The 111,769-nt window shown below is 66.0% G+C and carries 103 protein-coding genes, 1 other RNA gene and 1 pseudogene (2 of these 105 cut by a window edge); 55 read left to right on the top strand and 50 right to left on the bottom strand.

Annotation, left to right across the window (positions count from 1 at the left end):
• On the top strand, window positions 1-1,751 hold the 3' portion of the coding sequence (locus IB229_RS08990; RefSeq protein WP_192327193.1) for an acetyl-CoA hydrolase/transferase family protein. 388 nt of this gene lie to the left of the window's left edge; 1,751 of the gene's 2,139 nt are visible here — the last part of the coding sequence; its start codon lies off the left edge, out of view; it ends in the stop codon at window positions 1,749-1,751.
• Window positions 1,752-1,819: 68 nt separating this feature from the next.
• Here the strand turns inward: IB229_RS08990 and rep are convergent, their stop codons facing one another.
• On the bottom strand, window positions 1,820-3,829 hold the full coding sequence (rep, locus tag IB229_RS08985; protein WP_192327190.1) for a DNA helicase Rep: 2,010 nt from the start codon (window positions 3,827-3,829) through the stop codon (window positions 1,820-1,822).
• A gap of 300 nt (window positions 3,830-4,129) precedes the next feature.
• Between rep and IB229_RS08980 the strand changes: the two genes are divergently transcribed.
• A complete protein-coding gene (locus IB229_RS08980; RefSeq protein ID WP_192327187.1) occupies window positions 4,130-5,797 on the top strand; it encodes a putative bifunctional diguanylate cyclase/phosphodiesterase in 1,668 nt (555 codons plus the stop codon).
• A gap of 30 nt (window positions 5,798-5,827) precedes the next feature.
• On the opposite strand, the gene IB229_RS08975 is transcribed toward IB229_RS08980, so the two are convergent.
• Entirely contained in the window at window positions 5,828-7,210 is a 1,383-nt protein-coding gene (locus IB229_RS08975) for a NorM family multidrug efflux MATE transporter (RefSeq protein WP_192327184.1), read from the bottom strand.
• A 141-nt stretch (window positions 7,211-7,351) separates the two neighbouring features.
• Between IB229_RS08975 and IB229_RS08970 the strand changes: the two genes are divergently transcribed.
• From IB229_RS08970 to IB229_RS22230, 3 genes and pseudogenes are all read left to right on the top strand, one after another.
• On the top strand, window positions 7,352-8,272 hold the full coding sequence (locus IB229_RS08970) for a LysR substrate-binding domain-containing protein (RefSeq protein ID WP_192327180.1): 921 nt from the start codon (window positions 7,352-7,354) through the stop codon (window positions 8,270-8,272).
• Window positions 8,273-8,435: 163 nt separating this feature from the next.
• Window positions 8,436-9,554 (top strand): annotated as a pseudogene (locus IB229_RS22235) (Cache 3/Cache 2 fusion domain-containing protein); the annotation flags it as partial.
• Window positions 9,552-10,412, top strand: a complete 861-nt coding sequence (locus IB229_RS22230; RefSeq protein WP_412547793.1) for a methyl-accepting chemotaxis protein — start codon at window positions 9,552-9,554, stop codon at window positions 10,410-10,412. The pseudogene IB229_RS22235 and the gene IB229_RS22230, both read left to right, overlap by 3 nt.
• Before the next feature lie 65 nt (window positions 10,413-10,477).
• Here IB229_RS22230 and betT read toward each other — a convergent pair whose 3' ends face one another.
• The 3 genes from betT to IB229_RS08950 all read right to left on the bottom strand — a co-directional run bounded on the left by betT (window position 10,478) and on the right by IB229_RS08950 (window position 14,374).
• Complete coding sequence (betT, locus tag IB229_RS08960) at window positions 10,478-12,451, bottom strand: choline BCCT transporter BetT (protein ID WP_192327174.1); 1,974 nt, start codon at window positions 12,449-12,451, stop codon at window positions 10,478-10,480.
• Between the two features lie 126 nt (window positions 12,452-12,577).
• Window positions 12,578-14,074, bottom strand: a complete 1,497-nt coding sequence (locus tag IB229_RS08955; protein WP_192327170.1) for a YifB family Mg chelatase-like AAA ATPase — start codon at window positions 14,072-14,074, stop codon at window positions 12,578-12,580.
• Between the two features lie 36 nt (window positions 14,075-14,110).
• On the bottom strand, window positions 14,111-14,374 hold the full coding sequence (locus IB229_RS08950) for an accessory factor UbiK family protein (protein WP_192327167.1): 264 nt from the start codon (window positions 14,372-14,374) through the stop codon (window positions 14,111-14,113).
• Between the two features lie 413 nt (window positions 14,375-14,787).
• Between IB229_RS08950 and glnK the strand changes: the two genes are divergently transcribed.
• The 5 genes from glnK (at window position 14,788) to sutA (ending at window position 18,786) form a co-directional block, all read left to right on the top strand.
• Window positions 14,788-15,126 carry a P-II family nitrogen regulator gene (gene glnK / locus IB229_RS08945; protein ID WP_021700071.1) on the top strand — a complete coding sequence of 113 codons (339 nt, stop codon included), beginning with the start codon at window positions 14,788-14,790 and terminating at the stop codon, window positions 15,124-15,126.
• Between the two features lie 35 nt (window positions 15,127-15,161).
• Window positions 15,162-16,478, top strand: a complete 1,317-nt coding sequence (locus IB229_RS08940) for an ammonium transporter (RefSeq protein WP_192327164.1) — start codon at window positions 15,162-15,164, stop codon at window positions 16,476-16,478.
• A 94-nt stretch (window positions 16,479-16,572) separates the two neighbouring features.
• On the top strand, window positions 16,573-17,823 hold the full coding sequence (gene amt / locus IB229_RS08935; protein ID WP_192327161.1) for an ammonium transporter: 1,251 nt from the start codon (window positions 16,573-16,575) through the stop codon (window positions 17,821-17,823).
• Between the two features lie 98 nt (window positions 17,824-17,921).
• Window positions 17,922-18,347, top strand: a complete 426-nt coding sequence (locus IB229_RS08930) for a secondary thiamine-phosphate synthase enzyme YjbQ (protein WP_192327158.1) — start codon at window positions 17,922-17,924, stop codon at window positions 18,345-18,347.
• Between the two features lie 109 nt (window positions 18,348-18,456).
• A complete protein-coding gene (gene sutA / locus IB229_RS08925) occupies window positions 18,457-18,786 on the top strand; it encodes a transcriptional regulator SutA (RefSeq protein ID WP_192327155.1) in 330 nt (109 codons plus the stop codon).
• Window positions 18,787-18,842: 56 nt separating this feature from the next.
• Here the strand turns inward: sutA and IB229_RS08920 are convergent, their stop codons facing one another.
• The 6 genes from IB229_RS08920 to lptM form a co-directional block, all read right to left on the bottom strand.
• Complete coding sequence (locus IB229_RS08920) at window positions 18,843-19,544, bottom strand: HAD family hydrolase (protein WP_192327152.1); 702 nt, start codon at window positions 19,542-19,544, stop codon at window positions 18,843-18,845.
• A complete protein-coding gene (xerC, locus tag IB229_RS08915; RefSeq protein WP_192327149.1) occupies window positions 19,541-20,440 on the bottom strand; it encodes a tyrosine recombinase XerC in 900 nt (299 codons plus the stop codon). The genes IB229_RS08920 and xerC overlap by 4 nt, the downstream gene beginning before the upstream one ends.
• A gap of 69 nt (window positions 20,441-20,509) precedes the next feature.
• Window positions 20,510-21,211, bottom strand: coding sequence for a DUF484 family protein (locus tag IB229_RS08910; protein ID WP_192327146.1), 702 nt, complete (start codon window positions 21,209-21,211; stop codon window positions 20,510-20,512).
• A complete protein-coding gene (gene dapF, locus IB229_RS08905) occupies window positions 21,208-22,038 on the bottom strand; it encodes a diaminopimelate epimerase (protein WP_192327143.1) in 831 nt (276 codons plus the stop codon). The genes IB229_RS08910 and dapF overlap by 4 nt, the downstream gene beginning before the upstream one ends.
• A 10-nt stretch (window positions 22,039-22,048) precedes the next feature.
• The gene (gene lysA, locus IB229_RS08900) at window positions 22,049-23,296 is read right to left on the bottom strand and encodes a diaminopimelate decarboxylase (RefSeq protein ID WP_192327140.1); all 1,248 of its coding nucleotides are present in this window, start codon (window positions 23,294-23,296) and stop codon (window positions 22,049-22,051) included.
• Between the two features lie 9 nt (window positions 23,297-23,305).
• Window positions 23,306-23,443, bottom strand: a complete 138-nt coding sequence (lptM, locus tag IB229_RS08895) for an LPS translocon maturation chaperone LptM (RefSeq protein ID WP_192327136.1) — start codon at window positions 23,441-23,443, stop codon at window positions 23,306-23,308.
• Between the two features lie 126 nt (window positions 23,444-23,569).
• On the opposite strand from lptM, the gene IB229_RS08890 reads away from it, so the two are divergent.
• The 4 genes from IB229_RS08890 (at window position 23,570) to rnk (ending at window position 25,742) form a co-directional block, all read left to right on the top strand.
• On the top strand, window positions 23,570-24,622 hold the full coding sequence (locus IB229_RS08890) for an AraC family transcriptional regulator (RefSeq protein WP_192327133.1): 1,053 nt from the start codon (window positions 23,570-23,572) through the stop codon (window positions 24,620-24,622).
• A 92-nt stretch (window positions 24,623-24,714) separates the two neighbouring features.
• A complete protein-coding gene (gene cyaY / locus IB229_RS08885) occupies window positions 24,715-25,047 on the top strand; it encodes an iron donor protein CyaY (protein WP_192327130.1) in 333 nt (110 codons plus the stop codon).
• Window positions 25,019-25,219 carry a DUF1289 domain-containing protein gene (locus tag IB229_RS08880; protein WP_192327127.1) on the top strand — a complete coding sequence of 67 codons (201 nt, stop codon included), beginning with the start codon at window positions 25,019-25,021 and terminating at the stop codon, window positions 25,217-25,219. The genes cyaY and IB229_RS08880 overlap by 29 nt, the downstream gene beginning before the upstream one ends.
• Window positions 25,220-25,331: 112 nt before the next feature.
• On the top strand, window positions 25,332-25,742 hold the full coding sequence (gene rnk, locus IB229_RS08875) for a nucleoside diphosphate kinase regulator (RefSeq protein WP_192327124.1): 411 nt from the start codon (window positions 25,332-25,334) through the stop codon (window positions 25,740-25,742).
• Between the two features lie 15 nt (window positions 25,743-25,757).
• Here the strand turns inward: rnk and IB229_RS08870 are convergent, their stop codons facing one another.
• From IB229_RS08870 to IB229_RS08840, 7 genes are all read right to left on the bottom strand, one after another.
• Window positions 25,758-26,003 carry a hypothetical protein gene (locus IB229_RS08870; RefSeq protein ID WP_192327121.1) on the bottom strand — a complete coding sequence of 82 codons (246 nt, stop codon included), beginning with the start codon at window positions 26,001-26,003 and terminating at the stop codon, window positions 25,758-25,760.
• A 6-nt stretch (window positions 26,004-26,009) separates the two neighbouring features.
• A complete protein-coding gene (locus IB229_RS08865; RefSeq protein WP_192327118.1) occupies window positions 26,010-26,201 on the bottom strand; it encodes a hypothetical protein in 192 nt (63 codons plus the stop codon).
• 159 nt (window positions 26,202-26,360) lie between these two features.
• Window positions 26,361-27,047 (bottom strand): glycine-rich domain-containing protein, encoded by a 687-nt coding sequence (locus IB229_RS08860; RefSeq protein WP_192327115.1) that lies wholly within the window; start codon window positions 27,045-27,047, stop codon window positions 26,361-26,363.
• 21 nt (window positions 27,048-27,068) lie between these two features.
• On the bottom strand, window positions 27,069-29,930 hold the full coding sequence (locus tag IB229_RS08855) for a class I adenylate cyclase (protein ID WP_192327112.1): 2,862 nt from the start codon (window positions 29,928-29,930) through the stop codon (window positions 27,069-27,071).
• Between the two features lie 159 nt (window positions 29,931-30,089).
• Window positions 30,090-30,332: a TIGR02647 family protein gene (locus IB229_RS08850; RefSeq protein ID WP_192327109.1), complete on the bottom strand. Its 243-nt coding sequence runs from the start codon at window positions 30,330-30,332 to the stop codon at window positions 30,090-30,092.
• Between the two features lie 102 nt (window positions 30,333-30,434).
• A complete protein-coding gene (locus IB229_RS08845) occupies window positions 30,435-31,229 on the bottom strand; it encodes a substrate-binding periplasmic protein (protein ID WP_192327106.1) in 795 nt (264 codons plus the stop codon).
• Window positions 31,230-31,314: 85 nt separating this feature from the next.
• The gene (locus IB229_RS08840; protein WP_192327103.1) at window positions 31,315-31,590 is read right to left on the bottom strand and encodes a hypothetical protein; all 276 of its coding nucleotides are present in this window, start codon (window positions 31,588-31,590) and stop codon (window positions 31,315-31,317) included.
• 132 nt (window positions 31,591-31,722) lie between these two features.
• Between IB229_RS08840 and IB229_RS08835 the strand changes: the two genes are divergently transcribed.
• Window positions 31,723-32,385 (top strand): glutathione S-transferase family protein, encoded by a 663-nt coding sequence (locus IB229_RS08835; protein ID WP_192327100.1) that lies wholly within the window; start codon window positions 31,723-31,725, stop codon window positions 32,383-32,385.
• Window positions 32,386-32,388: 3 nt separating this feature from the next.
• Here IB229_RS08835 and IB229_RS08830 read toward each other — a convergent pair whose 3' ends face one another.
• The 3 genes from IB229_RS08830 to argH all read right to left on the bottom strand — a co-directional run bounded on the left by IB229_RS08830 (window position 32,389) and on the right by argH (window position 34,879).
• Window positions 32,389-32,868: a GNAT family N-acetyltransferase gene (locus IB229_RS08830; protein ID WP_192327097.1), complete on the bottom strand. Its 480-nt coding sequence runs from the start codon at window positions 32,866-32,868 to the stop codon at window positions 32,389-32,391.
• A 108-nt stretch (window positions 32,869-32,976) separates the two neighbouring features.
• A complete protein-coding gene (locus tag IB229_RS08825; RefSeq protein ID WP_318652092.1) occupies window positions 32,977-33,528 on the bottom strand; it encodes an AAA family ATPase in 552 nt (183 codons plus the stop codon).
• A complete protein-coding gene (gene argH, locus IB229_RS08820; protein WP_192327094.1) occupies window positions 33,485-34,879 on the bottom strand; it encodes an argininosuccinate lyase in 1,395 nt (464 codons plus the stop codon). The genes IB229_RS08825 and argH overlap by 44 nt, the downstream gene beginning before the upstream one ends.
• 217 nt (window positions 34,880-35,096) lie before the next feature.
• On the opposite strand from argH, the gene IB229_RS08815 reads away from it, so the two are divergent.
• The 9 genes from IB229_RS08815 to rsd all read left to right on the top strand — a co-directional run bounded on the left by IB229_RS08815 (window position 35,097) and on the right by rsd (window position 43,040).
• Window positions 35,097-36,179 (top strand): sensor histidine kinase, encoded by a 1,083-nt coding sequence (locus IB229_RS08815; protein WP_192327089.1) that lies wholly within the window; start codon window positions 35,097-35,099, stop codon window positions 36,177-36,179.
• Window positions 36,176-36,922, top strand: coding sequence for a LytR/AlgR family response regulator transcription factor (locus IB229_RS08810; protein WP_192327086.1), 747 nt, complete (start codon window positions 36,176-36,178; stop codon window positions 36,920-36,922). The genes IB229_RS08815 and IB229_RS08810 overlap by 4 nt, the downstream gene beginning before the upstream one ends.
• A gap of 108 nt (window positions 36,923-37,030) precedes the next feature.
• Window positions 37,031-37,972, top strand: a complete 942-nt coding sequence (gene hemC / locus IB229_RS08805) for a hydroxymethylbilane synthase (protein WP_192329344.1) — start codon at window positions 37,031-37,033, stop codon at window positions 37,970-37,972.
• Window positions 37,969-38,739, top strand: coding sequence for a uroporphyrinogen-III synthase (locus IB229_RS08800; protein ID WP_192327083.1), 771 nt, complete (start codon window positions 37,969-37,971; stop codon window positions 38,737-38,739). Before hemC ends, IB229_RS08800 begins: the two co-directional genes overlap by 4 nt.
• A gap of 16 nt (window positions 38,740-38,755) precedes the next feature.
• A complete protein-coding gene (locus IB229_RS08795; RefSeq protein ID WP_318652091.1) occupies window positions 38,756-39,862 on the top strand; it encodes a uroporphyrinogen-III C-methyltransferase in 1,107 nt (368 codons plus the stop codon).
• Window positions 39,859-41,100: a heme biosynthesis HemY N-terminal domain-containing protein gene (locus tag IB229_RS08790; RefSeq protein WP_192327077.1), complete on the top strand. Its 1,242-nt coding sequence runs from the start codon at window positions 39,859-39,861 to the stop codon at window positions 41,098-41,100. The genes IB229_RS08795 and IB229_RS08790 overlap by 4 nt, the downstream gene beginning before the upstream one ends.
• 206 nt (window positions 41,101-41,306) lie before the next feature.
• Window positions 41,307-41,798: a disulfide bond formation protein B gene (locus tag IB229_RS08785; RefSeq protein ID WP_192327074.1), complete on the top strand. Its 492-nt coding sequence runs from the start codon at window positions 41,307-41,309 to the stop codon at window positions 41,796-41,798.
• Window positions 41,799-41,868: 70 nt separating this feature from the next.
• On the top strand, window positions 41,869-42,393 hold the full coding sequence (locus IB229_RS08780) for a DUF3833 domain-containing protein (RefSeq protein ID WP_192327071.1): 525 nt from the start codon (window positions 41,869-41,871) through the stop codon (window positions 42,391-42,393).
• A gap of 182 nt (window positions 42,394-42,575) precedes the next feature.
• Complete coding sequence (rsd, locus tag IB229_RS08775; RefSeq protein ID WP_192327068.1) at window positions 42,576-43,040, top strand: sigma D regulator; 465 nt, start codon at window positions 42,576-42,578, stop codon at window positions 43,038-43,040.
• A 31-nt stretch (window positions 43,041-43,071) separates the two neighbouring features.
• Here rsd and IB229_RS08770 read toward each other — a convergent pair whose 3' ends face one another.
• Window positions 43,072-43,710 carry an FKBP-type peptidyl-prolyl cis-trans isomerase gene (locus tag IB229_RS08770; RefSeq protein WP_192327066.1) on the bottom strand — a complete coding sequence of 213 codons (639 nt, stop codon included), beginning with the start codon at window positions 43,708-43,710 and terminating at the stop codon, window positions 43,072-43,074.
• Between the two features lie 124 nt (window positions 43,711-43,834).
• Between IB229_RS08770 and IB229_RS08765 the strand changes: the two genes are divergently transcribed.
• Window positions 43,835-44,911 (top strand): AlgP family protein, encoded by a 1,077-nt coding sequence (locus IB229_RS08765; protein WP_192327063.1) that lies wholly within the window; start codon window positions 43,835-43,837, stop codon window positions 44,909-44,911.
• On the opposite strand, the gene IB229_RS08760 is transcribed toward IB229_RS08765, so the two are convergent.
• Complete coding sequence (locus IB229_RS08760) at window positions 44,908-45,366, bottom strand: TIGR02444 family protein (RefSeq protein ID WP_192327060.1); 459 nt, start codon at window positions 45,364-45,366, stop codon at window positions 44,908-44,910. The genes IB229_RS08765 and IB229_RS08760 overlap by 4 nt on opposite strands.
• A gap of 48 nt (window positions 45,367-45,414) precedes the next feature.
• On the opposite strand from IB229_RS08760, the gene IB229_RS08755 reads away from it, so the two are divergent.
• The 4 genes from IB229_RS08755 to IB229_RS08740 all read left to right on the top strand — a co-directional run bounded on the left by IB229_RS08755 (window position 45,415) and on the right by IB229_RS08740 (window position 49,125).
• Entirely contained in the window at window positions 45,415-47,325 is a 1,911-nt protein-coding gene (locus tag IB229_RS08755) for an ATP-binding cassette domain-containing protein (protein ID WP_192327057.1), read from the top strand.
• Entirely contained in the window at window positions 47,325-47,864 is a 540-nt protein-coding gene (locus tag IB229_RS08750; RefSeq protein ID WP_192327054.1) for a mechanosensitive ion channel family protein, read from the top strand. Before IB229_RS08755 ends, IB229_RS08750 begins: the two co-directional genes overlap by 1 nt.
• A gap of 80 nt (window positions 47,865-47,944) precedes the next feature.
• The gene (gene rhtB / locus IB229_RS08745) at window positions 47,945-48,577 is read left to right on the top strand and encodes a homoserine/homoserine lactone efflux protein (protein WP_192327051.1); all 633 of its coding nucleotides are present in this window, start codon (window positions 47,945-47,947) and stop codon (window positions 48,575-48,577) included.
• Window positions 48,578-48,675: 98 nt separating this feature from the next.
• On the top strand, window positions 48,676-49,125 hold the full coding sequence (locus IB229_RS08740) for a YaiI/YqxD family protein (RefSeq protein WP_192327049.1): 450 nt from the start codon (window positions 48,676-48,678) through the stop codon (window positions 49,123-49,125).
• A gap of 213 nt (window positions 49,126-49,338) precedes the next feature.
• On the opposite strand, the gene IB229_RS08735 is transcribed toward IB229_RS08740, so the two are convergent.
• Both IB229_RS08735 and elbB read right to left on the bottom strand, forming a co-directional pair.
• The gene (locus tag IB229_RS08735; RefSeq protein ID WP_192327046.1) at window positions 49,339-49,809 is read right to left on the bottom strand and encodes a thioesterase family protein; all 471 of its coding nucleotides are present in this window, start codon (window positions 49,807-49,809) and stop codon (window positions 49,339-49,341) included.
• A gap of 143 nt (window positions 49,810-49,952) precedes the next feature.
• Window positions 49,953-50,618 carry an isoprenoid biosynthesis glyoxalase ElbB gene (gene elbB, locus IB229_RS08730; protein WP_192327043.1) on the bottom strand — a complete coding sequence of 222 codons (666 nt, stop codon included), beginning with the start codon at window positions 50,616-50,618 and terminating at the stop codon, window positions 49,953-49,955.
• 152 nt (window positions 50,619-50,770) lie between these two features.
• Between elbB and IB229_RS08725 the strand changes: the two genes are divergently transcribed.
• The 3 genes from IB229_RS08725 to ppk1 all read left to right on the top strand — a co-directional run bounded on the left by IB229_RS08725 (window position 50,771) and on the right by ppk1 (window position 55,354).
• Window positions 50,771-52,009: a sterol desaturase family protein gene (locus IB229_RS08725; protein WP_192327041.1), complete on the top strand. Its 1,239-nt coding sequence runs from the start codon at window positions 50,771-50,773 to the stop codon at window positions 52,007-52,009.
• A gap of 97 nt (window positions 52,010-52,106) precedes the next feature.
• Window positions 52,107-53,120 (top strand): porphobilinogen synthase, encoded by a 1,014-nt coding sequence (gene hemB / locus IB229_RS08720; RefSeq protein WP_192327039.1) that lies wholly within the window; start codon window positions 52,107-52,109, stop codon window positions 53,118-53,120.
• Window positions 53,121-53,140: 20 nt separating this feature from the next.
• On the top strand, window positions 53,141-55,354 hold the full coding sequence (ppk1, locus tag IB229_RS08715; protein WP_192327037.1) for a polyphosphate kinase 1: 2,214 nt from the start codon (window positions 53,141-53,143) through the stop codon (window positions 55,352-55,354).
• Window positions 55,355-55,417: 63 nt separating this feature from the next.
• Here the strand turns inward: ppk1 and ppx are convergent, their stop codons facing one another.
• Window positions 55,418-56,917 (bottom strand): exopolyphosphatase, encoded by a 1,500-nt coding sequence (gene ppx / locus IB229_RS08710; RefSeq protein WP_192329342.1) that lies wholly within the window; start codon window positions 56,915-56,917, stop codon window positions 55,418-55,420.
• Window positions 56,918-57,136: 219 nt separating this feature from the next.
• Between ppx and trxA the strand changes: the two genes are divergently transcribed.
• The 4 genes from trxA (at window position 57,137) to IB229_RS08690 (ending at window position 61,564) form a co-directional block, all read left to right on the top strand.
• Window positions 57,137-57,463 (top strand): thioredoxin TrxA, encoded by a 327-nt coding sequence (gene trxA, locus IB229_RS08705; RefSeq protein ID WP_192327035.1) that lies wholly within the window; start codon window positions 57,137-57,139, stop codon window positions 57,461-57,463.
• A gap of 284 nt (window positions 57,464-57,747) precedes the next feature.
• On the top strand, window positions 57,748-59,007 hold the full coding sequence (rho, locus tag IB229_RS08700) for a transcription termination factor Rho (RefSeq protein WP_192327033.1): 1,260 nt from the start codon (window positions 57,748-57,750) through the stop codon (window positions 59,005-59,007).
• A gap of 122 nt (window positions 59,008-59,129) precedes the next feature.
• Window positions 59,130-60,596 (top strand): 4-hydroxy-3-polyprenylbenzoate decarboxylase, encoded by a 1,467-nt coding sequence (gene ubiD, locus IB229_RS08695; RefSeq protein WP_192327031.1) that lies wholly within the window; start codon window positions 59,130-59,132, stop codon window positions 60,594-60,596.
• Complete coding sequence (locus IB229_RS08690; RefSeq protein WP_192327029.1) at window positions 60,596-61,564, top strand: CDP-6-deoxy-delta-3,4-glucoseen reductase; 969 nt, start codon at window positions 60,596-60,598, stop codon at window positions 61,562-61,564. The genes ubiD and IB229_RS08690 overlap by 1 nt, the downstream gene beginning before the upstream one ends.
• 21 nt (window positions 61,565-61,585) lie before the next feature.
• On the opposite strand, the gene IB229_RS08685 is transcribed toward IB229_RS08690, so the two are convergent.
• From IB229_RS08685 to IB229_RS08675, 3 genes are all read right to left on the bottom strand, one after another.
• Complete coding sequence (locus tag IB229_RS08685) at window positions 61,586-62,359, bottom strand: type IV pili methyl-accepting chemotaxis transducer N-terminal domain-containing protein (RefSeq protein ID WP_318652090.1); 774 nt, start codon at window positions 62,357-62,359, stop codon at window positions 61,586-61,588.
• A gap of 305 nt (window positions 62,360-62,664) precedes the next feature.
• Complete coding sequence (locus IB229_RS08680; RefSeq protein WP_192327026.1) at window positions 62,665-64,074, bottom strand: sodium:proton antiporter; 1,410 nt, start codon at window positions 64,072-64,074, stop codon at window positions 62,665-62,667.
• Window positions 64,075-64,202: 128 nt separating this feature from the next.
• Window positions 64,203-65,186, bottom strand: a complete 984-nt coding sequence (locus tag IB229_RS08675) for an NADPH:quinone oxidoreductase family protein (protein WP_192327023.1) — start codon at window positions 65,184-65,186, stop codon at window positions 64,203-64,205.
• A gap of 157 nt (window positions 65,187-65,343) precedes the next feature.
• On the opposite strand from IB229_RS08675, the gene IB229_RS08670 reads away from it, so the two are divergent.
• Window positions 65,344-65,760, top strand: coding sequence for a flagellar basal body-associated protein FliL (locus IB229_RS08670; RefSeq protein WP_192327020.1), 417 nt, complete (start codon window positions 65,344-65,346; stop codon window positions 65,758-65,760).
• A 6-nt stretch (window positions 65,761-65,766) separates the two neighbouring features.
• Here IB229_RS08670 and IB229_RS08665 read toward each other — a convergent pair whose 3' ends face one another.
• From IB229_RS08665 to IB229_RS08640, 6 genes are all read right to left on the bottom strand, one after another.
• Window positions 65,767-67,617 (bottom strand): diguanylate cyclase, encoded by a 1,851-nt coding sequence (locus IB229_RS08665; protein WP_192327016.1) that lies wholly within the window; start codon window positions 67,615-67,617, stop codon window positions 65,767-65,769.
• 50 nt (window positions 67,618-67,667) lie between these two features.
• Window positions 67,668-68,117, bottom strand: a complete 450-nt coding sequence (locus IB229_RS08660) for an EVE domain-containing protein (protein ID WP_192327013.1) — start codon at window positions 68,115-68,117, stop codon at window positions 67,668-67,670.
• Window positions 68,118-68,496: 379 nt separating this feature from the next.
• Window positions 68,497-69,096: a 5-formyltetrahydrofolate cyclo-ligase gene (locus tag IB229_RS08655; RefSeq protein WP_192327010.1), complete on the bottom strand. Its 600-nt coding sequence runs from the start codon at window positions 69,094-69,096 to the stop codon at window positions 68,497-68,499.
• Window positions 69,097-69,104: 8 nt separating this feature from the next.
• Window positions 69,105-69,283: non-coding RNA, 6S RNA (gene ssrS / locus IB229_RS08650), on the bottom strand.
• Between the two features lie 33 nt (window positions 69,284-69,316).
• Entirely contained in the window at window positions 69,317-69,631 is a 315-nt protein-coding gene (locus tag IB229_RS08645) for a cell division protein ZapA (RefSeq protein ID WP_192327007.1), read from the bottom strand.
• Window positions 69,628-69,837, bottom strand: a complete 210-nt coding sequence (locus tag IB229_RS08640) for a TIGR02449 family protein (protein ID WP_192327004.1) — start codon at window positions 69,835-69,837, stop codon at window positions 69,628-69,630. Before IB229_RS08640 ends, IB229_RS08645 begins: the two co-directional genes overlap by 4 nt.
• A gap of 191 nt (window positions 69,838-70,028) precedes the next feature.
• Between IB229_RS08640 and IB229_RS08635 the strand changes: the two genes are divergently transcribed.
• The 10 genes from IB229_RS08635 to gcvP all read left to right on the top strand — a co-directional run bounded on the left by IB229_RS08635 (window position 70,029) and on the right by gcvP (window position 82,654).
• The gene (locus tag IB229_RS08635; RefSeq protein WP_192327001.1) at window positions 70,029-70,586 is read left to right on the top strand and encodes a YecA family protein; all 558 of its coding nucleotides are present in this window, start codon (window positions 70,029-70,031) and stop codon (window positions 70,584-70,586) included.
• A 14-nt stretch (window positions 70,587-70,600) separates the two neighbouring features.
• Entirely contained in the window at window positions 70,601-71,935 is a 1,335-nt protein-coding gene (gene pepP / locus IB229_RS08630) for a Xaa-Pro aminopeptidase (RefSeq protein WP_192326998.1), read from the top strand.
• 4 nt (window positions 71,936-71,939) lie between these two features.
• A complete protein-coding gene (ubiH, locus tag IB229_RS08625; protein ID WP_192326996.1) occupies window positions 71,940-73,124 on the top strand; it encodes a 2-octaprenyl-6-methoxyphenyl hydroxylase in 1,185 nt (394 codons plus the stop codon).
• 52 nt (window positions 73,125-73,176) lie between these two features.
• Entirely contained in the window at window positions 73,177-73,659 is a 483-nt protein-coding gene (locus tag IB229_RS08620) for a DUF4442 domain-containing protein (RefSeq protein WP_192326993.1), read from the top strand.
• A gap of 9 nt (window positions 73,660-73,668) precedes the next feature.
• Window positions 73,669-74,901: a 2-octaprenyl-3-methyl-6-methoxy-1,4-benzoquinol hydroxylase gene (locus IB229_RS08615; protein ID WP_192326990.1), complete on the top strand. Its 1,233-nt coding sequence runs from the start codon at window positions 73,669-73,671 to the stop codon at window positions 74,899-74,901.
• Window positions 74,902-75,028: 127 nt separating this feature from the next.
• Window positions 75,029-76,030, top strand: a complete 1,002-nt coding sequence (locus IB229_RS08610; protein ID WP_192326988.1) for an extracellular solute-binding protein — start codon at window positions 75,029-75,031, stop codon at window positions 76,028-76,030.
• Window positions 76,031-76,224: 194 nt separating this feature from the next.
• Window positions 76,225-77,844 carry an ABC transporter permease gene (locus IB229_RS08605; protein WP_192326985.1) on the top strand — a complete coding sequence of 540 codons (1,620 nt, stop codon included), beginning with the start codon at window positions 76,225-76,227 and terminating at the stop codon, window positions 77,842-77,844.
• A gap of 129 nt (window positions 77,845-77,973) precedes the next feature.
• Window positions 77,974-79,056, top strand: coding sequence for a glycine cleavage system aminomethyltransferase GcvT (gene gcvT, locus IB229_RS08600; protein WP_192326982.1), 1,083 nt, complete (start codon window positions 77,974-77,976; stop codon window positions 79,054-79,056).
• Window positions 79,057-79,244: 188 nt separating this feature from the next.
• On the top strand, window positions 79,245-79,631 hold the full coding sequence (gcvH, locus tag IB229_RS08595) for a glycine cleavage system protein GcvH (RefSeq protein WP_192326979.1): 387 nt from the start codon (window positions 79,245-79,247) through the stop codon (window positions 79,629-79,631).
• A gap of 146 nt (window positions 79,632-79,777) precedes the next feature.
• Complete coding sequence (gene gcvP / locus IB229_RS08590) at window positions 79,778-82,654, top strand: aminomethyl-transferring glycine dehydrogenase (RefSeq protein WP_192326976.1); 2,877 nt, start codon at window positions 79,778-79,780, stop codon at window positions 82,652-82,654.
• Window positions 82,655-82,762: 108 nt separating this feature from the next.
• Here the strand turns inward: gcvP and IB229_RS08585 are convergent, their stop codons facing one another.
• From IB229_RS08585 to IB229_RS08555, 7 genes are all read right to left on the bottom strand, one after another.
• Window positions 82,763-83,083, bottom strand: coding sequence for a DUF2388 domain-containing protein (locus IB229_RS08585; RefSeq protein ID WP_192326973.1), 321 nt, complete (start codon window positions 83,081-83,083; stop codon window positions 82,763-82,765).
• Between the two features lie 196 nt (window positions 83,084-83,279).
• Window positions 83,280-84,554: an esterase/lipase family protein gene (locus IB229_RS08580; protein ID WP_192326970.1), complete on the bottom strand. Its 1,275-nt coding sequence runs from the start codon at window positions 84,552-84,554 to the stop codon at window positions 83,280-83,282.
• A 33-nt stretch (window positions 84,555-84,587) separates the two neighbouring features.
• Entirely contained in the window at window positions 84,588-85,034 is a 447-nt protein-coding gene (locus tag IB229_RS08575; protein ID WP_192326967.1) for an NfeD family protein, read from the bottom strand.
• Window positions 85,031-85,957 carry an SPFH domain-containing protein gene (locus IB229_RS08570; RefSeq protein WP_192326964.1) on the bottom strand — a complete coding sequence of 309 codons (927 nt, stop codon included), beginning with the start codon at window positions 85,955-85,957 and terminating at the stop codon, window positions 85,031-85,033. The genes IB229_RS08575 and IB229_RS08570 overlap by 4 nt, the downstream gene beginning before the upstream one ends.
• A gap of 94 nt (window positions 85,958-86,051) precedes the next feature.
• Entirely contained in the window at window positions 86,052-88,139 is a 2,088-nt protein-coding gene (locus IB229_RS08565; RefSeq protein ID WP_192326961.1) for a TonB-dependent receptor family protein, read from the bottom strand.
• 135 nt (window positions 88,140-88,274) lie between these two features.
• Window positions 88,275-90,059, bottom strand: a complete 1,785-nt coding sequence (locus IB229_RS08560; protein ID WP_192326958.1) for a GspE/PulE family protein — start codon at window positions 90,057-90,059, stop codon at window positions 88,275-88,277.
• Between the two features lie 195 nt (window positions 90,060-90,254).
• On the bottom strand, window positions 90,255-91,613 hold the full coding sequence (locus IB229_RS08555) for an inorganic triphosphatase (RefSeq protein WP_192326955.1): 1,359 nt from the start codon (window positions 91,611-91,613) through the stop codon (window positions 90,255-90,257).
• Window positions 91,614-91,752: 139 nt separating this feature from the next.
• Here IB229_RS08555 and argE point away from each other — a divergent pair, with 139 nt between their 5' ends.
• Window positions 91,753-92,892, top strand: a complete 1,140-nt coding sequence (gene argE / locus IB229_RS08550) for an acetylornithine deacetylase (RefSeq protein WP_192326952.1) — start codon at window positions 91,753-91,755, stop codon at window positions 92,890-92,892.
• A 157-nt stretch (window positions 92,893-93,049) separates the two neighbouring features.
• Entirely contained in the window at window positions 93,050-94,348 is a 1,299-nt protein-coding gene (gene argA, locus IB229_RS08545) for an amino-acid N-acetyltransferase (protein WP_192326950.1), read from the top strand.
• A 242-nt stretch (window positions 94,349-94,590) separates the two neighbouring features.
• On the opposite strand, the gene rmf is transcribed toward argA, so the two are convergent.
• From rmf to IB229_RS08525, 4 genes are all read right to left on the bottom strand, one after another.
• Window positions 94,591-94,791 carry a ribosome modulation factor gene (rmf, locus tag IB229_RS08540; protein WP_192326947.1) on the bottom strand — a complete coding sequence of 67 codons (201 nt, stop codon included), beginning with the start codon at window positions 94,789-94,791 and terminating at the stop codon, window positions 94,591-94,593.
• A 142-nt stretch (window positions 94,792-94,933) separates the two neighbouring features.
• Window positions 94,934-96,523 carry a glutamate--cysteine ligase gene (gene gshA / locus IB229_RS08535; protein ID WP_192326945.1) on the bottom strand — a complete coding sequence of 530 codons (1,590 nt, stop codon included), beginning with the start codon at window positions 96,521-96,523 and terminating at the stop codon, window positions 94,934-94,936.
• Between the two features lie 171 nt (window positions 96,524-96,694).
• Window positions 96,695-97,081 carry a PaaI family thioesterase gene (locus IB229_RS08530; protein ID WP_192326942.1) on the bottom strand — a complete coding sequence of 129 codons (387 nt, stop codon included), beginning with the start codon at window positions 97,079-97,081 and terminating at the stop codon, window positions 96,695-96,697.
• Window positions 97,082-97,085: 4 nt separating this feature from the next.
• Window positions 97,086-99,419: a Tex family protein gene (locus IB229_RS08525; RefSeq protein WP_192326939.1), complete on the bottom strand. Its 2,334-nt coding sequence runs from the start codon at window positions 99,417-99,419 to the stop codon at window positions 97,086-97,088.
• Between the two features lie 181 nt (window positions 99,420-99,600).
• On the opposite strand from IB229_RS08525, the gene ompR reads away from it, so the two are divergent.
• From ompR to IB229_RS08510, 3 genes are all read left to right on the top strand, one after another.
• A complete protein-coding gene (gene ompR, locus IB229_RS08520; protein ID WP_192326935.1) occupies window positions 99,601-100,332 on the top strand; it encodes a two-component system response regulator OmpR in 732 nt (243 codons plus the stop codon).
• 111 nt (window positions 100,333-100,443) lie between these two features.
• Window positions 100,444-101,757: an ATP-binding protein gene (locus tag IB229_RS08515; protein ID WP_192326919.1), complete on the top strand. Its 1,314-nt coding sequence runs from the start codon at window positions 100,444-100,446 to the stop codon at window positions 101,755-101,757.
• Window positions 101,758-101,849: 92 nt separating this feature from the next.
• A complete protein-coding gene (locus tag IB229_RS08510) occupies window positions 101,850-105,611 on the top strand; it encodes an EAL domain-containing protein (protein ID WP_192326916.1) in 3,762 nt (1,253 codons plus the stop codon).
• Between the two features lie 3 nt (window positions 105,612-105,614).
• On the opposite strand, the gene rimK is transcribed toward IB229_RS08510, so the two are convergent.
• Window positions 105,615-106,520, bottom strand: a complete 906-nt coding sequence (gene rimK / locus IB229_RS08505) for a 30S ribosomal protein S6--L-glutamate ligase (protein ID WP_192326913.1) — start codon at window positions 106,518-106,520, stop codon at window positions 105,615-105,617.
• Window positions 106,517-106,918, bottom strand: coding sequence for an ATP-dependent zinc protease (locus tag IB229_RS08500; protein WP_263864162.1), 402 nt, complete (start codon window positions 106,916-106,918; stop codon window positions 106,517-106,519). Before IB229_RS08500 ends, rimK begins: the two co-directional genes overlap by 4 nt.
• A gap of 165 nt (window positions 106,919-107,083) precedes the next feature.
• On the opposite strand from IB229_RS08500, the gene IB229_RS08495 reads away from it, so the two are divergent.
• The 3 genes from IB229_RS08495 to IB229_RS08485 all read left to right on the top strand — a co-directional run bounded on the left by IB229_RS08495 (window position 107,084) and on the right by IB229_RS08485 (window position 110,238).
• Window positions 107,084-107,479: an RNA-binding S4 domain-containing protein gene (locus IB229_RS08495; protein WP_192326908.1), complete on the top strand. Its 396-nt coding sequence runs from the start codon at window positions 107,084-107,086 to the stop codon at window positions 107,477-107,479.
• Between the two features lie 96 nt (window positions 107,480-107,575).
• Entirely contained in the window at window positions 107,576-108,463 is an 888-nt protein-coding gene (hslO, locus tag IB229_RS08490) for an Hsp33 family molecular chaperone HslO (RefSeq protein ID WP_192326905.1), read from the top strand.
• A 233-nt stretch (window positions 108,464-108,696) separates the two neighbouring features.
• Window positions 108,697-110,238, top strand: a complete 1,542-nt coding sequence (locus tag IB229_RS08485; RefSeq protein ID WP_192326902.1) for a phosphoenolpyruvate carboxykinase — start codon at window positions 108,697-108,699, stop codon at window positions 110,236-110,238.
• Between the two features lie 150 nt (window positions 110,239-110,388).
• Here the strand turns inward: IB229_RS08485 and IB229_RS08480 are convergent, their stop codons facing one another.
• Together IB229_RS08480 and IB229_RS08475 are read right to left on the bottom strand one after the other, a co-directional pair.
• Window positions 110,389-110,712, bottom strand: coding sequence for a DUF3392 domain-containing protein (locus tag IB229_RS08480; protein WP_192326899.1), 324 nt, complete (start codon window positions 110,710-110,712; stop codon window positions 110,389-110,391).
• A 28-nt stretch (window positions 110,713-110,740) separates the two neighbouring features.
• Window positions 110,741-111,769, bottom strand: the 3' portion of a protein-coding gene (locus IB229_RS08475) for a GGDEF domain-containing protein (protein WP_192326896.1). It continues 126 nt past the right edge of the window; 1,029 of the gene's 1,155 nt are visible here — the last part of the coding sequence; the start codon falls outside the window, past its right edge; it ends in the stop codon at window positions 110,741-110,743.

Below are 111,769 nucleotides of genomic sequence, written 5' to 3'. Positions count from 1 at the left end.
GCCATGTCGCCCGCGACCTCGATCGCAAGGGCATCAACGTCATCGCCCAGTTGGTCGCCACCGACGTGCAGCGCCCGGCGCACCTGAGCTTGAGCTGCAACCCGGACATCACCCTCGATCTGCTGCCGCTGATGCGCGCGCGCCGCGCCGCCGGCGAGCCGATCCTGTTCATCGCCCAGCCGCACAGCGAGCTGCCGTACATGGCCGGTGCCGCCGAAGTGGAGCGACGGGATTTCGACCTGCTGCTGGAGCAGACCGAGCGCAGCACGCTGTTCTCCACACCGAACATGCCGGTCAGCCTGCAGGACCACGCCATCGGCCTGCACGCCAGTGTGCTGATCCGCGACGGCGGCACCCTGCAGGTCGGCATCGGTGCGATGGCCGACGGCCTGGCCGCGGCGCTGGTCGCGCGCCAGGGCGACAACGCCAGCTACCGCGCGGCCCTGGACAGCATGCGCGTGCCGCAACGCTGGGGTGATCTGATCGAGCGTGAAGGCGGCCTCGCACCGTTCGCCAGCGGTTTGTATGGCTGCAGCGAGATGTTCCTGCTCGGCCTGCTGGTGCTGGTCGAGGCCGGCGTGGTGCGCCGCGCGGCCTACCCCGACGTGCACCTGCAGCGCCTGGCAAATCACGGAGGGTTGGATGGCGAGGAGCGCTTGCGCGATGCCGAGTCGCTGCGCCTGGCCGGTATTCCCCATGTGCTCGACGCGGTGACCCTGGCCTGGCTGCAGCGCCACGGCCTGCTCGCCGCCAACCTGGAACTGGAAGGCCGCCAGTTGCTGCTGCCCGATGGCCAGCGCGTGCCCTGCGACCTCGCCGACCCGCTGACTGCCGTAGCGATCCAGCCCTACCTGGGCAGCGCCGTCGGTGGCGTACTGGTGCACGGCGGTTTCTTCCTCGGCCCGCAGGCGTTCTACGAGCGCCTGCGTCAGTTGACCGAGACCCAGCGCCAGCGCGTCGGCATGACGGCGATCAGCTACATCAATCGCCTGTACGGCGACGAGACGCTCAAACGCCTGCAGCGGCGCGACGCGCGCTTCGTCAACAGCTGCTTCAGCATCACCCTGCTGGGCGCCAATGCCGCCGACCAGCTGGAAGATGGCCGCGTGCTCAGCGGGGTTGGCGGCCAGTACGATTTCGTCGCCCAGGCCCACGAACTGGAAGGCGGGCGCTCGATCCTGATGCTGCGCAGCTGGCGCGAGTCGGGTGGCGAGGTCAGTTCCAACATCGTCTGGGACTACGGCCACACCACCATTCCGCGGCACCTGCGCGACCTGGTGGTGACCGAGTACGGCATCGCCGACCTGCGTGGCAAGAACGACGCCCAGGTGATCGAGGCGCTGCTGCGCATCGCCGATGCGCGCTTTCAGGACGAACTGATCGCCGCGGCGCAGAAGGCCGGCAAGCTGCCCGACGATTTCGTGCTGGAAGCGGCCTACCGGCAGAACACACCGTGGCGCCTGCTGGCGCTGCAGAGCGAATTTCCCCAGCTGTTCGTCGAGTACCCGCTGGGCTGCGACTTCAGCGCCGAGGAGCAGGACCTGCTGCGCGCCCTGCGCTGGCTGAAGAGCAAACTCAAGCTCAGCGAAATCCTCGAACTGGGCATGGCCACGCTGTTCGATCTACCGGACCCGGCGCTGTACGCCGCGCACCTGCAGCGCATGGACCTGCAACAACCCAGTGGCCTGCGCGAACAGCTGTACCAGAAGCTGGTACTGGCCGGGTTGAAGGCAACGGCGCAGGGCGGCTAAGCGGTGGCTCGACGCGGCACGTTAGCTGCTGCGCCGTGCGCACCACCGGGGGTCAAGACTGCCCGGCTCTACTTCTTCAGCATCGCCCGCATGTTGGCCAGGGCATCGTTGCCGCGTGCGGCCTTGACCTCCACGGGAGCGTCTTCCTGGCCTTCCCACACCAGGTCCTCCGGTGGCAGTTCGTCGAGGAAGCGGCTCGGCGAGCAGTCGATGATCTCGCCGTACTGCTTGCGCTTGGCGGCGAAGGTCAGCGCCAGGTTGCGCTTGGCGCGGGTGATGCCGACGTAGGCCAGGCGGCGTTCTTCCTCGATGGTGTCGGCCTCGATGCTGGAGCGGTGCGGGAGGATCTCCTCCTCGAAACCGATGATGTACACCGAGGGAAATTCCAGGCCCTTGGAGGCGTGCATGGTCATCATCTGCACGCCCTCGGCGCCGTCTTCCTCTTCCTGCTGACGCTCGAGCATGTCGCGCAGGACCAGCTTGCCGATGGCGTCCTCGACGGTCATGTCGCCGTCTTCGTCCTTGTCCAGGGTGTTCTTCAGCGCCTCGACGAGGAACCAGACGTTGCCCATGCGCGCATCGGCGACCTTGTCGCTGGAGGCGTTCTGCCGCAGCCAGCTCTCGTAGTCGATGTCCATCACCATGCTGCGGATGGCGCCAATCGGATCGTTGCCGGCGCACTGCTCGCGGATCTTGTCCATGTAGCGTTTGAAGCGCGAGAGGCGCTCGGTGTAGCGGCTGTCCAGGTGTTCGCCCAGGCCGATCTCGTCGCTGGCGGTGTACATGCTGACCTTGCGCTCGCTGGCGTAGTTGCCGAGCTTCTCCAGGGTGGTCGAGCCGATCTCGCGGCGCGGCACGTTGATCACCCGCAGGAAGGCGTTGTCGTCATCCGGGTTGACCAGCAGGCGGAAGTAACTCATCAGGTCCTTCACTTCCTGGCGAGCGAAGAAGCTGGTGCCGCCGGACAGGCGATAGGGAATCTGGTGGTGCTGCAGCTTCAGCTCCATCAGTTTGGCCTGGTAGTTGCCGCGGTAGAGGATGGCGAAATCGCTGTACGGGCGCTCGGTGCGCAGGTGCTCGGTGAGGATTTCCAGGGCCACGCGCTCGCACTCGGCATCTTCGTTGCGTGTGCGGATCACGCGGATCTCGTCGCCCATGCCCATCTCGGACCACAGCTGCTTCTCGAAGGCGTGGGGGTTGTTGGCGATCAGGGTGTTGGCGCATTTGAGGATGCGGCTGGTGGAGCGGTAGTTCTGCTCGAGCATCACCACCTTCAGCGACGGGTAGTCCTCTTTCAGCAGCATCAGGTTTTCCGGCCGCGCGCCACGCCAGGCGTAGATCGACTGGTCGTCGTCACCGACCACGGTGATCTGGTTGCGCATGCCCACCAGCAGCTTCACCAGCAGGTACTGGCTGGAGTTGGTGTCCTGGTATTCGTCGACCAGCAGGTAGCGGATGCGGTTCTGCCACTTCTCCAGGATGTCCTTGTGCTCCTGGAACAGCTTCACCGGCAGCAGGATCAGGTCGTTGAAGTCCACCGCGTTGTACGCCTTGAGCGTGCGCTGGTAGTGCAGGTAGACGATGGCGGCGGTCTGCTCCTTGGGCCCGCGCGAGTTGGCCAGGGCCTCGTCGGGCAGGATCAGGTCGTTCTTCCAGCTGTCGATGTAGTTCTTGACCTCGTCGGCGCCATCATCGCCGGCGTATTCCTTCTGCATGATGTCGGTCAGCAGGGCCTTGATGTCGCCGTCGTCGAAGATCGAGAAGCCCGGCTTGTAGCCCAGCGCCGCGTATTCCTTGCGGATGATGTTCATGCCCAGGTTGTGGAAGGTCGACACGGTCAGGCCGCGCGCCTCGGCGCCCTTGAGCAGCGTGCCGACGCGCTCCTTCATCTCGCGCGCGGCCTTGTTGGTGAAGGTCATGGCGACGATATGGCGGGCCTGGATGCCGCACTTCTGCACCAGGTGGGCGATCTTTCGCGTAATCACGCTGGTCTTGCCGGAGCCGGCGCCGGCGAGCACCAAAAGAGGGCCGCCGACGTAGTTCACGGCTTCTTGCTGCCGGGGATTGAGTCGGGACATGACGGGGAATTCAACGAGGGGTAAACGAAGGCGCGCATTCTAACAGGCCATATCGGCCGGCGCGTCGCTGGCGGACCAGGTGTCGTTTAGCTGACGCTCAGGATAAAAAGCTTCAGGAATGAGTGGTAAGTCACTATTTTTAAAGATTATGCCGGCTCGATCTGACCGCCCGCGGTTGCCCCTGCTATGCCTTTCCCGCAGGATGCGCAGAAATCTGCGCAACTAAAATGCAGAACAGAGACGCCGATCACGGCGCACGCAGACGATATCGGTCTGCCTTGATGTTTCCGGGGAGGATGTTTGTCCGTCGAACCTTTGCGCCTGGTCCTGCTGGCTGAACGGCCGGAATGGGCCGCCCTGCTGCGTGCGCGGCTGGCAGCGCTCGACTGCGCGTGCCCGCTGATCACGGCACCCTCCTGGGAAGCCGCCCGCGCGCTGTTCGACGATCCCTACGGCGGCCTGCTGCTAACCACGCCGGCCTGTCAGCCCGCGCCGGGTTGCTGCCCGCTGCCGACCATCCTGCTGCTCGAAGAAGAACCCGAGCAGGCGCCGACCGATGTCTACGACTGGCTGGTGCGCGAGCGCCTGAGCGTCGACATGCTGCGCCGCTGCCTGCGCTACGCCCGCGAGCGCAGCCAGCTGCAGGGCACCCTGCAGCGCCTGGCCGAGCAGGACACGCTGACCGGTATCGCCAACCGCCAGGGCTTCCATACCCTGCTGGCCGCGCACCTGGCCGAGTACCGCGGGCGTGGCCTGACCCTCGGCCATCTCGACCTGGACAACTTCAAGCACGCCAACGATGCCCTCGGTCATCAGGCCGGCGACCGCCTGATCCTGCAGGTGGTGGCGCGGCTGAAGACCAAGCTCGAGGCCGGCGACCGCCTGGCCCGCCTGGGCAGCGACGAATTCGCCCTGCTTCTCGATACCCGCCGCGATCCGTCGCGGGCCGAGCGCGTGGCCGAAGGCATCATCGAAGTGCTGTCCGAACCCTACTGGATCGACGGCGAGAGCCTGCTGATCGGCTGCAGCCTGGGCATCGCCCATGCCCGCGCCGGTGCCGGGGCGGACCCGCTGATGTGGCACGCGCACATCGCCATGCAGCAGGCCAAGAGCGTGCAGGGCTGCACCTTCCACGTCTACGACGAGCGCATCAACCGCAGCGCGCGCAGCCTCGCCGACCTGGAAACCGAGCTGCGTCGCGCCCTGCGCCGTGACGAGCTGGAGCTGCACTACCAGCCGCGCCTGTGCCTGCAGAGCGGGCGCATCGTCGGCCTCGAAGCACTGGTGCGCTGGCGCCATCCGGAGCGCGGCCTGCTCGGCCCGGACGAGTTCATCCCGCTGGCCGAAGAGAGTGGGCTGATCGTGCCGCTCGGCTACTGGGTGATTTCCCGCGCGCTGCGCGACATGCAGTGGCTGCGCGGGCGTGGCCTGCCGGCGCTGCACATGGCGGTCAACCTGTCGTTCCGCCAGTTCCAGGACAGCCAGCTGCTGCCGACCCTCAGCCGCCTGATCGAAGAGCGCGGCGTGGATGCCCAGTGGCTGGAGTTCGAGCTGACGGAAACCGCGGTGATGCGCCGCAGCGATCAGGTGCAGCAGACCATGCAGGCTCTCGGCCGACTTGGCGTGCGCTTCTCGCTGGACGATTTCGGCACCGGCTTCTCCTCGTTCGTGCACCTCAACAGCCTGCCCATCACCCTGCTGAAGATCGACAAGAGCTTCGTTGCCGGCATGGGCGAGCGCGCGGAGAACCGCCAGCTGGTGCGGGCGATGATCAACCTGGCGCACAACCTCCACCTGGAAGTGGTCGCCGAGGGCGTGGAGAACGCCGAACAGCTGGCGCTGCTGCGCCAGTACGGCTGCGATCAGGTGCAGGGTTACCTGATCAGCAAGGGCCTGCCACTGGCTGACCTGGCGCGCTTCCTGGTGTTCGGCATGCGCCAGCCGCTGCTCGCCGCGCTGCCCTCCTGACGCACTGACCCCTTCGGCGCGGGCCGACGACTAGCTCAGGCAAACTGCCTGCGCTGGGCGTACGGGTAGCAGGCGCGTGGTTTTCCGCTCGAAGCCCAGGGTCAGCCCGACCGCCGCACAGGCCAGGCCGCCGGCCAGCCCCCACCACACGCCATGCGCGCCCCAGCCGAGCGGGAAAGCCAGGGCCCAGGCCAGCGGGATGCCGATCAGCCAGTAGCAACCGAGGCCGACCAACAGGGTGGTCTTGCCGTCGCCCAGGCCGCGGATGGTGCCCATGGCGATGCTCTGGGTGCCGTCGAACAGCTCGAACAGCGCGGCCACCGCCAGCAGGCTCACGGCCAGCCCGACCACCTCGTCGAAGGCCGGGTCGCTGCGGTCGACAAACAGCCCCACCACCTGCTCCGGCACCAGCCAGAACAGCACGGCGAAGAACAGCATGCAGCAAGCGCCACTGGCGATGCCCAGCCGTCCGGCACGGCGCACGTCGGTCAGGCGCCCGGCGCCGTAGTGCTGGCCGACCCGGAAGGTCACCGCGTAGGACAGGCCCTGGGGCAGGATGAAGGCCAGCGTCACCGCCTGGATGGCGATCTGGTGCGCCGCCAGCTGCACGCTGCCCAGGGCGCCCATGCACAGCGCGGCGAAGGTGAACATGCCCTGCTCGGCGGCGTAGGTGCCGCCGATCGGCAGACCCAGGCGCAGCAGCGCGCGCATCTCCACCTTGCGTGGGCGCAGCAGACCGCGCAGCAGCGCGTACTGGCGATAGACCGGCGCGCGCAGGATGTACAGCGCCAGGGCCAGGGCCATGCCGCTGCTGACCAGGGCGGTGGTCATGCCGATGCCGCCCAGGCCGAGATTGGGCAGGCCGAGCCAGCCCTCGATCAGGGCGTAGTTGATGACGAAGTTGGCCAGGGCGCCGGCGATGCCGATGGTCATCACCGGGCCAGGGTGGCCGATGGCGCTGGTGAAGCCGCGCAGGGCCATGAAGCACAGGTAGCCGGGCAAGGCCAGCGCCAGGGCGCCGAGAAACTGCATGGCATGCACGGCGGTGCCGGGCTGTTGTCCCAGGTGCGGCAGCAGCGGGCCGAGGGTGCGCAGGCCGAGGGCGCCGACAACGCCCAGCAGCAGCGCCAGCCACAGGCCGCTCTGCAGCAGGCGGGTGGCGCCTGCTGCATCACCGGCGCCGTGACGGATGGCGACCAGGCTGCCCACGGCGGCCATCATGCCGACGCAGAACAGCGACAGCATGTAGTAGCAGGTGGCACCCAGGGCGCCGCCCGCCAGCTGCTCGGGGCCGAGCTTGGCCATCATGATGGTGTCGGTGAAGACCATCAGCACATGGGCCAGCTGCGCGGTGATCAGTGGGCCAGCGAGGCGAAAGAGGGCGACCAGTTCGTCGCGTGTGGTGTGCGGCATGATGAGTAGGACTCAGCGAGAGGCGTCTCCGGAAACACCGGCAGACGAGAAGATGTCGCTCATTCTCGGGATCGAGGGCGCCCCGCACAAAAGGAAAAATGCGATGCTTGGCATGACTAAAACTCATGGAGAGTCACCGCCATGGCACGCCGCCTGCCGCCCCTGTATGCCCTGCGCGCCTTCGAGGCCGCGGCCCGGCATGCCTCCTTCACCCGTGCTGCCGAGGAGCTGGCCATCACCCAGAGCGCGGTGAGCCGGCATATCCGCACCCTGGAGGAACATTTCGCCTGCCGCCTGTTCGAGCGCAGCGGTCGCCACCTGCGCCTCAGCGAGACGGCGCGCCTGCTGCTGCCCGGTGTGCGGGAGGGCTTCGATGCGCTGGAACGTGCCTGCACCAGCGTGCGCGTCGACGACACCACCCTGCGCTTGAAGGCACCGTCGACCCTGACCATGCGCTGGCTGCTGGCGCGCCTGTCGCGCTACCGCCTGCTCGAGCCAGGCAATGAAGTTCAGCTGACCAGTGCCTGGATGGACGTGGACAAGGTCGACTTCCACCATGAGCCGTTCGACTGCGCCGTGCTGCTCGGCAAGGGCAGTTTCGACGAGGACTGGGAGAGCGTCGAGCTGTTCGCCGAGTGGTTGATCCCGGTCTGCGCACCGGGCGCCACCAGCGATGGCCCCTGGGACCTGGCGCGCCTGCAGGCCACCGAGCTGCTGCACCCGACCCCGGATCGCCGCGACTGGCGGCGCTGGTTGCAGCGCATGGACCTGGGCGAGCAGGTGCCACTCAAGGGCGGCCAGGTGTTCGACACCCTGGAGCTGGGCATCGTCGCCGCCGAGCGCGGCTATGGCGTGTCCGTCGGCGACCTGGTGATGGTGGCCGAGGACGTGCACAACGGTCGGCTCGGATTGCCCTGGCCCAGTGCGGTGGCCAGTGGCGACAGCTACTACCTGGTCTGGCCGCGTGCCCACCGCGGCCAGGAGCGCCTGCGCCGCCTGCGCGACTACCTGCTGGCGGAAGTGGCGGCCATGCAGCTGCCGGCGGTGCAGCTGCTGAGCTGATCATTCAAGGGTGCGACAGCTTCGTCATGCCGCGCGACGGGCATGGCCATTGGCTATATTCCTCAGCGTTTCACTCAAGTATTTTCGCGACCGCGAATCGCTCAGGAAGCCGATTCGGCCGTTTCATGCCCCATTTCCGCCGCCGCGCCGCTGGAGACCCTGCATGACCACCCCACGTTCCCGCATTGCCTGGCAGCTGGCCACCGCCCTCGCCGTGATGCTCGTGCTGCTGATCAGCGCCAGCACCCTGTTTGCCCTGCGCTCGCTGAACCAGGCCAACCTGGTGACCCGCCAGGAGCACCTGGGCAGTGAGGCGCGCTTGCTCGCCGACCAGCTGAGCACCTTCCATGACAGCTTGCGCGAGAGCACACAGCGCCTGGCCGGGCTGTTCGAGCGGCGCTTCAGCGGTGGCCTGCGCGTGGAGGAGGGCGAGCGTGTTGCTGTCGGCGGCCTGCAGGCGCCAACCCTGTACCTGGGTGACGCGGCACTGAACAACGATTTCCGCGAAGTCGACGACTTCCACCAGCTCACCGCCGGCGTGGCCACGGTGTTCGTCCGCGACGGCAACGACTTCGTGCGCATCAGCACCTCATTGCTGAAGACCGACGGCACGCGGGCCATCGGCACCGTGCTCGATCACGCGCACCCGGCCTACCAGCGCCTGATGGGCGGCGATGGTTATGTCGGCCGCGCGCTGCTGTTCGAGCGCTTCTACATGACCCAGTACACCCCGGTGCGCGACGCCAGCGGCCGGGTCATCGCCGTGTTGTTCGTCGGCTTCGACTACACCGCCGCGCAGAACGTCCAGTTCGACAACCTCAAGCGCTTCCGCATTGGCGCCACCGGCTCGCTGGCGCTGCTCGACGATCAGAACGCCTGGCTGGTGCCGCCGGCGGGTGCACGCAAGCCGGAGCAACTGGCCGGCGAGCTCGCCGACGTATTGGCCAAGCCCGGCAAGGGCGCGTTCTGGAGCGATGGCACCGAAGAGTTCTTCAGCGTTGCCATGCCGTTCACCGGTGGCCCCTGGCAGGTGGTGGCGAGCATGCCGCGTGCGGAAATCCAGGCGGTGACCTGGCACGTCGGCAGCCAGTTGGCGATCGGCAGCCTGGTGACTCTGCTGCTGGCCGTGGCCGCGGTGATCTGGCTGCTGCGGCGCAAGCTGCGTCCGCTCGGCGATCTGGTGCGTCAGGCCCAGGCGCTGGGCGCGGGCGACCTCAGCGTGCGCCTCAACGTCACCAGCCACGACGAGATCGGCGAGCTGGCGCGTAACTTCAACCAAATGGGCGATGCCCTGGCGACCATGGTCTCGCGCATCCGCGGCGCCGCGCACAATGTCAGCAGTCGCGCCCAGGCGCTGTCCGGCCTGGCCAGCGGTGCCTATGAAGGCATCGAGCAGCAGTCCGGCGAGATCGGCAGCATGGCCGGCGCCGTGGAAGAGTTCAGCGCCACCTCGCTGAACATCGCCGACAACATGCGCAACACCGAGCGCCTGGCCAGCGACAACGCCCAGCAGACGCGCATCGGCCGCACCTCGATGGACGAAGCCTCGCGCGCTCTGGAGCAGATCGCCGGGTCGCTGAATGGCACCGCCGACGTGGTCAACACCCTCGGCCAGCGCTCCCAGGAAATCGGCGGCATCGTCAGCGTGATCACCGCGATTGCCGACCAGACCAACCTGCTGGCGCTCAACGCGGCCATCGAGGCGGCGCGTGCTGGTGAACAGGGCCGCGGCTTTGCCGTGGTCGCCGACGAGGTGCGCAACCTGGCCGCGCGCACCCGCGAGGCGACCAACGAGATCTCGACCATGATCGGCAGTATCCAGGGCGAAACCAGCAGTGCGATCAGCACCATGGAGCAGGGCAAGGCGCTGATGCAGGACGGCCTGGAGCGCAACGCCAAGGTCGCCGCGGCACTGTCGCAGATCGCCGAGCAGACCAACGCCGCCGGTGAGCAGTTCGCCGCCATCACCACCGCCACCAGCGAGCAGAGCAGCACGGCGACCCTGCTCAGCAGCAACCTGCAGAGCATCGCCCTGGCCAACAGCGAGCAGCGCGAAGTGGTGGCCAACCTGGCGCAGACCGCGCATGAGCTGGACCAGCTGGCCGAGGAATTGCGCCAGGAGGTCGGGCGCTTCCAGTAGGCGTTTCGTGCACCACGAAAAAAGCCCCGGCGTGATTAGCGTCGGGGCTTTTTCATGACATCGGCTCAGCGCGTCATGTGCAGGAAATGCAGGTGACGCTCGTACTGGTCGAGGATGTCGCCGATCACTTCCTCGCCGCTCCAGCCCATCAGGTCATAGTCCTGGCCGCCCTCGTCGAGATGCACTTCGGCGCGGAAGTACTTGCGCTCCTCGTTGCCGTCGTCGCGGGTGTCACGCATGGCGAAGCTGGGCTGGGTGAAGGCGCGCGGGCGCACCTGGTAGTAAAAGTCCGCCTCATCACCGTGGGACACGCGCAGGATCACCCGACCGTCATCGCCGTTGCTCAGCGTGGTCTCGCGGCCCTGCTTGCGCAGTTCCTCGGCGACCTGCTGAAAGGCCGGCAGCACGGTGTCACTGATGAAGCGGCTAACGTGCGCCCGGCGCGGGAACATGGCGATGCTGCGCAGACGCCGCTGCCAGCCGCCCTGACTGCTGCTCATGCGCGGGGTAAACGCCACCTGCTGGCGCAGACCGCGTTTGGCGGCATCCAGCTGCAGGGCGCGCAGCAGGCCCCACATCGACGCCAGCAGCACGATAACGAAGGGCAGGGCGCTGGCGATGGTCGCGGTCTGCAGCGCCTTGAGGCCATCGGCAAGCAACAGGGCGATGGCGGCAATGGTGATCACGGCTGTCCAGAACACCCGTTGCCACAACGGTGTCTGGTCATGGCCGCCGGAGGCGAGCATGTCCACCACCATGGCGCCGGAGTCCGCCGAGGTGATGAAGAACACCACGATCATCAGCACGGCGATCTGCGACAGCAGGGCTGAAAAAGGAAAGTGTTCGAGGAAGGCGAACAGCGCCAGCGCGCTGTCCTTGTCCACCGCGGTGGCCAGGTCCTGCACGCCGTCGATCATGATCATGTGGATCGCCGTGTCGCCAAACACTGTCATCCACAACAGGGTGAAGGCGGCCGGCACGACTAGTACGCCGCCGATGAACTGGCGGATGGTGCGCCCGCGCGAGATGCGCGCGATGAATAGACCGACGAAGGGCGACCAGGACAACCACCAGCCCCAGTAGAACAAGGTCCAGCCGCCGATCCAGTCGGTGGGCTCGTAGGCGTAGAGGTTGAAGGTCTTGCTGACGATCTCCGACAGGTAGCCGCCCGTGTTCTGCACGAAGGTCTGCAGGATGAACACCGTCGGCCCCAAAATCACCACCATCAGCAACAGACCTACGGCGAGCGTCATGTTCAGCTCGGACAGGCGGCGGATGCCCTTGTCCAGACCGATGACCACCGACAACGTGGCCAGCAGCATGGTGGCGATGATCAGCCCGACCTGCACCGTGGTGCTGATCGGCAGGTCGTACAGGTGGTTGAGTCCGGTGTTGATCTGCAGCACGCCGTAGCCCAGCGATGTGGCCACGCCAAGCACGGTACCGATCACCGCGAAGATATCCACGGCATGGCCGATGGGCCCGTAGATGCGGTTGCCGATCAGTGGGTAAAGCGCCGAACGCAGGGTCAGTGGCAGGTTATGCCGGTAGCTGAAGTAGGCGAGGATCAGCGCGACGACGGCGTAGATCGCCCAGGCGTGCAAGCCCCAATGGAAGAAGGTCAGTTTCATCGCCTCACGCGCGGCCTGCACGGTCTGCGGGTCGCCCACCGGTGGCGCGATGAAGTGCATGACGGGTTCGGCAACGCCGAAGAACATCAGGCCGATGCCCATGCCGGCGCAGAACAACATGGAGAACCAGGTGCTGTTCTTGTATTCAGGCTCGCTGTGGTCGGGGCCGAGCTTGATGTCGCCGTAGCGGCTGAGGGCGAGGAACACGACGAACAGCAGGATCAGCGCGACGGCGAGCACGTAGACCCAGCTGGCATTCTCGATGATCCACGCCTGGGTCAGGGCGAACACGTGCTGGGCGTTGGCCTGGAAGGCGGAGCTGTATATCACCAGGCAGGCGATGAGCAGAGTGGAGCCGAAGAATACCGGCGGATTGAGGGTGGAGCGCGAAGACGAAGATGCCTCCATTGAGCTAGCTCTCCTTGTTATCGGATGGGCCGCCAAGGGCGGAAGGCGCGCAATTCTAGCACAGCTCGATAGTATTTTTCTTGCTTGATATTGCCCCTGATAGTTTTGTTGATTGGTTGACGCCGCTTAGCCGCTCTGTGCGGGCCGGTATTGCAGGGCTTCGGCCACATGCGCGCGCGCGATGTGCGGCGCCTGTTCGAGGTCGGCCAGGGTGCGCGCCACCTTGAGCAGGCGGTGGGCCGCGCGCAGCGACAGGTTGAGGCGTTCGCAGGCGTGTTCCAGCCAGTGCTGGTCGTCCTTGCTCAGCACACAGTGCTGGCGCAGGCCGGCAAGGTCGAGAAAAGCATTGGCACAGCCCTGACGCTGCACCTGGCGCAAGCGCGCCGCCGCGACCTGGCGGGCGACGGTGGCGCTGTTTTCGCCTGGCACTGGATCGGGCTGCAGCGAGGTGGTTTCGCGGGCGACGGTCAGGTGCAGGTCGATGCGGTCGAGCAATGGCCCGGAGAGCTTGCCGCGATAGCGCTGGATCTGGTCCGGGGTGCAACGGCAGCGCCCGCTGGGGTCGCCGAGGTAGCCGCAGGGGCACGGATTCATCGCCGCCACCAGTTGGAAGCGCGCGGGGAAACGCACTTTGTCGCGGGCGCGGGCGATGACGATGCAGCCTGATTCCAGTGGCTCGCGGAGAACCTCCAGTACCTTGCGATCGAACTCGGGCAGTTCGTCGAGGAACAAGACGCCTTGATGGGCCAGGGTGATTTCGCCGGGTTGCGGGCGACTGCCGCCACCGACCAGCGCCGGTCCTGACGCGCTGTGATGAGGTTGCCTGAAGGGTCTCTGCGGCCAGTGCGCGAGTGGTACATGGCTGGCCACCGACTGGATCGCCGCGACCTCCAGCGCTTCCTGTTCATCCAGCGGCGGCAGCAGGCCCGGCAAACGGCTGGCCAGCAGGGTCTTGCCGGTGCCGGGTGGGCCGCTGAACAGCAGGTTGTGCCCGCCACTGGCGGCGATCAATAACGCGCGTTTGGCCGCCATCTGGCCCTGCACATCGGACAGGTCGGGATAGGGCTGGCTGGCGCGCAGCAGGCCGCTGGCCTGATGAGGCGTGAGCGGTGTGTGGCCATTGAGGTGCGCGGCTACTTCCAGCAGATGCTCGACCGCCAGCACGGTCAGGCCCGAAGCCAGGCAGGCTTCCTCGGCATTGGCTCTCGGCACGATCAGCGTGCGCCCGGCGGCGCGAGCGGCCAGGGCGGCGGGTAGTACGCCCTGCACCGAGCGCACGGCGCCGGAGAGCGCCAGCTCACCCAGACATTCCAGTTGTTCGAGGCTGTCGACGGGCACCTGGCCGCTGGCGGCGAGCACGCCGAGGGCGATGGCCAGGTCGAAGCGTCCGCCATCTTTGGGGAGATCGGCTGGCGCCAGGTTAAGGGTGATCCTGCGCGGGGGAAAATCGAACCCGGCGTTGAGGATCGCGCTGCGCACGCGGTCCTTGCTCTCCTTCACCGCGGTTTCCGGCAGGCCGACCAGGGCCATGCTCGGCAGGCCGTTGGCCAGGTGCGCCTCGACTGTCACGGCGGGCGCTTCCACACCCACCTGGGCGCGGCTGTGGACGATGGCTAGGGACATGGATCACTCCTTGATCACATGCCGCCCCGCTGCGGCTTACTCGCTTGGGGGCGGACTCGGTTGGGCTTCCAGCGCGGCGACCTTGGCTTCCAGTGCCTCGAGGCGCGCGCGGGTGCGATTGAGCACGGCCATCTGGCTGTCGAACTCCTCGCGGCTGACCAGATCCAGTTTGCTGAAGGCGCTCTGCAGCAGCGCCTTGAACTGCGCTTCGAACTCGCCGCGGGGCAATGGCGTATCACCGTTGAACAGGCGCGAGGCGTGGCTACTGAGGGCGTCGAGCAGGGCTTTGGGCGGCAACATGGGAAAAATTCCGGCGAACTGAATGCGCGCGCAGTGTAGCACTGCGAGCTGTGCACGGCTGTGCGTGCACCCGCGCACGCTTTTCGCACAGTCGGGGGTTCTTGTGTGCACCGTTTTTGTGCAATGGCGCGGCGGGATTTCTCTCGGCAACTACATTTGCAGGGCTAAGCGCATGAAAAAAGGGCTTTTGTCAGAGCTGGCAAGCTTTCTGCTTAGTTGCCGATGACGCGTGCACCGATGCAGTACCGGTGCGCAGGGTGAGGCGGGGGAGTGCCTTGCCGCATGCGGTTGGTTGGCATCGGACCGGCCGGGGCCATGGCGGCCGATGCGTTTCAAAAGCCAGACACTGCGCTTAGACTTGGGCCGGGTTCGTTTTTCCTGGGGCAAGTCCACCAAATACGGGAGAGAGTTTCATGAAACTAGTCACTGCCATCATCAAGCCGTTCAAATTGGACGACGTGCGCGAGTCGCTGTCCGAGATCGGCGTGCAGGGCATCACCGTGACCGAAGTCAAAGGCTTCGGTCGTCAGAAGGGCCACACCGAGTTGTATCGCGGCGCGGAATACGTGGTTGATTTCCTGCCGAAGGTGAAGATCGACGTAGCGATTGCCGACGACCAGCTGGACCGTGTCATCGAGGCGATCACCAAGGCGGCCAACACCGGCAAGATCGGTGACGGCAAGATCTTCGTAGTCAATCTGGAACAGGCCATCCGCATCCGTACCGGCGAGACCGGCACCGACGCAGTTTAAGCCTCCGAACCCAACACGCCCCAGGAGAAAAACACATGACTCTGCGTAAGATCGCAGGGCTAGGAGCCCTTTTGTCCCTCGTAACCCCTGGCCTGGCCATGGCTGACGAGGTTGTCCTCAACTCCGGCGACACCGCCTGGATGCTGACCGCCACCGCTCTGGTGCTGTTCATGACCATCCCTGGCCTGGCGCTGTTCTACGGCGGCATGGTCCGTTCCAAGAACATCCTTTCGGTGATGATGCAGTGCTTCGCCATCACCGGTCTGATGAGCATTCTGTGGTTCGCCTACGGCTACAGCCTGGCCTTCGACACCACCGGCATGGAGAAGGGTGTTACCAACCTGAACTCCTTCATCGGGACCCTGAACAACGCCTTCCTCACTAACCTGACCAAGGAAAGCCTGATCGCGGCCTTCCCGGAAAGCGTGTTCGTCACCTTCCAGATGACCTTCGCCATCATCACCCCGGCCCTGATCGTCGGTGCCTTCGCCGAGCGCATGAAGTTCTCCGCGATGCTGATCTTCATGACCATCTGGTTCACCATCGTCTACGCCCCCATGTGCCACATGGTCTGGTCCGGCGACGGCGCGTTCCTGTGGGATGAAGGCGTGATCGACTTCGCTGGTGGTACCGTGGTGCACATCAACGCCGGTATCGCTGGCCTGGTTGCCTGCCTGGTGCTGGGCAAGCGCAAAGGCTACCCGACCACCCCGATGGCTCCGCACAACCTGGGTTACACCCTGATTGGTGCTGCCATGCTGTGGGTCGGCTGGTTCGGCTTCAACGCCGGCTCCGCTGCCGCCGCCAACGACACCGCCGGTATGGCCATGCTGGTTACCCAGATCGCCACCGCCGCCGCTGCCCTGTCCTGGATGTTCGCCGAGTGGATCACCCACGGTAAGCCGAGCGCCCTGGGCATCGCTTCCGGTGTGGTTGCCGGTCTGGTCGCCATCACCCCGGCCGCTGGCGCCGTGGGCCCTGTTGGCGCCCTGGTCATCGGTCTGGCTGCAGGCGTGATCTGCTTCTTCTGCGCCACCAGCCTCAAGCGCAAGCTGGGCTACGACGACTCTCTGGACGTCTTCGGCGTGCACTGTGTCGGCGGTATCGTCGGTGCAATCCTGGTGGGTGCCTTCGGTTCCCCGGCGCTGGGCGGCTTCGGCTCCTTCGAGAGCATCGCCAGCCAGCTGTGGATCCAGACTGAAAGCGTGCTGTTCACCATCGTCTACACCACTGTGCTGACCTACATCATCCTCAAGGTTCTGGACCTGGTGATGGGTCTGCGTGTGAACGAAGAATCCGAGGCCGTTGGCCTGGACCTCTCCGAGCACAACGAGCGCGGCTACAACCTGTAAGGCTGTACGCGGTAGTAAAAACGCCCGGTTCGCCGGGCGTTTTCATGTCTGCGCCAACGCCGGCGCAGGGGGCGTAGGTACAAAGGAGTACCCCATGGAAAATGCGACTCTGATTCCCTTGCAGTACGCACTCGACACGTTCTACCTGTTGATCTGTGGTGCCATGGTGATGTGGATGGCGGCTGGTTTCGCCATGCTCGAATCCGGCCTGGTCAGGGCCAAGAACACCGCGGAAATTCTTACCAAGAACATCGTGCTCTATGCGCTGGCATCCCTGTTGTACCTGCTGATTGGTTATCAGCTGATGTATGGCGGTGAGGCCGGCGGGGCAATTCCTTCGTTGGGCTTTCTCATCGGTGATGAGCATGCCGTTGCTGCGGTCGCAGCGGGTGGGGATGATGCGCCAGGCTACTCGAAGCGGGCTGACTTCTTCTTTCAGGTCGTGTTCACCGCAACCTGCATGTCGATCGTCTCTGGTGCCGTGGCCGAGCGCATGAAGCTGTGGGCGTTCCTCGCTTTTGCGGTGGTGATGTGTGGCGTCATCTACCCGGTCGAAGGCTACTGGACCTGGGGCGGTGGTTTCCTCAAGGAGTCCGGTTTCAAAGACTTCGCCGGCTCCGGCATTGTTCACCTCGCCGGTGCGACAGCTGCTCTGGCAGGCGTCATCCTGCTCGGTGCGCGCAAGGGCAAGTACGGCAGTCAGGGGCAGATCAATGCCATTCCAGGTGCCAACCTGCCGCTGGCCACGCTCGGCACGCTGATCCTCTGGTTCGGCTGGTTCGGCTTCAACGGCGGTTCGCAGCTGAAGATCACCAGCATCGAAGACGCCAACGCGGTGGCTAACGTGTTCGCCAACACCAACCTGGCGGCGGCCGGTGGCCTGCTCGCTGCGCTGGTGGTAGCGCGCATTCTGTTTGGCAAGGCCGACCTGACCATGATCCTCAACGGTGCGCTGGCTGGCCTGGTGTCGATCACCGCCGAGCCGAGCACACCGACCGCTGTGCAGGCGGTGCTGGTCGGTGCGGTGGGTGGCGTACTGGTGGTGTTCAGCATCCTGATGCTCGACAAGCTGCGGATCGACGACCCGGTTGGCGCCATTTCAGTCCATGGCACCGGCGGTATCTGGGGCCTGTTGGCTGTGCCGCTGACCAACAGCGGTGCGAGCTTTTCCGCACAGCTGATGGGGGCGGCGTGCATCTTCGCCTGGGTCTTTGTAGCCAGCCTGATCGTCTGGGGTGTGATCAAACTGATCATGGGCCTGCGCGTCAGCGAAGAGGACGAATACGAGGGTGTCGACATCGTCGAATGCGGCATGGAGGCCTACCCGGAGTTCACCCGTAAATAGCCGATCACACGGCGTTGAAAAAGGGCGCTGCGGCGCCCTTTGTTTTTTCTGCGGCCGCGCTAGAATGCGCCCCGAATGGGATGTTGCAGGTACGCACCATGTGGCAGCAACAGCTGATCACCCTGCGCGCGAAAGCCCGCGGTTTTCATCTGGTGAGCGACGAGATCGTCGCCGCGCTACCGGAGATGGCGGATTACCGTGTCGGGCTGCTGCACCTGTGGCTGCAACATACCTCGGCCTCGCTGACCATCAACGAGAATGCCGATGGTGCGGTGCGGCGTGACTTCGAACGCTTCTTCAACCGTCTAGTGCCGCAAGGCGAGGGCGGCTACGAGCACGATTACGAAGGGCCGGACGATCTGCCCGCGCACTTCAAGTCCAGCCTGCTGGGCTGCCAGGTCAGTCTGCCGGTCAGTGCGGGCCGTCTGGCGCTCGGTACCTGGCAAGGTATTTATCTGGGTGAACACCGGGATCGCGCAGCTGTCCGACAAGTGCTGGCGACCCTCCAGGGTGAAACCTATTGAGGCCGTGCCGCCCCGAGTGGCGGGCCTCGTGAATTTTTCCGGACGCGTGTTTGCAATGCACGTGGCTGGGCTATAACTAACCTGCTTTGCGCACGTCATGAGGTAGAACATGAGCGACGAAGAACTGGAACAAGACGAACTGGAAGCTGGTGATGAGGATGAGGGCGAGGAGCTGGCGACAGCTGACGACGCCGATTCCGATGTCGAGGACGATGGCGATTCCGACGCCCCTGCCGGCAAGCCTGGCAAGAAGGCCAAGGCAGCGGTCGAAGTCGAAGAGCTGCCGAGCATAGAAGCCAAGCAGAAGGAACGCGATGCCCTGGCGCAAGCCATGGAAGACTTCCTCGCGCGTGGCGGCAAGGTGCAGGAAGTGGAACCCAACGTGGTTGCTGACCCACCCAAGAAGCCGGACAGCAAGTACGGCAGTCGCCCCATCTGAGGCTCGACCGTCGCAGAAAAAGCCCGCCATCCGGCGGGCTTTTTCATGCCTGCGGATCAGTCGTGCAGCCAGCCGCGCAGCAGGCCTGGCAACTCGGCGAGGCTGGCGATCTGCGCATCCGGTGTGCGCTCGTTTTCCCAGGATTTGCTCTGCGGATTGAACCATACCGCGCGCATGCCGGCTGCCTGTGCACCGGCGATGTCGTCGCTGGGGTGGTCGCCGATGTGCACGGCCTGGGCGGCAGGCACGCCGGCGCGTTGCAGGGCGGTCTGGAACGGATGCGGGTCAGGCTTGCCGATGCCCAGTTCCTCGGCGCACAGGGTGAACTGGAAGTAGTCGGCCAAGCCCAGGCGACGCACGTCGGCGTTGCCGTTGGTGATCACCCCGAGGATGAAGTGATTGGCCAGCTGTTCCAGGGTCGGGTGCACCTCGGGAAACAGCTCGACGCCGTGCCGTGCGGTGAGGAACACCTGGAAGCCCTCCTCGGCCAGCTGCGCGGATTCGGCCGGGGCGTAGCCGGCGTCCTGCAAGGCGTGCAGAAGGATGCGTCGACGCAGTTCGCTGAGGCGGTGCTTGAGCGTCGGCTCGGCCTGCAACAGACGGCTGCGGATCGCCCACAGGTGCTCGACCGGTACCGGGCCCAGCTGCGCGGCATTCAGTGCCAGCCAGTCGCGCAGGGTGGCTTCGGCACTGTGCATCACCGGGGCGACGTCCCACAGCGTGTCATCGAGGTCGAAGGTGATCAGGCGCACGCTCATTCGTCGTTCTCCGTACTGCGTCTGGCGCGGGGGTGGGCCTGGTCGTAGACGGTGGCCAGGTGCTGGAAATCCAGGTGGGTGTAGATCTGCGTGGTGGCGATGTCGGCGTGCCCGAGCAGCTCCTGCACCGCCCGCAGGTCCTGCGACGACTCGAGCATGTGGCTGGCAAAGGAGTGGCGCAGCATGTGCGGATGCAGGTGCTGGCCGAGCTCGCGCACACCGGCCTGGCGCACGCGCAATTGCACCGCCCGCGGGCCGAGACGGCGGCCCTGCTGGCTGACGAACACCGCGCCATCGCCCGGGTTGCTCAGCGCACGCAGGCTCAGCCACTGTTGCAGGGCGTCGCGTGCCTTGCTGCCGACTGGCAGCTCGCGCACCTTGTTGCCCTTGCCGCGCACGCGCACCAGGCCGGCGGGCAGGTCCAGACCGTCGAGGTCGAGGCTGACCAGCTCGGCCAGGCGCAGGCCGGAGGAATAGAACAGCTCGAGGATTGCCTGGTCGCGGCGGGCGATGAAATCGTTTTCCACCGCACCATCGAGCAGCTGCTGCGCGCGGTCGGCATCGAGGGTGCGCGGCAAGCGCCGTTCGCGCTTGGGCGGTGCCAGGCCGGTGGCCGGATCGTGACGGCACAGGCCTTCGCGGTTGAGGTACTGGTACAGGCCGCGCACTGCCGAGAGCAGGCGGGCCAGCGAGCGGCTGGCCTGGCCCTGGGCGTGCAGGCGGGCGACGAAGCTGCGCAGTGTGCGGCCGTCGAGGTCGACCCACGAGGCGATCTCGGCCTTGCCGCAGAGGGCGAGGATTTTCAGCAGATCGCGCCGGTAACCGTCGAGGGTGTGCAGCGACATCTGCCGCTCACTGCGCAGGTGTTCGAGGTAGGCATCGAGCTGCTGCTGCATGAGGCCTCTCAGGGTTCGGTGAAGGCGCGCGCTGCTCGCTGTGGCGATTGGCGAGCAGGGCCCGCTGTGTCAGCGTACCGAGCGCAGCGGTGCGGCGAAGCGCGGCAGGACGCGGGCCAGGACTTCGGCGACGTAGCCGAGGAACAGGGTGCCGAGCGAGCTCTTGTAGTGCTGCGGGTCCGGGCTGCCGATGGCGAGCACGCCGTGCAGGCCCTGGTGGGTCAGCGAGACCACGGCGGCGGAACCGACCCGGGCAAATTCTTCGCTGCCGAAGAGGAATTCCAGTTCGTTGGGCCGCAGCACACCGCAAGTGGTTTTGCCAGCGCCGAGCAGGCCGCCGACGGCCTGGTGCGCTTCGGCGCTGGTCACCGAGCGACCGACGCCCAGCGAGGCTTCGCTGAACAGGATGAGGCTGACGAAGGGCACCTGGAACTCGTGGCGCAGGCTGTCCTCGACCGCGCCGATGACCTCTTCCAGGCTGCTCGCATCGAGCAGGTCGAGGATCAGGCGGCGGGTCTTGTCGAACAGGCGATCGTTGTCGCGCGCCACGTCCATCAGCTGCGACAGGCGATGGCGCATCTCGATGTTGCGCTCGCGCAGCAGTTTGACCTGGCGCTCGACCAGCGACACGGCCTCGCCCGGCAGGTGCGGAATGCGCAGCTCGGGGATCAGCTCGTCGTGGTCGACGAAGAACTCCGGGTGCTGGCGCAGGTAGGCGGCGACGGCTTCGGAGTCGAGCTGCACGGGCGGGTCTTGGCGCTGGTCACTCATAGACGGACTTGTCCTTCGTACACGCGAACGGCGGGTCCGGTCATCATAACCGGCTGGCCTGGGCCTGCCCACTCGATGCACAGCTTGCCGCCGGGCAGTTCCAGCTGCAGCGGCGAATCCATCCAGCCCTGGCGAATCGCTGCCACGGCCGCGGCGCAGGCACCGGTGCCGCAGGCCTGGGTCTCCCCGGCACCGCGCTCCCACACGCGCAGGCGTGCATGCTGGCGGTCGAGCACCTGGAGGAAGCCGACGTTGACCCGCTGCGGAAAGCGCGGGTGGTGTTCCAGCTTCGGCCCGAGTTCGCGCACCGGCGCGCTGTCGACATCCTCGACGCGCAGCACGGCGTGTGGGTTGCCCATGGACACGGCGGCCAGTTCGACGCTCTGGCCGTCGACCTCGACCGAGTAGCTCAGGGCTTCGGCGTCGGCCTGGAACGGGATGTCGGCCGGCACCAGGCGCGGTGGACCCATGTCGACGGTGACCTGGCCGTCGGGGCGCAGGTTGAGTTCGATGAGGCCGCCCTTGGTCTCGACGCGGATCTGCTTCTTCACGGTCAGGCGCTTGTCGATGACGAAGCGGGCGAAGCAGCGCGCGCCGTTGCCGCATTGCTCCACTTCCGAGCCATCGGCGTTGAAGATGCGGTAGCGGAAGTCCACGTCCGGGCTGCTCGGAGCTTCGACGATCAGCAGCTGATCGAAGCCGACGCCGGTGTTTCGGTCGCCCCAGGCCTTGGCGTGCTTGGGTTGGATGTGCGCGTGCTGGCTGATCAGGTCGAGGACCATGAAGTCGTTGCCGAGGCCGTGCATCTTGGTGAAGCGCAAAAGCATGGCTGCGACCTCACCGTGGCAGCAGGCTTTCGCCGGCATAGAGTTCTTCGAGGGTTTCGCGGCGACGGACCTCGAAGGCCTCTTCGCCATCGACCAGCACTTCGGCGGCACGCCCGCGGGTGTTGTAGTTCGAGCTCATGACGAAACCATAGGCGCCCGCCGAGCGCACGGCCAGCAGGTCGCCTTCGGCCAGGGCCAGCTCGCGGCCCTTGGCGAGAAAGTCGCCGGTCTCGCAGATTGGCCCGACGATGTCGTAGGTACGCGGCGCGGCATCACGCGGCTGCACCGGCACCACGTCCATCCAGGCCTGGTACAGGGCTGGGCGGATCAGGTCGTTCATCGCCGCATCGACGATGGCGAAATCCTTGTGCTCGGTGTGCTTGAGGTATTCCACGCGGGTCAGCAGCACGCCAGCGTTGGCGACGATCGAGCGGCCCGGCTCGAAGACCAGGGCCAGGTCGCGGCCCGCGATGCGCTCACGCACGGCGGCGATGTACTCGCCGGCCAGCGGTGGCTGCTCGTCGCGGTACTGCACGCCGAGGCCGCCGCCGAGGTCCAGGTGCTTGATCTGGATGCCTTGCTCGGCGAGCTGGTCGATCAGCGCCAGCAGGCGGTCGAGGGCGTCGAGGAACGGCGGCAGGGTGGTCAGCTGCGAGCCGATGTGGCAGTCGACACCGACCACCTCAAGGTTCGCCAGGGCAGCGGCGCGGGCGTACACGGCCGGCGCGTCGGCGATGGCGATGCCGAACTTGTTTTCCTTCAGCCCGGTAGAAATGTACGGGTGCGTGCCGGCGTCCACGTCTGGGTTGACGCGCAGCGAGATCGCCGCGGTCTTGCCCAGCTCGGCAGCGACCAGCTGCAGGCGCTCCAGCTCGTCGGTGGACTCGACGTTGAAACAGTGCACGCCAACTTCCAGGGCGCGGCGCATGTCGTCACGGGTCTTGCCGACACCGGAGAAGACGATCTTGCCCGGCTCGCCACCGGCGGCCAGGGCGCGCTCCAGTTCACCACGGGAGACGATGTCGAAGCCGGCACCGAGGCGCGCGAGCACGTTGAGCACGCCGAGGTTGGAGTTGGCTTTGACGGCGAAGCAGACCAGGTGCGGCATGCCGGCCAGGGCGTCGGCGTAGGCGCGATACTGCGCCTCGATATGGGCGCGCGAATAGACGTACGTGGGCGTGCCGAAGCGCTCGGCGAGCGCGGACAGCGACACGCCTTCCGCGAACAGTTGCCCGTCGCGGTTGGTAAAGGCTTGCATGGAACCCCCTTAGAGGAAGACGTCTCTGTCGCGGTCTTGAGTCGTTTTTTCGTCGTCCGGGTGGTACAGCGGGCCTTTCTGGCCACATCCGGTGAGGGCGGCGGAGAGTACGACCAGCGCGATGAAGGGCAGCAGCAGGCGCTTCATGGTGAATTCCTTTGCAAAATCATGAATGGGCTGGAGTATACCCACCCCCCGGCAGCTTGCCTATGCGCCGGGATTCCCGTCCGGCGGGCCTTGCGGCTAGGATGGCGGATAAAAAACGGAGTTGTGATGGAAAGCCAAGCCACTCTTGCCAGTTCTGTCTCGGTCGCCTACCTGCAGGGACTGCTGGATTACCTCGGTCACCAGGGAATCGATAGCGGTGAACTGCTGGCCAAGGTGCAACTGAGCCCGGCCATACTCAGCCAGCGTGATCAGCGCATCGCCGCCACGGCCTACCTGGAGCTGCTCGCCGAAGGTGTGCGCCTGACCGGCGACGAGCAGCTCGGCCTACACCTCGGCGAGGCGATTCGCCCCGGCTACTACGGCGTGCTCGGCTACCTGCTGATGAGCTGCGCGACGCTTTCCGACGCGTTGCACCGCCAGGCGCGCTACGCCTCGCTGGTCGGCAACCTGGGGCGTGTCGAACTGGACGACGAACCACCGCGGCCGGGCATGGAGGCCTTGGTGGTGCACAGCTGGCACCCGCTGATGGTTCAGCACCAGCGCCTGCACGCCGAGGAAACCCTGGCCGGCTGGCTGACCTTCGGTCACTGGATCAGCGGGTTGAAGATTCCGCCAACCGAGGTGCGCTTCCAGTACCCGGCACCGGCGAACCTCTCCGAATACGAACGCATCTTCGGCTGCCCTATCCTGTTCAACCAGGCGGACAATGCCCTGGTGTTCCCCAAGCGCCTGCTCGCCACGCCGCTGGGCCAGGCCGATGCGCAGCTGCGTCAGCTGCTCGACGCCCATGCCGACCGCATGCTCGGCGAACTCAACCAGGGCAGCAGCGTGCTTGACCGTGCGCGCCGCGAGCTGGCGCTGCAGCTGCCCGAGCGCGGCGCCGACCTGGAGCTGCTGGCGCAGACCCTGCAGCTCAGCCCGCGTACCTTGCAGCGTCGACTGCGCGAGGCCGGGCTGTCGTTCAGCCAGCTGCTCGACGAAACTCGCGAACAGCTGGTGTTGCACTACCTGCGTGACCCGGCACTGGAGCTGGCGGAAATCGCCTTCCTGGTCGGCTTCAGCGAGGCCGGCTCGCTGGCGCGGGCGTTCCGCCGCTGGACCGGGCAGAGCCCCGGCGCCTACCGGCAGAGCCATAGCGATCCGGCAGCACTGCCCTGAGCGGCAGCTGTGTGTAAACTGCGCGTCTCACGAGAAGTCGCGGCGCCCGCAGCGGGCGCATCGAAGCGTAACCAGATGCCGAGGACGCAGTAATGAGTTTGAGCGAAGCCCGTTTCCATGACCTGGTCGATGCCGCCCAGGAAGCAGTGGAAGACATTTTCGACGACAGCGATCTGGATATCGATCTGGAGAATTCCGCTGGCGTGTTGACCATCCGTTTCGAGAACGGCACGCAGGTCATCCTCAGCCGCCAGGAGCCGATTCGCCAGTTGTGGGTCGCAGCACGTTCCGGTGGCTTCCACTTCGACTACGACGAAAACGAGAAGCTGTGGATCTGCGACACCAGCGAAGAGCCGCTCGGCGAGCTGCTGGCCCGTGTCACCCTGGAGCAGTCCGGTGAGCAGCTCGAGTTCGAAGAACTCTGAGGTCGTCGACTCGCCCTGCCGCCGGCAGTGCTGCCTGGACGATGATGACCGCTGCCTCGGCTGTGGCCGCCTGCTTGGTGAAATCCTCGAGTGGGGCAGCGCCGACAACCCGCGGCGCCGGGAAATCTGCCTCGCCGCCCAGCAGCGCCTGAGGCCTTTGTTGCCGAAGTGACCCGCTGGTTTTGCTTATTGCGCCGCCTGTGTTACGGTCCGTCGACACTTTGCAAACCCTGCCTCCGGGCGGGGTTTTGCTTTTCTGGCCCCAGCGGAGATAGCCCGACGCCATGAGCACCACCACGCCACCGATCACCATCACCCGTCTCGACCTGCAGCGCCTGGAGCGCCTGCTCGATGGCCTGGAGGACTTCGGCAGCACCGCCAGTGCCCTGGAAACAGAGCTGGCGCGGGCTCAGGTGGTGGGCCACACGGAAGTCCCGGCGGGCGTGGTGACGATGAATTCACGGGTGCATTGCCGCGAGGAAAGCAGCGGCAAGGACCATCACCTGACCCTGGTCTACCCGCAGGACGCCGGCGCCGAAGGTACGGTGTCGATCCTCGCCCCGGTCGGCTGTGCGCTGCTCGGCCTCTCGGTCGGCCAGCACATCGACTGGCCGGCACCGAACGGCAAGACCCTCAAACTGACCCTGCTGGCAGTCGAGTACCAACCCGAGGCCGCTGGCGAATACGCCCGCTGAAACCCGCGACGGGGCTCAGGCGCAGCTCAGGCTGCTCAGGTCGAAGAGCTCGGCGAAGCCCAGTGGCTGCTTGTTCGGCGGGCCGCCGGGCAGGCGTTTGAGGCCTTCGTCCAGTTCCAGGTTGCGCGCCAGGTTCTGAATGCTCTCGATGGTTCGCGCCACGCCGCCACCGACGACCTTGCCACTGCCGGCCAGCGCCGGGCCGTTGCTGAGGGTGAGTACGGTGGCCAGCAGCAGCGCCCGCCTGCGGGAAAGGTGCATGGCCGCCTAACCCCGGAAACGGATGCTGGACAGCATGGCGCGAGCAGCCTGCAGCGGTGCGTCGGTGCTCATGCCGTGAACGCCCAGCTCGTGGTACAGGCTCAGACCCAGGGTCGCCAGCACACCGATGACGATACCGGCCAGGCCGAGGCCCGCGAGGGTGCCGTTTGCTGCTGGTGTGGGGTTGATCCGGGACATGTCCGACTCCTGCGCCGTGTTACTGGGTGGCGCTAGAGTCACTCAAGTCGATTCGATTGAATAATACTGATCAGGCGTAATACATATCAGCTGGATTGATATGTGTGCGAGCCGTCTAGGGCGCGTGACAGCGCCTGTTTGCCGTTGCGAAAAGCCGGCTCAGTCGCCGCCGCCTCCACCGCATCCGCCGCCACAGCCACTGCCGCCATCACTGTTGCCAGCGCTGTCGGAACTGTTGGAGCCGCCACAACCACTGGCACATCCCGAGCTGCCGCCGATATGGCTGGCGCAGTAGCCGTCGCCGCGAAAGCTGCCGGGCGGTGCGCCGCAGTCGAGGCGGTAGTGGAAACCATCGGCGATGCCCAGTTGCGCATCGAGGGCGAACAGCAATGGCAGGTGGGTCGCGGCCTGGGGTGGGATGCCCTCGCGGATGCAGGCCAGGCGCCAAGCGCGGCGAATGCCCTCGCTGGCGGTCTGGGCGTCAGGCATGGCGTCATGGGGGACATGGTGGAGAAAGCGCCCCAGGCCCTTGCTGCAGAACGTTTGGTACTGGCGGGTGTAGAGGATGAACTCGTGCCAGGCGACATCCACCACCTGCGATGGCATCGCCACCATGCGCCGGCCGGCCATGCGGCACAGCTGGAAGTACTCGCGCAGCCCCAGCAGGACCTGGCCGACCTGGTCGGCGTCGAGGTGCGGGTAGGTTTCCTGCAGCTTGATGCGCAGGCGTTGGGGAAAGCTGTAGCTGGCGATCAGGCGTTCGCGCGAGCGCAGGCGATTGCGCTGCCAGTACCAGAGGCCGCCACCCAGGGTGGCGACGGTGAACAGCGTGGGGATGAGGGCCATGTGACGTCCTTGTGCACGCGGTCAGGCGTTCTGCAGTGCGCTGTTCAGGGCGCTTTCCAGCTCGGCCTTGTAGCGCAGGTAGTGAATGGTCTGGGCCTGGCCGTCACCGAGGATGCGCGACAGGTCGAGGTCGGTGATGTAGCAGGGGTAGCGTTCGGCCTCGCGGCGTTGCGCGAGGATGTGCCGTGCCACGGCGCTGAACAGTTCGGCGCCGTACTCCAGTTCGGAAAATTCGCGGTGGTTGCAGTACAGGGTGACGTGCACGCGCGCCTGCTCGGCCGGCTCGACGATGGCCTGTACATCGTAGAACGGGTGACTCACCGGCGACTGTGGCGGCGCGCGGCGCTCCAGCTGGCGGGCACGCTGTGGCGGCGCCGGCAGCACTTCGTAGTAGAGGGTTTCCAAAGCCGCCGGCGGCAGCGGGTCGTCCAGTGGCAGCAGGGCATTGCGTCGGTACAGCACCGACTGCAGAAAGCGCTGCAGCGGCGTGAGCAGACTCTGCTCGTCGCGAAACGGCAGGCGCTGGCGCCACAGCGCGTTGTATTCGTCGAGCACACTGAGTTCGGCCATCTCGCCGAGCACGCGGTAGAACACCTGGATGCACTCGGGACGGCCCTGCGGCAGGATCAGCGCCAGGTCCTCGCCCTCCAGCGCGTGGCGGTCCAGGTGCAGGGGGCTGTAGTGCGACTGCTCCTCGCCGAGGTGTTCGATCAGCGCCGGCAGGGTGGCCAGTGCCGTGTGGCTGACCTGGCCGGGTTGCAGCTCGAGTACGTGGAAGTGCTGCTGGATCTGCAGCAGGTAGCGGTTGCTTTGCGCGCTGCCGAGGTTGCTCAGGGCGTCGTTGAACAGCTCTTCCACGCGCAGGGCGATGGCGCTGGCGCGGTTGCGGCAGAAGCAGCGCACCCGCAGGTTGGGGCGGCGGCCGTCGGCGGGCAGGCTGTTGAGGAAGTCACGCAGGCAGTCGAGCAGTGCGTGCGGACCGTCGTAGCGGCTGACCAGCAGTTCGTTCCAGCTGTTCAGGCTGACCTGGTCCAAGGTCACCACCAGGTTTTCGCGCACCCCGGAATAGCCCAGGGAGTCGGTGCGCTCGGTGGTCAGGTGCACGTTGAGCTGGCTGTGCGCCCTCAGCGGGTCGAAGCCGACGTTGACCAGCAGCAGCACCTCGGCCGGCTCGGCGGCGTGCAGCAGGGCGTCTTCGGCCACTGGCGGCAGGGGCAGCGGCACCGCCTGTTGCAGGCTGGCGAGCAGGTTGGACAGCTCGAACTCGCTGAGGTCGCTCTCGCCCGGGTGCAGTGACAGCCGCGTGCTGCTGTCGATCACGCCGTTGCGGTGGCACCAGGCGAGCAGCTCGATCAGCTCGCGGGCCCGCTTCAGCGGGGCGAAGTCGCGCCACTCCTGGCCGTTCAGGCTGCCGTTGTACAGCGCCCACTGGGTTTCACCGCCGGCCTCCGCGCTGGCGCTGTGCACCAGGGTCAGGGTGTCTTCGGCGAGGTCCGGGGCGATCCCAGGGTTGATGAATTCGATCTTCCCGGCCTTGCGCTCGAAGGCCGCGTACAGGCGCCGGCCGAGTACGCCGAGGTCGCGGCTGTTGAGCTGGTTGCCGGCGTGCTCGCTGCGGGCGAACTGGGAGAGGAAGCGGTAGCTGTAGGTCAGTTCGTTGACCAGGGCGCGGCGCTCGGCGCTGACCTGGCGCACCTTCCACTGGCTGCGGCTGTCGAGCATACCCAGCTCGCGCGGGCTCCAGTTCCATTCCGTGGTCAGGCGTTCGAGGAGCAGGCGTTGCCAGCTCTTGGCGCGCTGGCGCGGCGGGCTGCTGATCTTCTTGTTGACCTTGAGGTACAGGCAGCGGCGAATCAGCTCCAGGCGCTCGCGCTCGCCGCGGCCGGTGAGGTACTCCTCCAGGCGGCGGTAGACGACGATGTACGGATCCAGCTCATCGAGGTCCAGGTGGTTGGCGAACACCGCCTGCTTGTAGCGCAGCGACAGGCATTCCACGCGCGGGTGCTCGCTGGCGTAGACCTCGGTCAGCAGCAGCTTGAGCACCGACTTGTAAGGCGACTCGATGCCCTTGAACAGCTGCCACATGCCGGCGCCGATGAACTCGCCAGGCGGGATGTGCGCCAGGTGGCCAAGGTCGAGCACTTCGTCGGCGCGGATGAAGCGCTTGCTCAGCAGCGCGTGGGTGTAGGCCGCGTAGTTGGCTTCCTCGTAAACCGGCACCAGCCACCACAGTGGCGTGCGCCCGCCGAGCCAGATGGCGGTGCGGTAGAACTCGTCGAGCAGCAGGTAGTGCTGGGTGGTGCCGCAGTCGTCGGAGGTCAGCTGCGCTTCGCGGTCGCCGACGGTGAAACGCGCCGGGTCGATCAGGAAGCAGTGCGCCTCGGCGCCCTGGGTCGCGGCCCAGGCTTCGAGCAGGTCGCACTTCTTGCGCAGTTCGTATAGGGCGCGGGCGTCGAGGTCGGGCGCGTGGCATACCCAGAGGTCCATGTCGCTCTGTTCGGCCTGGGCCACCGTGCCCAGGCTGCCCATCAGGAACAGGCCGTGGATCGGCGTCGCCGGTTTGCTGCCATTGCTGCCGCGGCGGCTCTTGTAAGCGAAGGAGCGGGTCAGGCGCTGCGCTTCGGCAAGGATCTCGTCGTCCGGCTCGTAGGCCGACAGGCCCGCCGGGGTGCTGCCGGAAACGTAGCCGGGCAGCAGCGGGTGATTGACGTGGAACAGCAGCGGCAACAGCTTGAGAACCAGCTGCTGGCGTGTCGACAGTGCCTGGGTCGCGCGGTCCAGACGGCCGCGGTTGATTTTCATGAAGCGCGCGCGCAGTTGCGCCAGGACCTTGCGGTCGATGCCGTCGTTGATGTCCGGGCGGATTTCCTGGATGCGCGTCATGCACTGCTCGAAGCGATGGGTGAGCCAAGCCTACCAGCCGCCGACTCCGGGCGGCAGAGGGTCCTGAGTCTGTATCGGCGGGGGGGCTGCGCGGACTGTAGGGCGGGGTGTGGCCGGCTGTCGTGCCGGGCCGCCGTGCGGCGCCCCGGCGGGTGTGGATCAGGCGTGTTGCGGGGTGAGGATGGTCAGCAGCGATTGCACGTGTTCGGCGGCGTCGAGGCCCAGGCTGGTCAGGTAGCCGCCGTCGGCCTGGGTGACCAGGCCCTTCTCGTGCAGGCGGGTGATCGCGCCTTGCACGCGCGAGGTGGCGTTGTTGTGGACCTTGAGGCCCTCCTGCACGTTGCCCAGGTTGTACAGCGCGAGCAGTTCCAGTTCGGCGATCAGTTCGGGGGTGTAGGTCATTGGAGAACTCCGGTTTTGTTATTGTGCGACGGTGCGGCGATGCAGCAGGCCGACAGCGGGAGTGACGCGGTGGATGGCGCCTGGTTGGAGTGTAGCCTCGGTTCAGGGCACCGCCGGTTCCGGCTGCCAGTGCTGGAGGATTGCCTGGTAACGGCCGTCGGCATGGATCTGCCGCATGCCCTGGTCGAAACGCTGCAGCAGGGCTTCGGCAGCGGGATGCTGACGGGAAAAGCTCAGGTACAGCTGTGGCTGGTGCAGCGTGTACACCGGCACGAACTGCCCGGCCAGCTGCGGCTGCGTGCGGAACAACGCCTCGCTGGTGCCACGGAAGGCGGCCATGAAGTCGACGCGCTTGCGCTGCAGCATGAGGAAGCCGTTGAGGTCCTGGCGCACCGCCACGCGTTGCACGCGCGGGTGGCTGTCGAAGGTGTGGCCGTACTCGTAACCGATGGTCGCCGCGACCTTGCGCCGGCCCAGCTGGTCGAGGTCGGTCAGCGGCTGTGCGTTGTCCTTGCGCGCCCAGAGCAGGATGTCGTCGCTGAACAGCGGTTCCTGCGGCAGGCGGTATTCGGCGGCGATGCGTGCATCCGGCGAGGTGTTGAAGCAGGCGACCAGTTGGCCGCTGCGCGCCAGCTCCATGCAGCGGGCGTAGGGGTACGGGTGCAGCTTGACCACGGTGTGGCTGGCGGCGAAGGCGGCGAGGACGATGTCCACCGACATGCCCTGCACCTTGCCGTCGCGGTAGGCGGTGAAGGGATACCAGTCATCCTCGGCGCCGATGCGGTACTCCTCGCTAGATGCCTCGCCCCACGCCGACAGGCTGCTCAGCCCGAGCAGCAGGCAGAGCAGGGTGGCGAGCAGGCCAGGCTGGGAACCGGTACGGCACAGATCGGGCATCCGCTGGAGCTTCCATCACTACGGAACGTCACCCGCACCATAGCAGCGCTGCCCGCCGCACCGGAAGGCACCCAGGTCAATAAACTCATTCCTGCTCGGGCAGCTCCGGCAGCGCGCGCAGTGCCTGCTCATACCAGGCCTGGTCGAACGGCCGGTCGGCGCTCAGCATGGCGTCGATCTCGTGGGCCAGGACTAGGGCCATCAGCTCGAGGATTTCCTCGCGCGGGTAACCGACCAGAGTCAGCTTGTTGTAGACCGCCTTGGCTGCGGGCGGGCTGTCCGCCTCCAGCTGGTTCTCGATGGCCTGGATCAGGGTCGCTTCGGCGAAGGCTTCTTCGTCGTTGTCGTCGTGCTCGCTCATGGGCAGTTCCTCGGGCAAAGGTCGCCAGTTTGCCACGCGCCCGCGGTTGCCGGGCATTCAGGCGACTGATGCGGCGCCCGCGGCGGCGGGTGATCGGCTATAAACAGACTTTTCCTGCCAGTGGACAACCACATGCTCAGACTTCATGGATTCGCCGTCAGCAACTACTACAACATGGTCAAACTGGCCCTGCTGGAAAAGGGCGTGCCCTTCGAGAGCGTCATCGTGCACGGCAGCCAGAGCCCCGAGTTCCTCGCCATCAGCCCGCGCGGCAAGGTGCCGGTGCTGCAGACCGAGCAGGGCTACATCAACGAAACCAGTGCGATCCTCGAGTACCTCGAAGAGCTGGTGCCGGCACACCCGCTGCTGCCCGCCGAGCCGTTCGCCCGCGCCCAGGTGCGTGCGCTGGTCAAGGAGATCGAGCTGTACATCGAGCTGCCGGCAAGGGCCTGCTACCCGCAGGCGTTCTTCGGCTTCACCCTGGATCCGGCGATCACCGCCAAGGCCAAGGACGAGCTGCTGGCCGGTTTCGCCGCGCTCAAGCGCCACGGCCGCTTCGCCCCCTATGTCGCAGGTGAGCAGTTCACCCTGGCCGATTTGTACTTTCTCTACAGCGTCGACCTGGCCTGCATTGTCGGCAAGAAGCTGTTCGACCTCGACCTGCTCGCGGACTTCCCAGCGGCCCGCGCGCTGTTCGAGCGCCTCGCGCAGAACCCGCACGTGCAACAGATCGCGGCGGACAAGGACGCCGAAATGGCTGCGTTCATCGCCCAGGTGCGTGCGGGCAAGAAGTAAGGTTCAGCCCGCGGCGAAGGCTTCCAGCGCGGTGCCGGTCAGGCGGTAGGTGGTCCATTCGTCTTGCGGGCGGGCACCGAAGGACTGGTAGAAGTCGATGGCCGGCTGGTTCCAGTCCAGCACCGACCACTCGAAGCGTCCGCAGCCGCGTGCCACGGCAATGCGTGCCAGGTGTTGCAGCAGGGCCTTGCCGGCACCGCGGCCGCGGTGCGCCGGGTCGACGTAAAGGTCCTCCAGGTACAGACCGTGCTTGCCCAGCCAGGTGGAATAATTGAAGAAGTACACGGCGTAGCCGATTGGCACGCCGTCGTGCTCGCAGATCAGCGCATGGCTGGTGCTGCTCTCGCCGAACAGGCTGTTGCGCAGGCCGTGCGCGTCGGTTTTCACCTCGTGCTCGGCCTTTTCGTAGATCGCCAGGTCGATGATGAACCGCAGGATCAGCGCGGCGTCGTCGGGCGTGGCGGGGCGGATGTTCAGGGACATGGGGCGGGGTCTTCCGGGTGCATGGGTGAGGGCGAACTGCCGCTGTGCGGGCTCAGTTCACGGGAGCGGTCACGTGATCGAGCAGCTCGTCTACTGCGGCGCGCGAGGTCATATGAATGTAGTGCTGGCCGGCGCGCGCGTTGCGCATTTCCGCCGCATAGCGTTGCCGGTAGGTGGCATGGCGGGTCCAGGCCCAGGCGAGGATGGACTGCTCCGGCACGGGGCGCTGAACAGGTTGGCCCAGCGTTCGCGGTTGCCATTCCACAACACCTGGCGGCCGAACAGGCGGCGCAGGGTGCGCAGGAGCAATTGGCGCATCACCACGGTTCGCGGCAGGTCGAGCCAGATCACCGTGTCGGCCCGCTCCAGCACCAGCGGGCGCGCCGACGAGTAGTTACCTTCCACCACCCAGCCGTCACCGCTCAGCGCATCGGCCACGGCCTGCTGGAACTGTTCGGTGGGCAGGGTCTGCCAGTCGGGCTGGTGGTACAGGGCATCCATCTCGACGTGGCGGTAGCCGAGCTGCCGCGCGAGGTTGCGCGACAGCGTGGTCTTGCCCGATCCGGAGTTGCCGACCACCGAGATGCGGCGGCCGACGGAGCGGCCGTCGTGCATGTCAGCGGGTGGCGAGTAGGGCTTTGCCGCGGACCACGGCTTCACGCACCTGGTTCGGTGCTGTGCCGCCGATGTGGTTGCGCGCATTGACCGAGCCTTCCAGGGTCAGCACGGCGAACACGTCGTCGCCGATCTGGTCGCTGAACTGGCGCAGTTCGGCCAGGGTCATCTCGGCCAGGTCCTTGCCCGATTCGACGCCGTACTTCACCGCGTGGCCGACGATCTCGTGGCAGTCGCGGAACGGCAGGCCCTTGCGCACCAGGTAGTCGGCGAGGTCGGTGGCCGTGGAGAAACCGCGGCGCGCCGCTTCGCGCATCATCTCGCGCTTGGGTTTGATCGCCGGCACCATGTCGGCGAACGCGCGCAGCGAATCACGCAGGGTGTCGGCGGCGTCGAACAGTGGTTCCTTGTCTTCCTGGTTGTCCTTGTTGTAGGCCAGCGGCTGGCCCTTCATCAGGGTCAGCAGTCCCATCAGCGCGCCGAACACGCGGCCGGATTTGCCGCGTACCAGCTCGGGCACGTCGGGGTTTTTCTTCTGCGGCATGATCGAGGAGCCGGTGCAGAAGCGATCCGGCAGGTCGATGAACTGGAACTGCGCGGAGGTCCACAGCACCAGCTCTTCGGAGAAGCGCGACAGGTGCATCATCGCCAGCGAGGCGGCAGCGCAGAATTCGATGGCGAAGTCACGGTCGGACACGCCGTCCAGCGAGTTGCCGCCCACGGCGTCGAAACCGAGCAGCTCGGCGGTCAGCTCGCGCTGGATCGGGTAGGTGGTGCCGGCCAGGGCGGCGCTGCCCAGTGGCATGCGGTTGACCCGCTTGCGGCAGTCGACCAGGCGCTCGTGATCACGCGAGAGCATCTCGAACCAGGCCAGCAGGTGGTGGCCGAAGGTCACCGGTTGCGCGGTCTGCAGGTGGGTGAAGCCGGGCATGATGGTGTCCGCTTCGGCTTCGGCGAGGCCGAGCAGGCCCTGCTGCAGGCGGGTGACTTCGGCAAGGATCAGGTCGATCTCGTCACGCAGCCACAGGCGAATGTCGGTGGCCACCTGGTCGTTGCGCGAGCGCCCGGTGTGCAGCTTCTTGCCGGTGACACCGATGCGGTCGGTCAGGCGCGCCTCGATGTTCATGTGCACGTCCTCCAGGTCGACGCGCCAGTCGAAGGTGCCGGCCTCGATCTCGCCCTGGATGTCCTTCAGCCCGTTCTCGATCGCATCGCGTTCGTCGGCGGTGAGCACGCCGACCTTGGCCAGCATGGTGGCGTGGGCGATCGAACCCATGATGTCGTGACGGTACAAGCGTTTGTCGAATTCGACGGATGCGGTGAAGCGGGCGACGAAGGCATCGACCGGCTCGCTGAAGCGGCCGCCCCAGGACTGGTTGGTTTTTTCGGTGCTCATGACAGAACTCGCGCGAAAGACAGGCTCGGCGCCTGCGAAACGGAAAAAGTGTGCCGATAATAACAGCGTTGCGAAGAAAACCGGCGCCCTTCGGCACCGTACGGGTATTGTCGCCGCGCTCACACTTTTCAGCTTTGCCTGACACTTCAAGCCCCTATTTAGCCCGACTGGAGCGCGCAGGCTTGCTGTCGGCGGGGTGCACAAGGAAACTGCCCGGATGCGTATCAAATGGTTCAACGGCGGGCGTGCGCTCGCCCGCAGCGACGATTTCTTCCTGCCCGAGCTGTGCCTGCCCGAGGCGCTGCTGAGCCTGGTGCTGCTCGCCGAGTTGCTGGTGCTGGTGCTGGTATTGGCCGAGCCGATGCAGCCGGGTTTCAACTGGGTGCGCCTGGCGCTGACGTCGCTGTTCGTGCAATGGATCGTGCTGCTTTCGGCAGCGCTGCTGTGTCGTCTGCGCCCGCTGCTGGCGCACCTACGCTCCGCGCTCGCCGGCACGCTGTGCTGCGCGGTGGTGGTTGGCCTGACGCTGGTCTGCACCGCCGTGGCGGATTACTACGAACTCGGCGGGCCGCTGCCGCGCAGTGGCGAGGTCAATCTGTACCTGCGCCATGCGCTGATCAGCATGATCATGTCGGCCCTGCTGCTGCGCTATTTCTACCTGCAGAGCCAGTGGCGTCGGCAGGAGCAGGCCGAGCTGAAGGCGCGCATCGAATCCCTGCAGGCGAGAATTCGTCCGCATTTCTTGTTCAACAGCCTGAACAGCATCGCCAGCCTGGTGGTCATAGACCCTATCAAGGCCGAACAGGCGGTGCTCGATCTCTCCGACCTGTTCCGCGCCAGCCTGGCCAAGCCCGGCACGCTGGTGCCGTGGAGCGAAGAACTGGAGCTGGCGCGAAGATATCTGTCGATCGAGCAATACCGGCTCGGCGAACGACTACAGTTGGACTGGCAGGTGGACGCAATACCGGATGATTTGCCGATCCCGCAACTGACCTTGCAGCCGCTGCTGGAGAATGCCCTGATCTATGGCATCCAGCCGCGGATCGAAGGCGGGTTGGTCGAGGTGAAGGCGCAGTATGAAAACGGGGTGTTCCAGCTCTGTGTGAGCAACCCCTATGACGAAGGCGTCGAACAGAAGCCTTCGCGTGGTACACAACAGGCGTTGGTGAACATAGATGCGCGAATTGCGGCACTTTTTGGGCCGCGCGCGAGTCTCAGCGTGGATCGCCGTGACGGGCGCCACTTCACCTGTCTACGCTATCCTTGTGCGAGACTCACGCAGGAAGCCAGAGCAATATGAATGTGCTGATCGTCGATGACGAACCCCTTGCCCGCGACCGCCTGAGCCGATTGGTCGGCGAACTCGACGGCTGTCGTGTCCTCGAGCCTGCAGCCAGCAACGGCGAAGAGGCGCTGACCCTGATCGACAGCCTGAAACCGGATGTCGTGCTGCTGGACATCCGCATGCCCGGCCTTGATGGCCTGCAGGTGGCAGCCAAGCTGTGCGAGCGCGAAGCGCCGCCGGCGGTGATCTTCTGCACCGCGCATGACGAATTTGCCCTTGAGGCGTTCCAGGTCAGTGCTGTGGGTTACCTGGTCAAGCCGGTACGCCCCGAAGCCTTGGCCGAGGCGCTGAAGAAGGCCGAGCGACCCAATCGCGTGCAGCTCGCCGCGCTCACTCGCCCGGCGGCCGCCAACGGTGCCGGCCCGCGCAGCCACATCAGCGCGCGGACACGTAAAGGCATCGAGCTGATTCCCCTGGAACACGTGATCTTCTTCATCGCCGACCACAAGTACGTGACCTTGCGCCACGAGGGGGGGGAGGTGCTGCTCGACGAACCGCTGAAGGCACTGGAAGACGAATTCGGTGACCGTTTCGTGCGCATCCACCGCAATGCCCTGGTTGCCCGCGAGCGCATCGAGCGTCTGCAGCGTACGCCGCTCGGGCACTTTCAGCTCTACCTCAAGGGCATGGGTGGCGAAGCGTTGACCGTCAGCCGCCGGCATGTCGCCGGTGTACGCAAGCTGATGCACAACCTCTAGCCAGTACGTGTCGTCCGCCCTGTGCATGCCTGCCAGGGCGCGGCAATCCGGCACCGACCGCGGCCGTTCCGGCCTGTTATCATTCCGGCAGTTCTATATCCGGAAATCATCATGTCCCGCGAAATCCGCATTGCTACCCGCAAGAGTGCCCTGGCCCTGTGGCAGGCCGAATACGTCAAGGCGCGCCTGGAACAGGCGCATCCCGGCCTTCAGGTGAGCCTGGTGCCGATGGTCAGCCGTGGTGACAAGCTGCTCGATGCGCCCCTGGCGAAAATCGGCGGCAAGGGCCTGTTCGTCAAGGAGCTGGAAACCGCCCTGCTGGAGAATGAGGCGGACATCGCCGTTCATTCGATGAAGGATGTGCCGATGGATTTTCCCGCCGGCCTGGGTCTGTTCTGCATCTGCGAGCGTGAAGACCCGCGCGATGCCTTCGTTTCCAACACCTACGCCAGCCTCGACGAGTTGCCGTCCGGCAGCGTGGTCGGCACCTCCAGCCTGCGTCGTCAGGCCCAGCTGCTGGCGCGCCGGCCGGACCTGAAAATCCAGTTCCTGCGCGGCAACGTCAACACTCGCCTGGCCAAGCTGGATGCCGGCGAGTACGACGCGATCATCCTCGCCGCCGCCGGCCTGATTCGCCTCGGTTTCGAGGGCCGTATCCGCTCTTCGATCAGCGTCGAACACAGCCTGCCCGCCGGTGGCCAGGGTGCGGTCGGCATCGAGTGCCGCAGTGCCGACAGCGAGATCCATGCCCTGCTCGCACCGCTGCACCATCGTGATACCGCCCTGCGAGTGACCGCCGAGCGCGCACTGAACAAGCACCTCAATGGTGGCTGCCAGGTGCCGATCGCCTGCTACGCAATACTCGAAAATGACCAACTGTGGCTACGCGGCCTGGTCGGCCAGCCCGATGGTGGCTTGCTGCTGCGCGCCGAAGCCCGTGCCGATTCGGTGGATGCCGAGCGACTCGGCGTACAGGTTGCCGAGGCGCTGCTGGAGCAGGGCGCGGCGGGCATCCTGGCGGCGGTCTACGGCGAAGCGGGCGGCGAGTGACGGGCTGGCGCCTGCTGCTGACCCGTCCGGCTGCCGAGAACCAGGCGCTTGCCGCGACGTTGCAGGCGCGGGGCATGCACAGCGCCAGCCTGCCGCTGATGGAGATCGAGGCGCTGGCTGAGACTGAGCAGCAGCGCGCGCGGGCACTCGACCTGGCGAGTTATCAAGCGGTGGTCGTGGTCAGCAAGCCGGCGGCGCGCCTGGGTCTCGACCTGTTCGCCCGCCACTGGCCGCAGCTGCCGGCGCACCTGCGCTGGTTCAGCGTTGGCGCCGGCACCGCACAGGTTCTGCAGGTACAGGGCCTGCTGGTCAGCTTCCCGGCGCAGGGTGACGACAGCGAGGCGTTGCTCGGCCTGCCGTCGTTGCAGGGCCTGTTCGACGGCCCGCCACCGCGGGTACTCATCCTGCGCGGTGAGGGCGGCCGTGAACTGCTCGCACAGACCTTGCGCGAGCGCGGTGCCAGCGTCGACTATCTGGAACTCTACCGTCGGGTGCTGCCAAGCCATACAGCCGGGACGTTGCGGCGCGTGCTGCACATGGAACGTCTCAACGCCGTGCTGGTCAGCAGTGCTCAGGGCCTGGAACATCTGTGCCAGCTGGCTGCGGCCGACTGGGCACAGATTGCCGAGCTACCCTTGCTGGTGCCCAGCCCGCGCGTGGCCGAATTGGCCCGCGCCGCCGGTGCACGGCATGTTATCGATTGTCGCGGCGCGAGTGCTGCGGCTGTTCTGGCGGCCTTGGAGACACACCCGGCGCCGACCCTCTGATGCAAAGGATGGACATGTGAGCGAAACAGCCCCGCAGATCAGCGAACAAACCCCTCAGCCGACCCTCAGCGAGCCCACGATCACGCCACCTGCGAAATCGGGTACTGCTCTGGCCAGTCTGGCCCTGCTGATAGGTCTGGCGGCGTTAGCCGCAGGAGGCTGGAGCGGCTGGCAGCTGTATCAGCAGCAGGCGCAGAACGCACAGCAGCAGGCCCGGCTCGATCAGGCCAGTGAGGCTGCGCAGCAGGGCCTTCAGCAGACCGAAAAATATGTCGGTCAGCGCCTCGCCGGGCTGCCGACAGCAGATGAGCTGGCCAAACAGAGCGAGCTGCTGGTCAGCCTGCAGGGTGATCAGCAACGCCTCGCACAAAGTCTCGCCAACGTGCTGGGTAAGAGCCGTGAAGACTGGCGCCTGGCCGAGGCCGAACACCTGCTGCGCCTGGCTATGCTGCGCCTCACGGCGCTGCAGGACGTCAGCAGCGCCACCGCCTTGGTGCTGGGAGCCGGCGAGATCCTTCGCGCTCAGGATGACCCGCAGGCGTTCGCCGCTCGTGGCGAGCTGATCAAGGTGGTGGAAGCGCTGCGCAGCCTGCCACAGGTGGATCGCAGCGGCCTGTTCCTGCAGCTTTCCGCCCTGCGCGGGCAGGTCAACGACCTGCAGAAGCTCGCCCCCGAATACATCCTGTCGCCGGAAGCGCCGGCCAAGGCCAGTGCCAGCGACAGCAGTCGCTGGGACGAGCTGTGGGCCAAACTGTCGCGCTATGTGCGCATCGATCTGCATGCCGATCAGGACGTGCGTCCCCAACTCGCCGGGCAGAGTCTGGCGCAGGTGCGCCTGACCCTGGCGCTGGCCCTGGAGCAGGCGCAGTGGGGCGCGCTGAATGGCCAGCCCGAGGTCTACCGCCAGGCGCTGGCCGCGGCGCGTGATGTGCTCGCGACCTACTTCGACGCCGACAATCAGGCAGTCAACGCCATGCAGCAGCGCTTAGCTCAACTCGCCGAGGAGCCCGTCACGGTCAAACTGCCGAAACTGGACGTGGCGCTGAACGCCCTGCAGACCTACCTCAAGCAGCGCGAGGCGGCCGAGCTGGAGCCGACACCTGCGGTGGAGAGCGCGCAATGATCCGGGCCTTCCTCTATGTGCTGCTGGTGGTGGCTGCTGCCGCCGCGCTTGGCATGGCCGTGGTCGAGCACAGTGGCTACGTGCTTATCGCCTGGAAGGGCCTGCGCTACGAGTCCAGCCTGTGGGTGTTCCTGCTGCTGATCGCTGCAGCCTTGTTGCTGCTCTGGGCCACGCGCTGGCTCTTGCGTCTGTTGTTCGTTTCCGGTGGCGTGGTCAACCCGTGGTCGCGCCGCAATCACGGACGACGTCAGCAACAGGCTGCCGACAAGGGCATGTTGGAGCTGGCCGAGGGTCGTTGGGAGCCAGCCCTGCGTCACCTGCAGTTGGCGGCCGAGGGCGAGCACCAGCCATTGCTGCACTACCTTGGCGCTGCGCGTGCCGCGAACAAGCTGGGTCGGCACGAGCAAAGTGATGCTCTGCTCGAGCGTGCCCTGGAGCGTCAGCCTCAGGCCGAGCTGGCCATTGCCCTGACCCATGCCGAGCTGCAGGAGGCTCGCGGAGAAACTGATGCTGCTCTGGAGACGGTTCAGGTCATGCATGAGCGCTACCCACAGCATCCGCAGGTGCTGCGTCACCTGCTGCGCCTTTTGCACCTGCGGGGCGACTGGTCGGCACTCCTGGGGCTATTGCCGGCATTGCGCAAGAGCAGGGCACTGAGTGGCGATGAGTTGACCACGATCGAGCGTCAGGTCTGGCGTGAGCGGCTGATTGTGGCGGGCGCCAGTGGTCTGAACGAAGGTGAGACCACTCTGCAGCCATTGACCCGCGCCTGGCAGCAACTCTCTTCGGCGCAGCGCAACGAGCCAGAATTGTTGCTGGCCTATGCCGAGCAGCTGCGCGTGCTGGGAGCCGAGGAGGAGGCCGAGGAGGTCGTGCGCAAGGCTCTCAAGCAACAGTACGACGCCGGCCTGGTTGACCTTTATGGCCTGCTGCGCGGACGTGATCCGGCGCGTCAGCTGCAGACCGCCGAAGGCCTGCTCAAGGCCCATCCGCAGGACCCGCTGCTACTGCGCTGCCTGGGCCGCCTGTGTCTGCAGAACAGTTTGTGGGGCAAGGCCCGCGAGTACTTGGAGATCAGCCTGCAGTTCTCCCGCAACGCGCAGACCTGTGCCGAGCTTGCGCGCTTGCTGGCCCATCTGGGCGACGTGCAACAGAGCAATCGGCTGTTCCAGGAAAGCTTCGACCTGCTCGATCAACGTCTGCCCAACCTGCCGCTACCTGTACCGGCAGGCAGTTGAGACGCGAGATTGACGCAGCGCCGTTTGCGCATCGCAGGCGGCGCGTCGAGTGCGTAAATGGGGCCGCGTTGGAAGAGGGCTGACCGGTGACGCTGCTGTAACGCTCGTGCGGCAGTCCGTCACGGCTGCGCGGGCGCATGTGACCTTGAAAGGGCGGCCGGCTTTCCTCTACCGTAACCCTCTTTGTTTTTCGCTTCGGAGTTTCCATGGCCCTGGCCGCGCCGCGTAGGCTGTTCCTGCTCGCTTTTGCCGGCTGCCTCGGCATGCTCGGCGGTGCTTTGTACCTGGAGCACGTGGTCGGTTTGGAACCCTGCCCGATGTGCATCGTGCAGCGTATCTGCGTGGTGCTGTTCGCGCTGGTCTGCCTGATCGCGGCGTTGCATGGGCCGGTACGTCTCGGGCGTGCACTGTACGGCGTGCTGGCGTTGCTCTTCGCCGCACTCGGAGCGCTCACGGCAGGCCGCCAGGTGTGGCTGCAGAGCGTGCCGCCCGAACAGCTCAGTGCCTGCATGCCGAGCCTGGAGTTCATGCTCGATGCCTTGCCGCTGCAGGATATCGTGCGGCTGATCTTTCACGGCACGGCCGCCTGCGCGGAGGTCAACTGGACCCTGTTCGGCATGAGCCTGCCCGAGTGGAGCCTGCTGGCCTTCGTCGGCATGATCCTTCTGAGTCTGTTCCAGATACTGCGCCGCAGCTGACCCGGCGCTTGCGCAGTAACCTCCGCTCGCCACTTCCGGCTGGCGTCTGCTGCCGGGCGCGGAGGTGTGTATGCGCATCCTGATCGTGACCCTGCTGGTGCTACTGGCCGGCTGCGCTGGCCCGGACATTCGCCAGTACGCCGCGCAGCAGCCGCGGCTGCATGTGCCTGACTACCTGAATGGAAAGCTGGAAGCCTGGGGCATGTTCCAGGATCGCTCCGGCGATGTGGTCAAGCGCTTCCACGTAGTCATGAACGCCAGTTGGGCAGACGAGGTCGGCACCCTCGACGAGCATTTCACCTACAGCGACGGTACCACCCAGACGCGTGTCTGGACGCTGCGCCCGCAGGCCGACGGCAGCTGGCGCGGCACCGCGGCGGACGTGATCGGCGAGGCGGTGGGTGACGTTTCCGGCAACACCCTGCACTGGCATTACCAGCTGCTGCTGGATGTCGAAGACGACCAATACGTGGTCGACATGGACGACTGGATGTTCCTCATGGACGAGCGCGTGCTGCTCAATCGCACGCGCATGTCGAAGTGGGGCGTGCACCTGGGCGATCTCACCATCGGTTTCTACAAACCGGCGAAATAGCGCCTGCGGGCAATTTCCTGATCAAGGTGACTTGAAGGTGAGGGCTGGCGGGCATACTCTGGCCCGACGCCTCGCCAGCAATCCGGCTTCTTTTGCGAGGCACTTCCCCGGGTTGGCACCCACGCCAGAAAAATGCCTCGGGGTTGGCAATACGCATTCACCAGTAGGGAAGTGAGGACATCATGCTCGAGAGCTGCCAGAACGCCCAGGAACGTTGGGGTGGAGTAAACCAGCTGATCGACCGCTGGCTTCAGGAACGCCAAGAGCTGGTACGTGCCTTTGGCGGCCTCAGTGAGACCTCCGAGATCGCTACCCAGGACCTGCAGCGCTTTTGCGAGATCCTCGTCGACTACGTGTCGGCCGGGCATTTCGAGGTCTACGAGCAACTGACCGTTGAAGCCAAGGCTTTCGGCGACCAGCGTGGTCTGGAACTGGCCAAGCAGATCTACCCGCGCATCGAAGCCATCACCGAAGTGGCGCTGGCCTTCAACGATCGGTGTGACAGCGGTGACTGCCGTGACACGGTGTCGCTGAGTGCCGAGATCAAACGCCTCGGGCAGCTGTTGCACGAGCGCTTCGAGCTGGAAGACTGCCTCATCGAAGTGCTGCACAACGCGCACCAGCAACAGGCGCTCGCTACGTCCTGAGCGCGTTTTGCGAAGGTGTGAGGCCGATGCTTCAGTCGGCCACGTCCATCAGCTCCACCTCGAACACCAGCGCGGCATCCGGCGGAATCAGGTCGCCGGCACCGGCGCTCCCGTAGGCCTGCTCGGCCGGTATCACCACCCGCCATTTCGCCCCTACGCGCATCTCTCGCAGCGCCGTCTGCCAGCCCTTGATCAGGCTGTTGAGGCGGAACCACTGCGGCCCCTCGCTCTGATCGAACAGGCTGCCGTCGGCCAGCTCGCCGCGGTACTGCACGCGCACCCGGCTGCGTGGGTCGGGTTGGCGCCCCTGGCCGGCGCGTAGCTCCTGTACCAGCACACCGCCTTCCAGTTCGTGCATGCCCGGTTTGGCTTTCTCGTTGACCAGGAAACGGCGCTGAGCATTGCGACGCTGGCTGTCGACGTCGTTGATGCGGGCTTGTTCATGCGCTGCGAGCAGCCGTTCGACCTGCTCGGGCGACAGCCGCAGCGCCTCGTTCTGGTAAGCCTGGCGCAGGCCCAGCAGTAACTGGTCGAGCGGCAGATCGGGGACTTCTCCACGCAGTCGTTCGCCCAGGCGAGCGCCCATTGCGTAGGCCAGATCATCCTGTTGCGGCGCGGCCGAAAGCAGCAGCGGAAACAGGCCAAGCAGGAGCAGTGAGCAGCGCAACATTGGAGTGATTCCAGAGGAGAGTGGCGACGATTATGCCAGCGCTTACCCTCGTCACAAATGTGAGGTAGCGACGGGCGAATCGGGCGTCTAGTATGGGGTCACCATGTCCGTTAGGAGGCACATCATGCCGACCAACAATAAGAAGGCCGTTACCACCCCTTTGCACCTGCTCCAGCAACTCACCGGCAGCTTGCTCGACCATCTGGAAAAAGCCTGTTCGCAGGCCCTCACCGATGCCGAGGCTCTGCTGACCAAGCTGGAAAAGCAGCGTGGCAAGGCGCAGACAAAACTGCACGAGTCGCGCAGCAAATTGCAGGAAGCGGCCAAGGCCGGCAAGAACAAAGCGCAGAACAAAGCCAAGTCGGCGATCGCCGAACTGGAAGAGCTGCTCGACAACCTCAAGACCCGTCAGACCGAGACCCGCAACTACATCGTCCAGCTCAAGCGTGATGCTCAGGAAAGCCTGAAGCTCGCCCAGGGCGTGGGCAAGGTACGTGAAGCGGCGGCCAAGGTGCTGACCACGCGCGGCACCGCCAAGCCAGTGGCCAAACCGGCCAGCAAACCGGCAGCGAAGAAGCCTGTAGCTGCCGCCAAACCCGCGACCAGGGTGGCTGCCAAGCCAGCGGCCAAACCGACAGCCAAGCCGGCCAGCAAGGTCGCGGCGAAACCTGCGGCGAAGGCACCGGTGAAGGCTGCGGCCAAACCGGCAGCGAGCAAGCCCGCCAGCGCAGCCAAGCCGGCAGCGGCCAAACCCGCGGTGAAAGCACCGGCCAAACCGGCCACGAAGAAGCCGGCCACTGCGGCCAAGCCAGTCAGTAAAGCGACTGCTGCCAAACCGGTTGCCGCCAAGCCCGCTGCGAAACCAGCCGCCAAGCCTGCAGCCAAACCGGCCGCCAAGGCGCCAGCCAAGCCCGCCAGCGCCGCTGCGAAGCCGGCAGCCAGCAAGGCTCCAGTCAAGGCAGCGGCCAAGCCTGTTGTGGCCAAGCCTGCTGCAAAACCTGCAGCCAAACCCGCTGCGAAGCCGGTAGCCAAGGCCCCCGTCAAACCGGCGAGCAAGCCAGCGGCCAAGCCTGCGGTGAAGAAGCCTGTTGCGGCCAAGCCGGTTGCCAGCAAACCCGCTGCTGCACCTGCCGCTCCGGCAGCAGCGCCAAGCGCCGCACCGTCGACCGGCAATGGCAGCACGCCACCGAGCGGCGTCTAAGCCTCGTCTGCCGCGGCGCGCAGGGTTGCCAGCGCGTCGTGGCAGGTTTCACCGCTGGCACCCGCCAGGGCTTCCAGCCAGCTCGTCGCTGCGCCCGATGGCGACCAGGCGCTCGTTATCTCTTCCAGCCGCCGCAACAGCTCGCGTTCACTCTCCAGCTCCAGCGCCTTGATGCGCTCGCGCCAGTCATTCAGCAGCCCGTCGTGGCGGGCCGTTTCGCGCCAGCGCTGCCTCAGTTCGCGTAGCGGTTGTACCACTGCGTGCTGCCAGGGCTCGGCGATCTGCCGCAGGGCCTGCACGCGTGTTGTTTCGCATGCCACGCCACGCTGCTCCAACCACAGGCCGCAGAGCAGCAGGCAGACATCCGCGCCGGCGCTCTGCAAGCGCAGGCAGGCCGTCTCCACCCCCGGACGCTGGTAGCAGGCCAGGGCAAAACTCCACAGATCAGAAGACATGCCGCTCTCCGGGCGATGGCGAGGCGAAGCTGGTAGACTCCGCGCCCTATGATTCGACTACTCAACCTCACTTTACAGCGTGGTCCTCAGCGTCTGCTAGACGGCGCCGAGCTGACCCTGCACGCCGGCCAGAAGGCCGGTCTGATCGGCGCCAACGGTGCCGGCAAATCCAGCCTGTTCGCGTTGCTGCGCGGCGAGCTCGGCCCGGACGCCGGCGACTGCCAGCTGCCGCCGGACTGGCGTATCGCCCACATGCGCCAGGAGGTCGACAACCTCGAGCGTCTGGCGGTGGATTACGTGCTCGATGGCGACCTGCACCTGCGCAGGGTCCAGGCCGATCTCGCCGCTGTCGAAGCCGCGCATGACGGGACGGCCATCGCCCGCCTGCACAGCGAGCTGGACAGCGCCGACGGCTATACCGCCGATGCCCGTGCTCGCAAGTTGCTCGCCGGCCTGGGCTTCACCGCCGAACAGATGGACCGCCGCGTTGGCGATTTCTCCGGTGGCTGGCGCATGCGCCTGAACCTGGCACAGGCGCTGATGTGCCCGTCCGATCTGCTGCTGCTCGACGAGCCGACCAACCACCTCGACCTCGACGCCATTCTCTGGCTGGAGGAGTGGCTGAAGAGCTATCCCGGCACGCTGCTGCTGATTTCCCATGACCGCGATTTTCTCGACGCCGTGGTCGACCATGTCGTGCACCTCGAACAGCAGAAGCTCACCCTGTATCGCGGTGGTTATTCGGCATTCGAGCGCGCCCGTGCCGAGCGTCTGGCGCAGCAGCAGCAGGCGTACGAGAAGCAGCAGGCGCAGCGCGCGCACATGGAAAAATACATCGCCCGCTTCAAGGCGCAGGCGACCAAGGCGCGTCAGGCGCAGAGCCGGATCAAGGCCCTGGAGCGCATGGAAGAGCTGAGCGCGGCCCATGTCGACTCGCCGTTCGACTTCGTGTTCCGCGAGGCCGACAAGATTTCCACGCCGCTGCTCAACCTTAGCGAGGGTCGCCTGGGGTATGGCGACAAGGCCGTGCTGCAGCAGGTCAAGCTGAGTCTGGTACCGGGCGCGCGCATTGGTCTGCTCGGGCCCAACGGCGCGGGCAAATCGACGCTGATCAAAACCCTGTCCGCCGAACTGCAGCCGCTGGGTGGCGAACTGCAGCGTGGCGAGAACCTGGTGGTCGGCTACTTCGCCCAGCACCAGCTGGATTCGCTGGATGCCAAGTCCAGCCCGCTGGTGCACCTGCAGCGCCTGGCGCCCAGTGAGCGCGAGCAGACCCTGCGCGACTTCCTCGGTGGTTTCGATTTCCGCGGCCCGCGCTGCGACGAGGCGGTGCAGAATTTCTCCGGTGGCGAGAAGGCGCGCCTGGCCCTGGCGCTGATCGCCTGGGGCAAGCCGAACCTGTTGCTGCTCGACGAACCGACCAACCACCTCGACCTGGAAATGCGCCTGGCGCTGACCATGGCGCTGCAGGAATTCGCCGGCGCGGTACTGGTGGTTTCCCACGATCGTCATTTGCTCAAAAGCACCACCGACGAGTTCCTGCTGGTCGCCGATGGCCGCGTGCAGCCCTTCGATGGCGACCTGGAGGACTACGCGCGCTGGCTGGTCGACTTCCGTGCGCGGCAGCAGCCGCAGGTCGACACGCAAGCGGCTGGCGACAAGACCGACAAGCGTGCCCAGCGTCAGGCCGCCGCGGCCCTGCGTCAGCAGCTGGCCCCGCACAAGCGCGAGGCGGACAAGCTGGAGAAGGACCTCGGCAAACTGCACGAGAAGCTTGCCGCAGTGGAAGCCCGCCTCGGCGACAGCGATCTGTACGAGGCTGCGCGCAAGGACGAGCTGCGTGAGTTGCTGGCCGAGCAGGCGCGCCTGAAAGCCAGCGAAGCCGAGCTGGAAGAAGCCTGGCTGCTGGCCCTGGAAACCCTCGAAGAGCTGCAGCGCCAACTGGAGGAGGCCGACTGATGGATGAGTTGGAACTGCTCGCCGCCTGGAGCGAGCCACTGATCCGCACCGCCCAGGTGCTGTTGATCCTGCTGCTGGCCTGGCTCTGCCAGCGCATCGTCACCCGCGCCATCACCCGTCTCGGCGCGCGCTACGCACAGCTGCCGCAGGAAGTGCTGCTGCCGGTGCGCGGTCTGCTGCGCTGGCTGATCATGGGCAGCGCCTGCATGCTGGTACTGGAGCGCCTGGGCGTATCCGCCGAGGTGCTGTGGGCGGCGCTGACCGGCTTCACCGCCGTGGCGGCGGTGGCGTTCTTCGCCATCTGGAGCGTGCTGTCGAACATGTTCTGCGCCCTGCTGATCTTCAGCATGGGGCCGTTCCGCCTGGGCGACACGGTGGAGCTGCTGGATGGCGCGGACAAGCCAGGGGTCAAGGGCCGTGTGCTCTCGGTGAACCTGTTCTACACCACCCTGGAAGACCTCAGCGAAGGCGCCAGTGGGGCGATGGTGCAGGTGCCCAACAGCCTGTTCTTCCAGAAATCGGTGCGCCGCTGGCGCTGATCGTAGGGCCTGCCGGTCTGGGCGCGCCGCGCGCCAGCGAGTAGGCTGTGCAGCCTGTTTGTCGTTTTTGAGGTATCGCCATGGCCCTGGAAACTTGGCTCGCTTTCTTCGTTGCCTGCTGGGTGATCAGCCTGTCGCCGGGTGCCGGGGCCATCGCCTCGATGTCCTGCGGGTTGCAGTACGGTTTCCTGCGCGGTTACTGGAACGCCCTGGGCCTGCAGATCGGCCTGGCGCTGCAGATCGCCATCGTCGCCGCCGGTGTCGGCGCGCTGCTCGCCACCTCGGCGCTGGCCTTCAGCCTGATCAAATGGTTTGGTGTGGCCTACCTGGTCTGGCTGGCCATCGCGCAATGGCGCGCGCTGCCCAGTGACCTGGCCGATAGCTCCGCCGCGCGGCAGATCGGTCGCCCGCTGACCCTGGTGCTGCGTGGCTTCCTGGTCAACGCCAGCAACCCCAAGGCCGTGGTGTTCATGCTTGCGGTGCTGCCGCAGTTCATCCACCCGCAGGAGCCGCTGGTGCCGCAGTACCTGATCATGGGCGCGACCATGATCGTCGTCGACCTGATCGTCATGGCCGGCTACACCGGCCTGGCCTCGCGGGTGTTGCGCGCCCTGCGCACGCAGCGGCAGCAGCGCCTGATGAACCGCACCTTCGCCAGCCTGTTCGTGGTAGCGGCCGGGCTGCTGGCCACGGTGCGCCGCGCGCCGGCCTGAGTTCGGCGCAACGCGCTCGGGCGACCAGTGCCCGCGCCTTTCCTGTTTGCTGCGATCCGCCTGCGTGACGGGCGGCTGTCGTTTTCGGAGATCAACCCATGCGCGTCTGGATCGATGCCGATGCCTGCCCCCGCGCGGCGCGTGATCAGGTGGTCAAGTTCGCCCTCAAGCGCGGCTTCGAGGTGGTGCTGGTGGCCGGTCAGCCGGTGGCCCGGCCGTCGTTTACCTGCGTGCGCCTGATCGTGGTGCCGAGCGGGCCGGATGCGGCAGACGATTACCTGGTCGAGCATGCCGTGCCCGGCGAACTGGTGATCTGCAGCGACGTACCGCTGGCCGACCGTCTGGTGAAGAAGGGTGTCAGCGCGCTCGATCCGCGCGGGCGCGAGTTCGACGAGCGCAACATGGGTGAGCGCCTGGCCGTGCGCAACCTGTTCACCGACCTGCGCGAGCAGGGCCAGGTGAGCGGTGGCCAGGCCGCTTATGGCGAGAAGGACCGCCAGGCCTTCGCCAATGCCCTCGACCGGATTCTGACCCGCCTGATACGGTGAGCCGGAGAATGTGCGGGGCTATGTAAGCCTGATCGGTCCCACGCTCCGCGTGGGAATGCAGGTGCAGACGCTCTGCGTCTGTGAAGCGCAGAGCGCCCTTGGCATCGCTCTCACGCAGAGTCTGGAACCCATGCGGTGCCCTGTTGGGTAGCGGCGCTACGCACCTGAATCCAGCCTACGGTCGGGTTCGGTGGTACGACGCGCTGTCAGGGCTCAGCCGCACAGATAGGTGCCGGTGCCCACGGCGACCAGCGTGCCGTCGTCGCTGTGCAGTTCGGTGCGCACCACCGCGACCTTGTTGCCGGAGCGCAGCAGCACCGCCGTGGCATTGAACGACTGGCCGCGGCCGGGGCGTAGGTAGTCCACACGCAAATCGATGGTGCCGAGTTTGGACAGCCGGGCCATGCGCTCGCTGGTGGGCAGCTGCTGGTGGCGTTCGAAGGCGCCGATCAGCGCCATGGCGCCGCCGGCGACGTCCAGCAGCGAGGAAATCACCCCGCCATGCAGGATGCCCTGGACGAAGTTGCCGATCAGCTCGTCCTTCATCGGCAGACTCATGATTACCCGCTCTGTGGACAGCTCGTCGATGCGGATGCCGAGCACCTGATTGAACGGGATGCGGCGGAAGAAAGCGTCGACGGCGTCGCGCATTTCCGTGGTGAGTTCGAAGGGTGCTTGGGACATGCTGGGAATCCTGCGGCAGCGGGTTGCCCACGCTGACGCAGATCGCCCCTGCTGGCCAGGGGCGCGGCGGTTGCGGCGCGGGGATTGGCCGGATCAGCGTAGGCCGGGTGGCCGACGCGTGCCCGGTAGCGCCGCGGTGCAGGTTACTGCGGGTGGGTCAGTTCGAGTACGCGGTCGACCAGCTTGTTGATGCCCGACGCGGCTTCGGCGATGGACTGGGCAAGCATGTAGGCCGGGGTAGTGACCAGCTTGTGGGTCTTGTCCTCGACGATGTCTTCGACGGTGCACTCCTCGTGCACGCCGCCCATGCTTTCCAGTGCGGCGGCGGCCGGGTCTTCGGCGCTGCCCAGGGTGGCGATCACGCCGTTGCCGAAGATCTTGCTGGCCATCACCGGGGAAATGCACAGCAGCCCGATCGGCTTGCCGGCGCTGGCGAAGGCCTGGGCGGCGGCCAGTACATCCGGCTGCACGCTGCAGTCGGCGCCTTCACTGGCGAAGCTGGAGAGATTCTTCGCCACGCCGAAACCGCCCGGCACGATGAGGGCATCGAATTGCTCGGCTTTCAGCTCGCGCACGTCTTCGACATTGCCGCGGGCGATGCGCGCCGACTCGGTGAGGACGTTGCGACTTTCCGGCATTTCCTCGCCGGTCAGATGGTTGATCACATGGTGCTGCGCGATGTTCGGCGCGAAACACTGCACGTGTGCGCCGCGCTGGTCGAGGCGTAGCAGGGTGATCACGCTTTCCTGGATTTCCGCACCGTCGTAGACGCCGCAGCCGGAGAGAATGACGGCTACCTTTTTGCTCATGGCTTGCTCCTGATCGAAATACAACGGGTATGTCGCCAAATGCCGGCTGCGCTGGCATGCCCGGCTTACAGTGCCTCTGCGGCTCTGGCTTAGGATGGCTACCACTAGTAGCAATCCTAGCCCGCGATCCGCTGCAACGATATGGGTGCCCCGTGAATTACATCCTTTATGCCGTGCCGTTCTTCTTTCTGCTGATAAGCCTCGAGCTGCTCGCCGATCGCTGGCGCGGGCTGAGTACCTATCGCCTGTCCGACGCACTGAACAGCATGAGCACCGGCGTGCTGTCGACCACCACCGGCCTGCTGACCAATGTCGTCGGCCTGCTGATCTACACCCTGGCCTGGGAGCACTTGGGCATCGTCGAGATGTCAGCCAAGGATTGGTGGGTCTGGGTGGTCGCCTTCGTCTTCTACGACTTCTGCTACTACTGGCTGCATCGCATGGGCCACGAGCGCAACATTCTCTGGGCCGCGCATTCGGTGCATCACCAGAGCGAGGAGTACAACCTCACCACCGCATTGCGCCAAACCAGCACCGGCTTTCTGCTCAGCTGGGTGTTCTACTTGCCGATGGCGATCGCCGGGGTACCGCCGCTGGTGTTCCTCAGCGTCGGTGCGCTCAACCTGCTCTATCAGTTCTGGGTGCACACCAAGCACATTCCCAAACTCGGCTGGTTCGAGTGGATCTTCATCACCCCGTCGAACCACCGCGTTCATCATGCGCAGAACCCTATTTACATGGACCGCAACTACGGGGGCGTGTTCATCCTTTGGGACCGGCTGTTCGGCACCTTCCAGGAAGAGCTGGACGAGGAGCCGGTGATCTTCGGCGTGACCACGCCGCTGGCCAGCTGGAATCCGCTGTGGGCCAACCTGCAGTTCTACGCGGTGCTGTGGCAGGACGCGGCGCGCGCCGAATCCTGGTGGGACAAGCTGCGCATCTGGTTCATGCGCACCGGCTGGCGCCCGGCGGATGTCGAGGCGCGTTACCCGCGGAGCAAGCCGGACCTGTCGCGCTTCGTCAAATACGATGTGCCGCTGACACGCGGGCAGAAGGTCTACGCGGCGCTGCAGTTCGTCATCTACGTGGTGATCGGCAGCTACCTGCTGGCCAACGGTGCGCAACTGCCGCTGCTGACCCTGTTGCTGAGCTGCGCCTGGACCGCGCTCGGCCTCTACGCCATCGGCGCCTGGCTGGAGAATCGCACCTTCGTGCGCTGGCTGGAGGTGGTGCGCCTGCTGCTCAACCTGCCGCTGCTGTGGTTGGCCCAGCAACAGGAGCTGATCGGCGCGGGGCTGCTGCCCTGGGCAGTGCTGGCGGCCTACACGCTGATCAGTCTGGGGGCGATGAGCGCCCTGCAGCGGCAATGGGTCGCGCCCGTTCAGGCGTGATCGGGCCGGACGGCGGTGCCGGGATGTCATCAATTGGTCATAATGGAGGCTTATAACCCTCACACTGTGCCCGTGCCCGCGGGCTCCGGAGTCCGCCGTGAGCTTTACCCCAGCCAATCGCCTGTTCCCCGCCACCCGCCTGCGTCGCAACCGTCGCGATGATTTTTCCCGCCGCCTGGTGCGCGAAAACCAGCTGAGCGTCGATGACCTGATCCTGCCGGTGTTCGTTCTCGATGGCGAAAACCGCCGCGAAGCGATCCCCTCCATGCCGGGCGTGGAGCGTCTGTCCATCGACCTGCTGCTGCAGGAAGCCGAAGAATGGGTAGCGCTGGGCATTCCGGCATTGGCCCTGTTCCCGGTCACCCCGCTGGAGAAGAAATCCCTCGACGGCAGCGAAGCCTGGAACCCCGACGGCATTGCCCAGCGGGCGATTCGTGCCCTGCGCGAGCGCTTCCCGGAGCTGGGGGTGATCGCCGACGTGGCCCTCGACCCCTTTACCACCCATGGTCAGGACGGCATCCTCGACGAACACGGCTATGTGCAGAACGATGTCACCATCGACGCGCTGGTCAAGCAGGCGCTGTCGCATGCTGCTGCCGGTGCCCAGGTGGTCGCGCCGTCGGACATGATGGACGGGCGCATCCAGGCCATCCGTGAAGCGCTGGAGTTGGCCGATCACGTCAACGTGCGCATCATGGCCTACTCGGCCAAGTACGCCAGCGCCTACTATGGTCCGTTTCGCGATGCCGTGGGCTCGGCCGCCAACCTCGGCAAGGGCAGCAAGAACACTTACCAGATGGACCCGGCCAACGGTGACGAGGCGCTGCACGAAGTGGCGGCCGACCTCGCCGAAGGCGCCGACATGGTCATGGTCAAGCCGGGCATGCCGTACCTCGACATCGTCTGGCGGGTCAAACAGGAATTCCGCGTGCCGACCTTTGTCTATCAGGTCAGCGGCGAGTACGCCATGCACATGGCGGCGATACAGAATGGCTGGCTCAGCGAGGCGGTGATCCTCGAATCGCTGACCGCGTTCAAACGAGCAGGTGCCGATGGCATCCTGACCTACTTTGCCAAGCGTGCGGCAGAGCTGATAAGAGCGGGGCAGTAAGTCCCCCCTGGGAAGAGGCAATGAATACGGAAGGATTGAGCGAGAATGCAGGTGTGGACGATGAGCCCGTCATGGAGCCGGTTTTGACCGCCGTGGAGGTGGCCGAAGTGCTCCCGGTGGTGGAGCCCGAGCCGAGTGTGCCGACCCCGGTTGCGCCGGTGCCGAGCATCGATGACAGCAGCCTGTACATCCACCGCGAGCTGTCGCAGCTGAAGTTCAACATCCGCGTGCTGGAGCAGGCGCTGGATGAATCCTATCCGTTGCTCGAACGCCTGAAGTTCCTGCTGATCTTCTCCAGCAACCTCGACGAGTTCTTCGAGATCCGCGTCGCGGGCCTGAAGAAGCAGATCAACTTCGCCCGTGAACAGGCCGGCGCCGATGGCCTGTTGCCAAGCCAGGTGCTGGCGCGCATCTCGGAAATCGCCCACGAACAGGTCGATCGCCAGTATGCGTTGCTCAACGACGTGCTGTTCCCGGAGCTGGCCAAGCACCAGATCAACTTCATTCGCCGCCGCTATTGGACGGTGAAGCTGAAGACCTGGGTGCGCCGTTATTTCCGCGAGCAGATCGCGCCGATCATCACCCCGATCGGTCTCGACCCGACGCACCCGTTCCCGCTGCTGGTGAACAAGAGCCTGAACTTCATCGTCGAGCTGGAAGGCATCGACGCCTTCGGTCGCGACTCCGGCCTGGCGATCATCCCGGCGCCGCGCCTGCTGCCGCGGATCATCAAGGTGCCGGAGGAAATCGGCGGCGCGGGGGACAACTACGTGTTCCTCTCCTCGATGATTCACGCCCACGCCGATGACCTGTTCCAGGGCATGAAGGTCAAGGGCTGCTACCAGTTCCGCCTGACCCGTAACGCCGACCTGTCGGTGGATACCGAGGATGTCGAAGACCTGGCGCGCGCCCTGCGTGGCGAGCTGTTCAGCCGCCGCTACGGTGACGCGGTGCGCCTGGAAGTGGCCGACACCTGCCCGAAACACCTGTCGGACTACCTGCTCAAGCAGTTCAACCTGACGGACACCGAGTTGTACCGCGTCAACGGCCCGGTCAACCTGACCCGCCTGTTCTCCATCACCGGGCTGGAAAGCCACCCGGAGCTGCAGTACGCGCCGTTCACCCCGGTGATCCCCAAGCTGCTGCAGAACGCCGAGAACATCTTCAACGTGGTCGGCAAGCAGGACATCCTCCTGTTGCACCCCTTCGAGTCGTTCACTCCGGTGGTCGATCTGCTGCGCCAGGCGGCGAAAGACCCGCATGTACTGGCGATCAAGCAGACCCTGTACCGCTCCGGCGCCAACTCGGAAATCGTCGACGCGCTGGTCGAGGCGGCCCGCAGCGGCAAGGAGGTTACCGCGGTGATCGAGCTGCGCGCCCGCTTCGACGAAGAGTCCAACCTGGCGCTGGCCAGCCGTCTGCAGGCCGCCGGCGCAGTGGTGATCTACGGCGTGGTCGGTTTCAAGACCCACGCCAAGATGATGCTGATCCTGCGGCGTGAGGGCGGGGAGCTGCGTCGCTACGCGCACCTCGGCACGGGCAACTACCACGCCGGCAACGCCAAGCTGTACACCGACTACAGCCTGCTCACCGCCGACGTGATTCTCGGTGAGGACGTGTCCAAGCTGTTCAACCAGCTGATCGGCATGGGCAAGACCCTGCGCATGAAGAAGTTGCTGCATGCGCCGTTTACCCTGAAGAAGACGCTGCTCGACATGATCGCCTTCGAGACCCAGCAGGCCAGTGAAGGCAAGCCGGCGCACATCATGGCCAAGTTCAACTCGCTGACCGATCCGAAGATCATCCGCGCGCTGTACAAGGCCAGCCAGACTGGTGTGAAGATCGATCTGGTGGTGCGTGGCATGTGCTGCCTGCGCCCGGGCGTTCCGGGGGTGTCGCACAACATTCAGGTGCGCTCGATCATCGGCCGCTTCCTCGAGCACACGCGGGTGTTCTACTTCCTCAACGGCGGCGAGGAGAAGATCTACCTGTCCAGCGCCGACTGGATGGAGCGCAACCTCGACAAGCGTGTGGAGACCTGTTTCCCGGTGGAAGGCAAGAAGCTCATCCTGCGGGTGAAGAAGGAGCTGGAGTCGTACCTCACCGACAACACCCAGGCCTGGGTGCTGCAGCTGGACGGTCGCTACCAGCGCACCAGCCCAAGCGGCAACGCCCACCCGCGTAGCGCGCAGGCCGCGCTGCTGGAGAAGCTGACCGCGCCGCAGGTGCGCTGACGGCGAGTGTTCCAGCCATGAAAAAGCCCCGCATTGCGGGGCTTTTTCATGGCTGCCGGCGGCTCAGCGCGCGGTCAGGCTGAAGCCGATGCGCGTCAGCCACTCGGCTTCCTGGTCGAAGTCGGCCTGGGTCAGCGGGTTGGCTTCCAGCCAGCCATCGGGGAACGTCAGGTCAAGGCTGTTCGGCCCGGCCTGCAGCTGCACGCGCGGCATTTCCTGGGTACCACGGATGTGGTGCACGAGGATCGCGAAGCGCAGCAGGATGCACAGGCGCAGCAGCTTGACGCCTTCCTCGCCGAACTCGGCGAAGCGGTCACGGGGGATGTTGCGACGATGGCCGCGCACCAGCAGGGCGAGCATCAGCTGATCCTGGCGCGAGAAACCGGCGAGGTCGGAGTGCTCGATCAGGTAGGCGCCGTGCTTGTGGTAGTGGTAGTGGGCGATGTCCAGACCAATCTCGTGCACGCGCGCGGCCCATTGCAGCAGGTCGCGGTGCGATTCCTCTTCCAGGCCCCAGGCCGCCGCCACCTTCTCCAGCGCCTGCAGGGCCTTGGTTTCGACCCGCGTGGCCTGCTGCTGGTCGACGTGGTAGCGCTCCATCAGCGAGCCGAGGGTGCGCTCACGCACGTCTTCGTGCTGGTGGCGGCCGAGCAGGTCGTAGAGCACGCCTTCGCGCAGGGCACCTTCGGAATGGGTCATGCGCTGCAGGTCGAGGGCGTCGAAAATGGCTTCAGCGATGGCCAGGCCGGCGGGAAAGATCTGCCGGCGATCGGGCTTGATGCCTTCGATATCGAGCTTCTCGGCGTCACCGAGCTTGAATACCTTGCGCTTGACCCAGGCCAGGCCCTCGACGTTGATCTCGCCGTTGCCCAGGCCGCCGGCCTTGATCGCCAGGCCGATGGCGCGGATGGTGCCTGAGGCGCCCACCGCTTCCTGCCAGCCCAGGCGCTGCAGGCCCTGTTCGATGCTCATCAGCTCCAGGCGCGCTGCGGTGTAGGCCTGGGCGTAGCGCGCCGGGGTGATCTTGCCGTCGCGGAAGTAGCGCTGGGTGTAGCTGACGCAGCCCATCTGCAGGCTTTCGCGCAGCAGCGGCTCGAATTGCTGGCCGACGATGAATTCGGTACTGCCGCCGCCGATGTCGGCGACCAGGCGCTTGCCGGGTGTGTTGGCGATGGTGTGCGAGACACCGAGGTAGATCAGGCGGGCTTCTTCACGGCCGGAGATGACTTCCACCGGGTGGCCGAGCACGGCTTCGGCGCGGCGGATGAACTCGCCGCGGTTGCGCGCTTCGCGCAGGGCGTTGGTGCCGACGATGCGCACTGCGCCGTGGGGCAGGCCCTGGATCAGCTGGCCGAAGCGGCTCAGGCAGTCGAGGCCGCGCTGCATGGCTTCTTCGCTGAGCATGCGCTGTTCGTCGATGCCGGCGGCCAGCTGCACCTTTTCCCCTTGCCGCTCGAGAATGCGGATCTCATTGTGGTCGGCCTTGGCCAGCACCATGTGGAAGCTGTTCGAGCCAAGGTCGATGGCGGCGATGAGGGGAAACTGCTTGGCGGCATTCGGCATGGTCAAGGGGTCTCGAAACAGAACGGAAAGCATGCTGCCGCTTCAGGCAGTCGGTCCAATGCATCGCATGTTAACCTCCCCATGCGTTCCTGCCGTATTCTTTCATCAGCTTTCCTTCGATTGGCGATAGCCAAGCTTAATGGCCCGGCGACTTTCAGCGGCGGGAAAGCCGGGCTATGATGGCCGCCACTTTTTTGCTTCCGACCACGGAGACTATCCATGAGCGATTTCATCACCAACGTCAGCGATGCCAGCTTCGAAGACGACGTGATCAAGGCCGAAGGTCCGGTCCTGGTCGACTACTGGGCCGAATGGTGTGGTCCGTGCAAGATGATTGCCCCGGTGCTCGACGAGATCGCCCAGACCTATCAGGGCAAACTGAAGGTCTGCAAGCTGAACATCGACGAGAACCAGGAAACCCCGCCGAAGTACGGCGTACGTGGTATCCCGACGCTGATGCTGTTCAAGAACGGCAACGTCGAGGCGACCAAGGTCGGTGCACTGTCCAAGTCGCAGCTGGCCGCGTTCCTGGACGCCAACATCTGACGTCTTAGCGCTCGGCCAATGTGCCGAACGCCGCGCCGTCCGGCCTGTTGTAGAAGCCCCGCACAATGCGGGGCTTTTTGCTGGGCGCAGGGTAGACTCCCCGCAAAGCCGATGTTACATTCGGACCCGTAGCGGTTCCTCCGCTGCCTCCCAAGCCGTCGCCGACGCATTCCTCCGATAATACCGAGCGATCCAGTCGCCTTCCCTGCGGCGCGGCCCAGCAAAGCCAAGTGCTTTCATTGCCTAGTGCTTTCATTCCCTCCTCTATACGTATCGTCATTCCTATGAATCTGACCGAACTCAAGCAAAAGCCGATTGCCGAACTGCTCGACATGGCCGAACAGATGGGCCTGGAAAACATGGCCCGTTCGCGCAAGCAGGATGTCATCTTCGCCCTGCTGAAAAAGCACGCGAAAAGCGGCGAAGAAATTTCCGGCGACGGCGTGCTGGAGATCCTCCAGGACGGCTTCGGCTTCCTCCGTGGCGCTGATTCCTCCTACCTGGCCGGCCCGGACGACATCTACGTCTCGCCCAGCCAGATCCGCCGCTTCAACCTGCGTACCGGCGACACCATCATCGGCAAGATCCGCCCGCCGAAAGAAGGCGAGCGTTACTTCGCCCTGCTCAAGGTCGACTCGATCAACTTCGATCGCCCGGAAAACGCCAAGAACAAGATTCTGTTCGAGAACCTCACGCCGCTGTTCCCCAACGAGCGTCTGAAGATGGAAGCCGGCAACGGTTCCAAGGAAGACCTCACCGCGCGCGTGATCGATCTCTGCGCCCCGATCGGCAAGGGCCAGCGCGGCCTGATCGTCGCCCAGCCGAAGGCCGGTAAAACGATCATGCTGCAGAACATCGCGGCCAACATCACCCGCAACAACCCCGAGTGCCACCTGATCGTTCTGCTGATCGACGAGCGCCCGGAAGAAGTGACCGAGATGCAGCGCACCGTGCGCGGCGAAGTGGTCGCGTCCACGTTCGACGAGCCGCCGACCCGCCACGTGCAGGTTGCCGAGATGGTGATCGAGAAGGCCAAGCGCCTGGTCGAGCACAAGAAGGACGTGGTCATCCTGCTCGATTCCATCACCCGTCTGGCACGCGCCTACAACACCGTGATCCCGAGCTCCGGCAAGGTCCTCACCGGTGGTGTCGACGCCCACGCCCTGGAGAAGCCGAAACGCTTCTTCGGCGCCGCGCGTAACATCGAGGAAGGCGGTTCGCTGACCATCATCGCCACCGCGCTGGTCGAAACCGGCTCGAAGATGGACGAAGTGATCTACGAAGAATTCAAGGGTACCGGCAACCTGGAGTTGATCCTCGACCGCCGCATCTCCGAGAAGCGCGTATTCCCGGCCATCAACATCAACAAATCCGGCACTCGCCGTGAGGAGTTGCTGACTGGTGAGGAAGAACTGTCGCGCATGTGGATCCTGCGCAAACTGCTGCATCCGATGGACGAAATCGCCGCCATCGAGTTCCTCCTCGACAAGCTGAAAGACAGCAAGACCAACGATGAATTCTTCCTTTCCATGAAGCGGAAGTAACGTCAGCGTTGCCACAAAGGCCGGGGAAACCCGGCCTTTGCGTTTCCGTGGTCTTCTGAATAGCCGACTTCGGCGCTAAACTTTGCGCCCCACCTGCACGCCCCACCACATGAGGCTCACGCATGCAGTATCGCGACCTGCGCGACTTTATTCAGGGCCTGGAACAGCGCGGTGAACTCAAGCGCATCCAGACCCCGGTGTCTCCCGTCCTGGAGATGACCGAGATCTGCGACCGCACCTTGCGCAAGGGTGGCCCGGCGCTGCTGTTCGAGAATCCCACGGGTTTCGACATGCCGGTACTCGGCAACCTGTTCGGCACGCCCAAGCGCGTTGCCCTGGGCATGGGTGCCGAGGAAGTCAGCGAGCTGCGCGAAATCGGCAAGCTGCTGGCGTTCCTCAAGGAACCCGAGCCGCCGAAAGGCCTGAAGGATGCATGGTCCAAGCTGCCGATCTTCAAGAAGGTCCTGAGCATGGCGCCCAAGGTGCTCAAGGATGCGCCGTGCCAGGAAGTGATCGAAGAGGGCGACGACGTCGACCTGGGCAAGCTGCCGGTGCAGACCTGCTGGCCGGGCGACGTCGGCCCGCTGATCACCTGGGGCCTGACCATCACCAAGGGCCCGAACAAGGATCGGCAGAACCTCGGCATCTACCGCCAGCAGGTCATCGGTCGCAACAAGGTAATCATGCGCTGGCTCAGCCACCGTGGCGGCGCTCTGGATTTCCGCGAGTGGTGCGAGAAATTTCCCGGCAAGCCTTACCCGGTGGCCGTGGCCCTGGGTGCGGACCCGGCGACCATTCTCGGCGCGGTCACTCCGGTGCCGGACAGCCTCTCCGAATACGCCTTCGCCGGCCTGCTGCGCGGCAACAAGACCGAGCTGGTCAAGGCGCGTGGCAGTGACCTGCAGGTGCCGGCCAGCGCCGAGATCGTCCTCGAAGGGGTGATCCATCCCGGTGAGATGGCCGACGAAGGCCCGTATGGCGACCACACCGGTTACTACAACGAGGTCGACCGCTTCCCGGTGTTCACCGTCGAGCGCATTACCCGCCGGCAGAAGCCGATCTACCACAGCACCTACACCGGCCGTCCGCCGGATGAGCCGGCGATTCTCGGTGTGGCGCTGAACGAGGTGTTCGTGCCGATCCTGCAGAAGCAGTTCCCCGAGATCACCGACTTCTACCTGCCGCCGGAAGGCTGCTCATACCGCATGGCGGTGGTGACCATGAAGAAGCAGTACCCCGGCCACGCCAAGCGGGTGATGCTCGGCGTGTGGAGCTTCCTGCGCCAGTTCATGTACACCAAGTTCGTCATCGTCACCGACGACGACGTCAACGCGCGTGACTGGAACGACGTGATCTGGGCCATCACCACGCGCATGGACCCCAAGCGCGACACGGTGCTGATCGACAACACGCCGATCGACTACCTCGACTTCGCCTCGCCGGTGTCCGGCCTGGGCTCGAAGATGGGCCTCGACGCCACCCACAAGTGGCCGGGCGAGACCAGTCGCGAGTGGGGCCGGGTGATCGAGAAGGATCCGGCCGTGACGGCGCGGGTCGACGCGCTGTGGAGCGAGCTCGGGATCGATTGATGAAAGTCACCCTGCAACCCTCCGGTGCGGTGCTCGAGGTCGAGGCCGGCGAGCGCATTCTCGATGCGGCGCGGCGCCTTGGCTACGAGTGCCCGCAGAGCTGCCGCAACGGCAACTGCCACATCTGTAGCGCGCTGCTGGTGGAGGGCCGCGTGCGGCAGAACGGCGAGGAGCGCGACCACGGCGAGCTGTACACCTGCCTCGCCGAGCCGCTGGAAGATTGCGTGCTGCACTGGGATGGCGTGCTCGCGCCCGGCGAGTTGCCGGTGCGCAGCCTGACCTGCCAGCTGATCGAGTGCACCGAGGTTGGTGGCGACGTGTTCCGCGTGCGCCTGCGTGCGCCGGCGGGCAAGGTGCCGCGCTACCACGCCGGGCAGTACCTGCTGATCCAGCGCGAGGATGGCGAGCTATCGGCTTTCTCCCTGGCCTCGGCCCCGCACATGGGTCGCGAACTGGAGCTGCACGTGCTGGCGCGCGAGGAGAGTGCCAGCTCGCTGCTGGCGTTCCTGCAACGCCAGGGCTTCGCCAAGGTGCAGCTGCCGTTCGGCGATACCCACCTGGCCGAGCTGCCGGACGGCCCGCTGGTGCTGATCGCCGCCGGGACCGGCATGGCGCAGATGCACAGCCTGATCGAGCATTCGCGCGCCGCCGGTTTCGCCCACCCGGTGCACCTGTACTGGGGCGTGCGCACGCCGGACGACTTCTACGACCTGCCGCACTGGGCCGACTGGCAACAGCAGCCGGGCTTGTTCCTGCACCGGGTAGTCAGCGACCTGTGCGACTGGCAAGAGCGCTGCGGCCTGCTGCACGAGGCGGTGTGCGAAGACTTCGCCGACCTCAAGCCGCTGCACGTGTATGCCAGTGGCTCGCCGGCGATGATCTACGGCACCCTTGACGCGCTGGTCGACGCCGGTATGGACGCGCACCAGATGCGCGCCGACGTGTTCGCCTACGCGCCGCGCCCCTGAGGCACGACGCGTAGCCGGGGGTCAGCCCTGCAGACCCGCGTACAGGCGGGTCAGCTCGTTCATGTGGCGGAACAGCGAGTCGGTGCTGACGGTGATCGAAGTGGGCACGAAGGCGTTGGACGCGTGCAGGTCGATACCCTTGAGGGTGAATGCCCAGTTGGCCCGCACGCGGCGCAGCGAGGTGGCGATCTGCTCGTTCGGCGCCGGGCTGGCTTCCAGCTCCTTGAGGATGCCGTCGAAATCGGCCACCGCGGTGTCCAGCTTGCTGTCCAGGTCGGGCGCCTGCACCTGCCAAGTCTTGGCCATGTAGAGCATGGCGATGCGCTGGCTCTGCACGCGCGCCCAGCCACTGCGGTTGACCACCTTGCCCATGCTTCCCGCCTGTGCGGCCATGAGGTCGGTCAGGGCCTGGGATTCCTGCAGCAGGCGTTCGCTATTGGCCAGCATCGCCGCCGCCTGGATCTGCTCCGGCTGGGCAGTCACCTGCTGCTTGAACGGGGTCCAGATCTGCCCGATCTCTCCCAGCTTGGCTTTCATTTCGGGTGTCGTGGCGTTGTCGCTGAGCGCCTTGTAGGCGGTATCGAATTGCGTCACCGACTCCTGCAGTTGACGAGTCGCGGCTTCGACGCGCACGTCGGCGCCGATCATCAGGTAGTTCTTGGTCATGCGCTGGACCAGCGAGCGCTGCAGGCCGGTCATGTTCATGGCTTCGCCGACGGTCAGTTGCGCGGCGGCGGGTGCGCTGATCAGCAGCGTGGCCAGGATGAGCAGGGCAGACAAGGATTTCTTCAACACTTCGAACCTCCAGTTCTCGGACAAATAGATGATGCCGCCGGCGCCAGAATTGGCGCAGCGTGCCCCGGAGTGCGTGAATTGTTTTTTGAATGGGCGGGGGCGGTAGCGACGGGCGGGCGGCTTGGGACTGCCCGGTCACCACGGAAGGGCGCGGATTCTAGCGGCTAAATGCCCGCAGCGGTGCAGGCTTTTTGCTAGTGTGCCGGCAGCTCGAAAAATTGAGCGATCGGTCACGTATTTTTGGCCGAGTGGCTGCGCAGGGCGCCAGCTAGGCACCCCGCGCGCATTTCCGCCAAAGCCTGGCGTCACAGGAGGATCAGGTTGAGCACCACCAGCAGCGGCAACAGCAGGGCGCAGGACCAGAGCATGTAGCCGAAGAAGCTCGGCATCTTCACGCCCTGCTGCTCGGCGATGGCCTTGACCATGAAGTTCGGCGCGTTGCCGATGTAAGTCATCGCGCCCATGAACACCGACCCCATGGAGATCGCCAGCAGGGTCTGCGGCAGGCGCTCCATCAGCACCTGCGCGTCGCCGGCGGCGAGGTTGAAGAACAGCAGGTAGGTCGGCGCGTTGTCGAGGAAGCTCGAAAGCGTGCCGCTCATCCAGAAATACATGCTGTCGATGGGCGCGCCGGTCGGCCCGGTGACGCTGGCGACCAGCGCCGCCAGGGCGCCGCTTTCGCCGGCGCGGAGGATGGCGATCACCGGAGCGATGGTCAGGAAGATGCCGGCGAACAGCTTCGCCACCTCGACGATCGGCGCCCAGCTGAACGCATTGCCGCTGCGTACCGCGCGCGGGGTGATCCACAGCGAGAGCAGCGCCAGGCCGACCAGCGCCAGGTCGCGCAGCAGGTTCTGCAGTTCCACCCGCGTGCCCAGCACATCAAGGCCGATGCCTGGTTTCCACAGGCCGGACATGAGCACGGCGAGCACCACGCCGGCGAGCAGCAGGAAGTTCGGCGTGCCGAGCAGGCGCAGCGGCCGGTCGGGGGTTGGGTCGACGCTGCTCAGTTCGTCCTCGCGGCTGAACAGGTAGCGGTCGAGCAGGTAGAACAGGCCGAGCAGCGCCAGCGCCAGCATTACTACCGGCAACGCCATGTGCTGCAGGGTCCAGAAGAAATCCACGCCCTTGAGGAAGCCGAGGAACAGCGGTGGGTCGCCCAGCGGTGTCAGCCCGCCGCCGACGTTGGCCACCAGGAAGATGAAAAACACCACCACATGGACGTTGTGCTTGCGGTTGTCGTTGGCGCGCAGCAACGGGCGGATCAGCAGCATCGCCGCGCCAGTCGTGCCCATTACCGAGGCGAGCGCCGTGCCGAGGGCGAGCAGGCCAGTGTTCAACCCCGGCGAGCCATGCAGGTTGCCTTCCAGCAGGATGCCGCCGGAGATGGTGAACAGGGCGAACAGCAGAATGATGAACGGCAGGTACTCGCCGAACAGTACGTGCACGCCCAGGCCGAGGCTCGGCTGCCAGCCGAAGGTGAACAGGAACGGTACGAGGAACAGCAGGGTCCAGCCGGCAGTGATCTTGCCGAAGTGATGGTGCCAGAGCGCGCTGGCCAGGATCGGCAGTATGGCGATGCTGAGCAGAATGCCGGCGAAGGGCAGGGCCCAAAGCAGGCTCATGCTGGCGCCGTCGACTTCGGCCGCCGCGGCGACGCCGGGCAGGCAGAGTAGGATGAGGAAACAGAGCAGGTGGCGCGGCGTAAGAAGCATCGATGAAGACCGGTGGCTGATCGGAACGTCGCGCATTGTTCCATGAACCGCGTGTGGTTGCAGGTCGTCGCCGGGCGCCGAAACGAAAAAGCCCCGCGGAAGCGGGGCCTGGGATCGGTCGCTCGGGATCAGCTGCGAACTTGCACGATCACCTTGCCGACCGCTTTGCGTTGACCAAGGGCGTTGATCGCCTCGGCGGCGTTCTCCAGCGGGAACACCTGCGACACCAGCGGCTTGAGCTTGCCTTCGGCGTACCAAGCGAACAGTTGCTGGAAGTTGGCCAGGTTGTCCTGCGGCTGGCGCTGGGCGAAGGCGCCCCAGAACACGCCGACCAGCGAGGCGCCCTTGAGCAGCGGCAGGTTGGCCGGCAGCGCCGGGATGCTGCCGCCAGCGGCGAAGCCGACTACCAGCATGCGGCCGTTCCAGGCGATGGAGCGGAAAGCCTCCTCGAACAGGTCGCCACCGACCGGGTCGTAGATCACGTCGACGCCCTGGCCGCCGGTGAGGCGTTTGATTTCTTCCTTGAGGCTGCTTTCGCTGTAGTTGATCAGCTCGTCGGCACCAGCGGCCTTGGCCACTGCCAGCTTCTCGGCGGTGCTGGCGGCGGCGATCACCTTGGCGCCCATTGCCTTGGCGATTTCCACCGCGGCCAGGCCGACGCCACCGGAGGCGCCAAGCACCAGCAGGGTTTCACCCGGCTGCAGATTGGCGCGCTGCTTGAGGGCGTGCATCGAGGTGCCGTAGGTCATGCTGAAGGCGGCAGCGGAGTTGAAGTCGATGCCCTTGGGGATCGGCATCACGTTGTAGCTGGGCACGGCCACCTGCTCGGCGAAGCTGCCCCAGCCGGTCAGCGCCATCACCCGGTCGCCAGGGCGTACATGGGTGACCTTCTCGCCCACCGCCGCCACCACGCCGGCCGCTTCGCCGCCCGGGGAGAAGGGGAAGGGCGGCTTGAACTGGTACTTGCCTTCGATGATCAGGGTATCGGGGAAGTTGACCCCGGCGGCGTGCACGTCGATGAGGATTTCGTTCTTCTTCGGCTCGGGGCTGGCCACGTCTTCCAGCACCAGGGTTTCGGCAGGGCCGAAGGCTTTGCACAGAACAGCTTTCATCACGAGTTCCTCCGCAGGGTAGTGGCCCAGCAGTGTAGGTGGCGGGTCCGCTCGGTCAATCAGCATGGCCCTGCCTGATGCCCTTACATTCGTCGGGCTTGGGCGCAGCCTCGGCAATGGCTATGCTAGCGGCATACTCCACCGAGGACGCCTTTTCGTGAAAACCTGGATCGCTCTGCTACTGGCGCTGTGCTTGCCGTTCGCTGCCCTGGCCAACGAGGAAGAAAAGAAGGAAGGCGAGGAAGGCGCTGCGCCGAAGGTGGCGTACTACAACCTGGTGCCGGCGCTGGTCGGCAACTTCGGACCGGGGCCGAAACTGAAGTTCTTCAAGGCCGATATCGCCCTGCGCGTGACCGGCACCGAAGCCGAGGAGGCGGTCGAGTACCACGAGCCGCTGATCCGCAATCAGCTGGTGATGCTGTTTTCGCAGCAGACCGAAGAGAGCGTCGGCAGCCAGGAGGCCAAGGAGGCGCTGCGCCAGGAAGCGCTAAAGCAGGTGCAGGCCGCGCTGAATCAGGAGACGGGCAAGCCCATCGTCGAAGACCTGCTGTTCAATAACCTGATCATCCAGTAACACCTTTCACGGCGCGGTGTTCGCCGCGCCGTCCCACACGCAGGTGCGATTGCGCCCGGCGTGCTTGGCCCGGTACAGCGCCTTGTCGCTGTGAGCGATCAGATCGCCGGGCTGCTCGTCACTCGCCGGTTCGGCCACCGCCAGGCCGATGCTCAGCGTCAGGTGCTGCAACGGGCTCTGCGGATGCTCGATGGCCAGTGCGGCGATGCGCTCATGCACCTGCGCGGCGACATGCTCGCCGCCTTCCAAGCCGGTATTGGCGAGAATGATGGCGAACTCCTCGCCGCCATAGCGGCAGGCCACATCGCCCTCCCGTTGCAGGCAGTCCTGCAACACCGCCGCGACCTTGCGCAGGGCGTCGTCGCCGGCGAGGTGGCCGAGGGCGTCGTTGTAGGCTTTGAAGTGATCGATATCCAGCATCAGCAGGGTGATCGGCGCGCTGATACGCCGCAAGCGCCGCCATTCGCCCTGCAGCTGCTGGTCGAAGAAGCGCCGGTTGTACAGGCCGGTAAGGCCATCGAGTTGCGACAGGCGCTGCAGGCGCGCCTCCAGCTGCAGGCGTTCACTGTTGTCGCGTGAAACGCCGATCAGGTATTCGCGGCCGTTGCGCTGCACCAGCTGGGTGTTGATCTCGGCCGGCTGCGCGGTGCCGTCGCGGCGGCGCATCTGCCGCTGGAAGATCCGCGAGCTGCCCTCGCGCTGGGCCGTGCGCACCTGTTCCAGCCATTCGCCGTAACCGGGCAGCAGGCGCTCGGGGTGCTCGCGCAGCAGGTCGGCGAACTGCGCCGCACGGTAGCCGAGCCCGGCGTGGGTGGCGCGGTTCATGTGCAGCAGCTCGCGGCTCTCGGTGTCGAGAATGAACAGGCTGTCGTGGCTGGAGTCGGTCAGGTCGATGACCAGTTGCAGCTGCTCACGGCTCTCGCGCAGGTGCTGCTCGACCACTTCGCGCTGACGCGCTTCCTCGCGTTGCAGGCGATTGGCGCGCTGCAGCGCACTGGCGCGCCGGGTGTTCTCCAGGGCAAGGAACAGGGCCGCGACCAGCAGCAGGCTGATCGCCAGGCTGGCGGCGAGAACCACCTGGGGTAGCGGTGAGTTGAGCTGGCGCAGCAGGCTGTGGGTCGGGCTCAGCTGCAGGCGGAAGTTGTGGTTGTTGAACAGTTGCAGCGGCAGCAGCTGGGCCAGCTCCGGCACGGCGTCGGCCTGGTCGCGGCTGTAGATGACACTGTCGTTCTGCAGCAGGCGGATGGAGAACTCGCCATTGGTACGGTTGCGCAGCAGTTCGTCCATCAGCGGTTCGACGCGGAATACGCCTTGCAGGAAGCCGTCGAACACCGTCTTGCCCTGATTGTCCTGAATGAACAGCGGGGTGTAGAGGACGAAGCCGCGACCGCCCTGGACCAGTTCGAAACTATTGGAGAAGCGCTGCTCGCCACTGCGCCGCGCCTGCATTGCCAGCTCGAAGTTGGGATGCTGGGGCAGCAGGCGGAAATTCACCGCCGCCTCGTTGCCTTTCAGCGGCACCAGCCAGCGCATCTGCAGGTCGGCACCGACCCACTGGATCGACTGGTAGCCGGCGAATCCGCGCAGGGCCTGGCGGGCTTCTTCTTCCCAGCTTTCGCGCGGCAGGCGCCCCAGTTTGTTCCACAGGCGGGCGATGCGACCGAGGCTCTCGGCTTCCAGGTGCAGGTTGCTTTCCAGGCGATGGGCGAAAGCTTGTGTCTGGTAGTCGAGGCGCTCGCTCAGGCGCTTGCTCTGGTCGTTTTCCAGCTGACGCCAGAGCAGGATGCTGGCGCTGCACAGCGCCAGGAGCAGAGCGGCCAGCGCCACACGTGCCAGCCAGGCGGTACGTTCTCGCATGGACGCACTCCGAAGGGCTCACTCGGTGATAGCACTGTGCCTTACGGCGTTCAGCGCAGCTTGAGTATGTGCGCCCATTCCACGTCGCCAACCGGCATTACCGACAGACGGCTGCCTTTCTGTACCAGCGCAAGGTTGGCCAGGGCCGGCGCGGCTTTCAACGTGGCCAGAGGCAGTACACGGGGAAAGGCTTCGACGAACTCGACATCGCGTGCCGTCCACGGGTTCTTCTCGTGGCTGGCCTTGGCGTCGAAGTAGTGGCTCTGCGGGTCCAGTGCGGTCGGGTCCGGATAGCTCGCGCCGACGATGCGTCCGATGCCGGCGATGCCCGGCTCCGGGCAGCTGGAGTGATAGAAGAAGAACAGCTCGCCGTCTTCCATGCTGCGCACGAAGTTGCGCGCCTGATAGTTGCGCACGCCATCCCAGCGCGCGCGACCGAGACGCTGCAGGTCATGGATCGACAGTTCGTCGGGTTCGGATTTCATCAGCCAATAAGGCATGAACTTTGCTCCTGTTTGCCGGTCTTTGCTGGCGGACTGAAACGCGTTCCCGTCAGAAAGGGTTGTACGGCGAATCATGATGGGTGCTTCAACACCGCTGCGCAGACAGCGGATGCCCGTCCTGGCGCTGGCGCAGGGCCATAACAACACCACTACCGGTCAATCGACGCAGTGTGCCTGGAAAGGGGGAGGCAAATAAATGAAACGCAAGCCGGATCTATTGTGGGTACTGGTAATTCTATTCAGCCTGGGGATGGTTACCACGGGTTACACCCAGAGCCTCTGGGAGCGGCAGGGCACTCAGCCCCTCAGCCAGGCTCAGCAGCAGTAAGCGCCAGATAGCGAGCACCGCAGGGATCGCGGTGCACGGCTGACGTGTTCAGCCATACCAGCGACGATCGGTAACCACCGCCTGCAGTCGCACATCCCAGCTGGCCAGGGCCAGTTTGTCCACCTTCTGACACTCATGGGCCAGGCCCAGCAGCGTCGGCTTGTGCCAATTTTTGCGCAATTGCCGGTACGCCAGACTGCGGTCGTAGAAACCACCGCCCATGCCCAGGCGCCCGCCGTATTCATCGAAACCCACCAGCGGCAGAAGGATCAGATCCAGCGTCCAGGGTCTGCGTTGGCGCGCGGGGTTGGCTCTGGGTTCGGCAATGCGAAAGCGGTTGCGTGCCAGTTGTTCGCGCGGCTCGACGCGTTGAAAGCTCATTCTGGTGCACGGCCAGGCATTCAGTACCGGCAGGTAGATCGCCTTGCCGCGTTGCCGGGCGATGCGCTGCAGTGGACGCGGATCGATTTCGCCATCGTTGGGCAGGTACAGGGCGATGTGCCGGGCGCGTCGGAACAAGGGATGCTGAACGAGTTGGCGCAGCAGTCCGCGGGCGGCCTGTTTCTGTTGTTGGGGGGAGAGTTGACGGCGCGCCAGACGTAGCTGTCTGCGCAAAGCCGGGCGGGAGAGAGTGCCGGCCTGGATCATGAAAATGAAGACTCCCCAGTCATGCCGCTGTCGGTTTAGCCCTTGAACCCGAAAGTTCAAGGTGGAGATTGCAGGAGGCGTTAAGGCTTTCCGTCAGGCGGACATGCACACCGGCCCCACTTGCAACCCCCGTGGTTGTGCGTATCGGCTCAGGGACATCACCGACTGGCAAACACACCAGGGAGCTGGGCCGAGTATACCCCAATCGACCGCTCTGCAATCAGCTTCCGTGGCCATCCTGATCGGCGGTGAGGGCGGTGTCGACACGATCCAGCAGGTCACGCACGCGTTCGCGGGTGGTGCTGACTTCCTGATCCAGGCGCTGCTGCTTGTGCAGCAGATCGTGGGTGATGTTGAGGGCAGCCATCACCGCGATGCGGTCGGCGCCGATGACTTTGCCGCCGGAGCGGATCTCGCGCATCTTGCCATCCAGGTAGCGCGCGGCGCTCTCCAGATTGTTGCGTTCGTCTGCCGGGCAGGCGATGCAATATTCCTTGTCGAGGATGTGCACGGTAACGGTGTTCGACTGGGTCATGTGTCCTGCTCCAGGGCTTTCAGGCGCGAAATCATCGATTCGACCTTGTGCCGGGCCATTTCGTTCTTTTCGATCAGATGGGCGCGTTCCTCGCGCCAGGCCTGCTCACTGGCCTGCAGGGCACGGTTGTGCGACTTGAGCTGCTCCACGCGCTGGATCAACAGGTCCAGCTTGCGTGTAAGGGCTTGCAGTTCGGCGTCTTCCATGGGCTCCCTACCTGGGCAATGAGTGGCGAGACTATAAAGGATTGTCTTGCGCAAGAGGCAACCGCGGTCGCGATTCTCGACAACCCGGCGCGGCCCGCGCAAGCGGGGCGTCGATGGTTTTGCCGCGCCTGCCGGTGCTAGGATACGAGGCCTCCATTCTAGACATTGCGCTGCCTAGCGCCTAGCTGCCCATGCCGACCTCGAATTCCCCGTACTCCGCTTTCGCCGCCCTGCTCGCCAGCACCGGCAAACCCGTTTCCCCCGCCGAACTGCACGGCCTGCTCCTGGGCCGCAGCTGCGCCGGAGCGGGTTTCGACCCCGAGCCCTGGCTGGTCGATGCCGGTGAACTGCTCGGCGTCGAGCCGCCGGAGAATGTCCGCCAGGCTCTGATCGGCCTGCAGGAGATGGTCAAGGGCGAGCTGTCCGGCAGCGACATTGCCGTGATTCTGCTGCTGCCCAGCGACGATGCCCCGCTCGCCGAGCGCGCCACCGCCCTCGGCCAGTGGTGCCAGGGCTTCCTTGATGGTTTCGGCCTGACCCTGCGCGACGGCGCACTGAGCAGCGATGCCATGGAAGTGCTGCAGGACATCAGCGCCATCGCCCAGGTGCAGAGCGCACTGGACGAGTCCGAGGATGGCGAAAGCGACTACATGGAGGTAATGGAATACCTGCGCGTGGCACCGTTGCTGCTGTTCACCGAGTGCAACAAGACGCCGCTCGCCGCCGCCCCCAAACCCTCCCTGCACTAAGGTCGAAATCGCCCATGGCCAGCATCCCCAAGTCGGAATACGCCCGTCGACGCAAGGCGCTTATGGCGCAGATGGAACCGAACAGCATCGCCATCCTGCCGGCCGCGCCGGTGTACATCCGCAACCGCGATGTCGAGCACGTGTACCGCCAGGACAGCGATTTCCAGTACCTCAGCGGCTTCCCCGAGCCGGAAGCGGTGCTGGTGCTGATCCCCGGCCGGGCCCACGGCGAATACGTGCTGTTCTGCCGCGAGCGTGACCCGGAGCGCGAGCTGTGGGACGGCCTGCGGGCTGGCCAGGATGGGGCGATCAGTGCCTACGGCGCCGACGATGCCTTTCCCATCGGCGACATCGACGACATCCTGCCGGGCCTGATCGAAGGCCGCGAGCGCGTGTACTACGCCATCGGCAGCAATCAGGAGTTCGATCACCGGCTGATGGACTGGGTCAACGTGATCCGCTCCAAGGCGCGCCAGGGCGCCACGCCGCCCAACGAGTTCGTCGCCCTCAACCACCTGCTGCACGACATGCGCCTGTACAAGTCGGCCAATGAAGTGAAGGTGATGCGCGAGGCTGCGGAGATCTCCGCGCGAGCGCACATCCGCGCCATGCAGGCCAGCCGCGCCGGGCTGTACGAGTACCACCTGGAAGCCGAGCTGGACTACGAGTTCCGCAAGGGCGGGGCGAAGATGCCGGCCTACGGCTCGATCGTCGCCACCGGGCGCAATGCCTGCATCCTGCACTACCGCGAGAACGACGCGGCGTTGAAGGATGGCGACCTGGTGCTGATCGACGCCGGTTGCGAGATCGACTGCTACGCCAGCGACATCACCCGCACCTTCCCGGTCAGCGGGCGCTTTTCGCCCGAGCAGAAGGCCATCTACGAGCTGGTGCTCAAGGCCAACGAAGAGGCGTTCAAGCACATCGCCCCCGGCAAGCACTGGAACGAGGCCCACGAGGCCACGGTGCAGGTGATCACCGCCGGCCTGGTCGAGCTCGGCCTGCTCCAGGGCGATGTCGCCGAGCTGATCGCCAGCGAAGCCTACAAGGCGTTCTACATGCACCGTGCCGGCCACTGGCTGGGCATGGACGTGCACGACGTTGGTGACTACAAGCTCGGCGGTGAGTGGCGCGTGCTCGAGCCGGGCATGTCGATGACGGTCGAACCGGGCATCTACATCGCCGTGGACAACCAGAATGTGGCGAAGAAATGGCGCGGCATCGGTGTACGCATCGAGGACGACGTGGTGGTGACCAAGACCGGCTGCGAGGTGCTCACCACTGGCGTGCCGAAGTCTGTCGCCGAAATTGAGGCGCTGATGGCCGCCGCGCGCAGTCAGGCGGCCTGAGCCGATGCCACGGGTGAACCTGGCGATCATCGGCGGCGGCCTGGTTGGCGCGAGCCTGGCGTTGGCCCTGCAGGCCGGGGCCAAGGCGCGTGGCTGGCAGATCGTCCTGGTCGAGCCCTTCGCCCCCGGCGACAGTTACCAGCCGAGCTACGACGCCCGTTCCACCGCGCTGTCCTACGGCAGCCGACAACTCTACGAGCGCCTCGGCCTGTGGCCGGCACTCGCCACGCGAGCCGAGGCAATCACCCAGATTCACGTGTCCGACCGCGGCCGCTTCGGCGCCACCCGCCTGGTCGCCGCTGACGAAAGCGTGCCGGCGCTGGGCTACGTGGTGGAGAACGCCTGGCTTGGCCACTGCCTGTGGCAGGCCCTCGATCCAGAGGTGGTGAGCTGGCGCTGCCCGGCCGAAGTCACCCGCCTGGAGGCGCTGGATGATGGCTACCGGCTGACCCTCAACGACGAAAGCCTCCTCGACTGCGACCTCGCCGTGCTCGCCGATGGCGGCCGCTCCAACCTGCGCGAGCAGCTGGGTGTTACGGTCAAGCAGACGCCATACGGCCAGTCCGCGCTGATCGCCAACGTCACGCCGGGCGATGGGCATGACGGGCAGGCCTTCGAGCGTTTCACCGATGACGGACCGATGGCGCTGCTGCCGCTGGCGGACAACCGCTGCGCACTGGTCTGGACCCGCCCCGGCAACGATGCCCAGCGCCTGCTGGGGCTGGACGACAGGGCCTTCCTCGCCGAGCTGCAGGCCGCGTTCGGCTATCGCCTTGGTGCCCTGCGCCAGGTCGGTGGTCGGCACGTCTACCCGCTGGCGCTGACTGAAGCGCAGGAGCAGGTGCGGCCGCATCTGGTGCTGCTCGGCAATGCCGCACACAGCCTGCACCCGGTCGCCGGGCAGGGCTTCAACCTGTCGCTGCGCGACACCTTGGCCCTGGCCGACACCCTGCTGAGCAGCGCCGCGCCGCTCGGTGACTTCGCCACCCTGCAGCGCTATTGCCGCAGCCAGGAACAGGACCAGGCCGTCACCGTCGGCTTCTCCGATCAGGTCACCCGCCTGTTCGGTCGCGGCGAGTCGCTGCTGGTGGCCGGACGCACCCTGGGCCTGCTTGGTCTCGACCTGTTCCCGCCCGCCAAGCGCTGGTTTGCCCGTCAGGCCATGGGCCTTGGCACCCGAACCCTATGAAGGACACTGCTGCCTGTACCGGGCGCCGGTGCCGTCGTCTTCGAGAGATTTCATGAGCGACCGTAAACTCGCCCGTCGCGCGCGCCTGCTGCGCCTGGGCCTGAACATCTACCCGCCGTACCTCGGCGCCGGTATCCGCGTGCAGCACATCAGCCCGGACTGCCGCGAGGCTCGGGTGAAGATGGCGCTGCGCTGGTACAACCGCAACTTCGTCGGTACCCAGTTCGGCGGCTCGCTGTACAGCATGGTCGACCCGTTCTATATGCTCCTGCTGATGCCGTTGCTGGGCGACGATTACATCGTCTGGGACAAGGCTGCGAGCATCGACTTCGTCACGCCGGGCAAGGGCGCCGTGTACGCCGAGTTCCGTGTCGACGACGCGCTGCTCGCCGAGATTCGCGCGCGCACCGCCGACGGCGACAAGTACCTGCCGGAGCTGCAGGTGCAGATTCGCGATGGCGCCGGCACGCTGGTCGCCACCGTGAACAAAACGCTCTATGTGCGCCTCAAACCACGCGCGCGCAACGCGGCATAAGGAAGGAAGATGCAAGCGGATCTGATCATCGTCGGTGCGGGGATGGTGGGCAGTGCCCTGGCGCTGGCCCTGGAGCACAGCGGCCTGGATATCCTGGTCGTCGACGGCAGCCCGCTGAGCGTCAGGCCCTTCGTTGCCGATGCGCCGTTCGAGCCGCGGGTCAGCGCGCTGTCCGCCGCTAGCCAGCGCATTCTCGAACGTCTCGATGTATGGCCGGGGATCGCCGCGCGGCGTACCGGGCCCTATGTCGACATGCAGGTGTGGGACGGCTCCGGCACCGGTCAGGTGCACTTCAGCGCGGCCAGCGTGCATGCCGAGACCCTTGGCCACATCATCGAAAACCGCGTCATTCAGGACGCGTTGCTCGAGCGCCTGCACGACAGCAACCTGGGCCTGCTGGCCAATGCGCGGGTCGAACAGTTGCGCCGCTCCGGCGATGGCTGGCTGCTCAGCCTGGCCGATGGCCGCGAGCTGCGTGCGCCGCTGCTGGTCGCCGCCGACGGAGCCAATTCGGCGGTGCGCCGCCTGGCCGGTTGCGCCACCCGCGAGTGGGATTACCTGCATCATGCCATCGTCACCAGCGTGCGTTGTGCACGCCCGCACCAGCGCACCGCCTGGCAGCGCTTCACCGATGACGGCCCGCTGGCCTTCCTGCCGTTGCCGGCGCATGCCGGCGAGCAGGCGGGCGACGAGCATTGGTGCTCGATTGTCTGGTCGACCGTACCGGCTGAAGCCGAGCGCTTGATGGCGCTGGATGACGCGGCCTTCTGTCGCGAGCTGGGCAAGGCCTTCGAGTGGCGCCTGGGCGAAGTCACCCAGACCGACGCGCGGCTGTGCATCCCGCTGCGCCAGCGTCACGCCAAGCGCTATGTGGAAAGCGGCCTGGCACTGATCGGCGATGCCGCGCACACCATTCACCCGCTGGCCGGGCAGGGCGTCAACCTGGGCATGCTCGATGCCGCGGTGCTCGCCGAAGTGCTGCTGCATGCGCAGGCGCGTGGCGAGCAACTCGGTGATGTGCGCGTGCTCAGCCGCTACGAGCGCCGGCGCATGCCGCACAACCTGGCGATGATGGCGGCGATGGAGGGCTTCGAGCGGCTGTTCCAGGCCGACCCGCTGCCCATGCGCCTGCTGCGCAACAGCGGCCTCAACTGGGTCGACGGCCTGCCCGAAGCCAAGGCGCTGTTCGTGCGCCAGGCGCTCGGCTTGTCCGGGGATCTACCGCTGCTGGCGCGTATCTGAGTTGTCGGCAGGGTGCATGCCGTGCCCTGCATCAGGGCGGCGAAACACTTGGATATAGAAAGCTGCACAAGCCGCAGTTGAGGTTGACTATCATTTGGCGCTTTCTGCCACCCAGAGAGTTCTGTCCATGCGCGCCAGCAAATTCCTCCTCGCGGCACTGACGCTGAGCGTCGCGGCCACTTCCGTACACGCTGCCGACGAGGTGGTGGTCTACTCCTCGCGCATCGACGAGCTGATCAAGCCGGTGTTCGATGCCTACACCGCCAAGACCGGGGTCACGGTCAAGTTCATCACCGACAAGGAAGCGCCGCTGATGCAGCGCATCAAGGCCGAGGGTGAGAACGGCGTGGCCGACCTGCTGATCACGGTCGACGCCGGCAACCTCTGGCAGGCCGAGCAGATGGGCATCCTGCAGCCCTTCACCTCGCCGGCCATCGACGCCAACATCCCCGCGCAATACCGCTCCAGCACGCATGCCTGGACCGGCCTGTCGCTGCGCGCGCGGACCATCGTCTACTCCACCGAGCGCGTGCAACCGGGCGAGCTGACCACCTACGAGGCCTTGGCCGATGCCAACTGGGAAGGCCGTCTGTGCCTGCGCACCAGCAAGAAGGTCTACAACCAGTCGCTGACCGCCACTCTGATCGAGACCCACGGCGCCGCCAAGGCCGAGCAGATCGTCAAGGGCTGGGTGAATAACCTGGCCACCGACGTGTTCGCCGATGACAACGCGGTGGTGCTCGCCGTGGATGCCGGCCAGTGCGACGTCGGTATCGTCAACACCTACTACTACGGGCGTCTGCACAAGGCCAACCCGGCGCTGCGGGCCAAGCTGTTCTGGCCGAACCAGGATGACCGTGGCGTGCACGTCAACCTGTCCGGCGCCGGCCTGACCCAGCATGCTCCAAACGCCGAGGCGGCGAAGAAGCTGCTGGAGTGGATGACCACCCCGGAGGCGCAGAGCCTGTTCGCCGAGATCAACCAGGAATTCCCGGCCAACCCGCAGGTCAAGCCGTCCGCGGAAGTGGCCGCCTGGGGCAGCTTCAAGGCCGACAGTCTGCCGGTGGAAGTCGCCGGCAAGCGCCAGGCCGAAGCGATCAAGCTGATGGACCGCGCCGGCTGGAACTAAGTCGAGTGGAGCGTGCGTAGGGTGGATGGCATATGACCATCCACCGGTTGACGACTACGGTGCCAATCGGTGGAAAACGCTGCGCGGTTTACACCCTCCGGTTTAGGCACCGCGCTCGTAGGATAGGTTGAGCCTTATATACTCGACGCCCCGGCCTGTCCGGGGCGTTTCGTTTCCACCGCCAAGGAGTCTGCGTGGCCCACCCTGCCCAACGCCGCTGGTACCCCATCGCCTTTGCCATTGCTGCGCTGGTGCTGTTGCCGCTGTCCGTGCTGCTGCTGTCCTGGCACGAGATCGACCGGGACATCTGGGCACACCTGTGGGATACGCAGATGCCGCGCCTGATCGGCAACACGCTGGTGCTGGTGCTCGGCGTTTCTGTCGGCGTGGTCGGCCTCGGGGTCAGCCTGGCCTGGCTCACCAGCCTCTGCGAATTCCCCGGGCGGCGCTGGCTGGACTGGGCGCTGATGCTGCCGTTCGCCATTCCTGCCTACGTGCTGGCCTTCGTCTTCATCGGCCTGTTCGATTTCTCCGGCCCGCTGCAGAGCCTGTTTCGCGAGGTGCTCGGCCTGAACCTGCGCTTCCCCCGCGTACGCTCCACCGGCGGGGTGATAGTCGTACTGGTGCTGGTGTTCTACCCCTACGTTTACCTGCTCGCACGCAGTGCCTTCCTGGCCCAGGGCAAAGGCCTGATGGAGGCGGCGCGGGTGCTTGGCCAGTCGCCGTGGCAGGCGTTCTGGCGCGTGGCCTTGCCGATGGCGCGCCCGGCCATCGGCGCCGGTCTGGCGTTGGCGATCATGGAGACCCTGGCCGATTTCGGTGCCGTGGCGGTGTTCAACTTCGACACCTTCACCACGGCTATCTACAAGACCTGGTACGGCTTCTACAGCCTTTCCAGCGCCACCCAGCTGGCCAGCCTGCTGCTGCTCGCGGTGATGCTGGTGCTCTATGGCGAGCGCCGCGCGCGCGGTGCCAGCCGCCCGGCCAACGAGCGCCCGCGCGGCCAGGCGCTGTACCACCTGCGCGGCTGGAAGGCGGCGGCGGCCAGCGGCTGGTGCGGCCTGGTGTTCGTCTGTGCGTTCGTCATTCCGCTGCTGCAGCTGCTGACGTGGTTCTGGCAGCGCGGGCGTTTCGACCTCGACGAGCGCTACGCCGGGCTGATCCTGCACACCCTGTCGCTCGGTGCCCTGGCGGCGCTGATCACCGTGGCGGTGGCCTTGCTGCTGGCCTTCGCCCGGCGCCTGGCGCCGACCCGCCCGGTGCGTTCGGCCGTGAGCCTGGCCAACCTCGGCTACGCCTTGCCCGGCTCGGTGCTGGCGGTGGCGATCATGCTGGCCTTCAGCTGGCTTGACCGCGAGCTGGTGATCCCCCTGTCGACCTGGTTCGGCGGTGCCGGCAAGCCCCTGCTGCTGGGCAGCCTGGCGGCGCTGCTGCTGGCCTATCTGGTGCGCTTCATGGCGGTGGCCTATGGCCCGCTGGAAAACGGCCTGGCGCGCATCCGCCCGTCGCTGCCGGAGGCCTCGCGCAGCCTTGGTGTTGGCGGCCCGCGGTTGTTCTTCCGCGTCTACCTGCCGCTGCTGGTGCCCGGTGCGCTGTCCGCCGCGCTGCTGGTGTTTGTCGATGTACTCAAGGAAATGCCCGCCACCCTGCTGATGCGTCCGTTCGGCTGGGACACCCTGTCCGTGCGCATTTTCGAGATGACCAGCGAGGGCGAATGGGCCCGTGCCGCCCTGCCGGCGCTGACCCTGGTGCTGGTCGGCCTGCTGCCGGTGATTGGCCTGATCCGCCGTTCGGCGCGCCAGCCCGGACATTGACCTGACGAGGTGTCCAGTTGCGGCGCGCGGGGCTACAATGCGCGCCTGCCACGGCAGCCCGAACACGTATCCCGCACCGCTGCAGGCCACGGCCAGCGCGGGGCGGGCGTCTAGCGCAAGGAGTTTTCCATGGGACAGCGTACCCCTCTGTACGAACAGCATCTGGCACTGGGTGCCAAGATGGTCGACTTCGGTGGCTGGGACATGCCGCTGCATTACGGCTCGCAGGTCGAGGAGCACCATCAGGTGCGTCGCGACTGCGGCGTGTTCGACGTTTCCCACATGACCGTCGTCGATGTCACCGGCCCCCAGGCGAAGGCCTGGCTGCAGTACCTGCTGGCCAACGACGTGGATCGCCTGAAAACCCCGGGCAAGGCCCTCTACAGCGGCATGCTCAACGAGCGCGGCGGCGTGGTCGACGACCTCATCGTCTACCTCACCGACTGGGGCTACCGCGTGGTGGTCAACGCCGCCACCCGTGACAAGGACCTGGCCTGGATGCAGGCGCACACCGCCGGCTTCGACGTCACCCTGAGCGAGCGCCCGGAACTGGCCATGCTCGCCATCCAGGGCCCGCAGGCCCGCGCCAAGACCGCCGAGCTGGTCAGCTCCGCGCGTGCTGCGATCATCCGCGAACTCAAGGTATTCCAGGGCCTGCCGGAAGGCGACTGGTTCATTGCCCGTACCGGCTACACCGGTGAAGACGGCCTGGAAATCATGCTGCCGGCCGAGCAGGCCGCGGCCTTCCTCAGCGAACTGGTCGGCGCCGGCATCGCCCCGATCGGCCTCGGCGCGCGCGACACCCTGCGCCTGGAAGCCGGGATGAACCTGTACGGCCAGGACATGACCGATGATGTGTCCCCGCTGGCCGCCAACATGGCCTGGACCATCGTCTGGGAACCGGCCTCGCGTGACTTCATCGGCCGCTCGGCGCTGGAAACTCAGCGTGCCGCCGGCGACCAGCCGAAGCTGGTCGGCCTGGTGCTGGAAGAACGCGGCGTGCTGCGTGCCCATCAGGTGGTGCGCGTCGATGGTGTCGGCGAAGGCGAAATCACCAGTGGCAGCTTCTCGCCAACCCTGGGCAAATCCATCGCCCTGGCTCGCGTGCCGGCGGCCACTGGCGACCGCGCCGAAGTGGAAATCCGCGGCAAGTGGTACCCGGTGCGCGTGGTTCAGGCCAACTTCGTGCGCAACGGCAAAGCGGTAATCTGACACTGCGATTTGCTGTGCGTCGGCCATGCGGCGTTGGCAGCGAGATCAGAATGCTCATTTACACTAGTAAACTGCGCTTCTTCACTCGCTGCCGCCTTGCCTGGCTCTAGCTCGCTAAATCGCAACCGGCTATGAACTGCTAAATTTTCCAGGCGGGTTTTCCGCCAAACGATCCTGAGGACATCTTGATGAGCACTATCCCCGCCGATCTGCGTTACGCCGCCAGCCACGAATGGGCCCGCCTCGAAGCAGACGGCACCGTGACCGTCGGCATCAGCGACCATGCCCAGGAAGCCTTGGGCGACGTGGTCTATGTCGAACTGCCGGAAGTCGGCAAAACCCTCGCCGCCGGCCAGGAAGCCGGGGTGGTGGAGTCGGTCAAGGCCGCATCGGACATCTACGCGCCGATTGCCGGTGAAGTGATCGCCGTCAACGACGCGCTGACCGACAGCCCCGAGCAGGTCAACGGCGAACCCTACGCCGCCTGGTTCTTCAAGCTGCAACCGGCCAACGCCGCCGACCTCGACAAGCTGCTCGACGCTGCCGCCTACGAGGCCGCCAGCGCCGATGCGTAAGAACCGGTTCAACGTTTACTGCGCATGCCCCTGGCTCGCGAGACGTTGAACAGCTTCTAAGATCCCTTGGTCAGAGCAGGTCGATGACCAGCCCTGATAGCGAGCCTCGACCCGTCGAGGCTCTGTCATTTTCCGAGAGCCACACCATGTCCCAGACGCCCCGTCTTGCCCAGTTGCACCAGTCCGATGCCTTCCTCCGTCGCCACCTTGGCCCGGATGACGCGGAACAGCAGGCCATGCTCGCCAGCCTCGGCGTTGCCGATCGCGCCGAGCTGATCGTGCAGACCGTGCCGCCGTCCATCCGCCTCAATGGCGCGCTGGAGCTGCCGGTTGCGCTGGACGAGCAGGGCGCACTGGCCAAGCTCAAGGGCTATGCCGAGCAGAACCAGCAGTGGACCAGCCTGATCGGCATGGGCTACCACGGCACCCTGACCCCGGCGGTGATCCTGCGCAACGTGCTGGAAAACCCGGGCTGGTACACCGCGTACACCCCGTACCAGCCGGAAATCGCCCAGGGCCGTCTGGAGGCGCTGCTGAACTTCCAGCAGCTGACCATCGACCTCACCGGCCTCGACCTCGCCAGCGCCTCGCTGCTCGACGAAGCCACTGCCGCCGGTGAGGCCATGGGCCTGGCCAAGCGCGTCGCCAAGTCGAAGAGCAACCTGTTCTTCGTCGACGAGAACTGCCACCCGCAGACCATCTCCGTGGTGCAGACCCGCGCCGAAGGCTTCGGCCTCGAGGTGGTGGTCGGCCCGCTCGACGAGCTGAGTCAGCACCAGGTATTCGGTGCGCTGCTGCAGTACCCGGACACCCACGGCGAGATCCGCGACCTGCGTCCGATCATTGCCGCCCTGCACGCACAGAACGCCCTGGCCTGCGTCGCCGCCGACCTGCTCTCGCTGCTGCTGCTGACCCCGCCGGGTGAGCTGGGCGCCGATGTGGTGTTCGGCTCGGCCCAGCGCTTCGGCGTGCCGATGGGCTACGGCGGCCCGCACGCGGCATTCTTCGCCACCAGCGACGCCTACAAGCGCGCCATGCCCGGCCGTATCATCGGCGTGTCCAAGGACGCCCGCGGCAACACCGCGCTGCGCATGGCGCTGCAGACCCGCGAGCAGCACATCCGCCGCGAGAAGGCCAACTCCAACATCTGCACCTCGCAGGTGCTGCTGGCCAACATCGCCAGCTGCTACGCCGTCTACCACGGCCCGCAGGGCCTGAAGCAGATCGCCCAGCGCGTGCACCGCCTCACCGCGCTGCTGGCCGCCGGCCTGGCGCAGAAGGGCCTCAAGCGCGACAACCAGCACTTCTTCGACACCCTGACCCTGGAAGTCGGTGGCGCGCAGAGCGCGATCATCGAGTCGGCCAAGGCCGCGCGCATCAACCTGCGCATCCTCGGTCGCGGCAAGCTCGGCGTCAGCCTGGACGAAACCTGTACCGCGCAGACCGTCGAGCAGCTGCTGAGCATCTTCCTCGGCGCCGACCACGGCCTGAGCGTTGATGAACTGGACGCCGGTGACGTGCCGTCGGGCATCCCGGCCGACCTGCAGCGCAGCTCCGCCTACCTGACCCACCCGGTGTTCAACACGCACCACAGCGAAACCGCGATGCTGCGTTACCTCAAGCGCCTGGAGAACAAGGACCTGGCGCTGAACCAGTCGATGATCCCGCTGGGCTCCTGCACCATGAAGCTCAACGCCACCAGCGAGATGATCCCGATCACCTGGCCGGAATTCGCCAGCCTGCACCCCTTCGTGCCGGTCGAACAGGCCCAGGGCTACACGCTGATGATCGACGAGCTGGAAGCATGGCTGCGCGCCATCACCGGTTTCGACGCCATCTGCACCCAGCCTAACTCGGGCGCCCAGGGCGAGTACGCCGGCCTGCTGGCGATCCGCAAGTACCACCAGAGCCGCGGCGACGAGCACCGCGACATCTGCCTGATCCCGGCGTCCGCCCACGGCACCAACCCGGCGTCGGCGCAGATGCTGAGCATGCGCGTGGTGGTGGTCGACTGCGACAGCGCCGGCAACGTTGACCTCGCCGACCTCAAGGCCAAGGCGGCCGAGGCTGGTGACAAGCTGTCCTGCCTGATGATCACCTACCCGTCGACCCACGGCGTGTACGAGGAAGGCATCCGCGAAATCTGCGACGTGGTGCATGCGCACGGCGGCCAGGTGTACATGGATGGCGCCAACCTCAACGCCCAGGTCGGCCTGGCGCGTCCGGCCGACATCGGTGCCGACGTGTCGCACATGAACCTGCACAAGACCTTCTGCATCCCGCACGGCGGCGGCGGCCCGGGCATGGGCCCGATCGGCGTCAAGGCGCACCTGGCGCCCTTCGTCGCCAACCACCCGGTGATCGAGCTGCAGGGCCCGAACCCGCAGAACACCGCGGTCAGCGCCGCGCCCTGGGGCAGCGCGAGCATCCTGCCGATCAGCTGGATGTACATCGCCATGATGGGCCCGCAACTGGCCGACGCTACCGAAGTGGCGATCCTCAACGCCAACTACCTGGCCAGCCAGCTGACCGGCGCCTTCCCGGTGCTCTACACCGGGCGCAACGATCGCGTCGCCCACGAGTGCATCCTCGACCTGCGCCCGCTCAAGGCGGAAACCGGGATCAGCGAGGAAGACGTGGCCAAGCGCCTGATGGACTACGGCTTCCACGCGCCGACCATGAGCTTCCCGGTGCCGGGCACGCTGATGATCGAGCCGACCGAGAGCGAGTCCAAGGAAGAGCTGGATCGCTTCATCGGCGCCATGCTCAGCATCCGTGCCGAGATCGCCAAGGTGGCCGCGGGCGAGTGGCCGGCCGAGGACAACCCGCTCAAGCGTGCGCCGCACACCCTGGCCGACGTGACCGGCGTCTGGGAGCGCCCGTACAGCATCGAGCAAGCCGTCACCCCGTCCGCGCACACCCGTGCGCACAAGTACTGGCCAGCGGTGAACCGCGTCGACAACGTGTTCGGCGACCGCAACCTGTTCTGTGCGTGCGTGCCGATGGACGACTACCGCGAGTGATGTCGTGGGCATGAAAAAGCCGCCTTCGGGCGGCTTTTTTGTGCCTGGCGATCAGGCCGGCGCCGGCTCTAGGGTGCGCCGTGCGTACCGCCGAATCACCGGGTGCTGCTAGCGAGCGGCTACATCCGGCTCGGCGATCAGGATGGCCTGAGCCAACTCTGCGTCACTGGCCTGCAGGCCGGGGTTGTCGCTGCGCACGCGCTGCATGGCGGCTTCCAGGTACGAGCCGCGGATCTCGCCGCCGCTGGCGATGTAGGCGCCGGCGTCGTCCTGGGCGGCGACGATCAGTTTGTTGTCCTTGAACGTCACATAGGTCGAGGCGGTGGTCGCCCCGGACGAGAGGACTTGGCGCAAGGTGTCGTCGGCCATTGCCTGGCCGGCGGAAAGGCAGAGCAGCCCGAGGGTGACGCAGGTGAGGGATCGACGCATGGCAGTGGCTCCTGAACGTATGTCCTGGGGCGCGGTGGCCTGCGGCGGGATTGCCGGGTACGGGCGCCCTCGAACGAAGTTTCCTGGAACGGGCAGGTCTCGCAGATCAAGCCGTTCTAGAACTATGGAGGCCGGGCGGGCGCCCGGAGTTCCCGCGAAATGCCCTGCATGGCAGGTGCTGGCCGCGGATGGGGCGTTAGTGCGAGCGACACCCTTCTTCGCCCAGTCTGTCCAGGGCGCGGCGCACCAGTTCCTTGCTGCGGCTGCTGCGCAGGATGCCGGTGTGGCTGTCGGTGAGCAGATAGAGGTGGTTGGCTTCGTCCTGAGCCACCGCCCGCAGCTCGCTAGCCAGCGGCACCACACCGTCGTTGGGCTGGGTGATCAGGCGGCTGTTGTTGCCATAGCTGACCAGTTGCCACTGGTCGATGTGCGCTGGCAGCGGGGTGGCGAACAGCGCCTGCAGGAACGGGCTGCCGGGCGCCATGTCGCGCCACACCGGGACTACCACCGGGGCATGGGCGATACCGGTGGCGGCGGAAGGGTGCCCGCCCCAGGGCGTGGACAGGGTAAAGAACAGGCATTGCCGCGTGGTTGCGTCGCTGCTCGCCAGCAGCTGCACGGCGCGCCGTGCCACCAGCCCGCCCATGCTGTGGGCGAACACGTGGAAGCGCTTCGGCGCGTGACGCAGCTGGATATCGCGGATGCCCTCGCTGAGCATGTAGGCGCTGTTGTTCAGCGGCACGCCACTGGGGTAATGGAACAGCACCAGCTGGAAGCGCTGCGGGTCGAAGCTGTCGACCAGCTCGCGCCAGACATCCGGCGAGGAGTTGATCCCGTGCACCAGGAACACCGGCTCCTTCTGCGCATCCCAGGGCGCCAGCAGGTAGAAGCCGTAGCCGATCTCGCGGATGAAGGTCAGCGGCTGCCAGGCGCCGAGGCTGACCTGGGGCGGGGCGAAGCGCGGGTCGTCGAGGTCGACCTGCTGCAGGTAGTTGCTGCGCAGGCGCGGATGCTCGCGGTAGAGCACCGCCATGCTCAGGTCGAGCGCGGGCGCAGGTGCCAGGTCGTCGCTGGCCAGGCTCAGAGGGTTGTGCTGCATCAGCCGTTCACGGGTTGACGCATCCGGCTGGGTGGCCAGCGGCACGCTGCGCGCCTGGGGTTGCCAGTGGCGCGGCTCGTCGGTGTCGAGGATGAAGTTGCCGTTGCCGTCGTCGAAGGCCAGCAGCTGGTAGCTGGCCGGCGCGACGTTGAAGTAGAACGACTCGCCGGGGGCGACGATGCGGTAGGCAACCGGTTTGTCCTGGGCGTCGAGCAGGGCGATCAGCGCCGGGCGGTTGGCGGCGCTGGCGCGCAGGTGGCCGGGCACCAGCACCAGCTCCTGCCGCGCGGCCTGCATCTGCCGCTCCAGCTCGAACAGCTGGCAGCCGCCGAGCAGCGCCAGGGTGAACAGCAGTATCGTCAGCCGTGCCATCCCTGTGCCCTCGGCAAGTGGAATGGCTACAGCCTAGCTGGCTTCCACGCGCAGCAGCACGCCATCCTGGCCGATTACCTTGATCGAACTGCCGGCCGGCAGATCCGGCCCGGTGACCAGCCACAGGCTGTCACCGGCCTTGATCTTGCCGCGGCCGTCGATGATGGCCTCGTGCAGGATGAAGCTGCGCCCGATGAATTCCTGGCCACGCTGGTTCAGACCCGGCTGTGTCGAGGCCTTGCCGGCGCTGCGCTGGCGCTGCCACCAGAACACCGCGGTAAGCACCGAGAGCACGCCGAACAGGAAGAACTGCCAGACCCACGGCAGCTCCGGGAACAGGTAGGTGAGCACGCCGACGCAGGCGGCGGCCACGCCGATCCACAGCAGGTAGCCGCCAGCGCCGAACACCTCGAAGATCAGCAGCACGGTGCCGAACGCCAGCCAGTCCCAGAAGGACAGGTGTTGCAGATACGCGATCATGCTTTCTTGTCGCCGGGGGCGAAGGTGGCCTTGACGATCTCGCCGATACCGCCGACCGCGCCGATCACCTGGCTGGCTTCCAGCGGCATGAGGATCACCTTGCTGTTGCTGGCGCTGGCCAGGTTGCCCAGGGCCTCGATGTACTTCTGCGCGACGAAGTAGTTGACCGCCTGCACGTTACCCGCGGCGATCGCCTCGGAGACCATGCGCGTGGCCTCGGCTTCGGCCTGGGCGGCGCGCTCGCGGGCTTCGGCTTCGAGGAACGCGGCGGCGCGCTGGCCCTCGGCCTTGAGGATGTCGCCCTGCTTCTGCCCTTCGGCGGTGAGGATCGCCGCGGCGCGCTGGCCTTCGGCTTCGAGAATCTGTGCGCGCTTGATCCGCTCGGCTTTCATCTGCCCGGACATGGCGGCCATCAGGTCGGCGGGCGGGCTGATGTCCTTGATCTCGATGCGGGTGATCTTGATGCCCCAGGGCGCGGTGGCTTCGTCGACGGTCTTGAGCAGGCGTTCGTTGATCGCGTCGCGCTGGCCGAGCATGGCGTCCAGCTCCATGGAGCCGAGTACGGTGCGGATATTGGTCATCACCAGGTTGCGGATGGCGTGCTCGAGGTTGTTGACCTCGTAGGCGGCCTGCGCCGAGTTGATGATCTGGAAGAAGCAGATGGCGTCGATCTGCACCGTGGCGTTGTCGGCGGTGATGACTTCCTGCGGCGGGATGTCCAGCACGCTTTCCATGACGTTGAGCTTGCGGCCGATCTTGTCCATCACCGGCACGATGATGTTCAGCCCCGGCTTCAGCGTGTTGGTGTAGCGACCGAAGCGCTCCACCGTCCACTCGTAGCCCTGCGGCACGACCTTGAAGCCCATGAACACGATGGCCACTGCGAGGCCGACGAAGAGAAAGATGACGCTGCCGATTTCCATGTGCGGAGTCCTTGTTGGAAGTAAACGTACCTGTGTATCGGGATTCTATAAGGTTTGCCCGGCAAACTGGCAGCCGTCTGCCTGCACCAGGTCCTCAGCGCCAGCTGTAGCTCAGGCCGCTGTAAACGCCGAAGCTTTCTCCCGGTGTGGCGCGGGCCATGTCGCGGCCCTGGTCGTTGTAGCCGGGGGTGATGGTCGCGGCATAGCGTTCGCCGGTCAGGTTGCGCAGCTCCAGCCAGCCTTGCCAGTCGTCCGCGTGATAGCCGGCGCTGGCGCCGAAGACCTTGTAGCTACCGGCATGGCGGCTGTTGGCGTAGTCGACGGCGACGCGCGAGGCGAGCTGGGTGTTGAGCGCGAGGAACCAGCCGTCCGGGCGCTGGAAGCGTAGTTCGGCCTGGTAATAGTGCTGCGGTAGCCCCGGCAGGCGGTTGTCGCCGAAGACGTCGTCATCGCGGTAGTGGAAGTCGCTGAAGGTGTAGGCCTGGCGCAGCGACAGCAGGCCGCTGCGGCCTTGCCAGAGGGTGCTCAGCAGACCGGCCTCGATGCCCTGGTGAACGGTCGGGCTGGCGTTGGATTCGGCGTTGTAGATGGTCGGGCCGTCTGTCAGTTCGACCGTGAGCAGTTCGTGGCGCACCAGCGAGTAGTAGTAACTCAGGTCCCAGGTGCCGACGATGGAATCGCCACGGCCGCCCAGCTCCAGGGTGGTGGCGGTCTGGTTCTCCAGCTCCACCGGGGTGCGAATCATCCCGGTGGCAGGGCCGCTGCCGGCCGGGAACTTGTCGTTGGAACCCCAGAGCATCGACCAGGCGTGAGGGGCTTCGACCGAGCGGCTGAGGTTGCCGAACAGTTGCAGCTCGGGGCTCAGCTGATAGCGCAGGCCCAGGTGCGGTGCGTAATCCCAGGTGCTCAGGCTGAGCGGTTCGCCACCGTCGGGGTAGGTCACCTGCACTTCGCGGCGGGTGTAGATCAGTGCCAGGCCGCTGGATAGCCAGAGGTCGGGAATCAGCTCCAGGTCGTTGCTGAACTGCAGGACCGAGTCCGAGCCGTTGTGTTCGTAGTCGCGGGTGTGGGTCCCTTCCGGGTAGGTGCCGGCGATGCGCACGTATTCGGAGGCACCGCTGTGTGGCAGGAAGGCGGTGGCGCGCAGGGCCACGCTGCTCTGGCTGTTACGGCCGAACAGCTGGTGCGGCTTGCTGTAGCGCAGCGAGGTGCTGACATCGCTGTAGGCCAGCTTCACCCGGTTGACGCTTTCGTGCAGGTCCATCGGGTAGTCGTGATACGCCAGGCCGGCCTCGAGCAGTGCGCCGTCGTCGAAGCGCCAGGTGGTCTTGTTGGCCAGCCAGGTGCTGCCATGCTGCGGGCGGCTGGAGTCGCGTGCGACGAATGTCGGGTTGGCCATGCGCGGATGGTGCTTGATCTGCTCCAGGGTCAGGCGGCCGGGTGTTTCATGGTCGGTCTCGCGGTAGCGCAGGTAGAAGCGTGTCTCCAGCTGGGCGTTGAAGCGGTAGCCGAAGTTCGCCATCACGCCCTGGCTGCTGCCGGATGCGTGGTCCTGGTAACCGTCGTAATCGGAGTCGGTCAGCGCGACGAAGTAGTCGGCCTGCTCGTTGTGCCCGCCACTGCTGACGTGGCGCTTGCGCCAGCCGTAGCTGCCGGCCTCGTAGCGCAGGGTCAGCGGCGCGGCGGTCAGGCCGGTGGGGGTGATCAGGTCCACGGCACCACCCAGTGCCAGGGCACCCTTGGCCAGACCGTTGGCACCGCGCAGCACTTCGGCGCGTTCGATCCACAGCGGTTCCTGCAGTTCGTAGGGCGTGCCGCCGGGACCGCTGAGGGCCAGGCCGTCGAGCAGAACGAAGGTCCCCGAGCCGTGGCCGCCGGAGCCACGGTTGATCCCTGAACCACGAATCGACAGGCGAATCCCCTCGTTGCCAGCCGACTGCGCGTAGATGCCGGGCTGGTAGGCCAGTACATCCTGCATCGTGCTGGTGCGGGCCTGCGTGATGCTCTCTGCGTCGATCAGGTTGCTGCCGCCCGGTACCTGGCGCATGGCTTCCTCGGCCTGCACCTGAGTATCCGTAGTGCGTTCCTCGATATGTACCTCGTCGAGTTCCAGAGGAGGGGCGGCGAACAGCGGCAGGGGCAGCAGGGCGAGGGCAGTGAAGGTAAGGCGACGCAGGGGCATGGCAACGCGGTCCGGTGTGCAGGGGCGGGCATGATGCCATCGACCGCTGCTCACGGTAAGAACGCCGTACGGCGTGTTACCCGCAAGGGGCATCGTGCGCACTCTCTGCGCGCCCGTGCGGGCCCGCCATGATGCTTACTTCTGTTCGCTCTGCGGTGTCACCCGCAGCACTTCCTCGATGGTGGTCTGGCCCGCCGCGACCTTCTGCGCGCCGGACAGGCGCAGGCTGCGCATGCCTTCCTTGAAGGCCTGGCGGCGCAGCGCGATCAGGTCGGTGTCGGCGGTGATCAGCGGCTTGATGCCGTCGTTGAGCAGCATGATTTCGTACACCCCGGCGCGGCCACGGTAGCCGGTATCACGGCACTCCAGGCAGCCGACGGCGCGGTGCGCCTGGGCGGGCGGCGGCGAGCTCCAGGGCTTGGTCAGGGTCTGCCAGTCCTCTTCGGCGATCTGCACCGGTTCCTTGCAGTGCGGACACAGCGTGCGCACCAGGCGCTGGGCCATGACGCCGAGCAGGGTGGCCTTGAGCAGGTAGTGCGGCACGCCCAGTTCGAGCAGGCGGGTGATGGCACTCGGCGCGTCGTTGGTGTGCAGGGTCGACAGCACCAGGTGGCCGGTCAGCGCCGCCTGGATCGCCATCTCGGCGGTTTCCAGGTCGCGGATCTCGCCGACCATGATGATGTCCGGGTCCTGGCGCATCAGCGCGCGTACGCCGCTGGCGAAAGTCAGGTCGATGTTGTGCTGCACCTGCATCTGGTTGAAGGCACCCTCGATCATCTCGATCGGGTCCTCGATGGTGCAGACGTTCACCTCGCTGGTCGCCAGCTGCTTGAGCGTGGTGTACAGCGTGGTGGTCTTGCCCGAGCCGGTCGGGCCGGTGACCAGGATGATGCCGTTGGGCTGGCCGGTCATGCTCTGCCAGCGACGCAGGTCGTCTTGGGAGAAACCGAGCTGGTCGAAGCTCTTGAGCAGCACTTCCGGGTCGAAGATCCGCATCACCATCTTTTCGCCGAAGGCGGTGGGCAGGGTCGACAGACGCAGCTCGACTTCGCCGCCGTCCGGGGTCTTGGTCTTGATCCGGCCGTCCTGGGGCTTGCGCTTCTCGGCGACGTTCATCCGCCCGAGGGTCTTCAGGCGGCTGACGATGGCCATCGTCACCTGGGGCGGGAACTGGTAGACGGTGTGCAACACGCCGTCGATGCGAAAGCGCACGCTGCCCTGCTCGCGGCGCGGTTCGATGTGGATGTCGCTGGCGCGTTGCTGGTAGGCGTACTGGAACAGCCAGTCGACGATGTTGACGATGTGCGCGTCGTTGGCGTCGGGTTCCTGGTCGCTGGCGCCAAGGCTGAGCAGCTGCTCGAAGTTGCCGACGTTGCTGAGCTTCTGGTCCGAGGCGTTGGCCCCGGTGACCGAGCGGGCCAGGCGATAGAACTCGGTGGTGAAGCGTTGCAGGTCGACCGGGTTGACCACCACGCGCTTGATCGGGCGCTTGAGCACGTGGGTCAGATTGCTTTCCCAGGCGTGCACGAAGGGTTGCGTGCTGGCGATGGTTACCGCCTCGCTGTCGACCGCGACGGCGAGGATCTTGTGGCGCTGGGCGAAGGCGTAGGACATCACCGGGGTCACGGCGGCCACGTCGATCTTCAGTGGGTCGATGCGCAGGTAGGGCTGCCCGGCTTCATGGGCCAGCCAGACAGTGAGGCCTTCGAGGTCGAGCTTCTTGCCCGGGCGCATGAGGTCGTCGACCTGCTGCGCGGCGAGAAACTCCAGGGGGTGCATCTGCGCATTGGAGGAGGCGCGGCGCAGGACCAGGCACTGTTCGGCGCTTTCCTGGGAGATGCGGCCCTGGGCGATCAGCTCGCGCAGGATGTCGTTGAGGTCCAGCCAGCGATCCGCAGTGGACGATGCTAAAGCACTCATGGTTCTCCTCGATCCCTTCTTCGACCCGTCCTAGGATGCCCGATCCCGCCGCGCAGGCGAAGCGTTGCGGCTGCATGCCGCGCAGCAGATGCGCCCGTTGCTGAGCGGATACTCGGATTTGTGAAGCGATCGGCGCTCCAGCATTGCGCCGCACGGCCTGTGGCCGATACAGGATCGACCACAGGCGTGCGTGGGTTACTTCAGCGCTTTCCAGCTCTTGCTGCTGATCAGCGTGGCCAGTTGCTCCAGGCGTGCATCGAGGCTTTGCTCGAGTGGCTGGGTCATCAGCCCACCGAGTTTGCTCAGCTCACCGTACAGGCGGTCGGCCTCGACCAATTCGGCGGCGTTGCGCGCCAGGCGCAGCCAGACCAGCACGCGCTCAAGACGCGGCAGCTGCTCGGCGAGGTCTTCCGGCTGTTGCTGGTAGCGCGTCAGCTGCAGGCCCTTGGCCTCTTCGCCGAGCAGATGCGGCAGCCAGTTGCCAAGCAGGGCGGCGCCCTGGCGGTTGCCGCGGTTGTTGCGCTCAACCGTCCAGCTGCGGTTGAGCAGCCAGATCGATAGCTTTAGCGAGAACAGGCCCCAGCGGGTGCCGTGCAGTTCGGCGGCAAACAGGGCCGGCGCGTTCTGCCGCAGGCTGTCGTTGTCACGCCCGGCGAGCACGCGTGGGCGCCAGTCGGCGAGCAGGGCGTCGAGCAGTTCGCGCAGCTCATGGCTGCAGGCGCGCGGCGCGGCCTGGCCGAGGCTGCTGAGCAGAGCGCGCAGGTCGATCAACTGCTGCAGCCAGTCGACCAGCAAGCGCCAGTGGCCATTGAAGCGGTACTGCTCGGCCAGGCGCTGGCTGCTGCCCAGCAGGTGCCAGCCGAGCGCGGCGACGGCGTCGTCCAGGCTCTGCTCGGCGGTCAGCTCCGGTGCCGGCAGGCTGACGCTGTAGCTGTTGGCGTCGAACAGGCGGTAACCGCGCTCGGCCTTGCTGATGTCGCAGGGCATCAGCGGCAGGTCGGCGGCCAGCTCGGCGGCCAGTTCCAGCAGCGCGGCCGGCTCGCCCTCACGCAGCTCCAGTTCCAGCTCGCAGATTTCTTCCTCGCCTTCGCCGGCGACCACCTTGCCCAGGTCCAGCGCGGCCTCGATCACCACCTTGGCCTTGCCGCGGCCCCAGGCAATCTCGGCTTTCTGGCGGACGAAATCGGTGGTGAAGATCGGCTGCAGCTGCTTCTTGTCGAAGTCAGCCAGCGCGGTCGGCCAGCACTCGTCGGTGAGTTTCTTCGGGTCCAGCTTGGCTTTCGGCAGTTGCCAGTCCCACTCGTTGCGCTCGGACAGGCCGGCGACGCTCTGGCCGCGACTCTTCAATGTCTGGATGAACTGTTCGCCATCGCGGCGCACGCGCAGCGCGACCTTGGCTGCAGCAAGCTGGCGATCGACGCTGTCGTAGTACTGATTGAGCAGCTCGTGCTGGGACCAGCCGGACTTGTTGCGCTTCTTCAGCAGCGGGTGATCACGCAGGGCGGCGAGGGTTTCGCGGCTGGCGCGCAGCTTGATTTCGGTTTCTTTTGGCATGGGAATGGCGCATTCGGGACGCAGCGCGGGTCGCTGCCAGAACCGGCGAGTTTACAGGACCTGGCGCCGCTGCGCCGCGCCACGGTTTCAACGGGGTCGCCCATGGCTCTATGATGGGGGCCAATACGGGAGAACAGCGATGCCTTTGCCGTCACTCAAGGACCAGTTTGCCGCGCTGATCGCCACGCCTTCGGTGAGTTGCACCCAGCCGCACTGGGACCAGTCCAACCGCCCGGTGATCGACCTGCTCGCCAGCTGGCTGACCGACCTTGGCTTCAGCTGCGAGATCCAGACCGTCGAGCCGGGTAAGGCCAACCTGCTGGCGACCTACGGCAGCGGCCCCGGTGGCCTGGTTTTGGCCGGGCACAGCGACACCGTGCCGTTCGATGCCGCGCTGTGGCAGAGCGACCCGCTGCGCCTGAACGAATCCGCTGATCGCTGGGTCGGTCTCGGCGTGTGCGACATGAAGGGTTTCTTCCCGCTGGTGATCGAAGCCGTGCGCGGCTTGATCGACCAACCGTTCAAGCAGCCGCTGCTGATCCTCGCCACCTGCGACGAGGAAAGCTCGATGTCCGGCGCCCGCGCCCTGGCCGATGCCGGGCGGCCGCTGGGGCGCGCCGCGGTGATCGGCGAGCCGACCGGCCTGAAACCGGTGCGCCTGCACAAGGGCGTGATGATGGAGCGCATCGACATCCTCGGGCAGAGCGGCCACTCTTCCGACCCGAGCCTCGGCCATAGCGCCCTCGAGGCCATGCACGACGCCATCGGCGAGTTGCGTGGCCTGCGCGCGCAATGGCAGCGTGAATTCAGCAACCCGCAGTTCAGTGTGCCGCAGCCGACCCTCAACCTCGGCTGCATCCACGGTGGCGACAACCCCAACCGCATCTGTGGCCAGTGCTCGCTGGAGTTCGACCTGCGCCCGCTGCCGGGCATGGACCCGGAGCAACTGCGCGCGGCGATCCGCACGCGGCTGCAACCGCTGGCAGAACGGCATCAGGTCAAGATCGACTTCGCCCCGCTGTTCGCCAACGTGCCGCCCTTCGAGCAGCGCGCCGACAGTGAGCTGGTGCGCCTGGCCGAGCGCCTCACCGGGCATGCGGCACAGTCGGTGGCATTCGGCACCGAAGCGCCTTATCTTCAGCAGCTCGGTTGCGAGACCATCGTGCTCGGCCCGGGCGACATCGACTGCGCCCACCAGCCCGGCGAGTTCCTCGAGCTGGCGCGGATCGACCCGATGCTGCGCATCCTGCGCCAGCTGATCCAACACTACTGCCTGTGAATGACCCACAAAGGGGACCCTGATGTTGCTGCGACGACGCTAAACCGACTTCCCCCGTTCCGGGGCAGGGATGCGGTCGATCACCCATCCGGCGCCACGCGCCTCCTTTTACCGGTGTCCGCACCGTTCGTTTCGTCACGCTCGACAGGCTTCTTTCATGCACGACTACGTCAACTGGCTTCGCCACGCCTCGCCCTATATCAACGCCCACCGGGACTGCACCTTCGTGGTGATGCTGCCCGGCGAAGGCGTTGAACACCCGAATTTCGGCAATATCGTCCACGACCTGGTGCTGCTGCACAGCCTCGGTGTGCGCCTGGTACTGGTGCACGGTTCGCGCCCACAGATCGAAGCGCGCCTGGCGGCGCGCGGGCTGACGCCGCACTACCACCGCGACATGCGCATCACCGACGGGCCGACCCTGGAGTGCGTGATCGATGCTGTCGGCCAGTTGCGCATCGCCATCGAAGCACGCCTGTCGATGGACATGGCCGCTTCGCCGATGCAGGGCTCGCGGCTACGCGTGACCGGCGGCAATTTCGTCACTGCGCGGCCGATCGGCGTGGTCGACGGCATCGACTACCACCACACCGGTGAGGTGCGTCGGGTCGACCGCAAGGGCATCAGCCGCCAGCTCGACGAGCGCAGCATCGTGCTGCTGTCGTCGCTCGGCTATTCGCCCACCGGCGAGATCTTCAACCTGGCCTGCGAGGACGTCGCCACGCGCGCGGCCATCGACCTGCAGGCCGACAAGCTGCTGCTGTTCAGCGCCGAGCGTGGCCTGCTCGACGATGCGGGCAAGCTGGTGCGCGAACTGCGCCCGCAGCAGGTGCCCGCGCACCTGGCCCGGCTCGGCAGCAGCTACCAGGGCGAATTGCTCGACGCCGCGGCCCAGGCCTGCCGCAGTGGGGTCAAGCGCAGCCATATCGTCAGCTACACCGATGACGGCGCGCTGCTCACCGAGCTGTTCACCCGTGACGGTGGCGGCACGCTGGTCGACCAGGAGCAGTTCGAATCGCTGCGTGAGGCGACCATCGAGGACGTCGGCGGGCTGATCGACCTGATCACCCCACTGGAGGATCAGGGCATCCTCGTGCGCCGTTCGCGTGAAGTGCTGGAACGCGAGATCGAGCAGTTCAGCATCGTCGAGCGCGACGGCCTGATCATCGCCTGCGCGGCGCTGTACCAGATCGCCGACTCCGACTCGGGCGAGCTGGCCTGCTTGGCGGTGAACCCGGATTACCGCCACGGTGGCCGGGGTGACGAGCTGCTCGAACGTATCGAGGAGCGCGCCCGCGCCAAGGGCCTGAAGACCCTGTTCGTGCTCACCACGCGCACCGCGCACTGGTTTCAGGAACGCGGCTTCGGCCCCAGCGGCGTCGAGCGCCTGCCGGCGGCACGGGCCTCGCTGTACAACTACCAGCGCAACTCGAAGATCTTCGAGAAGGCGCTGTAGCTGCCTTCGCTGCATTCGTAGGCGGGGTCACGAATCGGGCACTGTGCCGCTGGATGAGCTGAGCGTCATCCACCTACGAGCTGCGGATGCTCGGCGACGATATTCAAGAAGACGCTGAATTGGCTTTATGAGGAAGAGCGGGTGCCACTCGTAGGGTGCGCTGTGCGCAACAGAGACAGCGCATGGGCATCGTGGTGCGCACGGCGCACCCTACGGCGAGGGCAGAAGGAGTCGGCGGAGGATCAGGCGCTGCGGCGCTTGTGCAGGGCGAATTGTTCGTTGCCGTCGTCCCAGCCCGCCTCCCAGGCGGCGGCGAGTACTTCGGCGGGGTAGGGTTGCTGATGCTGCGGCTGGCCGGTGAGGCCGGCCATGTAGCCTTGCTGGTAGGCCTTGTTCAGGCTTTCCAGGCTCCAGTCTTCAGCGTGGTCGTCAGGGGGCGTCATGGGCGCGGCCATTACGGGATTTCCGTCAGGCTAGACCGCTGCAGGTCACTGCGGAAGGCCACTGGTCAGCGCCGAACGGTGTGATTGACGGTTTTGTGACGGGTTGCCCTAAACGCACAACCCGTTCGCTAGCCCGTTGATTTCACACGCTGAGGCCGAGAATGCTGGCCTGGTAGGCGGCGACGAAGGTGTCGAAGTCGCCGGGCTCGGCGCTTTCCAGTTCCGCCTGTTCGGCCAGTGATTGCCGAGCCAGCTCTTCGAACGCGTGCTGCTCGGTTTCGCTGAGCGGCCGCGCCTTGAAGGCCTCGGCGTGCGCCCGGCTGTAGCGCATGGCGAAGTCGCGGAAGCTTTCGCCGCGTGCCTGCAGCTCGGCGAGTACCTGCGCCGACGGTGTCAGGCTGGCATCGTCGACCTTGCCCTGTTGTTGCTGCAGGGCCTGTTGGAAGCTCTCGCCGCCGTGGGCGCGGTCGAGCAGCGCGGCAATCGGCGCGAATGCCTGCAGCAGCTCGGTGGCCCAGGTTTTCAGCTCGATGGGTTGTCCGTTGCGGCACAGTTGCAGGCCCGGACGGCGGCCTTCCTTGACCGTGGTGAGGAAGTTGTCGGTGCAGCCGCTGCACTCATCGCCATCCAGCAGCGGGCTGTCCTGCAGGGCGCAGAACAGCACGAAGACATCGAGGAAACGCGCTTCGTCGAGGTCGATGCCCAGTGGCAGGTAAGGGTTGATGTCCAGGCAGCGCACTTCCACGTACTGCACGCCGCGGGCGATCAGGGCCTGGATCGGGCGCTCGCCGGAATAGGTCACACGCTTGGGGCGGATGTTCGAGTAGTACTCGTTTTCGATTTGCAGCACGTTGGTGTTGAGCTGCACCCACTCGCCATCCTGCTTGGTGCCGACCTCGGCGTACGGCGCATAGGGGGTCGAGACCGCCTGGCGCAGGCTCTCGGTGTAGCTGGCCAGGTCGTTGTAGCAGGGCGTGAGGCCGGCCTGGGCATTGTTCTGGTAGCCCAGGTCGCTCATGCGCAGGCTGGTGGCGTAGGGCAGGTACAGGGTGCTGTCGTCGAGCTGCTGCAGCTGGTGCGGGCGACCGCGCAGGAAGCTTTTGTCGAGCGCTGGCGAGGCGCCGAACAGGTACATCAGCAGCCAGCTGTAGCGGCGGAAGTTGCGCGTCAGGGCGATGTAGCGGGTGGACTGGAAATCACGCGCGCTGCCATGGTCGCCTTCCAGTTCCTGCAGCAGCGGCCAGAGGCTTTCCGCCAGGCTGAAGTTGTAGTGTATGCCGGCGATGCACTGCATGGTCTTGCCGTAGCGCAGGGCCAGGCCCTTGCGATAGACGTGCTTGAGCTTGCCGATGTTGGAGCTGCCGTAGCGGGCGATCGGGATGTCCGCTTCGTCCGGCAGCGGGCCGGGCATCGACGGGCTCCAGAGGTACTCGTCGTCCTGCGCCAGCTTGCTGTAGGCGAAGCGGTGGATGCGGTCGAGGTCGGCGAGGGTCTGCGCGGCATCCGCTTCGGCCGGGGTGATGAACTCGAGCAGCGCTTCGGAATAGTCCGTGGTGATCTGCGGGTTGGTCAGCGCGGAGCCGAGGGCGAGCGGATGGTCGCTCTGCGCCAGTTCGCCATCTGCGGTGACGCGCAGGCATTCACGCTCGATGCCATGCAGGCTCTGGGTCAGCAGGGACAGGGCAGGGCCGGTGCCGAGCAGGGCCAGGCGGCGGGAGAAAAGCTCGCTCAAGATTGTCATTCCTTCACTCGACGGTCGCCCCTATATGGGGGTGGATCGGTCGGTCTACAAGTCGAACGCAAGGACCGGCATCGTCGCCTGACCGTGGAGAGGCAGAATGCGCCAGCGAAAAGGCCGACGCAATGCCCGAAAGGATGAGGGGAGCAGGCCCCTCGCTGTGGCTCAGAGCACGGCGAATGTGGCCTGGGCCATGGCCACGAGCTTCTCGCCCTGATGCACCTGGGCTTCCAGTACGTGGACCTTGCGCCCGGCGTTGACCACCTTGGCGCGGGCGACGATTTCGCCCTCGCTGACGCCGCGGATGTAGTTGATCTTGCACTCCAGGGTGACGCTGCCGGCACGGCCGTCGAACAGGCTGTGGCTGGCCTGGCCGAGGGCGGTGTCGAGCAGCGAGAAGATCGCCCCGCCGTGCATCTTGCCGTGCAGGTTGAGCAGCTGCTCTTGCATGCCCATGCGGATCTCGCTCTCGCCGTCGGCGGCCTTGACGATGGTCATGCCGAGCAGTTGGCTGAAGTTGCTGTCGCTGCCGACGCGGGAATCCTGGCTCATCGGCTCACTTCCTCAGCTGCTTGGCGTTGGCGAACAGCGAGGCCATGCCGGCATTGCTCGGCGCCGGCTTGTCCTGGCTCGAGTGGCGCTCGCTGCGCGGGGCGTTGCCACCGCGGTTCTGGCCACCCCCGTTGCGGGCACCGCCACGGGCGCCTTCGACCTTCTCGCCCGGGGTGTCGCTCATGCGCATGGACAGGCCGACGCGGTTACGCGGGATGTCCACTTCCATGACCTTGACCTTGACGATGTCGCCGGCCTTGACCACTTCGTACGGGTCCTTGACGAACTTTTCCGACAGCGCGCTGATGTGCACCAGACCGTCCTGGTGCACGCCGATGTCGACGAAGGCGCCGAAGTTGGTGACGTTGGTCACCACGCCTTCGAGGACCATGCCCGGCTGCAGGTCCTTGAGCGTCTCGACGCCTTCCTGGAACTCGGCGGTCTTGAATTCCGGACGCGGGTCGCGGGCCGGCTTGTCGAGTTCCTTGAGGATGTCGGTGACGGTCGGCAGGCCGAACTGTTCGTCGGTGAACTGCTTGGGGTCGAGACGCTTGAGGAAAGCCGAGTCGCCCAGCAGCGAGCGGATGTCGCGGCCGGTATCGGCGGCGATGCGCTGCACCAGCGGGTAGGTTTCCGGGTGCACGGCGGAGGCGTCGAGCGGGTTGTCGCCGTTCATCACGCGCAGGAAACCGGCGGCCAGCACGTAGGTCTTCTCGCCCAGGCGTGGCACCTGCTTGAGCGCGTCGCGGGTCTTGAATGCGCCGTGGGCGTCACGGTGGGCGACGATGTTCTGCGCCAGCGTGGTGTTGAGGCCGGAGATGCGTGCCAGCAGCGCCACCGAGGCGGTGTTGACGTCGACGCCGACGGCGTTCACGCAGTCCTCGACCACGGCATCCAGGCTACGCGCCAGCTTGAGCTGCGAGACGTCGTGCTGGTACTGGCCGACGCCGATGGATTTCGGGTCGATCTTCACCAGCTCGGCCAGCGGGTCCTGCAGGCGGCGGGCGATGGATACCGCGCCACGCAGCGAGACGTCGAGGTCGGGGAATTCCTTGGCCGCCAGCTCCGAGGCCGAGTACACCGAGGCGCCGGCTTCGCTGACCATGATCTTGGTCATCTTCAGGGTCGGCAGCAGCTTGATCAGGTCGATGGCCAGTTTGTCGGTCTCGCGGCTGGCGGTGCCGTTGCCGATGGCGATCAGGTCGACGTTGTGCTTGGCGCACAGCTTGCCGAGAACGGCCAGGGTTTCGTCCCAGCGATTGTGCGGCACGTGCGGGTAGACGGTGGCGGTGTCGAGCAGCTTGCCGGTGGCATCGACCACGGCGACCTTGCAGCCGGTGCGCAGGCCCGGGTCGAGGCCGAGGGTGGCGCGCGGGCCGGCCGGTGCGGCGAGCAGCAGGTCATGCAGGTTGCGGGCGAACACGCCGATGGCGTCTTCCTCGCTCTTCTCACGCAGTTCGCCGAGCAGGTCGGTTTCCAGGTGGGTGTAGAGCTTGACCTTCCAGGTCCAGCGCACCACTTCGCCCAGCCACTTGTCCGCCGCGCGACCGCGGTTGTCGATGGCGAAGCGCTCGCCGATCATCACTTCGCACGGGTGCATGGTGCCGGGTGCTTCGTCACCGACCTTCAGGGTGCTGCCGAGGATGCCTTCGTTGCGCCCGCGGAAGATCGCCAGGGCGCGGTGCGACGGCACGCTTTTCAGCGGTTCGTCGTGCTCGAAGTAGTCGCTGAACTTGGCGCCTTCCGCTTCCTTGCCGGCAACCACGCGGGCGCTGAGGGTGGCGTTGTCCTTGAGGAACACGCGCAGGCGCTCCAGCAGGGTGGCGTCTTCGGCGAAGCGCTCCATGAGGATGTACTTGGCGCCTTCGAGCACGGCCTTCACATCGGCGAAGCCTTTTTCGGCGTCGACGAAGCGCGCGGCTTCGCTGTCCGGGTTCAGGCTCGGGTCGTTGAACAGGCCGTCCGCCAGTTCGCCGAGGCCGGCTTCCAGGGCGATCTGGCCCTTGGTGCGGCGCTTCTGCTTGTACGGCAGGTAGAGGTCTTCGAGGCGGGTCTTGGTGTCGGCGAGGTTGATCTCGCGGGCCAGCTCGGGGGTCAGCTTGCCCTGTTCCTCGATGCTGGCGAGGATGCTGGCGCGGCGCTCGTCGAGTTCGCGCAGGTAGCGCAGGCGCTCTTCCAGGTTGCGCAGCTGGGTGTCGTCGAGGCTGCCGGTGACTTCCTTGCGGTAGCGCGCGATGAAGGGCACGGTGGAGCCTTCGTCGAGCAGGGCCACGGCCGCGGCGACCTGTTGCGGGAGGACACCGAGCTCTTCGGCGATACGCTTGTTAATGCTGTCCATACACCTACCTGTTACCTGGGAATGCGCGGCACGAACGCCTGGCCGGTCGCAAAGCGGCGCATTATAACCACCGGTTTTTGCCGGTATGGGCAGCCGGTCGGGAAAAATCTGCTAACAATGGCTGGAGCGGGCGGCATGCCGCTTGCGCCATAATGCCGCTTCTCTCTATTGGGGACCTGCCATGAGCACTGCTGTCGCGCCGGAAGGCGAGAAGATCCTTATCGTCGATGACGACCCCGGCCTGCGCCGTCTGCTGGAACGCTTCCTCAGCGAGCAGGGCTACCGCGTGCGCGCGGTGGAAAACGTCGAACAGATGGATCGCCTGCTGGCCCGCGAACTGTTCCAGCTGCTGGTGCTCGACCTGATGCTGCCGGGCGAGGACGGGCTTTCCGCCTGCCGGCGCCTGCGCGATGGCGGCAACCAGATTCCGATCATCATGCTCACCGCCAAGGGTGACGAAGCCAGCCGCATCCAGGGCCTGGAAGGCGGCGCCGACGACTACCTGGCCAAGCCGTTCAACCCGCGCGAGCTGCTGGCACGGATCAAGGCCGTGCTGCGCCGCCAGGCACCAGTGGTGCCGGGTGCGCCGGCCAGCGAGGATGAGAGCGTCACTTTCGGCGAGTACGAACTGTCCCTGGCCACGCGCGAGCTGAAGAAGGGCGAGGAAGTGCACATGCTCACCACCGGTGAGTTCGCCGTGCTCAAGGCGCTGGTGCAGCACGCCCGTGAACCGCTGACCCGCGACAAGCTGATGAACCTTGCCCGTGGCCGCGAGTGGGACGCCCTGGAGCGCTCCATCGACGTGCAGATCTCGCGGCTGCGCCGGCTGATCGAGCCGGACCCGTCCAAGCCGCGCTATATCCAGACGGTCTGGGGCGTGGGCTACGTCTTCGTTCCAGACGGCAGCAAGTAACCCGGCGGATGGGTGAGGCTTCACCCATCCACCTGGCCTCGTTCGGTGGATGGCCACCCTGTGGATCGATACAACGCGATCCACACTGCGCTACGGAATTCGTAACACCCGATGAAGACTCCCGTCTGGTTTCCGCAAAGCTTCTTCTCGCGCACCCTCTGGCTGGTGCTCATCGTCGTGCTGTTTTCCAAGGCCCTGACCCTGGTCTACCTGATGATGAACGAGGACGTGCTGGTCGACCGCCAATACAGTCATGGCGCGGCGCTGACCCTGCGCGCCTACTGGGCGGCCGACCCGGAAGACCGTGCGCACATCGCCGAGGCGGCCACCCTCAAACGCGTGCCGGGCAACGAAGTTCCGGCCACCGAACAGCACTGGCCCTACTCGGAAATCTTCCTGCGTCAGATGCAGGCCGAACTGGGCGAGGACACCGAGGTGCGCGTGCGTGTGCAGAGCCCGCCGGCGCTGTGGGTGCGGGCGCCAAGCCTGGGTCAGGACTGGCTCAAGGTGCCGCTGTATCCCTATCCCTTGCGTGGCCAGCGGATCTGGAGCGTGCTCGGCTGGTTCCTCGGCATTGGCCTGCTGTCCACGGCGGCAGCGTGGATTTTCGTACGTCAGCTCAACGCGCCGCTCAAGCGCCTGGTGTTCGCCGCCCGCCAGCTCGGCCAGGGCCGCAGCGTACGCCTGCCGGTCGGTGACACGCCGAGCGAAATGGCCGAGGTGTATCGCGCCTTCAACCAGATGGCCGAGGATGTCGAGCAGGGCGCCCGCGAGCGCGAGTTGATGCTCGCCGGTGTGTCCCACGACCTGCGCACGCCGCTGACGCGCCTGCGCCTGTCGCTGGAGCTGCTCGACAGCGACTCCGAGCTGACCGAGGACATGGTCCGCGACATCGAGGACATGGACGCCATCCTCGACCAGTTCCTCGCCTTCATCCGCGACGGCCGCGACGAGCCGCTTGAGGAAGTCGACCTCGGCGCCCTGGTGCGCGAAGTGGTGGCGCCCTACAACCAGCAGCGCGAGCAGGTGCGCCTGTGCCTGGAGGCGCTGCCGCCGTTCCAGCTGCGCCGCGTGTCGATGAAGCGCCTGCTGGTCAACCTGATCGAGAACGCCCAGCGCTACGCCGGTGACGGCGTCGAGGTGGCGGCCTACGTTTCCGGCGACAGCAACGCACCTTACGTGGTGCTCAGCGTCCTCGACCGCGGCCCGGGCATCGTCGGCGAAGACCTCGGCAGCCTGTTCAACCCGTTCATCCGCGGTGATCGCGCGCGTGGCGGCAAGGGCGCCGGGCTCGGCCTGGCCATCGTCAAACGCATCGCCGCCCTGCACGGCGGCAGCGTCGAACTGCGCAACCGCTCCGGCGGTGGGCTGGAGGCGCGCATCTGCCTGCCCCTCGGTCTGCTACTGCCCCGCGACGCGGTGTAACGGCACGTACCGAATGTAAATGCCGGAGTGGTCCGGTGCTCTGGGCGAGGCCGCTGATCTATGCTGCTGGAAGGCATTAGCATGAGGTCGGCATGACCGAGCAAGCGCATCGACTGCCATGGTGGAGCTGGTGGCTGCCGCTGCCACTGTTTCATTTGGGTACCTGGCTGTCCCTGTCGACGCAGTTCGCCAGCGGTGCGGCGCTGTTTTACCTGCCGTTTGCCCTGGGTATCGTCTTGGTGCTCTGGTGGGGGCCGCGGGTGCTGCCGGCGCTCTATCTCAATGCCTTGCTGAGTACGCCTCTGTGGGGGCTGGACTGGCACTGGGCGCCGCTCTACGCGTTGCCGGAAACTGTCTGCGTCGCCCTGGCCGGTCTGGCCATGCGGGGTGCCGAGTACGACGTGCGCCTGCCCAACGTGCGCAGCCTGGTGCGCTTCATCGTGTTTGCCGCCTTGCTGCCCGCCGCGCTGGTGGCGCTGTGCCTACAGGGCAATCTGCTGTTCACTGGCGTGCTGCCTGTCGAACAATGGCGCCAGGCCGTACTAACCGTATGGCTGGCCGACAGCCTCGCCGCGCTGGGTGTGGCCCTGCCGCTACTGGCCGGGCTGACCTGCTGGCTGCGCGAACGCGGTTGGGCCTTGCCGGCTGCCGCAGGTGGCGATCCGTTCGATGAGCGCTTGCAGACGCCGCCCTGGTGGCTGCTCTGTTCGCTGATGCTGTCGCCACTGCTGCTGTTCGCCGTGCCGCCGTTGCTGGTGCTGCCGCTGGCGGGCGCGTTGATGCTGCTCCTGGCGCTGCGCTGGGGATTCGCCGGGGCGCTGTGGGGCACCTCGCTGACCGCTCTGGCGGCGCTGGCCCTGCCGCTGCTCGGCTCGTTCGGCCCACAGCTGGACTGGGGCAGCCCGCAGCGCCTGCAGGTGCATTTCAGTGTGCTGCTGTTGCTGATCGCCACGTTGCTGGTCGGCCGCGCGCTCAGTGACCTGCGCCAGACCCTGCGGCGCAGTGCGGCAATCCAGAAGGAGCTGGCCCTGGCCAACCTGGCGCTGCAGTCCTGCCCATTGGGCGTGTCGATTTCCGATGCACGTCAGCCGGACAATCCCTTCATTTATTGCAACCCGGCGCTGGAGCGCATGAGCGGCTACAGCCGCCAGGAGATTCTCGGCAGTCGCAGCCGCCTGCTGATATCCGCGACCGACGACCAGGGCGGCCTGCAGCGCATCCGCGCGGCGCTGGGACGTGGCGTGGCGCACCAGGAGGTGCTGCACAACTACCGCAAGGATGGCCAGCATTTCTGGAACGAGGTGACCATCGCACCGCTGCTCGACGAGCAGGGCGCGGTCAGCCATTTCGTCGCCCTCAATCACGATGTCAGCGACCGTGAGCGTCTGGCCGGCGAGCTGGCGGCGCAGCGCGAGCAACTGTTGTTTCAAACCCAGCTGCTGTCGCAGACCGAGGCGGTGGCCGACATCGGTGGCTGGGTGCTGGACCTGGCCACGCAGCGCATGTTCTGGACCGATGGCTGCTTCCGCCTCAACGAGATCGATCCAGCGGCCGGCGCGCCTGACATGCGAGGTTCGCTGGAGCGTTACGACCCGCCCAGCCAAGTGCTGATGCAGCAGACCCTCGACGAGATCATGCGCACGGGCCAGGCCTTCGACCTCGAAGTGCGCCTGATCGGCGCGCAAGGCACTGCGCGCTGGGTCCGCCTCAAGGGCCTGCCGGAAAAGGTCAACGGACAGGTCGCCCGCCTGTATGGGGCGATCCAGGACATCAGCGCACGCAAGCGCGCCGAGCAGCAGCTGCGCGAGCGTGACCAGTGGCTGCGTCTGTTCTTCGAGGCGCCGCTGATCGGCATGGCCATGCTCAGCCCGCAGCGCGAGTGGCTGGAGGTCAACTACAAGCTGTGCCAGATCCTCGGTCGCAGCCGCGAGCAGTTGCGCAGCAGCGAGTGGCTGGAGATCACCCACCACGAGGATGCCTTGATAGAAGAGCCGCTGTTCGCCGCCGTGCTGCGTGGCGAGCGCGACGACTACGAGCTGGAGAAGCGTTTTCTGCGGCCGGGCGGCAGCGAAGTGTTCACCCGTCTCAGCCTGCGTGCGGTGCGGGATAGCGAAGGGCGTCTGGAAGCCTGCCTGACCCTGATCGAGGACGTCACCGCGCGGCTCGATGCGGAGGCGCGCTACCGCACCCTGGTGCAGCACGCACCGGAGGCGATCCTGCTGTTCAGCCCGCGCGGCGGCATCATCGATGCCAACGAAAACGCCCTGCGCCTGTTCCGCCTCAAGCGCGAGGAGTTGCTCGGGCGTCGCCCGATCGAACTGACCCCGGCGCGCCAGGCCAGCGGCGAGGCGTCCGAGCCGTTGGCGCGGCGCTATGTCGAGGCAGCGATTGCCGGCGAGGCGCCGGTGTTCGAGTGGCTGCACCGCGACCGCGCCGGGCGCATGCTGCCGTGCGAGGTTCGCCTGGTGCGCATGCCGGGCAAGCCGCTGCTGATTCGTGCCAGCATCACCGACATTTCCGAGCGTCAGCGTTACCAGCGGGAAATCGAGCGGCTGGCCTTCAGCGATGAACTGACCGGCCTGCCCAACCGCCGTCTGCTGCTCGACCGCCTGGAGCATGCGATGGTTCGTGAGCGGCGCGAATCGCGCTACGGCGCGCTGCTGTTCATCGACCTCGATCATTTCAAGACGGTCAACGACAGCCTCGGCCACCCCACCGGCGACGCATTGCTGCGGGAAGTCACCGCGCGCCTGGGCGAGTGCCTGCGTGCCGAGGACACCCTGGCGCGCCTCGGCGGCGACGAGTTCGTGGTGCTGCTGGAGACTCTCGCCGACAACCCCGAGCAGGCCGCCGAGTACGCTGCGGAAGTCGGCGAGAAACTGCTCGAGGGCTTGCGGGGCAGCTACCGCATCGATGGCCACGAACTGGCGGTCAGCGCCAGCATCGGCATCACCCTGCACCCGTTGCCGGGGCAGGACGCCGCCGATGTGCTCAAACAGTCGGACACCGCCATGTACCAGGCGAAGCAGGGCGGGCGTAACGCGCTGCACTTCTTCGCGCCGGAGATGCAGGCGGTGATCGACCAGCGCCTGCTGTTGCAGAGCGAGCTGCGCCAGGCCATGGCCCGCGAGCAGCTGCACCTGGTATTCCAGCCGCAGCTGTCGCTGGCGACCGGCCAGGTGGCAGGCGCCGAGGTATTGCTGCGCTGGACGCACCCGCAGCGTGGTGATATCCCGCCGACCCAGTTCATTCCCCTGGCCGAGGAAACCGGGCTGATTCAGGAACTCGGCAACTGGGTGCTGGAACATGCCTGCGCCAGGCTGGCCGAGTGGCAGCAGCGCTGGCCGCAGCTGGTGCTGGCGGTGAACCTCAGCCCGCGCGAGCTGCGCCAGAGCGATTGCGCCGAGCGCGTCGGCGCCTGCCTGCGCCACCACGGCATCCGGCCGGGGGCGCTGGAGCTGGAGATCACCGAGGGGGTGTTGCTGGAGGACGCCGAGCAGTGCATCGCCGCCATGCAGCAGCTCAAGGCGCTGGGCATTCGTTTCGCCATCGACGACTTCGGCACCGGCTACTCGTCGCTGACTTACCTCAAGCGCCTGCCGCTGGATCGGCTGAAGGTCGACCGCAGCTTCATCCATGACCTGGCGGGGAACGACAGTGGCGGCATGCTGGTCGAGACGATTCTGGTGATCGCCCGCAACCTCGGCCTGGAGTGCGTCGCCGAGGGCATCGAGAGCGAGCAGCAGTTGCGCTGGCTACAAGAGCACGACTGCTTGCTGGGGCAGGGCTTCCATTTCAGCGAGCCGCTCGAGGCGCAGGCGTTCGTTGCCTGGATGGAGCAGCGTGGCGGCTGAGCCTCAGCCCTTGCCCTTGGTCCGGGTCAGGTGCGGGCCGCCGTTCTTCTCGATGTACTGGATGATCATGCTGGCCACGTCCTTGCCGGTGGTGGTCTCGATGCCTTCGAGGCCGGGCGAGGAGTTGACCTCCATCACCAGCGGACCGTGGTTGGAGCGCAGGATGTCGACGCCGGCCACCGACAGGCCCATGACCTTGGCGGCGCGGATAGCGGTCATGCGTTCCTCGGGGGTGATCTTGATCAGGCTGGCGCTGCCGCCGCGGTGCAGGTTGGAGCGGAACTCGCCGGGTTTAGCCTGACGCTTCATCGCTGCGATGACCTTGTCGCCGACCACGAAGCAGCGGATGTCGGCGCCGCCGGCTTCCTTGATGTATTCCTGCACCATGATGTTCTGCTTCAGGCCCATGAAGGCCTCGATCACCGACTCGGCGGCCTTCTCGGTTTCGCACAGCACCACGCCGATGCCCTGGGTGCCTTCGAGCACCTTGATCACCAGCGGCGCGCCGTTGACCATCTGGATCAGGTCGGGAATGTCGTCCGGCGAGTGGGCGAAGCCGGTCACCGGCAGGCCCACGCCACGCCGCGAGAGCAGTTGCAGCGAACGCAGCTTGTCACGCGAGCGGCTGATCGCCACCGACTCGTTGAGCGGGAACACGCCCTGCATCTCGAACTGGCGCAGCACGGCGCAGCCGTAGAAGGTCACCGAGGCGCCGATCCGCGGGATCACCGCGTCGAAGCCCAGCAGCGGCTGGCCGCGATAGTGGATCTGCGGCTTGTGGCTGGCGATGTTCATGTACGCGCGCAGCGTGTCGATCACCATCATTTCATGGCCACGCTCATGGCCGGCCTCCACCAGGCGTCGGGTCGAGTACAGGCGCGGGTTGCGCGACAGAATGGCGATCTTCATTGGGCACCGGAAAGGTTGGAGAGCAACGGTTTTTCTTGCACGTAGGTCAGCGCCGGGTTGACCACCAGCTGGGCGTCGACCAGCGCCTTGGAGCCGAGCAGCACGCGGTAGCGCATGGTCTTGCGGCAGGCCAGGGTGAACTCCACCGGCCACATCCGATCACCCAGCGACAGGCTCGTGCGAATCACGTAGCGCACCTGCGCCTGGCCGTTCGAACTCTTGATGGTCTTCACCGTCACCAGCGGCGCTTCGCAGCGGTGGCGGCGTTGCACCTGGGTGCCGAAATGCGCGGTGAAGCGCACCCAGGCCACGCCATCGCGCTGAAAGGGCTGGATGTCGCTGGCATGCAGGGCGGAGGTGCTGGCGCCGGTGTCGATCTTCGCCCGCAGGCCGACCATGCCCAGGTCGGGCAGGTTGATCCATTCGCGCAGACCGATCACGGAGAGGTGGTCGAACGTCTTCAAGGCAGGCTTTCCACAGAAGGTGCTGGCATTCTAGCTGTGCCATGTGACAACGGCATCAGGCAAGATTGCCGCCTGGTGGCGATATTTTTCGGGTGCGTGATGAGTGACAAGAACGACGACAAGGTACGGCTCGACAAGTGGCTGTGGGCCGCGCGCTTCTACAAGACGCGGGCGCTGGCCAAGGAGGCGATCGAGGGCGGCAAGGTGCATTGCCGCGGCGAGCGCTGCAAGCCGGGCAAGGAGCCGCGGCTCGGCGACGAGTTCGTCATTCGCGCCGGTTTCGACGAAAAGACCGTGGTGGTGCGGGCATTGTCCACCGTGCGTCGCGGTGCCAGCGAGGCGCAGGCATTGTATGAGGAAACCGCCGACAGCCTGGCGCGCCGTGAAAGCGCCGCGGCCCTGCGCAAGGCCGGCGCGCTCGGCGTGCAGACCGACGGGCGGCCGACCAAGAAGCAGCGGCGCCAGCTCGGCCATTTCCACGACACTCAGGATTGAGCGAGCCCCGCCGGCACGGCGCTGGACAACCGGCCCTTGGTCGCGCCGCGCTTTGCGCCTAAAATCGCCGGCCCTGAACCACAGCGGAATGCGGGCATGTCCGATTTCACCCAACGCTTCATGTTCGACGAGACCGATATTCGCGGCGAGCTGGTCAGCCTCGGCGAGAGCTTCCAGCACGTCCTGGCCAAGCATCCCTACCCGGAGCCGGTGGCCCAGCTGCTTGGCGAAATGCTTGCCGCTGCGGCGCTGCTGGTCGGTACCATGAAGTTCGACGGCCTGCTGATTCTGCAGGCACGTTCCGCCGGCGCGGTGCCGCTGCTGATGATCGAGTGCTCCAGCGAGCGCGAAGTGCGCGGCATCGCCCGCTACCACGCCGAGCAAATCCAGCCCGGCGACGGCATGCGCGAGCTGATGCCCGAGGGCACCCTGGCGGTCACCGTCGATCCGGCCCAGGGCCAGCGCTATCAAGGCATCGTGGCGATGGAGGGCGATAGCCTGGCCGACGCGCTGTCGGCGTACTTCGCCAACTCCGAACAGCTGCCGACGCGCTTCTGGCTTCGCGCCGATGGCCAGCGTGCCCGCGGCCTGCTGCTGCAACAGTTGCCGGCGGCGCGCCTGCCGGACGCCGAGGAGCGTGAAGCCAGCTGGCAGCATGCCGAGACCCTGGCCAACACGCTGACCGCCGAAGAACTGCTCGGCCTGGACAACGAGACCCTGCTGCATCGCCTGTACCACGAGGAAACCGTGCTGCTGTTCGACCCGCACGCGATCCGTTTCCGCTGCAGCTGCTCGCGTGAACGCTCAACCCGTGCTCTGATCAGCCTGGGCCATGCCGATGCTCGCCAGCTGCTCACCGAACAGCACGGCAATCTGGTGATCGACTGTCAGTTCTGCAACGAACGCTATGCCTTCGATGCCGCCGACGTGGATCAGCTGTTCGCCGGTGGCGGCAGCGACGGGCCGTCGGAAACCCGGCACTGAAATCCGCCTCCAATGCTCGGGAGACGCCAGCGCCAGCCGGCGTTGCGGCTCCCTGATGTGCAGCGCCGGCCTCGTCACGCATAGCGTGCGCCTATCGATCGCGTAGATGGATCAGAGGCTGCCAAGGAGCGTGCTTTTCTGGCATACTCCCGCGACTTTTTTATCGATGTAGTTGAATCCTGTTTTCACTACACACGTTTGGAAGACTCGGCCCACCGCCGACGGGGACCCTCATGACGCAAGCCAACACCGCCGTTTACACCGATATCAGCGCTGCCCAACTGGTCGAAGAGGCCATCCGTCGGGGCGAAGGCGAATTGGCCGCCAATGGCTCTCTGGTCGTTCGTACCGGTCACCGTACCGGCCGTTCGCCGGTTGACCGTTTCATCGTCCAGGAGCCGACCACCGAGGCGAAAATCGCCTGGGGCAGCATCAATCGCCCGTTCCCGGCCGACAAGTTCGATGCCCTGTGGGATCGCGTCGAGGCGTTCAACAACGCCCAGGACCACTTCGTTTCCTACGTCCATGTCGGTTCCGCCGATGCGCACTACCTGCCGGTCAAGATGACCACCCAGACCGCCTGGCAGAACCTGTTCGGCCGTTGCCTGTTCATCAACCCGGAGCAGTACAACCCGGCGGGCAAGGACGAGTGGCAAGTGCTCAACGTCGCCAACTTCGAGTGCGTGCCGGAGCGTGATGGCACCAACTCCGACGGCTGCGTGATCCTCAACTTCGCCGCCAAGAAAGTCCTGATCGCCGGCATGCGTTACGCCGGTGAAATGAAGAAAGCCATGTTCTCCGTGCAGAACTTCCTGCTGCCGGAAGTCGACGTACTGCCGATGCACTGCGCCGCCAACATCGGCGAAGACGGCGACACCACCCTGTTCTTCGGCCTGTCCGGCACCGGCAAGACCACCCTGTCCGCCGACCCGTCGCGCTACCTGATCGGCGATGACGAGCACGGCTGGGGCGTGGGCGTGGTGTTCAACATCGAAGGCGGCTGCTACGCCAAGTGCATCGACCTGTCCGAGAAGAACGAGCCGGTGATCTGGAAAGCCATCCAGTTCGGCGCCGTGCTGGAAAACGTCGTCCTCGACGAGAACCGCGTGCCGGATTACACCGACGACAGCCTGACCCAGAACAGCCGTGCGGCCTACCCGCTGGAACTGATCGAGAAGCGCAGCGAGAAGAACCTCGGTGGCGAGCCGAACGCGGTGATCTTCCTGACCTGCGACCTGACGGGCGTGCTGCCGCCGGTGTCGATCCTCAACGAAGAGCAGGCGGCCTACCACTTCCTGTCCGGTTACACCGCGCTGGTCGGTTCCACCGAAATGGGTTCCGGCGGCGGCATCAAGTCGACCTTCTCCACCTGCTTCGGCGCACCGTTCTTCCCGCGTCCGGCCGGCGAGTACGCCGAGCTGCTGATCAAGCGCATTCGTGGCTTCGGTTCCAAGGTCTACCTGGTCAACACCGGCTGGACCGGTGGTGGCTACGGAGTCGGCAGCCGCTTCAACATCCCCACCACCCGTGGCGTGATCGCGGCGATCCAGAGCGGCGCGCTGATCGGTACCGAAACCGAGCAACTGCCGATCATCAACCTGAGCGTGCCGAAGGCCGTTCCGGGCGTCGAAACTAATCTGCTCAACCCGCGCAACACCTGGGCTGACAAGAGCGCCTACGACGAAGCTGCAAAAGGCCTGGCTGGCCTGTTCATCGAGAACTTCAAGAAGTTCGACGTGTCCGACGCTATCCGCAACGCCGGCCCGCAGCTGTAAGCGACGCGCCAACGAAAAAGCCGCCTACGGGCGGCTTTTTCATGCGTGTCTATCCGGGGTTGTGCTCACAGCCTGCGCATTCGAGGCTGCCGCAGGCGGCGCGACGGAGCGAAGCGGTGCGCATGGCGCACCCTACACAAATCCAGTGCGTCAGTTGCGGTCGGCCAGAACACCGATCAGGAAGAACACCAGTAGCAGCACCGGCGCCAGGGTGAAGTTGTTGAAATAGCCCAGGCCCTGCGCCAGCCAGGGTGTCAGGAAGACGATCGCCAGGCCGTAGCCGACGGCGCAGATGAGGACGAAGATCAGCGTGCGCAGGAAGAAGTTGAGGCCGCTGATCGAGCGCTGCACCCAGGCATTGATGCCGGGGCCGAACAGCACGAACAGCGTGGCCATGATCGCCAGGGCGATTTCGTACAGGTGGCTGCGGCTCCAGCGCGAGAGGGTGGCGATCAGGTCCAGTAACAGATCCATTGCTGCTCCTTGGGCGGCGGCGCGGGGGTCAGCCCTGCGCCACCTGGTTGCGGCCGGCGCGCTTGGCTCGGTAGAGCGCGGCATCGGCCCGGTGTAGTAGCTGTTCGAGGGTTTCCCCACTGGTCGCGGTGGCGCAGCCAATGCTCAGGGTGATCGGTCGCGCCGTTTCGCCGTGCGGATACGGCGTACCGGCGACCCGCTCGCGCAGGCGTTCGGCCACGCGCAGGGCCTGCGCTTCGGCGGCGCCGCGCAGCAGCAGGATGAATTCCTCGCCACCGTAGCGGCCCAACGGTTCGTCCGGGCGCAGGCTGTCGGCAAGGGTGTTCACCACGTGCTTGAGCACGGCGTCGCCGGCCTGGTGGCCGAGGTCGTCGTTGACCTGCTTGAAGTGGTCGATATCGAGCAGCAGTAGCGATACCGGGCTGCGCCCCGACGCCAGTGCGCGCTGGGTCATCTCGATGACGATGGTGCGGGCATAGGCGTTGGTCAGCGGGTCATGGCTGAGCTGGTGCTCGAGCATGGCATGCAGGCGCTCGTTGAGCATCAGGATGAAGCCGACCGAGATGCAGAAGGCGAGCAGGCTGTGGGTGGAGTAATACAGGACGTTGATCAGCGTCGGCGCGAAGAAATCGCTGCTGCCCGGGTCGGGCATGCGGATGGCGTTGACGATGCGCAAGCAGGAGATCAGCACATCGAAGAATACCGTCACCGAGGTGAACAGATAAGGGAACGCGGCGCGGCCTGACTGGCGTGGACGTCGGCGCGAGACGTCGAGGCCGTAGAGGAACAGCAGCGCGCCGGAGAGTGCGGAGAAAATCACCACGCGCATGGCGAACAGGTCGACGAAGTAGGTGCAGGCGATCATCGTCAGGCAGGTGATGATCACCGCGGCGGCCAGCACGCCATTGCGCGGGCGCAGGTCGAAGAAGGCCCGGCTGCCGGCGTAGATCATCGCCACCGAGGTCAGGCTGGCGATGTTGGCGATGGTAATCGAAAGCAGGTCCGGGATGATGTCGCGCAGGGCGAACAGCAGCGAAGCGCCCGCCAGCAACAGCAT

Source organism: Pseudomonas sp. PDM14, from assembly GCF_014851905.1.
Taxonomy (GTDB): Bacteria; Pseudomonadota; Gammaproteobacteria; order Pseudomonadales; family Pseudomonadaceae; genus Aquipseudomonas.
This window is presented reverse-complemented; position numbering and strand designations above follow the sequence as displayed.

Bases quoted from the DNA above. Each gene is read 5' to 3' on its own strand.
- rep (WP_192327190.1), bottom strand. From the start codon at position 3,829: ATGTCCCGACTCAATCCCCGGCAGCAAGAAGCCGTGAACTACGTCGGC.
- IB229_RS08975 (WP_192327184.1), bottom strand. From the start codon at position 7,210: ATGCCGCACACCACACGCGACGAACTGGTCGCCCTCTTTCGCCTCGCT.
- IB229_RS08970 (WP_192327180.1), top strand. From the start codon at position 7,352: ATGGCACGCCGCCTGCCGCCCCTGTATGCCCTGCGCGCCTTCGAGGCC.
- IB229_RS22230 (WP_412547793.1), top strand. From the start codon at position 9,552: ATGGGCGATGCCCTGGCGACCATGGTCTCGCGCATCCGCGGCGCCGCG.
- betT (WP_192327174.1), bottom strand. From the start codon at position 12,451: ATGGAGGCATCTTCGTCTTCGCGCTCCACCCTCAATCCGCCGGTATTC.
- IB229_RS08955 (WP_192327170.1), bottom strand. From the start codon at position 14,074: ATGTCCCTAGCCATCGTCCACAGCCGCGCCCAGGTGGGTGTGGAAGCG.
- IB229_RS08950 (WP_192327167.1), bottom strand. From the start codon at position 14,374: ATGTTGCCGCCCAAAGCCCTGCTCGACGCCCTCAGTAGCCACGCCTCG.
- glnK (WP_021700071.1), top strand. From the start codon at position 14,788: ATGAAACTAGTCACTGCCATCATCAAGCCGTTCAAATTGGACGACGTG.
- IB229_RS08940 (WP_192327164.1), top strand. From the start codon at position 15,162: ATGACTCTGCGTAAGATCGCAGGGCTAGGAGCCCTTTTGTCCCTCGTA.
- amt (WP_192327161.1), top strand. From the start codon at position 16,573: ATGGAAAATGCGACTCTGATTCCCTTGCAGTACGCACTCGACACGTTC.
- IB229_RS08930 (WP_192327158.1), top strand. From the start codon at position 17,922: ATGTGGCAGCAACAGCTGATCACCCTGCGCGCGAAAGCCCGCGGTTTT.
- sutA (WP_192327155.1), top strand. From the start codon at position 18,457: ATGAGCGACGAAGAACTGGAACAAGACGAACTGGAAGCTGGTGATGAG.
- IB229_RS08920 (WP_192327152.1), bottom strand. From the start codon at position 19,544: ATGAGCGTGCGCCTGATCACCTTCGACCTCGATGACACGCTGTGGGAC.
- xerC (WP_192327149.1), bottom strand. From the start codon at position 20,440: ATGCAGCAGCAGCTCGATGCCTACCTCGAACACCTGCGCAGTGAGCGG.
- IB229_RS08910 (WP_192327146.1), bottom strand. From the start codon at position 21,211: ATGAGTGACCAGCGCCAAGACCCGCCCGTGCAGCTCGACTCCGAAGCC.
- dapF (WP_192327143.1), bottom strand. From the start codon at position 22,038: ATGCTTTTGCGCTTCACCAAGATGCACGGCCTCGGCAACGACTTCATG.
- lysA (WP_192327140.1), bottom strand. From the start codon at position 23,296: ATGCAAGCCTTTACCAACCGCGACGGGCAACTGTTCGCGGAAGGCGTG.
- lptM (WP_192327136.1), bottom strand. From the start codon at position 23,443: ATGAAGCGCCTGCTGCTGCCCTTCATCGCGCTGGTCGTACTCTCCGCC.
- IB229_RS08890 (WP_192327133.1), top strand. From the start codon at position 23,570: ATGGAAAGCCAAGCCACTCTTGCCAGTTCTGTCTCGGTCGCCTACCTG.
- cyaY (WP_192327130.1), top strand. From the start codon at position 24,715: ATGAGTTTGAGCGAAGCCCGTTTCCATGACCTGGTCGATGCCGCCCAG.
- rnk (WP_192327124.1), top strand. From the start codon at position 25,332: ATGAGCACCACCACGCCACCGATCACCATCACCCGTCTCGACCTGCAG.
- IB229_RS08870 (WP_192327121.1), bottom strand. From the start codon at position 26,003: ATGCACCTTTCCCGCAGGCGGGCGCTGCTGCTGGCCACCGTACTCACC.
- IB229_RS08865 (WP_192327118.1), bottom strand. From the start codon at position 26,201: ATGTCCCGGATCAACCCCACACCAGCAGCAAACGGCACCCTCGCGGGC.
- IB229_RS08860 (WP_192327115.1), bottom strand. From the start codon at position 27,047: ATGGCCCTCATCCCCACGCTGTTCACCGTCGCCACCCTGGGTGGCGGC.
- IB229_RS08855 (WP_192327112.1), bottom strand. From the start codon at position 29,930: ATGACGCGCATCCAGGAAATCCGCCCGGACATCAACGACGGCATCGAC.
- IB229_RS08850 (WP_192327109.1), bottom strand. From the start codon at position 30,332: ATGACCTACACCCCCGAACTGATCGCCGAACTGGAACTGCTCGCGCTG.
- IB229_RS08845 (WP_192327106.1), bottom strand. From the start codon at position 31,229: ATGCCCGATCTGTGCCGTACCGGTTCCCAGCCTGGCCTGCTCGCCACC.
- IB229_RS08840 (WP_192327103.1), bottom strand. From the start codon at position 31,590: ATGAGCGAGCACGACGACAACGACGAAGAAGCCTTCGCCGAAGCGACC.
- IB229_RS08835 (WP_192327100.1), top strand. From the start codon at position 31,723: ATGCTCAGACTTCATGGATTCGCCGTCAGCAACTACTACAACATGGTC.
- IB229_RS08830 (WP_192327097.1), bottom strand. From the start codon at position 32,868: ATGTCCCTGAACATCCGCCCCGCCACGCCCGACGACGCCGCGCTGATC.
- argH (WP_192327094.1), bottom strand. From the start codon at position 34,879: ATGAGCACCGAAAAAACCAACCAGTCCTGGGGCGGCCGCTTCAGCGAG.
- IB229_RS08815 (WP_192327089.1), top strand. From the start codon at position 35,097: ATGCGTATCAAATGGTTCAACGGCGGGCGTGCGCTCGCCCGCAGCGAC.
- IB229_RS08810 (WP_192327086.1), top strand. From the start codon at position 36,176: ATGAATGTGCTGATCGTCGATGACGAACCCCTTGCCCGCGACCGCCTG.
- IB229_RS08790 (WP_192327077.1), top strand. From the start codon at position 39,859: ATGATCCGGGCCTTCCTCTATGTGCTGCTGGTGGTGGCTGCTGCCGCC.
- IB229_RS08785 (WP_192327074.1), top strand. From the start codon at position 41,307: ATGGCCCTGGCCGCGCCGCGTAGGCTGTTCCTGCTCGCTTTTGCCGGC.
- IB229_RS08780 (WP_192327071.1), top strand. From the start codon at position 41,869: ATGCGCATCCTGATCGTGACCCTGCTGGTGCTACTGGCCGGCTGCGCT.
- rsd (WP_192327068.1), top strand. From the start codon at position 42,576: ATGCTCGAGAGCTGCCAGAACGCCCAGGAACGTTGGGGTGGAGTAAAC.
- IB229_RS08770 (WP_192327066.1), bottom strand. From the start codon at position 43,710: ATGTTGCGCTGCTCACTGCTCCTGCTTGGCCTGTTTCCGCTGCTGCTT.
- IB229_RS08765 (WP_192327063.1), top strand. From the start codon at position 43,835: ATGCCGACCAACAATAAGAAGGCCGTTACCACCCCTTTGCACCTGCTC.
- IB229_RS08760 (WP_192327060.1), bottom strand. From the start codon at position 45,366: ATGTCTTCTGATCTGTGGAGTTTTGCCCTGGCCTGCTACCAGCGTCCG.
- IB229_RS08755 (WP_192327057.1), top strand. From the start codon at position 45,415: ATGATTCGACTACTCAACCTCACTTTACAGCGTGGTCCTCAGCGTCTG.
- IB229_RS08750 (WP_192327054.1), top strand. From the start codon at position 47,325: ATGGATGAGTTGGAACTGCTCGCCGCCTGGAGCGAGCCACTGATCCGC.
- rhtB (WP_192327051.1), top strand. From the start codon at position 47,945: ATGGCCCTGGAAACTTGGCTCGCTTTCTTCGTTGCCTGCTGGGTGATC.
- IB229_RS08740 (WP_192327049.1), top strand. From the start codon at position 48,676: ATGCGCGTCTGGATCGATGCCGATGCCTGCCCCCGCGCGGCGCGTGAT.
- IB229_RS08735 (WP_192327046.1), bottom strand. From the start codon at position 49,809: ATGTCCCAAGCACCCTTCGAACTCACCACGGAAATGCGCGACGCCGTC.
- elbB (WP_192327043.1), bottom strand. From the start codon at position 50,618: ATGAGCAAAAAGGTAGCCGTCATTCTCTCCGGCTGCGGCGTCTACGAC.
- ppk1 (WP_192327037.1), top strand. From the start codon at position 53,141: ATGAATACGGAAGGATTGAGCGAGAATGCAGGTGTGGACGATGAGCCC.
- ppx (WP_192329342.1), bottom strand. From the start codon at position 56,917: ATGCCGAATGCCGCCAAGCAGTTTCCCCTCATCGCCGCCATCGACCTT.
- trxA (WP_192327035.1), top strand. From the start codon at position 57,137: ATGAGCGATTTCATCACCAACGTCAGCGATGCCAGCTTCGAAGACGAC.
- rho (WP_192327033.1), top strand. From the start codon at position 57,748: ATGAATCTGACCGAACTCAAGCAAAAGCCGATTGCCGAACTGCTCGAC.
- ubiD (WP_192327031.1), top strand. From the start codon at position 59,130: ATGCAGTATCGCGACCTGCGCGACTTTATTCAGGGCCTGGAACAGCGC.
- IB229_RS08690 (WP_192327029.1), top strand. From the start codon at position 60,596: ATGAAAGTCACCCTGCAACCCTCCGGTGCGGTGCTCGAGGTCGAGGCC.
- IB229_RS08680 (WP_192327026.1), bottom strand. From the start codon at position 64,074: ATGCTTCTTACGCCGCGCCACCTGCTCTGTTTCCTCATCCTACTCTGC.
- IB229_RS08675 (WP_192327023.1), bottom strand. From the start codon at position 65,186: ATGAAAGCTGTTCTGTGCAAAGCCTTCGGCCCTGCCGAAACCCTGGTG.
- IB229_RS08665 (WP_192327016.1), bottom strand. From the start codon at position 67,617: ATGCGAGAACGTACCGCCTGGCTGGCACGTGTGGCGCTGGCCGCTCTG.
- IB229_RS08660 (WP_192327013.1), bottom strand. From the start codon at position 68,117: ATGCCTTATTGGCTGATGAAATCCGAACCCGACGAACTGTCGATCCAT.
- IB229_RS08655 (WP_192327010.1), bottom strand. From the start codon at position 69,096: ATGATCCAGGCCGGCACTCTCTCCCGCCCGGCTTTGCGCAGACAGCTA.
- IB229_RS08645 (WP_192327007.1), bottom strand. From the start codon at position 69,631: ATGACCCAGTCGAACACCGTTACCGTGCACATCCTCGACAAGGAATAT.
- IB229_RS08640 (WP_192327004.1), bottom strand. From the start codon at position 69,837: ATGGAAGACGCCGAACTGCAAGCCCTTACACGCAAGCTGGACCTGTTG.
- IB229_RS08635 (WP_192327001.1), top strand. From the start codon at position 70,029: ATGCCGACCTCGAATTCCCCGTACTCCGCTTTCGCCGCCCTGCTCGCC.
- pepP (WP_192326998.1), top strand. From the start codon at position 70,601: ATGGCCAGCATCCCCAAGTCGGAATACGCCCGTCGACGCAAGGCGCTT.
- ubiH (WP_192326996.1), top strand. From the start codon at position 71,940: ATGCCACGGGTGAACCTGGCGATCATCGGCGGCGGCCTGGTTGGCGCG.
- IB229_RS08620 (WP_192326993.1), top strand. From the start codon at position 73,177: ATGAGCGACCGTAAACTCGCCCGTCGCGCGCGCCTGCTGCGCCTGGGC.
- IB229_RS08615 (WP_192326990.1), top strand. From the start codon at position 73,669: ATGCAAGCGGATCTGATCATCGTCGGTGCGGGGATGGTGGGCAGTGCC.
- IB229_RS08610 (WP_192326988.1), top strand. From the start codon at position 75,029: ATGCGCGCCAGCAAATTCCTCCTCGCGGCACTGACGCTGAGCGTCGCG.
- gcvT (WP_192326982.1), top strand. From the start codon at position 77,974: ATGGGACAGCGTACCCCTCTGTACGAACAGCATCTGGCACTGGGTGCC.
- gcvH (WP_192326979.1), top strand. From the start codon at position 79,245: ATGAGCACTATCCCCGCCGATCTGCGTTACGCCGCCAGCCACGAATGG.
- gcvP (WP_192326976.1), top strand. From the start codon at position 79,778: ATGTCCCAGACGCCCCGTCTTGCCCAGTTGCACCAGTCCGATGCCTTC.
- IB229_RS08585 (WP_192326973.1), bottom strand. From the start codon at position 83,083: ATGCGTCGATCCCTCACCTGCGTCACCCTCGGGCTGCTCTGCCTTTCC.
- IB229_RS08580 (WP_192326970.1), bottom strand. From the start codon at position 84,554: ATGGCACGGCTGACGATACTGCTGTTCACCCTGGCGCTGCTCGGCGGC.
- IB229_RS08575 (WP_192326967.1), bottom strand. From the start codon at position 85,034: ATGATCGCGTATCTGCAACACCTGTCCTTCTGGGACTGGCTGGCGTTC.
- IB229_RS08570 (WP_192326964.1), bottom strand. From the start codon at position 85,957: ATGGAAATCGGCAGCGTCATCTTTCTCTTCGTCGGCCTCGCAGTGGCC.
- IB229_RS08565 (WP_192326961.1), bottom strand. From the start codon at position 88,139: ATGCCCCTGCGTCGCCTTACCTTCACTGCCCTCGCCCTGCTGCCCCTG.
- IB229_RS08560 (WP_192326958.1), bottom strand. From the start codon at position 90,059: ATGAGTGCTTTAGCATCGTCCACTGCGGATCGCTGGCTGGACCTCAAC.
- IB229_RS08555 (WP_192326955.1), bottom strand. From the start codon at position 91,613: ATGCCAAAAGAAACCGAAATCAAGCTGCGCGCCAGCCGCGAAACCCTC.
- argE (WP_192326952.1), top strand. From the start codon at position 91,753: ATGCCTTTGCCGTCACTCAAGGACCAGTTTGCCGCGCTGATCGCCACG.
- argA (WP_192326950.1), top strand. From the start codon at position 93,050: ATGCACGACTACGTCAACTGGCTTCGCCACGCCTCGCCCTATATCAAC.
- rmf (WP_192326947.1), bottom strand. From the start codon at position 94,791: ATGACGCCCCCTGACGACCACGCTGAAGACTGGAGCCTGGAAAGCCTG.
- IB229_RS08530 (WP_192326942.1), bottom strand. From the start codon at position 97,081: ATGAGCCAGGATTCCCGCGTCGGCAGCGACAGCAACTTCAGCCAACTG.
- IB229_RS08525 (WP_192326939.1), bottom strand. From the start codon at position 99,419: ATGGACAGCATTAACAAGCGTATCGCCGAAGAGCTCGGTGTCCTCCCG.
- ompR (WP_192326935.1), top strand. From the start codon at position 99,601: ATGAGCACTGCTGTCGCGCCGGAAGGCGAGAAGATCCTTATCGTCGAT.
- IB229_RS08515 (WP_192326919.1), top strand. From the start codon at position 100,444: ATGAAGACTCCCGTCTGGTTTCCGCAAAGCTTCTTCTCGCGCACCCTC.
- IB229_RS08510 (WP_192326916.1), top strand. From the start codon at position 101,850: ATGACCGAGCAAGCGCATCGACTGCCATGGTGGAGCTGGTGGCTGCCG.
- rimK (WP_192326913.1), bottom strand. From the start codon at position 106,520: ATGAAGATCGCCATTCTGTCGCGCAACCCGCGCCTGTACTCGACCCGA.
- IB229_RS08500 (WP_263864162.1), bottom strand. From the start codon at position 106,918: ATGGTCGGCCTGCGGGCGAAGATCGACACCGGCGCCAGCACCTCCGCC.
- IB229_RS08495 (WP_192326908.1), top strand. From the start codon at position 107,084: ATGAGTGACAAGAACGACGACAAGGTACGGCTCGACAAGTGGCTGTGG.
- hslO (WP_192326905.1), top strand. From the start codon at position 107,576: ATGTCCGATTTCACCCAACGCTTCATGTTCGACGAGACCGATATTCGC.
- IB229_RS08485 (WP_192326902.1), top strand. From the start codon at position 108,697: ATGACGCAAGCCAACACCGCCGTTTACACCGATATCAGCGCTGCCCAA.
- IB229_RS08480 (WP_192326899.1), bottom strand. From the start codon at position 110,712: ATGGATCTGTTACTGGACCTGATCGCCACCCTCTCGCGCTGGAGCCGC.